At 35.1% G+C, this 115343-nt stretch carries 102 protein-coding genes, 1 tRNA gene and 1 riboswitch (2 of these 104 cut by a window edge); of the genes, 62 read left to right on the forward strand and 41 right to left on the reverse strand.

Annotated features, from left to right (window positions below; all coding sequences use genetic code 11):
- The 12 genes from JMA43_RS07570 to JMA43_RS07625 form a co-directional block, all read left to right on the forward strand.
- Positions 1 to 753: the end of a HEPN domain-containing protein gene (locus JMA43_RS07570; RefSeq protein ID WP_342155883.1), read on the forward strand. 1353 nt of this gene lie to the left of the window's left edge; 753 of the gene's 2106 nt are visible here — the last part of the coding sequence; its start codon lies off the left edge, out of view; the stop codon is at positions 751 to 753.
- The gene (gene cobA, locus JMA43_RS07575; protein WP_342155884.1) at positions 740 to 1501 is read left to right on the forward strand and encodes a uroporphyrinogen-III C-methyltransferase; all 762 of its coding nucleotides are present in this window, start codon (positions 740 to 742) and stop codon (positions 1499 to 1501) included. Before JMA43_RS07570 ends, cobA begins: the two co-directional genes overlap by 14 nt.
- Before the next feature lie 10 nt (positions 1502 to 1511).
- Positions 1512 to 2090: a precorrin-2 dehydrogenase/sirohydrochlorin ferrochelatase family protein gene (locus JMA43_RS07580; protein ID WP_342155885.1), complete on the forward strand. Its 579-nt coding sequence runs from the start codon at positions 1512 to 1514 to the stop codon at positions 2088 to 2090.
- Positions 2091 to 2148: 58 nt separating this feature from the next.
- A complete protein-coding gene (locus JMA43_RS07585; protein WP_342155886.1) occupies positions 2149 to 3204 on the forward strand; it encodes an NAD(P)/FAD-dependent oxidoreductase in 1056 nt (351 codons plus the stop codon).
- 163 nt (positions 3205 to 3367) lie between these two features.
- Positions 3368 to 3497, forward strand: a riboswitch (SAM riboswitch).
- Between the two features lie 318 nt (positions 3498 to 3815).
- The gene (locus tag JMA43_RS07590; protein WP_342155887.1) at positions 3816 to 4820 is read left to right on the forward strand and encodes a homocysteine S-methyltransferase family protein; all 1005 of its coding nucleotides are present in this window, start codon (positions 3816 to 3818) and stop codon (positions 4818 to 4820) included.
- A gap of 63 nt (positions 4821 to 4883) precedes the next feature.
- The gene (locus tag JMA43_RS07595) at positions 4884 to 5252 is read left to right on the forward strand and encodes a four helix bundle protein (RefSeq protein ID WP_342155888.1); all 369 of its coding nucleotides are present in this window, start codon (positions 4884 to 4886) and stop codon (positions 5250 to 5252) included.
- A gap of 2 nt (positions 5253 to 5254) precedes the next feature.
- On the forward strand, positions 5255 to 7975 hold the full coding sequence (gene metH, locus JMA43_RS07600) for a methionine synthase (RefSeq protein ID WP_342155889.1): 2721 nt from the start codon (positions 5255 to 5257) through the stop codon (positions 7973 to 7975).
- A 148-nt stretch (positions 7976 to 8123) separates the two neighbouring features.
- Positions 8124 to 9077 carry a methylenetetrahydrofolate reductase [NAD(P)H] gene (gene metF, locus JMA43_RS07605; RefSeq protein WP_342155890.1) on the forward strand — a complete coding sequence of 318 codons (954 nt, stop codon included), beginning with the start codon at positions 8124 to 8126 and terminating at the stop codon, positions 9075 to 9077.
- Between the two features lie 33 nt (positions 9078 to 9110).
- Positions 9111 to 10217 carry an acyloxyacyl hydrolase gene (locus tag JMA43_RS07610; protein WP_342155891.1) on the forward strand — a complete coding sequence of 369 codons (1107 nt, stop codon included), beginning with the start codon at positions 9111 to 9113 and terminating at the stop codon, positions 10215 to 10217.
- Positions 10218 to 10256: 39 nt separating this feature from the next.
- A complete protein-coding gene (locus tag JMA43_RS07615; RefSeq protein ID WP_342155892.1) occupies positions 10257 to 10988 on the forward strand; it encodes a head GIN domain-containing protein in 732 nt (243 codons plus the stop codon).
- 94 nt (positions 10989 to 11082) lie between these two features.
- Complete coding sequence (locus tag JMA43_RS07620; RefSeq protein ID WP_342155893.1) at positions 11083 to 12351, forward strand: NAD(P)/FAD-dependent oxidoreductase; 1269 nt, start codon at positions 11083 to 11085, stop codon at positions 12349 to 12351.
- 40 nt (positions 12352 to 12391) lie between these two features.
- Positions 12392 to 12844, forward strand: coding sequence for a hypothetical protein (locus JMA43_RS07625; RefSeq protein WP_342155894.1), 453 nt, complete (start codon positions 12392 to 12394; stop codon positions 12842 to 12844).
- Here the strand turns inward: JMA43_RS07625 and gldA are convergent, their stop codons facing one another.
- Both gldA and pncB read right to left on the reverse strand, forming a co-directional pair.
- On the reverse strand, positions 12845 to 13741 hold the full coding sequence (gldA, locus tag JMA43_RS07630; RefSeq protein ID WP_342155896.1) for a gliding motility-associated ABC transporter ATP-binding subunit GldA: 897 nt from the start codon (positions 13739 to 13741) through the stop codon (positions 12845 to 12847).
- A 14-nt stretch (positions 13742 to 13755) separates the two neighbouring features.
- A complete protein-coding gene (gene pncB, locus JMA43_RS07635; RefSeq protein ID WP_342155897.1) occupies positions 13756 to 14943 on the reverse strand; it encodes a nicotinate phosphoribosyltransferase in 1188 nt (395 codons plus the stop codon).
- Positions 14944 to 15791: 848 nt separating this feature from the next.
- On the opposite strand from pncB, the gene JMA43_RS07640 reads away from it, so the two are divergent.
- The 12 genes from JMA43_RS07640 to dnaG all read left to right on the forward strand — a co-directional run bounded on the left by JMA43_RS07640 (position 15792) and on the right by dnaG (position 29068).
- Entirely contained in the window at positions 15792 to 16619 is an 828-nt protein-coding gene (locus JMA43_RS07640) for a prephenate dehydratase (RefSeq protein ID WP_342155898.1), read from the forward strand.
- Positions 16616 to 17761, forward strand: coding sequence for a pyridoxal phosphate-dependent aminotransferase (locus JMA43_RS07645; protein WP_342155899.1), 1146 nt, complete (start codon positions 16616 to 16618; stop codon positions 17759 to 17761). The genes JMA43_RS07640 and JMA43_RS07645 overlap by 4 nt, the downstream gene beginning before the upstream one ends.
- 82 nt (positions 17762 to 17843) lie before the next feature.
- On the forward strand, positions 17844 to 18704 hold the full coding sequence (locus tag JMA43_RS07650) for a prephenate dehydrogenase (protein WP_342155900.1): 861 nt from the start codon (positions 17844 to 17846) through the stop codon (positions 18702 to 18704).
- A 13-nt stretch (positions 18705 to 18717) separates the two neighbouring features.
- Entirely contained in the window at positions 18718 to 19800 is a 1083-nt protein-coding gene (locus tag JMA43_RS07655; RefSeq protein ID WP_342155901.1) for a bifunctional 3-deoxy-7-phosphoheptulonate synthase/chorismate mutase type II, read from the forward strand.
- An 87-nt stretch (positions 19801 to 19887) separates the two neighbouring features.
- The gene (gene rsgA / locus JMA43_RS07660) at positions 19888 to 20835 is read left to right on the forward strand and encodes a ribosome small subunit-dependent GTPase A (protein ID WP_342155902.1); all 948 of its coding nucleotides are present in this window, start codon (positions 19888 to 19890) and stop codon (positions 20833 to 20835) included.
- Positions 20836 to 20903: 68 nt separating this feature from the next.
- Positions 20904 to 21356: a D-aminoacyl-tRNA deacylase gene (gene dtd / locus JMA43_RS07665; protein WP_342155903.1), complete on the forward strand. Its 453-nt coding sequence runs from the start codon at positions 20904 to 20906 to the stop codon at positions 21354 to 21356.
- Between the two features lies 1 nt (position 21357).
- Positions 21358 to 21684 carry a nucleotide pyrophosphohydrolase gene (locus JMA43_RS07670; RefSeq protein WP_342155904.1) on the forward strand — a complete coding sequence of 109 codons (327 nt, stop codon included), beginning with the start codon at positions 21358 to 21360 and terminating at the stop codon, positions 21682 to 21684.
- A 34-nt stretch (positions 21685 to 21718) separates the two neighbouring features.
- Positions 21719 to 22942 carry a 3-phosphoshikimate 1-carboxyvinyltransferase gene (gene aroA / locus JMA43_RS07675; protein WP_342155905.1) on the forward strand — a complete coding sequence of 408 codons (1224 nt, stop codon included), beginning with the start codon at positions 21719 to 21721 and terminating at the stop codon, positions 22940 to 22942.
- 260 nt (positions 22943 to 23202) lie between these two features.
- Positions 23203 to 24252: a tRNA preQ1(34) S-adenosylmethionine ribosyltransferase-isomerase QueA gene (queA, locus tag JMA43_RS07680; protein ID WP_342155906.1), complete on the forward strand. Its 1050-nt coding sequence runs from the start codon at positions 23203 to 23205 to the stop codon at positions 24250 to 24252.
- A 127-nt stretch (positions 24253 to 24379) separates the two neighbouring features.
- Entirely contained in the window at positions 24380 to 25420 is a 1041-nt protein-coding gene (gene rlmN, locus JMA43_RS07685; RefSeq protein WP_342155907.1) for a 23S rRNA (adenine(2503)-C(2))-methyltransferase RlmN, read from the forward strand.
- 65 nt (positions 25421 to 25485) lie between these two features.
- Positions 25486 to 26463, forward strand: coding sequence for a polyprenyl synthetase family protein (locus tag JMA43_RS07690; protein WP_342155908.1), 978 nt, complete (start codon positions 25486 to 25488; stop codon positions 26461 to 26463).
- Positions 26464 to 27061: 598 nt separating this feature from the next.
- Positions 27062 to 29068 (forward strand): DNA primase, encoded by a 2007-nt coding sequence (gene dnaG, locus JMA43_RS07695; RefSeq protein ID WP_342155909.1) that lies wholly within the window; start codon positions 27062 to 27064, stop codon positions 29066 to 29068.
- A 59-nt stretch (positions 29069 to 29127) separates the two neighbouring features.
- Here the strand turns inward: dnaG and JMA43_RS07700 are convergent, their stop codons facing one another.
- Positions 29128 to 29757, reverse strand: coding sequence for a response regulator transcription factor (locus JMA43_RS07700; RefSeq protein WP_342155910.1), 630 nt, complete (start codon positions 29755 to 29757; stop codon positions 29128 to 29130).
- A gap of 166 nt (positions 29758 to 29923) precedes the next feature.
- Entirely contained in the window at positions 29924 to 30715 is a 792-nt protein-coding gene (nadE, locus tag JMA43_RS07705) for an NAD(+) synthase (protein WP_342155911.1), read from the reverse strand.
- A gap of 163 nt (positions 30716 to 30878) precedes the next feature.
- Between nadE and gldB the strand changes: the two genes are divergently transcribed.
- From gldB to JMA43_RS07720, 3 genes are all read left to right on the forward strand, one after another.
- Positions 30879 to 31835, forward strand: coding sequence for a gliding motility lipoprotein GldB (gldB, locus tag JMA43_RS07710; protein WP_342155912.1), 957 nt, complete (start codon positions 30879 to 30881; stop codon positions 31833 to 31835).
- Positions 31835 to 32170: a gliding motility protein GldC gene (gene gldC / locus JMA43_RS07715; RefSeq protein WP_342155913.1), complete on the forward strand. Its 336-nt coding sequence runs from the start codon at positions 31835 to 31837 to the stop codon at positions 32168 to 32170. The genes gldB and gldC overlap by 1 nt, the downstream gene beginning before the upstream one ends.
- Positions 32171 to 32535: 365 nt before the next feature.
- Entirely contained in the window at positions 32536 to 33006 is a 471-nt protein-coding gene (locus JMA43_RS07720; RefSeq protein ID WP_342155915.1) for a DUF4252 domain-containing protein, read from the forward strand.
- On the opposite strand, the gene yihA is transcribed toward JMA43_RS07720, so the two are convergent.
- Together yihA and JMA43_RS07730 are read right to left on the reverse strand one after the other, a co-directional pair.
- Positions 33003 to 33617: a ribosome biogenesis GTP-binding protein YihA/YsxC gene (gene yihA / locus JMA43_RS07725; RefSeq protein WP_342155916.1), complete on the reverse strand. Its 615-nt coding sequence runs from the start codon at positions 33615 to 33617 to the stop codon at positions 33003 to 33005. The two genes, JMA43_RS07720 and yihA, sit on opposite strands and share 4 nt — an antisense overlap.
- A gap of 14 nt (positions 33618 to 33631) precedes the next feature.
- Positions 33632 to 34396, reverse strand: a complete 765-nt coding sequence (locus tag JMA43_RS07730; RefSeq protein ID WP_342155917.1) for an alpha/beta fold hydrolase — start codon at positions 34394 to 34396, stop codon at positions 33632 to 33634.
- A gap of 289 nt (positions 34397 to 34685) precedes the next feature.
- On the opposite strand from JMA43_RS07730, the gene mraZ reads away from it, so the two are divergent.
- From mraZ to JMA43_RS07825, 19 genes are all read left to right on the forward strand, one after another.
- Positions 34686 to 35165 carry a division/cell wall cluster transcriptional repressor MraZ gene (gene mraZ, locus JMA43_RS07735; RefSeq protein ID WP_342155918.1) on the forward strand — a complete coding sequence of 160 codons (480 nt, stop codon included), beginning with the start codon at positions 34686 to 34688 and terminating at the stop codon, positions 35163 to 35165.
- The gene (rsmH, locus tag JMA43_RS07740) at positions 35152 to 36048 is read left to right on the forward strand and encodes a 16S rRNA (cytosine(1402)-N(4))-methyltransferase RsmH (RefSeq protein ID WP_342155919.1); all 897 of its coding nucleotides are present in this window, start codon (positions 35152 to 35154) and stop codon (positions 36046 to 36048) included. The genes mraZ and rsmH overlap by 14 nt, the downstream gene beginning before the upstream one ends.
- A gap of 7 nt (positions 36049 to 36055) precedes the next feature.
- Positions 36056 to 36373, forward strand: a complete 318-nt coding sequence (locus tag JMA43_RS07745) for an FtsL-like putative cell division protein (RefSeq protein WP_342155920.1) — start codon at positions 36056 to 36058, stop codon at positions 36371 to 36373.
- Between the two features lie 2 nt (positions 36374 to 36375).
- Positions 36376 to 38385: a penicillin-binding protein gene (locus JMA43_RS07750; RefSeq protein WP_342155921.1), complete on the forward strand. Its 2010-nt coding sequence runs from the start codon at positions 36376 to 36378 to the stop codon at positions 38383 to 38385.
- The gene (locus JMA43_RS07755; RefSeq protein WP_342155922.1) at positions 38382 to 39845 is read left to right on the forward strand and encodes a UDP-N-acetylmuramoyl-L-alanyl-D-glutamate--2,6-diaminopimelate ligase; all 1464 of its coding nucleotides are present in this window, start codon (positions 38382 to 38384) and stop codon (positions 39843 to 39845) included. The genes JMA43_RS07750 and JMA43_RS07755 overlap by 4 nt, the downstream gene beginning before the upstream one ends.
- A gap of 37 nt (positions 39846 to 39882) precedes the next feature.
- Complete coding sequence (gene mraY, locus JMA43_RS07760; protein WP_342155923.1) at positions 39883 to 41115, forward strand: phospho-N-acetylmuramoyl-pentapeptide-transferase; 1233 nt, start codon at positions 39883 to 39885, stop codon at positions 41113 to 41115.
- Positions 41116 to 41155: 40 nt separating this feature from the next.
- Positions 41156 to 41512, forward strand: coding sequence for a four helix bundle protein (locus tag JMA43_RS07765; protein ID WP_342155925.1), 357 nt, complete (start codon positions 41156 to 41158; stop codon positions 41510 to 41512).
- A gap of 24 nt (positions 41513 to 41536) precedes the next feature.
- A complete protein-coding gene (gene murD / locus JMA43_RS07770; protein WP_342155926.1) occupies positions 41537 to 42871 on the forward strand; it encodes a UDP-N-acetylmuramoyl-L-alanine--D-glutamate ligase in 1335 nt (444 codons plus the stop codon).
- A 12-nt stretch (positions 42872 to 42883) separates the two neighbouring features.
- A complete protein-coding gene (locus JMA43_RS07775) occupies positions 42884 to 44083 on the forward strand; it encodes an FtsW/RodA/SpoVE family cell cycle protein (protein ID WP_342155927.1) in 1200 nt (399 codons plus the stop codon).
- Complete coding sequence (murG, locus tag JMA43_RS07780) at positions 44070 to 45167, forward strand: undecaprenyldiphospho-muramoylpentapeptide beta-N-acetylglucosaminyltransferase (RefSeq protein ID WP_342155928.1); 1098 nt, start codon at positions 44070 to 44072, stop codon at positions 45165 to 45167. The genes JMA43_RS07775 and murG overlap by 14 nt, the downstream gene beginning before the upstream one ends.
- Before the next feature lie 7 nt (positions 45168 to 45174).
- On the forward strand, positions 45175 to 46530 hold the full coding sequence (murC, locus tag JMA43_RS07785; RefSeq protein WP_342155929.1) for a UDP-N-acetylmuramate--L-alanine ligase: 1356 nt from the start codon (positions 45175 to 45177) through the stop codon (positions 46528 to 46530).
- Complete coding sequence (locus tag JMA43_RS07790; protein WP_342155930.1) at positions 46514 to 47233, forward strand: cell division protein FtsQ/DivIB; 720 nt, start codon at positions 46514 to 46516, stop codon at positions 47231 to 47233. The genes murC and JMA43_RS07790 overlap by 17 nt, the downstream gene beginning before the upstream one ends.
- 3 nt (positions 47234 to 47236) lie before the next feature.
- The gene (ftsA, locus tag JMA43_RS07795; RefSeq protein WP_342155932.1) at positions 47237 to 48580 is read left to right on the forward strand and encodes a cell division protein FtsA; all 1344 of its coding nucleotides are present in this window, start codon (positions 47237 to 47239) and stop codon (positions 48578 to 48580) included.
- A gap of 76 nt (positions 48581 to 48656) precedes the next feature.
- The gene (ftsZ, locus tag JMA43_RS07800) at positions 48657 to 50597 is read left to right on the forward strand and encodes a cell division protein FtsZ (RefSeq protein WP_342155934.1); all 1941 of its coding nucleotides are present in this window, start codon (positions 48657 to 48659) and stop codon (positions 50595 to 50597) included.
- 113 nt (positions 50598 to 50710) lie between these two features.
- Positions 50711 to 51160, forward strand: a complete 450-nt coding sequence (locus tag JMA43_RS07805; protein ID WP_342155935.1) for a GatB/YqeY domain-containing protein — start codon at positions 50711 to 50713, stop codon at positions 51158 to 51160.
- 20 nt (positions 51161 to 51180) lie between these two features.
- Positions 51181 to 51254 (forward strand) — tRNA-Arg (locus tag JMA43_RS07810).
- A 195-nt stretch (positions 51255 to 51449) separates the two neighbouring features.
- The gene (locus tag JMA43_RS07815) at positions 51450 to 52418 is read left to right on the forward strand and encodes a sugar phosphate isomerase/epimerase family protein (RefSeq protein ID WP_342155936.1); all 969 of its coding nucleotides are present in this window, start codon (positions 51450 to 51452) and stop codon (positions 52416 to 52418) included.
- Positions 52419 to 52422: 4 nt separating this feature from the next.
- On the forward strand, positions 52423 to 54009 hold the full coding sequence (locus JMA43_RS07820) for a beta-N-acetylhexosaminidase (RefSeq protein ID WP_342155938.1): 1587 nt from the start codon (positions 52423 to 52425) through the stop codon (positions 54007 to 54009).
- A gap of 116 nt (positions 54010 to 54125) precedes the next feature.
- Positions 54126 to 55655, forward strand: a complete 1530-nt coding sequence (locus tag JMA43_RS07825; RefSeq protein WP_342155939.1) for a GH3 family domain-containing protein — start codon at positions 54126 to 54128, stop codon at positions 55653 to 55655.
- A gap of 33 nt (positions 55656 to 55688) precedes the next feature.
- Here the strand turns inward: JMA43_RS07825 and JMA43_RS07830 are convergent, their stop codons facing one another.
- The 8 genes from JMA43_RS07830 to JMA43_RS07865 form a co-directional block, all read right to left on the reverse strand.
- On the reverse strand, positions 55689 to 56243 hold the full coding sequence (locus JMA43_RS07830) for a hypothetical protein (protein ID WP_342155940.1): 555 nt from the start codon (positions 56241 to 56243) through the stop codon (positions 55689 to 55691).
- A 102-nt stretch (positions 56244 to 56345) separates the two neighbouring features.
- On the reverse strand, positions 56346 to 57317 hold the full coding sequence (locus tag JMA43_RS07835; RefSeq protein WP_342155941.1) for a YpdA family putative bacillithiol disulfide reductase: 972 nt from the start codon (positions 57315 to 57317) through the stop codon (positions 56346 to 56348).
- The gene (gene rpe / locus JMA43_RS07840; protein WP_342155942.1) at positions 57314 to 57976 is read right to left on the reverse strand and encodes a ribulose-phosphate 3-epimerase; all 663 of its coding nucleotides are present in this window, start codon (positions 57974 to 57976) and stop codon (positions 57314 to 57316) included. The genes JMA43_RS07835 and rpe overlap by 4 nt, the downstream gene beginning before the upstream one ends.
- Before the next feature lie 267 nt (positions 57977 to 58243).
- Positions 58244 to 58711, reverse strand: coding sequence for a hypothetical protein (locus JMA43_RS07845; RefSeq protein ID WP_342155943.1), 468 nt, complete (start codon positions 58709 to 58711; stop codon positions 58244 to 58246).
- A gap of 269 nt (positions 58712 to 58980) precedes the next feature.
- The gene (locus JMA43_RS07850; protein WP_342155944.1) at positions 58981 to 59844 is read right to left on the reverse strand and encodes a sigma-70 family RNA polymerase sigma factor; all 864 of its coding nucleotides are present in this window, start codon (positions 59842 to 59844) and stop codon (positions 58981 to 58983) included.
- Between the two features lie 166 nt (positions 59845 to 60010).
- Positions 60011 to 61870 carry a M61 family metallopeptidase gene (locus JMA43_RS07855; RefSeq protein WP_342155945.1) on the reverse strand — a complete coding sequence of 620 codons (1860 nt, stop codon included), beginning with the start codon at positions 61868 to 61870 and terminating at the stop codon, positions 60011 to 60013.
- Between the two features lie 51 nt (positions 61871 to 61921).
- Complete coding sequence (locus tag JMA43_RS07860; RefSeq protein ID WP_342155946.1) at positions 61922 to 62746, reverse strand: Cof-type HAD-IIB family hydrolase; 825 nt, start codon at positions 62744 to 62746, stop codon at positions 61922 to 61924.
- 12 nt (positions 62747 to 62758) lie between these two features.
- Positions 62759 to 64105: a serine hydrolase domain-containing protein gene (locus JMA43_RS07865; protein WP_342155947.1), complete on the reverse strand. Its 1347-nt coding sequence runs from the start codon at positions 64103 to 64105 to the stop codon at positions 62759 to 62761.
- A gap of 231 nt (positions 64106 to 64336) precedes the next feature.
- Between JMA43_RS07865 and JMA43_RS07870 the strand changes: the two genes are divergently transcribed.
- Positions 64337 to 65110 carry a S1/P1 nuclease gene (locus JMA43_RS07870; RefSeq protein ID WP_342155948.1) on the forward strand — a complete coding sequence of 258 codons (774 nt, stop codon included), beginning with the start codon at positions 64337 to 64339 and terminating at the stop codon, positions 65108 to 65110.
- Positions 65111 to 65115: 5 nt separating this feature from the next.
- Here the strand turns inward: JMA43_RS07870 and JMA43_RS07875 are convergent, their stop codons facing one another.
- On the reverse strand, positions 65116 to 65967 hold the full coding sequence (locus JMA43_RS07875; RefSeq protein WP_342155949.1) for an AraC family transcriptional regulator: 852 nt from the start codon (positions 65965 to 65967) through the stop codon (positions 65116 to 65118).
- Positions 65968 to 67484: 1517 nt separating this feature from the next.
- On the reverse strand, positions 67485 to 68360 hold the full coding sequence (locus JMA43_RS07880; protein ID WP_342155950.1) for an AraC family transcriptional regulator: 876 nt from the start codon (positions 68358 to 68360) through the stop codon (positions 67485 to 67487).
- Positions 68361 to 68584: 224 nt separating this feature from the next.
- On the opposite strand from JMA43_RS07880, the gene JMA43_RS07885 reads away from it, so the two are divergent.
- Complete coding sequence (locus JMA43_RS07885; RefSeq protein WP_342155951.1) at positions 68585 to 69181, forward strand: DUF3244 domain-containing protein; 597 nt, start codon at positions 68585 to 68587, stop codon at positions 69179 to 69181.
- A 59-nt stretch (positions 69182 to 69240) separates the two neighbouring features.
- Here the strand turns inward: JMA43_RS07885 and JMA43_RS07890 are convergent, their stop codons facing one another.
- The 8 genes from JMA43_RS07890 to JMA43_RS07925 all read right to left on the reverse strand — a co-directional run bounded on the left by JMA43_RS07890 (position 69241) and on the right by JMA43_RS07925 (position 74230).
- Positions 69241 to 69588: a DoxX family protein gene (locus tag JMA43_RS07890; protein WP_342155952.1), complete on the reverse strand. Its 348-nt coding sequence runs from the start codon at positions 69586 to 69588 to the stop codon at positions 69241 to 69243.
- Positions 69581 to 71368 (reverse strand): DUF885 domain-containing protein, encoded by a 1788-nt coding sequence (locus tag JMA43_RS07895; protein ID WP_342155953.1) that lies wholly within the window; start codon positions 71366 to 71368, stop codon positions 69581 to 69583. Before JMA43_RS07895 ends, JMA43_RS07890 begins: the two co-directional genes overlap by 8 nt.
- Positions 71369 to 71442: 74 nt before the next feature.
- Positions 71443 to 71835, reverse strand: a complete 393-nt coding sequence (locus tag JMA43_RS07900; protein WP_342155954.1) for a hypothetical protein — start codon at positions 71833 to 71835, stop codon at positions 71443 to 71445.
- 72 nt (positions 71836 to 71907) lie between these two features.
- Positions 71908 to 72291 carry a DUF3037 domain-containing protein gene (locus JMA43_RS07905; RefSeq protein ID WP_342155955.1) on the reverse strand — a complete coding sequence of 128 codons (384 nt, stop codon included), beginning with the start codon at positions 72289 to 72291 and terminating at the stop codon, positions 71908 to 71910.
- Entirely contained in the window at positions 72281 to 73060 is a 780-nt protein-coding gene (locus tag JMA43_RS07910; RefSeq protein WP_342155956.1) for a HipA family kinase, read from the reverse strand. The genes JMA43_RS07905 and JMA43_RS07910 overlap by 11 nt, the downstream gene beginning before the upstream one ends.
- 80 nt (positions 73061 to 73140) lie before the next feature.
- On the reverse strand, positions 73141 to 73428 hold the full coding sequence (locus JMA43_RS07915; protein ID WP_342155958.1) for a type II toxin-antitoxin system RelE/ParE family toxin: 288 nt from the start codon (positions 73426 to 73428) through the stop codon (positions 73141 to 73143).
- A complete protein-coding gene (locus JMA43_RS07920; protein ID WP_342155959.1) occupies positions 73421 to 73660 on the reverse strand; it encodes a ribbon-helix-helix domain-containing protein in 240 nt (79 codons plus the stop codon). The genes JMA43_RS07915 and JMA43_RS07920 overlap by 8 nt, the downstream gene beginning before the upstream one ends.
- 87 nt (positions 73661 to 73747) lie before the next feature.
- The gene (locus tag JMA43_RS07925; protein ID WP_342155960.1) at positions 73748 to 74230 is read right to left on the reverse strand and encodes an aminotransferase; all 483 of its coding nucleotides are present in this window, start codon (positions 74228 to 74230) and stop codon (positions 73748 to 73750) included.
- A 379-nt stretch (positions 74231 to 74609) separates the two neighbouring features.
- Here JMA43_RS07925 and JMA43_RS07930 point away from each other — a divergent pair, with 379 nt between their 5' ends.
- Positions 74610 to 75140 carry a DUF4494 domain-containing protein gene (locus JMA43_RS07930; RefSeq protein ID WP_342155961.1) on the forward strand — a complete coding sequence of 177 codons (531 nt, stop codon included), beginning with the start codon at positions 74610 to 74612 and terminating at the stop codon, positions 75138 to 75140.
- A 118-nt stretch (positions 75141 to 75258) separates the two neighbouring features.
- Here the strand turns inward: JMA43_RS07930 and JMA43_RS07935 are convergent, their stop codons facing one another.
- The 11 genes from JMA43_RS07935 to JMA43_RS07985 form a co-directional block, all read right to left on the reverse strand.
- Positions 75259 to 76137, reverse strand: a complete 879-nt coding sequence (locus JMA43_RS07935; protein WP_342155962.1) for a hypothetical protein — start codon at positions 76135 to 76137, stop codon at positions 75259 to 75261.
- Between the two features lie 119 nt (positions 76138 to 76256).
- Entirely contained in the window at positions 76257 to 78137 is a 1881-nt protein-coding gene (gene htpG / locus JMA43_RS07940; protein WP_342155963.1) for a molecular chaperone HtpG, read from the reverse strand.
- Positions 78138 to 78447: 310 nt separating this feature from the next.
- A complete protein-coding gene (locus JMA43_RS07945) occupies positions 78448 to 79050 on the reverse strand; it encodes an HdeD family acid-resistance protein (RefSeq protein ID WP_342155964.1) in 603 nt (200 codons plus the stop codon).
- Positions 79051 to 79110: 60 nt separating this feature from the next.
- Positions 79111 to 79713, reverse strand: coding sequence for a hypothetical protein (locus JMA43_RS07950; protein WP_342155965.1), 603 nt, complete (start codon positions 79711 to 79713; stop codon positions 79111 to 79113).
- A 32-nt stretch (positions 79714 to 79745) separates the two neighbouring features.
- A complete protein-coding gene (locus JMA43_RS07955; protein WP_342155966.1) occupies positions 79746 to 80783 on the reverse strand; it encodes a DUF481 domain-containing protein in 1038 nt (345 codons plus the stop codon).
- A 207-nt stretch (positions 80784 to 80990) separates the two neighbouring features.
- Complete coding sequence (locus tag JMA43_RS07960) at positions 80991 to 81641, reverse strand: hypothetical protein (RefSeq protein ID WP_342155967.1); 651 nt, start codon at positions 81639 to 81641, stop codon at positions 80991 to 80993.
- A gap of 101 nt (positions 81642 to 81742) precedes the next feature.
- The gene (locus tag JMA43_RS07965) at positions 81743 to 83290 is read right to left on the reverse strand and encodes a PepSY-associated TM helix domain-containing protein (protein WP_342155968.1); all 1548 of its coding nucleotides are present in this window, start codon (positions 83288 to 83290) and stop codon (positions 81743 to 81745) included.
- 8 nt (positions 83291 to 83298) lie between these two features.
- Positions 83299 to 83598 carry a hypothetical protein gene (locus tag JMA43_RS07970; RefSeq protein ID WP_342155969.1) on the reverse strand — a complete coding sequence of 100 codons (300 nt, stop codon included), beginning with the start codon at positions 83596 to 83598 and terminating at the stop codon, positions 83299 to 83301.
- 3 nt (positions 83599 to 83601) lie between these two features.
- Entirely contained in the window at positions 83602 to 83931 is a 330-nt protein-coding gene (locus JMA43_RS07975) for a DUF3325 family protein (RefSeq protein ID WP_342155970.1), read from the reverse strand.
- Between the two features lie 80 nt (positions 83932 to 84011).
- On the reverse strand, positions 84012 to 84728 hold the full coding sequence (locus JMA43_RS07980) for a DUF4198 domain-containing protein (RefSeq protein ID WP_342155971.1): 717 nt from the start codon (positions 84726 to 84728) through the stop codon (positions 84012 to 84014).
- A gap of 35 nt (positions 84729 to 84763) precedes the next feature.
- Positions 84764 to 87217, reverse strand: a complete 2454-nt coding sequence (locus tag JMA43_RS07985; protein WP_342155972.1) for a TonB-dependent receptor — start codon at positions 87215 to 87217, stop codon at positions 84764 to 84766.
- Positions 87218 to 87298: 81 nt separating this feature from the next.
- On the opposite strand from JMA43_RS07985, the gene JMA43_RS07990 reads away from it, so the two are divergent.
- Entirely contained in the window at positions 87299 to 88285 is a 987-nt protein-coding gene (locus JMA43_RS07990; protein ID WP_342155973.1) for a helix-turn-helix domain-containing protein, read from the forward strand.
- Here the strand turns inward: JMA43_RS07990 and JMA43_RS07995 are convergent.
- On the reverse strand, positions 88280 to 89476 hold the full coding sequence (locus JMA43_RS07995; RefSeq protein WP_342155974.1) for a mechanosensitive ion channel: 1197 nt from the start codon (positions 89474 to 89476) through the stop codon (positions 88280 to 88282). The genes JMA43_RS07990 and JMA43_RS07995 overlap by 6 nt on opposite strands.
- A gap of 68 nt (positions 89477 to 89544) precedes the next feature.
- On the reverse strand, positions 89545 to 90366 hold the full coding sequence (gene kdsA / locus JMA43_RS08000) for a 3-deoxy-8-phosphooctulonate synthase (RefSeq protein WP_342155975.1): 822 nt from the start codon (positions 90364 to 90366) through the stop codon (positions 89545 to 89547).
- Positions 90367 to 90654: 288 nt separating this feature from the next.
- Here kdsA and typA point away from each other — a divergent pair, with 288 nt between their 5' ends.
- Positions 90655 to 92460 (forward strand): translational GTPase TypA, encoded by a 1806-nt coding sequence (gene typA / locus JMA43_RS08005; RefSeq protein ID WP_342155976.1) that lies wholly within the window; start codon positions 90655 to 90657, stop codon positions 92458 to 92460.
- A 76-nt stretch (positions 92461 to 92536) separates the two neighbouring features.
- On the opposite strand, the gene ppgK is transcribed toward typA, so the two are convergent.
- The gene (ppgK, locus tag JMA43_RS08010; protein WP_342155977.1) at positions 92537 to 93289 is read right to left on the reverse strand and encodes a polyphosphate--glucose phosphotransferase; all 753 of its coding nucleotides are present in this window, start codon (positions 93287 to 93289) and stop codon (positions 92537 to 92539) included.
- Positions 93290 to 93457: 168 nt separating this feature from the next.
- Here ppgK and JMA43_RS08015 point away from each other — a divergent pair, with 168 nt between their 5' ends.
- A complete protein-coding gene (locus JMA43_RS08015) occupies positions 93458 to 93712 on the forward strand; it encodes a YgjV family protein (RefSeq protein WP_342155978.1) in 255 nt (84 codons plus the stop codon).
- 14 nt (positions 93713 to 93726) lie between these two features.
- Here JMA43_RS08015 and JMA43_RS08020 read toward each other — a convergent pair whose 3' ends face one another.
- The gene (locus JMA43_RS08020; RefSeq protein ID WP_342155979.1) at positions 93727 to 94410 is read right to left on the reverse strand and encodes a cell division ATP-binding protein FtsE; all 684 of its coding nucleotides are present in this window, start codon (positions 94408 to 94410) and stop codon (positions 93727 to 93729) included.
- A 792-nt stretch (positions 94411 to 95202) separates the two neighbouring features.
- Here JMA43_RS08020 and JMA43_RS08025 point away from each other — a divergent pair.
- The 4 genes from JMA43_RS08025 to JMA43_RS08040 all read left to right on the forward strand — a co-directional run bounded on the left by JMA43_RS08025 (position 95203) and on the right by JMA43_RS08040 (position 101910).
- Positions 95203 to 98226, forward strand: a complete 3024-nt coding sequence (locus JMA43_RS08025) for a tetratricopeptide repeat protein (RefSeq protein WP_342155980.1) — start codon at positions 95203 to 95205, stop codon at positions 98224 to 98226.
- 11 nt (positions 98227 to 98237) lie between these two features.
- Entirely contained in the window at positions 98238 to 100043 is a 1806-nt protein-coding gene (locus JMA43_RS08030; protein ID WP_342155981.1) for a TonB-dependent receptor, read from the forward strand.
- A 53-nt stretch (positions 100044 to 100096) separates the two neighbouring features.
- Complete coding sequence (locus JMA43_RS08035; RefSeq protein WP_342155982.1) at positions 100097 to 100660, forward strand: Crp/Fnr family transcriptional regulator; 564 nt, start codon at positions 100097 to 100099, stop codon at positions 100658 to 100660.
- 89 nt (positions 100661 to 100749) lie between these two features.
- Positions 100750 to 101910, forward strand: coding sequence for an Acg family FMN-binding oxidoreductase (locus JMA43_RS08040; protein ID WP_342155983.1), 1161 nt, complete (start codon positions 100750 to 100752; stop codon positions 101908 to 101910).
- Positions 101911 to 102043: 133 nt separating this feature from the next.
- Here JMA43_RS08040 and JMA43_RS08045 read toward each other — a convergent pair whose 3' ends face one another.
- The gene (locus JMA43_RS08045; protein WP_342155984.1) at positions 102044 to 104302 is read right to left on the reverse strand and encodes an FUSC family protein; all 2259 of its coding nucleotides are present in this window, start codon (positions 104300 to 104302) and stop codon (positions 102044 to 102046) included.
- A gap of 140 nt (positions 104303 to 104442) precedes the next feature.
- Here JMA43_RS08045 and JMA43_RS08050 point away from each other — a divergent pair, with 140 nt between their 5' ends.
- The gene (locus tag JMA43_RS08050) at positions 104443 to 106062 is read left to right on the forward strand and encodes an amidohydrolase (protein ID WP_342155985.1); all 1620 of its coding nucleotides are present in this window, start codon (positions 104443 to 104445) and stop codon (positions 106060 to 106062) included.
- Positions 106063 to 106122: 60 nt separating this feature from the next.
- Here the strand turns inward: JMA43_RS08050 and JMA43_RS08055 are convergent, their stop codons facing one another.
- Positions 106123 to 106665 carry a DUF2911 domain-containing protein gene (locus JMA43_RS08055; RefSeq protein WP_342155986.1) on the reverse strand — a complete coding sequence of 181 codons (543 nt, stop codon included), beginning with the start codon at positions 106663 to 106665 and terminating at the stop codon, positions 106123 to 106125.
- A 251-nt stretch (positions 106666 to 106916) separates the two neighbouring features.
- On the opposite strand from JMA43_RS08055, the gene asnB reads away from it, so the two are divergent.
- The 5 genes from asnB to secDF form a co-directional block, all read left to right on the forward strand.
- Positions 106917 to 108587, forward strand: a complete 1671-nt coding sequence (gene asnB, locus JMA43_RS08060) for an asparagine synthase B (protein ID WP_342155987.1) — start codon at positions 106917 to 106919, stop codon at positions 108585 to 108587.
- Between the two features lie 351 nt (positions 108588 to 108938).
- Positions 108939 to 110879, forward strand: coding sequence for a DNA topoisomerase (ATP-hydrolyzing) subunit B (gyrB, locus tag JMA43_RS08065; protein WP_342155988.1), 1941 nt, complete (start codon positions 108939 to 108941; stop codon positions 110877 to 110879).
- A gap of 148 nt (positions 110880 to 111027) precedes the next feature.
- Positions 111028 to 112047, forward strand: coding sequence for a DUF6588 family protein (locus JMA43_RS08070; protein WP_342155989.1), 1020 nt, complete (start codon positions 111028 to 111030; stop codon positions 112045 to 112047).
- 99 nt (positions 112048 to 112146) lie between these two features.
- On the forward strand, positions 112147 to 113073 hold the full coding sequence (gene mdh / locus JMA43_RS08075; protein ID WP_342155990.1) for a malate dehydrogenase: 927 nt from the start codon (positions 112147 to 112149) through the stop codon (positions 113071 to 113073).
- Between the two features lie 153 nt (positions 113074 to 113226).
- On the forward strand, positions 113227 to 115343 hold the 5' portion of the coding sequence (gene secDF, locus JMA43_RS08080; protein ID WP_342155991.1) for a protein translocase subunit SecDF. The gene runs 862 nt beyond the window's last position; 2117 of the gene's 2979 nt are visible here — the first part of the coding sequence; the start codon lies at positions 113227 to 113229; its stop codon lies off the right edge, out of view.

Here is a 115343-nt window from a genome sequence, read left to right on the forward strand (position 1 = left end):
GGACAGCACAATATGGCGCACATTGGTTTTCAAGGAATGTCCATCCGTACCAAAGAAAAATTGGTAGCTCCTGCACTTCAAATTTTATTAGGAGGTGGAGTTTTAGGAAATGGCGATGGGCGTTTTGCCGATAAGGTAATTAAAATTCCATCGAAAAGAGGGCCGCAAGCGTTGCGTTTAATTTTAGATGATTTTGAGTCGAATAAAGAGGGAGAAGAGAACTTTTTGGCGTATTACGACCGTAAAGAACAAATGTATTTTTACGATTTTTTAAAACCTTTATCAGATACAGACAATTTAACTGAAGATGATTTTGTAGATTGGGGACATGATAAAGCGTATGTTCAAGAAGTTGGTGTAGGAGAATGTGCCGGTGTTGTTATTGATTTAGTGGCTACTTTATTATTCGAAAGTGAAGAAAAAATAGAAAAAGCTCAGCTTTCTTTGGAGAATGAGAAATATGCCGATAGTATTTACCAATCGTATACATCGTTGATAAATACTGCAAAAGCACTATTAACTGCCGAAAATAAGAAAACCAATACCCATGCGGGGATAATAAATCAGTTTGACGAAGTATTTGTCGCAACCGGAAAGATTCAATTAAACACCACTTTCCAAGATCTCGTTTATCAAATAAATAGAAAACAACCATCTGAAGAATTTGCCAAATCGTTTATAGAAGAAGCGCAATCTTTTTATAAAAAGGCAGATGCATTCAGAAAATTAGAATTAGCAAATGCAGACAAATAACCAACCAAAACTGACTTTAATAGGGGCGGGTCCGGGTGATCCGGACTTGCTTACTGTTAAGGGAATGAAAGCATTGCAAACAGCCAACGTTGTTTTATACGACGCTTTGGTAAACCCTGTTTTACTTGAATATGCGCCAAAAGCAGAGCATATTTTTGTAGGTAAACGCAAGGGCTGTTATGCGTATCAACAAGAACAAATAAACGAACTCATGGTTAGTAGAGCAAAATCTCACGGGCATGTAGTACGTTTAAAAGGAGGCGATCCATTTGTTTTTGGAAGAGGCGCAGAGGAAATGGAATATGCTTTAAGTAGAGGCGTAGAAACCGTTTTTGTGCCAGGAATATCGTCGGCGTTGGCAGTACCTGCGTATCAAAATATTCCACTTACAAAAAGAGGAAGTTCCGAAAGTTTTTGGGTAATTACGGGCACCACCAAAGCTCATAAATTGTCAAACGATGTTGTGTTGGCTTCAAAATCATCAGCAACCGTTGTTATTTTAATGGGAATGAGTAAACTTTCAGAAATTACAACATTGTTTAAAAATGAAGGAAAACACAAACTTCCGATGGCAATTATTCAAAGTGGCACCACCCCAGAAGAAAAAATTGGTATTGGCACAGTCGATACTATTGAAAAAATTGTAGAAGAACAAGAGTTGACCAATCCTGCTATTATCATTATTGGCGAGGTGGTAAATCACAGAGCGCAAGTTTTAAATATTTATAAAGAAGTCGCTTCAGTATAAAACACAGAAAATGGAAGAACGCAACGAGTTATATCCTGTTTTTTTAAAAGTAAATTCCTTACAAACATTAATTGTTGGTGGCGGGAATGTTGCTTTGGAAAAACTCACTTTTTTACTGAAGTCGAGTCCGAATGCGCAAGTACAAATGGTGGCTCCATATTTTAGAGAGGAAACCATTGAAAAAGCCAAATCGCATCAAGTTGAAATGATTACTGATGTGTATGCCGAAAAATATTTAGAAGGCAAACATATTGTTATTGCAACTACCGATGATGAAGCTGTAAATGTGCAAGTTTATAAAGATTGCAAACAGCGAAATATTTTGGTAAATGTAGCGGATAATCCGCCGTATTGCGATTTTTATATGGGCGGAATTGTAACCAAAGGAAATGTAAAAATTGCGATTTCTACTAATGGAAAATCGCCAACCACAGCCAAGAGGTTACGTCAATTTTTTGAGGAAGTAATCCCAGAAAACATAGACGACTTGGTTCAGAATTTAAATATATACCGAAAAACCATCAAGGGGAATTTTGAGGAGAAAGTTGCTAAACTAAACGAATTTACAAAGAGTTTAGTTGAAAAATAGAAAAAGAAAAAGTTAGAAAAAAGTTATTGTTAATCCCGTCAGGGAAAAGTTTAAAGTCATGATTAAAACAGATATACTGATTATTGGGGCGGGTCCCACAGGATTATTTACCGTTTTTGAAGCAGGATTATTGAAGCTGAAATGTCATTTAATTGATGCATTGCCACAACCTGGAGGACAATGTTCTGAGATTTATCCGAAAAAACCAATTTATGATATTCCTGGTTTTCCAGAAGTATTAGCGGGCGATTTGGTAACCAATCTTTTAGAGCAAATAAAATCGTTTGAGCCAACATATACGTTAGGAGAACGTGCCGAAACGATTGAAAAGTTGGAAGACGAAACTTTTATTGTAACAACAAATAAAGGGACAAAACACCACGCGCCAGTAGTTGTAATTGCTGGAGGATTAGGGAGTTTTGAGCCTCGTAAACCACAAATCGACAATATTGAGCAGTTTGAAGATAACGGCGTGGCATATATTATCAAAGACCCAGAAGTATATCGCGATAAAAAAGTATTAATTGCAGGAGGAGGAGATTCAGCATTAGATTGGTCTATTTTCTTAGCAGATGTAGCTTCAGAAGTGTATTTAGTACATCGTAGAAACGAGTTTAGAGGTGCTTTGGATTCCGTAGAAAAAGTAGCAGAATTATCTAAGAAAGGAAAGATAGAACTTATTACCGAAGCAGAAGTAACACAATTGCATGGCGATGGAAAATTGGAAGCCGTAACGGTAAAACATTTAAAAGATGGAGAATCGCATGTGGAGGTTGATAATTTTATTCCGCTATTTGGATTGTCGCCAAAATTAGGGCCAATAGCCAATTGGGGATTAGAAATCGAAAAGAATGCCATCAAAGTAGATAATTCATACGATTACGCAACCAATATTCCTGGAATCTACGCCATTGGCGATGTGAATACATATCCTGGAAAATTAAAGCTGATTTTATCAGGATTCCACGAAGCTGCCGTGATGTGCCAAAGTGCATACCAACGTATTTTTCCAGATAAAAAGTACATCATGAAGTACACCACAGTTGGTGGCGTACAAGGCTTTGATGGAACTAAAAAGGAAGCTAAAAAAGAAGTGGTGAAGAGTATCGTTTAAATATTTTTCATATATAAATACATACAAGCAAACCTGTTCTCTTTAATAGGTTTGCTTTTGTTTTTTTAGGCGAATTCTTTTCAGTAGAAATTAAATGAACGCCATTTGTTTAACAGTAAAATGTGCGTTATATTTGCACTCAAATTGTTCATAATTTTATTGGACGTTATCAAGAAAGGTGAAGGGATTAGACCCGTTGAAGCCTTAGCAACCCTTTATATGCTTCAGTGTTTTTTGAAGTTTTCTTAGAGAAGGTGCTACGTTCTACCGTAGATATTACGGACAGATAACAAAAAAGTCTTTCCTTTTTTACTTTTACACTCTTGATATATCTTATAAAACCGACCAACAATTAATTTGTAGTTAATGTAAAACCTCTTTGTGGGTTTTATGCCATTTATAAATTGATTTTACTGCAAAAGAAAATGGATGATTTTTTCTTTTAGCAAAGAAGAAAATAAAAGCATAGCCATAGCTACGATTTTATTTTATGATGAAGATAAAAGGGAAAAGATACATTTTATTCCAGTAATATTGATGTATAAATGGTATTAGTAAATAAAAGAATTTAATGCACTTAGAAAATGTATTAAATGAAAATAAAATAACACATGAAAAAAGATATCAGAAAAGAACTTCAGAAGCGTATTTTAGTGCTCGATGGTGCGATGGGAACGATGTTGCAACGCTATAAGTTTACAGAAGAAGATTTTCGTGGGGAACGATTTAAAGATTTTGAGCATCCACTTCAAGGAAATAACGATTTGTTGTCGTTAACACAACCTAAGGCAATTGCTGAAGTACATGCAAAATACTTTGAAGCAGGAGCCGATATTATAGAAACCAATACGTTTTCGGGGACTACCATTGCGATGGCAGATTATCATTTAGAAGATATTGTTTACGAATTGAACTACGAATCTGCAAAAATTGCAAAAGAAGTAGCCGATAAGTTTACTGCTGAAAACCCAGCGAAACCTCGTTTTGTGGCGGGAGCAATGGGACCAACAAACCGTACGGCAAGTATGTCTCCCGATGTAAACGACCCTGGATTTAGAGCTATTACTTTTGATGAATTACGTATTGCCTACAAGCAGCAAGTTGAAGGATTACTTGATGGCGGAGTTGATGTGTTGCTGGTTGAAACAATTTTTGATACACTCAACGCAAAGGCAGCTCTTTTTGCCATTGAAGAAGTTAAAGAAGAACGAAATATTGATATTCCAATTATGGTAAGCGGTACCATAACAGATGCATCTGGAAGAACACTTTCAGGGCAAACCGCAGAAGCATTTTTAATCAGTATTTCGCATATTCCACTTTTAAGTGTTGGTTTTAATTGTGCCTTAGGAGCCGATCAATTATTGCCATATGTAAAGCGATTATCTCAAAAATCACCTTTTTATATTTCGGCATATCCAAATGCAGGTTTGCCAAATCACTTTGGGGAGTACGATCAAACGGCGGCAGAAATGCAAGCGTTGGTTCGAAAATATTTAGAAGAAAACGTGGTAAATATTATTGGAGGATGCTGCGGAACAACCCCAGATCATATTAATTTATTAGCTGAAATAGCACAAGAGTTTAAGCCGAGAACAATAGCTGTTAGTGTTTAGTTGATAGTTGATAGTTGATAGTTGATAGTTGATAGTTGATAGTTGATAGTTGATAGTTTTAAAATGAGTGCAAAAATACAAAATTATACAGATTTAGATGTTTGGTTGAAGTCTAGAAAGCTGGCAAAAAGTATATACCAAATCACTAAAGACTTTCCAAAGGAAGAGTTATATGGTTTGGTAAATCAAATGAGAAGGTCTGCGGTTTCAATATGTTCAAATATAGCAGAAGGTTGCGGGCGACAAACAAATAAAGACACGATTCATTTTTTATATATAGCAAGAGGTTCTGCTTATGAAATTGAAACACAACTATATATTTCAAGAGATTTAAATTATATAAATGAAGAAAAATTGGAATGTGTGCTTGAAGAAATTGAAGACTGCAAAAAACTGATTAATGGATTTATTAATTACTATAAAAAATTGTAAGTATGAATGTAGGAGATAAATCTAAAAATAACGAGCAACTAGTAACTAACAACGAACAACGAAACCCTTTAGTTTTATCAGGTTTAGAGCCTTTAGTAATTGATGGAAACACAAACTTTGTGAATGTTGGAGAGCGAACCAATGTAACTGGGTCGCGCAAATTTTTACGTTTAATAAAGGAAGAAAATTACGATGAAGCGTTGGAAGTTGCCCGAGCGCAAGTAGAAGGAGGTGCCCAAATCATCGATATTAATATGGATGAAGGGATGCTCGACGGGAAGTATGCTATGGTTAAGTTTTTAAACTTGATAGCAGCCGAGCCCGATATTGCTCGTGTTCCGATAATGATCGATAGTTCAAAATGGGATATCATTGAAGCAGGTCTCCAAGTGGTACAAGGAAAGGGGATTGTAAATTCAATTAGTTTAAAAGAAGGAGAAGCAGAGTTTATCGAGCGTGCAAAATTAATAAAGCGCTACGGAGCGGCAGTTATCGTAATGGCTTTTGATGAGGTTGGTCAGGCCGATTCTTACGAAAGACGTATCGAAATTTGTAAGCGTTCGTATGATGTTTTAGTAGAAAAAGTTAAGTTTTCACCGCAAGATATCATCTTCGATCCTAATATTTTTCCTGTAGGAACAGGGATGGAGGAGCACCGTCAAAATGCAGTAGACTTTTTTAGAGCTACCAAATGGATTCGTGAAAATCTTCCGCATGCGCATATCAGTGGTGGTGTAAGTAATGTTTCGTTTTCTTTCCGAGGAAATAATACCGTACGGGAAGCTATGAATGCCGCTTTTTTGTATCATGGAGTACAACACGGGATGACGATGGGAATTGTAAATCCAGAGATGCTCGAAATTTATGATGAAATCAACAAAGAGTTATTAGTTTATATCGAAGATGTTTTACTCGATCGACGTGATGATGCTACCGAGCGTTTGTTAGAATATGCCGAAACAGTAAAAGGAAACGGGAAAACCAATGAAAAACAGGCGCAAGAATGGCGAAGCGGAACTTTACAAGAACGCATTACACATTCGCTTGTAAAAGGGGTTTTGGAGTTTATCGAGGAAGATGTAGAAGAAGCTAGATTACAGGTAAACAAACCTATTGAAGTTATCGAAGGAAATTTGATGACAGGGATGAATGTAGTTGGAGATCTCTTCGGAAGTGGTAAAATGTTTCTTCCGCAGGTAGTAAAATCGGCTAGGGTGATGAAGAAAGCTGTGGCGCATTTGTTACCTTTTATTGAAGCTGAAAAAGATGAGAATTCGCGTTCAGCAGGAAAAGTGCTCATGGCTACTGTGAAGGGTGATGTACATGATATTGGTAAAAATATTGTTAGTGTTGTTTTAGGATGTAATAATTACGAGATTGTAGATTTGGGTGTGATGGTGCCACCAGAAAAAATTATCCAAACAGCAATTGAGCAAAAAGTAGATATTATTGGACTTAGCGGGTTGATTACACCTTCGTTGGACGAAATGGTGTATCTAGCTAAAGAGTTAGAAAAGTTAGGTTTGGCCGTTCCTGTTATGATTGGTGGTGCAACAACTTCGAGAGCTCATACGGCTGTGAAAATTGCTCCTGAATATTCCAAAACGGTGGTTCATGTTAATGATGCTTCTCGAGCGGTAAATGTAGCTGGAAGTTTGTTGAATCCGAAAGTGAGCGAAGGTTATTGCAACGATTTAAGAGTAGAGTATGATAAGTTGCGAGAAGGGTTTTTAAATCGTTCGAGAGAGAAAAATTTCTTGACCATCGAACAAGCTAGAGCTAATAAATTGCAATTAGATTGGGGAACTTTTTCGCCTGTAAAACCTAATTTTATAGGTGTGAAGCAAGTGGATGTTTCTTTAGAAGGTTTAAAACCATATATCGATTGGACACCATTTTTTAGATCGTGGGAATTGCACGGAAAGTATCCTGAAATCCTAACGGATGAGGTTGTTGGAACAGAAGCAACAAAACTTTTTGCAGATGCCACCGAAATGCTGTCGCAAATTATTAACGAAAAATGGTTGGAAGCAAAAGGAATATTAGGAATTTTCCCTGCAAACCAAGTTAACGACGACGATATTCAGTTGTATGATGAAAACGGAAAAGAGTTAAATGCGTTTCTAACCCTTCGTCAGCAATCAGAAAAAAATAAACGCGCATCCAATATTGCTTTAGCCGATTTTATCGCGCCAAAAGAGAGTGGGAAGCAAGATTATATGGGAGCGTTTTGTGTAACAACAGGATTTGGAGTTGACGAAATTTCAGATCGATATGTGAAAGATTTAGACGATTACAATTCGATTATGATTAAAGCACTTGCCGATCGTTTGGCAGAAGCTTTTGCTGAGTATTTACACGAACGAGTACGTAAAGAAATTTGGGGGTACGCTTCAGGAGAGCAACTTTCCAACGAAGAGCTAATCAAAGAAAAGTACAAAGGGATTCGTCCAGCGCCAGGGTATCCTGCGTGTCCAGATCATCTTGAGAAAAAAGTAATTTGGGATGTTTTAAAAGTAGAAGAAACTATTGGAGTGAAACTTACCGATAGCCTTGCGATGTGGCCAGCATCATCGGTTTCGGGATATTATTTTGCCAATCCAGAAAGTAAGTATTTTGGACTCGGAAAAATTAAAGAAGACCAAGTTGCCGATTATGCCAAGCGTAGAAACATCAGTATAGAGGAAGCTACAAAATGGCTCAATCCGAATATTGCAGATTAATAAATTAAAGTTAAAAGTTAACAGGTTAAAAGTACAAAGTAAGAGCAAAGGGGAAAAAGCGATAAGGGAAAAGAGAGTGTTAATTTCTTCAGAGTTTACTAAGTAACGAACAACAAACAACAAATAACGAACAACGAATAACTATAAAATGAAAGTAACCGATCATATCAAAAAAGCCAACGGGAAAACGATGTTTTCTTTTGAAATTGTTCCACCGCAAAAGGGGAAAAATATTCAAGAATTATATGATAATATCGATCCGTTAATGGAGTTTAATCCTCCATTTATCGATGTAACAACTTCTCGTGAAGAGTATGTTTATATTGAAAAAGATGGACTTTTTGATCGTAAGGTTACGCGTATGCGCCCAGGGACTGTTGGAATTTGTGCTACGCTAAAACACAAGTATGATGTTGATACCATTCCACACGTGCTTTGTGGAGGGTTTACCAAAGAAGAAACAGAGTATTTGTTGGTAGATTGCCAATATTTAGGCATTGAAAATGTAATGGCACTTCGTGGTGATGCAATGAAGCACCAGCGTTATTTTGAAGCAACAGAAGGTGGACACACTTATGCTACTGAGTTGGTAAAACAAATACGAAATATGTGCGATGGGAAGTACCTTCATGAAACAATTGAGAAAAGCAATTGCACCGATTTTTGTATTGGAGTTGCTGGCTATCCAGAAAAGCACCTTGAGGCGCCTTCGTTAGACTTCGACTTAAAAAAGTTAAAAGAAAAAGTTGATGCTGGCGCTGATTATATTGTGACGCAAATGTTTTTTGATAACAGTAAGTATTTTGAGTTTGTTGAAAAAGTAAAACAAGCCGGGATTAATGTGCCAATTATTCCAGGAATCAAGCCAATTGCTGTAAAAAAACACCTTCAGTTATTACCGCAAGTATTTAAAATAGATTTACCAGAAGCATTGGTAAACGCTGTTGATAGCTGTAAAAATAATGCGGAAGTTCGACAAGTAGGAATCGAGTGGTGTATCGAGCAGTCTAAAGAGTTAAAATCGGCTGGCGTTCCTTTGCTTCATTATTATTCTATGGGGAAATCTGACAATATTAAGGCTATTGCCTCTGCGTTATTTTAAAAATAAGGTTACTTTTGCCACGAAATTTAATCTATGCAAAAAGTAATTATCATTCTTATAGCGTTCATCACTATTGCTGGTAACGCTCAAGAAAAATCAGATTCATATTCGTCGTATCTCGATCTCAATTATTTCTACGGAAATATTTCGAGGCACAACAACGATATTCTCCACCTTATCACAGGGCATCCTGAAGGTTTTATTCTTAGTTTGAATAAAAAAACATACGGTTATAAAGAATGGGAGCAACTTTATAACTACCCAGATTATGGGGTTTCGTTTGGATATCAAAATATGAAGAATGAATATATGGGGAGTAATGTTGCGCTTTACGGACATTATAATTTTTACTTTTTAAAAAGAAATTTAATGTTGCGTATTGGGCAAGGAATTGCCCTAGCAGGAAAACCATACGATAAGGAAGATAATTACCAAAATGTAGCTTTTGGCTCGAAGATACTCAGTAGTACGTACTTAATGCTCAACTATAAAAAAGAACGTATTTTTGATCGTTTTGGAGTGCAGGCAGGATTATCACTTATACATTATTCCAACGGAAATACAAAAGCTCCAAACACTAGCATGAACTCGATTACGGTTAATGTTGGGGTGAATTATCAGTTGGTAAAAGAAGATCCAGAATATATAATTACTGAAGGCTTAACCAACCGATTTAATGAACCTGTTCGTTACAATTTTGTATTCCGAACTGGAGTGAATGAAAGTGATGTAATCGATAGCGGGCAATTTCCTTTTTATGTCTTTTCATTTTACGCCGATAAACGAATTAATAAAAAGAGTGCCCTTCAAATCGGTACCGATGTTTTCTATTCAAATTTCCTAAAAGAATATATCGAATACAGCAGTATTGCCTATCCTGAGCGTGGGATAGACGGTTCTGAGGATTATAAACGTGCCGGAATATTTGTAGGTCATGAGTTGTTTATCAATCGTTTTTCAGTAATCACCCAAGCAGGATATTATTTGTATTACCCAATAGATTACGAAGGAAGAATGTATTTGCGTGGCGGACTTAAAGGCTATATAACGAAGCAGAAAAAACTTTTTGCAACCGTGGCAGTAAAAGCGCATGCGGCACAAGCGGAAGGCGTTGAAGTTGGAATTGGATATCGATTATAAAAGATGAAACAAACACAAAACATACTAAAATATATCTCGTTGCTGACAATAGTTTTGTTTTGCGCTTGTAATAGTGAAGATGCAAATAACTGTATCCAAAGTGCTGGAAGTATTATAAAAGAAGAACGAGTAGTAGATGCTTTTACCAGAGTTTTGGTTAATGAAGGAATTTCATTGGTTGTAAAACAAGGCGAAGAATTTAAAGTTGAAGTTGAGTCGGGTGAAAACTTATTAAACGATATTGAAGCTACTGTTGAAGGAAATCAATTAGTGCTTACCAACAATAATGTGTGTAATTTATTTAGAGATTACGAGCTCACAACCATCTATGTTACTGCTCCAAATTTCACAGAAATTAGAAGTGCCACACAGCGAGAAGTTCGTTCGGAAGGGGTTATTACTGGAGATAAATTAATAGTGTACTCAGAAAACTATCAAAATAATGAATACCTAACTAGTGCCACCATTTCGTTAAATGTCGATGTGAATACTTTTCAAATTGTATTTAATGGCATTTCGAATATTTTTATGGAAGGAAAAGCGACCAATTTATCCATCAATTTTGCTTCAGGAAATAGTCGTTTTGAAGGACGAGATTTTCCCGTAGAAAATGCAACTATTTACCATCGTAGTTCAAACGATATTATCGTAAATGCTTCAACTACTTTAAAAGGAGATATTTATAGCACGGGCGATGTTATTTCCGTAGGAAGTCCAGAAAATATTGCTATTAACGAGCATTACAAAGGCAAGCTTATCATTGAAGAATAGACTTTTTTAAGAAGAATTTATCACCTTAGTGTAGCTGTTTCCACAAGTATTTACAGTAACTTTATAGAAGCAAAATACTGTAAATAATTTTTAAATGAGTTTTAGAAAGAAAATTGTTATCGTAGGGGGAGGTTTTGCAGGAATCGAACTCATTGAGATTTTAAAAAAATCCGATGTCTACGATATTGTTTTAGTAGATGTAAATAACTATAATTTTTTTCCACCTTTATTATACCAAGTGGCTTCAGGGTTTATGGAACCTTCTGCCATTAGCTATCCGTTCAGAAAAATTTTACGAGGAAAACAAAACGTACGTTTTCGTTTGGGAGCATTACAGCGTGTTATTCCTGAAGAAAATAAAATTGTGTTGAGCAATGGAGAAATGTCGTACGATATTTTGATTATGGCAACTGGAACGGAAACTAATTTCTTCGGAAATGAAAATATCCAGAAAAATTCATTGCCGATGAAAACTATCGGCGATGCTTTGGCACTTCGTAATTTAGTTTTTACAAGGCTTGAACGTGCCACTCGTTTGGAAGACCCGTTAGAACGGAAAAAGCTACTCTCTTTTGTTATTGCTGGAGCAGGCCCAACTGGAGTAGAACTTTCTGGGATTTTAGCAGAAATGCGAAAGCACATTCTAATTAAAGATTACCCAGAACTTATCGAAGAGGATTTGGGTGAGATTTATCTGTTAGATGGGCAAGACGCAGTGTTGGCGACCATGTCTGAGAATACTCAAAAATACACTAAAGATAAATTAGAAGGTTTAGGCGTTAAAGTGAAGCTTGAAACTTTGGTGAAAGACTTTCAAGATGGTATTGTACAACTTTCCGATGGAAGCACCATTGCGTCTAAAAATTTAATTTGGGCAGCTGGAGTTTCAGCAAAAGTTTTTGACGGATTTAATAAAGAAGCCTACGGTAGAGGTCGTCGTTTAAAAACCGATGCTTTTAATCTGGTTGAAGGCTATAATAATATTTATGCTGTTGGAGATACCGCTATTTTATCTGGAGATGAAAATTATCCTGACGGACATCCGCAAGTGGCGCAAGTGGCAATTCAGCAGGCAAAAAACTTAGGTCATAATCTAATAAAGAAAGATTTGGCTTGGATGCCTTTTAGGTATACCGACAAAGGTTCGATGGCAATTATTGGGCGAAACAAGGCTGTAACCGACGGCCCTAAAGAGAAATTCTTTTTAAAAGGATTTATAGCTTGGTGCATTTGGCTGTTTGTTCATATTATGTCGTTAGTAAATTTCAGAAACCGACTGCGAGCTTTGTATGATTGGACTGGATATTACTTCCAAAAAGACCAATCATTTAGAATGATAATAAAGCCTAGAGATTCAAAATAAAAAGTTATTTTAGTGTTGTTAACCAACCTAATAACCTATTATGAAATTTTTATTTTCAGGCATATTCTTATGTCTTTTTATTGCGTGTGTAAATAATCAAAATACTTCAAAAGAAAACCCTTTAGTAGGCACTTGGAAGTTAGTTTCGGGAACTGTAATTCAAGGGGGCGACACCACCATTACCGATTTCACCAAAGAACAAGAGATGATAAAGATTATTAATGATACTCATTTTGCTTTTTTAAGACACGATTTAAACCAAGGAAAAGATAGTACTGCAACATATTTTGCTGGTGGCGGTACCTACACAGTTAAGGAGAATGTTTATACTGAAAACTTAATGTATTTTAATGTGAGAGAATGGGAAGGGCATAGTTTCGATTTAACTTTTAAAATTGAAGCCGATACACTTTATACCCAAGCAGTAGAAGAAGTGGAAGCTTTGGGCGTGAGTCAAATTAATATTGAAAAGTTTATAAGATTGAAAAAATAATTATTTGTTCGTTAATTCAATAAATAAGCTTTCTAGATTTTTATTTTTTTGATTTAGCTGAAGTGTTTTCAAACCATTGTCGTGGGCAAAATCAAACACGGTTGCGCGCATGTCTGTATCGGTGTTAAATGTTATTTCATACACAAACCCAATGATGTTTTTTACATGATTTACATGTGGTAGTTTTTGAAGTAAAACTTCCTCAACTCGGTAGTCAAATTCAACTTCGATAGTTTGACTTTGTGCTTTTCTAAGTTCAGTCAGTTTTTTATCAGCAACAATTTCTCCTTTGTTAATAATAATCACACGGTCGCAAATAGCTTCAACTTCTTGCATGATGTGAGTGGAGAGAAGAATAGTTTTTTCTTTCCCTATTTCTTTAATGAGTTTTCTTATTTCCAATAATTGGTTGGGGTCTAACCCCGTAGTTGGTTCATCTAAAATTAAAACATCTGGATTTCCGATAAGAGCTGCCGCAAGTCCCACACGCTGACGGTATCCTTTTGAAAGTGCACCAATTTTTTTATTTGCCTCTGGAAGTAAACCACATTGAGAAATAACCGTTTCGATATTACTTTTATCCGATTTATAAATACTAGCGGTATAGGCTAAGTATTCTCGAACATACATATCCAAGTGTAACGGGTTGTGTTCTGGTAAATATCCAATACTTTTTTGAACCTTTATTTTCTCCGTTTCAATATCAAAACTATTTACTTTAGCAGTTCCGTTGGTTGGAGTTAAATAGGTAGTTAATATTTTCATCATGGTCGATTTTCCAGCTCCATTAGGACCTAAAAAACCAACAATTTCTCCTTTTTTAACGCCAAAAGATATATTTTTAAGTGCTTCTTGAGCACCGTATTTTTTGGTAATGTTTACAACTTCGATGGACACTTTCTAAAATTTTATTAGTCTATTCGTAAAAGTTCTTTTGCTAAAGCAATCATTTTTGGGTCTCCAGTATGTTTGTTTGGTTCGTCAGAAAGCTTAACCGTTGGGAGCCATTCTTGGTCGCTTGTTAAAACATCGGTTAATTTAATTACAATATTCATAGGTTTCAAGCCTACATCGTTGGTTAAATTTGTGCCGATTCCAAACGAAAGTCCAATTTTTCCTTTACAAGCATTGGTAATCGAAGCTACTTTTTTAGGGTTTAATCCGTCAGAAAAAATAATGTATTTGTAAAGCGGATTGATACCGTGACTTTTATAATGTGCAATAGTCTTTTCAGCAAACTCAATAGGATCGCCGCTGTCGTGACGCACACCATCAAAAAGTTTGGCAAATTTGGTGTCAAATTGTTTAAAAAATACTTCGGTAGTGTAAGTGTCTGAAAGTGCCACTCCCAAATCTCCTCGATATACATCAACCCAATGCTCTAACGACATGGCATTTGCCATTTTAAATCCGTATTCGGCAGCATGAAACATAAACCACTCATGAGCGTGTGTTCCGATAGGCTTAACATTGTAAAGCATTGCCATGTGTACGTTACTCGATCCAATAAAACTTTTTCCTTTGTAAGAAGAAAGTGTGTGTACCACTTCGCGGTGGGTGCGGTAAGAGTGTCTTCTACGCGTTCCGAATTCAGCAAAAGTTACGCCCAATTCGTTGTAATGTTTAATTTTATCAAGTGTGTTTTCAATAACTCTTTCTCGTTCCCAACCTTCTTGATTTGTAAGTTCGTAAAACAACTCACTAATCATAGCAAGCAAAGGAACTTCCCATAAAATGGTTCTGTACCAATATCCAGAAACATACACTTCTAAATCTTCCCCTGTTTGTTTGATAGTAACTTCCGAAGGGTCGTATCGATATCCTTCTAAAAAATCAACATACGCAGGGTTGAGGTATTGGCAGTTTTCGCGTAAAAACTTTTTTTCATCCTTAGTAAGTTGCAACAATGCCATATTATCAACAGCAGTTCGAAGTGCTTTGTCAAAACCTTCAGGAAATTTATGGGCTCCGCGATTTATAAATTTATATTTTGCTTGTGTGTTCGGGAATAATTTTACCACGGCACATTGCATTGTAAACTTATAAAAATCGTTGTCTAAAATCGAGTTGAAAACAGTATAGCTATGATCTTTTAACATATGCGTAAATTATGCTGAAAGGTACTATATATTTTTAAAATGCAACCGACTTGTTAAAAACAATTGAAAAAACGAGAAATTGAAATATGTTTTAAATTTTATATGATTGTCCATAATCTGAATCTGTCATAATGCACTGTCATCTCTTGGACGTAGTCGAGAGGAACAAGTTTAAATAACGTGAATTCAACATAAGAATGATGAATATATGATAAATTGACCTATTTAAAAAGCATTGGAAATCAAGGAAGCAGCGTGGGCTGATAGATAAAAAGCTGTTTGAGCACAGCGAGTTCTTTTTATCTGTGGCGGTTGTTTCCGTAGATTTTCTTATGCTTTTTTAATCCGTCTTGACTTTTTTGTTTCGTTTTTGTGTCAAGACAAAAATGAAATTTTAGTTTAATAACTGAAATTAAGATGGTTAAATCTTCTTTCTGTTGACATTTATATCGAACTGAGGTGAAATAGGGTCTCGACTACGCTCGACCTGACATTTTCATCTTTGTATGATACATTACGGATATTCAAGTATTTTATAAAGCCCACTGAATATTTCTATGTAGTTTTTTGTGAAAACAGTGATTTTTGAAAATAATTATGACCAAAAAGTTAAGAAAGTATATTTTTTTCAAAAAAAGATAGAAGAAAGGTTTTATATTTCAAATTAATAATTACATTAGCAACATAAACAAGAACAAACATGTTGGCAAACGCTTATATCTGGAACTTTTATTTTTTCTTCTTTTATTTCTTTAAGAGAAGAACGGGACAGTTATAGGTTATTGCTAAAGTACAATATATGTAAAGTCCCGAATTTTTTTCGGGACTTTTTTTTATGCTGAATTTAAATGAATAGTAAAGTTGCTATACAAGGAATATTAGGGTCTTTTCATCATCAAGTAGCGCAAGAATACTTTGGAAAAGAAGTAGTTGTAGATGAGTGTATGTCTTTTGACGCGTTGGTAGATAGTCTTTTAACGAAGAAAACAGACGTGGCTGTAATGGCTATAGAAAATTCGATTGCGGGATCGATTATTCCGAATTATGCGTTGATAGACAGTAATAATTTACACATTATTGGAGAGCATTATATCAATGTGCATCACAATTTATTGGCATTAAAAGGAGAGCAAATTGCAACCATTAAAGAAGTGTATTCGCACCCAATGGCGTTGTTGCAATGTAAAGCGTTTTTTAAGCAATTCCCGCACATCAAGTTAATTGAAGATGCCGATACAGCAGCCGTTGCAAAACGAATTCACGATAAGCAATTACAGGGAGTTGGAGCCATTGCAAGTAAAGCGGCTGCTTCAATTTTTGAGTTGGATATGTTGGCAGAAAACATACAAACTATTAAAAACAACGAAACTCGTTTTGTAATTGTAAAAACTAAAAATTCGGTAATTCCGAAGGAAGAAATAAACAAAGCGTCTATCATGTTTGAGTTGGGAACAAAACGCGGAAGTTTAGCCACCGTCTTAAATGTTATGAGCGACTGTAAATTGAACTTAACTAAAATTCAATCGCTACCAAAAATAGAAACTCCGTGGAGGTATTCCTTTTTTGTAGATGTAACTTTTGAGCAATACGAAGATTTTGAAAAAGCAAAGTCGTTATTAAATATTATGGCATCTCATTTTAAGGTGCACGGCGAATATAAAAATGCAAAAAAATGATACAAACAGCCAAGCGTTTGCAGAGTGTAGAAGAGTATTACTTTTCTAAAAAATTAAGAGAAGTTCGCGGTTTGATTACTGACGGAAAACCAATCATCAATATGGGGATTGGAAGTCCAGATTTGGCACCTTCCGAAGAAGTGTTACAGGCGTTAATTGCCTCGCTTCAAGATGAAAAAGCACATCAGTACCAAAGTTATCAAGGCTTGCCAGAACTTCGAACTGCAGCTGCAAATTTTTATCAAACGCATTTTAATGTCGAGATTGATAGCGTTACAGAAGTGTTGCCGTTAATGGGGTCGAAAGAAGGAATTATGCACATTAGTATGGCTTTTTTAAACGAAGGCGATGAGGTGCTTATTCCAAATCCAGGGTATCCAACATACACTTCGGTTACTAAGTTGGTTGGGGCAACGCCTGTGTATTACGACTTAACAGAAGATGGAAATTGGCTGCCAAATATCGAAGCTTTAGAAGCTACCGATTTGTCAAAGGTAAAACTCATGTGGCTTAGTTACCCACACATGCCAACAGGAGCAAGTGCTTCGAAGGCAGTTTTTGAAAACTTGATAGCTTTTGCTATGCGTCATGATATTTTATTGGTGAACGACAATCCGTATAGTTTTGTGCTGAACAACAACCAATTGAGTATCCTTGAAATTGAAGGTGCTAAAGAGGTGGCTTTAGAACTGAATTCGCTTAGTAAAACTTTTAATATGGCTGGGTGGCGCGTAGGTTTTGTATTTGGAAGTGCTACGCATATCGATGCAGTTTTAAAAGTGAAAAGCAATATGGATAGCGGGATGTTTTACGGACTTCAAAAGGGTGCTATAAAAGCGTTGGCTTCTTCAAAAAATTGGTATGAGCAACTCAATGAAGTGTATGCAAAACGGAGAGCATTAATTTTTCAGTTGGCCGATAAATTAAATTGTACTTACGACAAAAATGCATCAGGGATGTTTGTGTGGGCAAAATTACCAGTAGGCGTAGCTTCCGCAGAAAAATTTATAGATGATATTTTATACGATAAAAGTATTTTTTTAACTCCAGGAACCATTTTTGGAAGTAATGGAGAAGGATACATTCGGTTTTCACTGTGCGTGAAAGAAGCACAAATTGAGGAAGCTATAACAAGGTTTTAAAATAGTTAAGAGAAAAGGAAGAATTAAAGTGGTTTGCATTTTTACTGAAGTGTAAACCAAACTTTGAAAATAAAAATTCAAAATGAAAGTATTTGTAATAGGGTTAGGGCTCATAGGCGGATCGATGGCGATGGATATAAAAGCCACTAACAAAAATGCAAAAGTTGTTGGTTTTGATGCAAATGAAAACCACATGCAAGAGGCGTTACAACTAGGGTTTATTGATGAAGTGGGTGTTTTTGAGGATGTTAAAAATGCCGATGTTGTAATTGTTTCTGTGCCTGTAAATGCTGCCATTAGTGTGGTTTCTAGTGTTTTGGACATCGTAAAAGACGATACTTTGGTTTTTGATGTAGGCTCTACAAAAGCGCATATTTGTAATGCGTTGGAGAATCATCCGAAGCGAAGAAATTTTTTGGCAACGCATCCAATAGCGGGAACAGAATTTTCTGGACCAAAGGCTGCTATTAGAAATTTGTATGCCGATAAAACAAATATTATTTGCGAGGTCGAAAAAACGGCTTTTAAGTTGCAAGAACGTGCTTTTTCAATCTTTAACGATTTAGGAATGCGCATTCGATACATGGAGCCAAAAGCACACGACAGACATATTGCGTATGTATCGCACTTATCGCATATCAGTTCGTTTATGCTTGGGAAAACAGTAATCGAAAAGGAAAAAAACGAACGCGATATTTTTGATATGGCTGGCAGTGGATTTGAGAGTACAGTGCGTCTGGCAAAAAGTTCGCCAGCAATGTGGAGTCCTATTTTCGAGCACAACAAAGAAAATGTAATGGAAACATTAGATGAATACATTGCCAATCTTCAGAAATTTAGACAATTGATGGAAGAAGATAATTTTGAGGCTATTTATCAAGAAATGGCAGCAACCAATAGAATTAAAGAAATATTAAAAGGAATTTCAATCAAAACTTCATAAGTAAAAATTAAAAATGGAAAATTCAGCAGGATTAAGAACATGGTTAGATGAGATGAACTTAGATCATCCGCTTGTAATTGCAGGTCCATGTAGCGCAGAAACAGAAGAACAAGTATTAAAAATTGCTCACGAGCTAAAGGACACCGACGTAAATTACTACCGTGCAGGAATTTGGAAGCCAAGAACTCGCCCAGGAAATTTTGAGGGTGTTGGAGCTATTGGATTAGAGTGGCTTAAAAAAGTAAAAGAAGAAACCGGACTTAAAACCGCAACAGAAGTTGCCAACAGAGCACATGTAGAATTGGCGCTGGAGAACGATGTAGATTTATTGTGGATTGGAGCGCGCTCGACTGTGAGTCCGTTTATTATTCAAGAAATTGCAGATGCTCTTGAGGGTACCGACAAAATTGTGTTGGTAAAAAATCCTGTAAATCCAGACCTTTCTTTATGGTTGGGTGGTGTTGAGCGTTTGTACAGTAAAAACATTAAAAATTTAGGAGTTATCCATAGAGGGTTTTCTACTTACGAAAAGTCAAAATACCGTAACAATCCAGAGTGGCAATTGGCAATCGAACTTCAAAATAAGTTCCCAGATTTACCATTAATTTTAGATCCTTCGCATATTACAGGAAACAGAGAAATGATTTTTGATGTTTCGCAAACTGCACTTGATTTAAACTACGATGGATTAATGATAGAAACACACTGTACGCCAGATAAAGCGTGGAGTGATGCAGCGCAACAAGTAACGCCAGAAACGTTAAAACAAATTATGCGCGATTTAAAAATTAGAAAAGAAACAGACGAAGAGGCCGATTACAACAGCAAACTAACAAATTGCAGAGCACAAATAGATGTGATTGATAATTCGTTGGTAGAAATGTTAGGTAAGCGTATGAAAGTTTCTGATGAGATTGGAAAACTTAAAAAATCGCGTAACGTAGCTGTTCTTCAGTCTAAAAGATGGAACGAGATTTTAGGGAAAATGATTATGGATGGAGAAGAAAAAGGATTGAGTGAAGAATTCATCTTACGTATCTTTAAAGCAATTCACCAAGAATCTATCAACCACCAAGAAAAGGTTGTTAAAGGATAATTGGAAGTAAAGTAAAGAAGTCAAAAGTACAACCAGAAGCTTATCGCTAACTTCTAAATTTGTATTTTTGACTTCTTACTTTTTAATATGACGGGAATTGTTTATAAATCTACAGGGAGTTGGTACAGTGTAAAAGCCGAAAATGGTAATTTTTACAACTGTAGGATAAAGGGTAAATTTAGAATTCAAGGGATTAAAAGTACCAACCCGATTGCTGTTGGCGACGTGGTAGATTTTGATCTTGAAACCATTGGAGACGAAACCATTGGGGTGATTCAAAACATTCACGATCGTAAAAATTACATTATCCGTAAATCGGTTAATCTTTCTAAACGAACACACATTATTGGGGCCAATATCGACAATGCTTTTTTGTTGGTTACACTCAATAATCCTACAACATTTACCGATTTCATTGATCGGTTTTTGGTAACTTCCGAAGCATATCATGTTACGCCAATTTTGCTTTTCAATAAAATAGATTCGTATAACGAAGAAGAATTGGGCGAAGTAAGGTATTTAAAGAGCATTTATGAGCATATCGGGTACCAATGTATTGAAGTTTCAGCAATAACAGGGTTAAATATTGATACTGTAAAAACCTTAATGCAAGGGAAAACGAGTATTTTTTCGGGGCATTCTGGAGTAGGGAAATCAACACTTATCAATACTATCGAGCCTAGTTTGGATTTAAAAACTTCAGCCATTTCCGAGCAACACAAACAAGGACAACATACCACAACTTTTGCAGAAATGTTTGATTTGAGTTTTGATGCTCGAATTATCGATACTCCTGGAATAAAAGGGTTTGGGATTGTAAACATGGAGAAATACGAAGTAGGCGATTATTTTCCTGAATTTTTTAAGCTGAAAAGCGAATGTAAATTCAATAACTGTTTGCACATAGATGAACCAAAATGTGCTGTAAAAGATGCCTTAGAAAATAATGAAGTAGCATGGAGTCGGTACAAAAGTTATGTGCAAATATTGGAAGGTGAAGAAGAAAATTACCGTACCGATATTTATGGTGATTAGTATGTTTTCTGAACAGATTAAAAAAGTTTAAACAATATAGAATTGTTGTAAATTCAATTCATTAGAAAATGCGTGTAGTTATACAAAGAGTTACAGAAGCAAGTGTAACCATAGAAGGGAAAGTAAAATCTGCAATAGAAAAAGGATTACTTATTTTATTAGGTATTGAAGACGCCGATACACAAGAAGATATCGATTGGCTGTGTCGAAAAATCGTTGGATTACGAATTTTTAACGATGCTGAAGACGTTATGAATTTGTCTTTAAAAGACGTTGATGGCGATGCTATTGTGGTGAGTCAGTTTACGTTACACGCTTCTACAAAAAAAGGAAACCGACCTTCGTATTTAAAAGCTGCCAAACCAAATGTGTCCATACCGCTGTATGAAGCATTTGTGAAAAAGCTAGAAGCAGAACTTGGGAAAACCGTTGGTACTGGGGAGTTTGGAGCAGATATGAAAGTTGCTTTACTAAATGATGGACCAGTTACAATAACCATCGATTCTAAAAATAAAGAATAAAATGAACATCAAAAACGCACAACTCGAAGTTGATAATTGGATAAAAGAACACGGAGTTCGCTATTTTAATGAGCTTACAAACATGGCGCAACTTACAGAAGAAGTAGGGGAAGTTGCACGAATTATTGCGCGTAGGTATGGGGAGCAAAGTGAGAAAGAAAGCGATAAAAATAAAGATTTAGGAGAAGAACTTGCCGATGTTGTGTTTGTGGTGTTGTGTTTGGCAAATCAAACAGGGATTGACTTACAAGCTTCATTTGATAAAAAAATGGGTATTAAAACCGAACGCGATCACGACAGGCATCATAACAATGAAAAGCTGAAATAAGCTAGCAGTTTCCACCAATCTAAAATTAAAAATAATGAATGTGCTTTTATCTTCAAATCAAAGAAAAATACATCAGCATATAACGATAACGGGTTCTAAAAGTGAAAGTAATCGAGCGTTACTTTTACAAGCTTTATTCCCTAATATTAAAATCGAAAACCTATCAAACTCTGATGATTCTCAGGTTATGAGAAAAGGGTTGCAGGTACACAACGGTATTGTAGATATTCATCATGCGGGTACAGCAATGCGTTTTTTAACTGCTTTTTTTGCTACGCAAGAAGGTCGCGATGTGGTGCTAACGGGTTCGCAACGAATGACCGAGCGTCCAATACAAATTTTAGTTGATGCTTTACGTCAACTAGGGGCTGATATTTCTTATACGCAAAATGATGGTTTTCCGCCGTTAAAAATAAAAGGAAAGAAAATTACAAAGCACAAAGTGTCATTGGCAGCCAATGTTAGCAGTCAGTATATTTCTGCTTTGTTGCTTGTTGCTCCAACTTTGGAAAACGGACTAGAACTTACTTTGGAAGGAAAAATTACTTCCGTTCCATATATAAAAATGACTTTGGCTTTGTTGGAGGAAATTGGAGTTTCGACAAGTTTTAATGGAAATGTAATTACTGTGAGCCCTGTAAAGGAAGTCGCAGCAAAAACTTTAGTGGTAGAATCCGATTGGAGTTCGGCTTCCTATTTTTATAGCATCGCTGCTTTGGCTGAGGTTGGTTCCGAAATTTCGATTGCGAGTTACAAAGCCACAAGTTTGCAAGGCGATAGTGTGTTACAAGAAATCTATAAGCAATTTGGTGTAGAAACTTCTTTTAATAAAACAGTTGTTATACTTAAAAAAGTAAAAGAAATTCCGCAGGAAACAGTTATCAATATCGATTTATCTAACGCGCCAGATATCGCACAAACCATTGCAGTGAGTTGTTTTGGATTGGGATTGAAATGCGAACTTTCAGGACTTCATACGTTAAAAATTAAGGAAACCGACAGGTTAGAGGCCTTAAAAACCGAACTCACAAAATTGGGAGCTTCAATTTCGGTAACAGATAAAGAGCTGTTTTTAAATCCTTCAGAAGTAATAAAAGAGAAAATAGCGATCGATACCTACAACGATCATCGTATGGCAATGGCTTTTGCACCTTTGGCGTTACGTGTTCCAATTGTAATTAACGATGCTGAGGTGGTTTCAAAATCGTATCCAGATTTTTGGAAAGACATGGAATCTGTAGGAATAAAAGTTGAATAGAAGCTTCTAATTCCTTGAAAATAAGAAATAATTCGGCTTTTACTTGACAACCCCTATCTCCATATTGTATATTTGCACTTCGCAAAAAATATAATTGTAGAAAAAGACTGTTATCAGTTTGATTTCTTATAATTTAAAACAGATTTGAATCTAAAAAAGCATTTATTATAAACACCGATTTCTCTAGAATTTTACAATTTTATTGAATATCGGTTTTTCTTTTGCTCGGTTTTAGGTTCTACGATAAAAAATAGAGATACATGAAATTATCACATTTTAATTTTGAACTTCCAAAAGAATTATTAGCCGAATATCCATCAGAGCATAGAGATGAAGCTCGTTTGATGGTACTTCATAGAAAAGAACAAAAAATTGAACACAAATTGTTCAAAGATTTGATTGATTATTTTGATGAAGGCGATGTGATGGTACTTAATAATACCAAAGTTTTTCCTGCAAGACTTTTTGGAAACAAAGAAAAAACTGGAGCGCGTATCGAGGTTTTCTTGTTGAGAGAATTAAATGAAGAACAACGTCTTTGGGATGTGTTGGTAGATCCTGCAAGAAAAATTAGAATTGGTAATAAATTATACTTTGGAGACGACGAAAGTTTGGTTGCTGAAGTGATTGATAATACAACTTCTAGGGGGCGTACACTACGTTTCTTGTACGATGGATCGTATGAAGAATTCAGAAAAAAATTGAATGATTTAGGAGAAACACCACTTCCAAAATACATCAAAAGAGAAGTTGAAGAGTCTGATGAGGAGCGTTACCAAACTATTTACGCAAAAGAAGAAGGCGCTGTAGCTGCACCAACTGCAGGTTTACACTTTTCGAAACACCTTTTGAAGCGTTTGGAAATTAAAGGAATTGATTTTGCTGAGTTAACACTTCACGTTGGTTTAGGAACTTTTAACCCAGTTGAGGTTGAAGATTTATCGAAGCATAAAATGGATAGCGAAGAGTTATACATTAACGAAAGAGCTGCACAAGTGGTTAACAACGCAAAAGCAAACAAGCGTAAAGTTTGTGCTATTGGGACTACTGTAATGCGTGGTTTGGAAAGTTCGGTTTCTTCAGATCATAAATTAAATCCGTATGAAGGATGGACAAACAAATTCATTTTCCCTCCTTACGATTTTAGTATTGCCAACTGTATGGTAACTAATTTCCACACGCCAAAATCTACTTTGTTAATGATGATTTCTGCTTTTGCAGGACACGATTTTATGATGAAAGCATACAAAGAAGCGGTAAAAGAAGGGTACAAATTTTACTCTTACGGAGACGCAATGCTTATTTTATAAGAAAGAAATTTTCACAAATAGGAGTCCTGTTCAATACGAGCAGGACTTTTTCTGTTTTTTATATGAATGTGTTTTCTCGGTAATTGAAACCATTCGATAATCTTAAATCAAAACGTATCTTTGCACTATGCAAACAGCAAAAAAAGATATACGCGCATTAACAAAAGATCAACTTCGAGACTTTTTTGTATCTCAAGGAGATAAGGCTTTCCGCGGAAACCAAGTGTATGAGTGGTTATGGGGAAAGGCAGCCTATTCTTTTGAAGAAATGACAAATATTTCGAAGGAAACTCGACAAATGTTGGAAGATAATTTTGTAATCAACCACATAAAAGTCGATCAAATGCAGCGTAGTAGCGACGGAACCATAAAAAATGCGGTGCGTTTGCATGACGATTTGGTGGTAGAGTCGGTTTTAATTCCCACATCAACTCGAACTACTGCATGTGTTTCAAGTCAGGTAGGATGTAGTTTAGACTGTAAATTTTGTGCGACTGCAAAGTTAAAACGTATGCGAAATTTAAATCCAGACGAAATTTACGACCAAGTTGTAGCGATTGATAACGAAAGCCGTTTGTATTTTGATAAGCCACTTTCCAATATTGTTTTTATGGGAATGGGTGAGCCTTTGATGAATTATAATAATGTTTTGGCAGCTATCGAAAAAATCACTTCTTCTGAAGGACTTGGGATGTCGCCTAGGCGAATTACAGTTTCAACATCTGGAGTGCCAAAAATGATTAAAAAAATGGCCGATACCGATGTGAAATTCAAATTGGCTGTTTCGCTACATTCAGCAATCGATGAGGTGCGAACTTCAATAATGCCTTTTAATGCTACATTTCCGTTAGCCGATTTAAGAGAGGCACTTCAGTATTGGTATGAAAAAACAAAAAGTAGAATTACGTACGAGTATGTTGTTTGGAAAGGTGTAAATGATACCCGAAAAGATGTTGATGCACTCGTTAAGTTTTGCAAATTTGCACCTTCAAAAGTTAATATCATAGAATACAACCCCATAGGAGATGATGCATTTAAGCAGGCCGATAACGGTGCTATAGAAATGTATCAACAGGTGTTAGAGCAAAACGGAATTACCGTTACTGTAAGACGTTCAAGAGGTAAAGATATTGATGCCGCTTGCGGACAATTGGCAAACAAAGCCTAGCAAAATCCAAAAATATACATGCGGAATTTATTTGATTGTAGAATAATACTATCTTTACGCTCGCAATGAAGGTCGTAGAAAAAATTAAAGATCCCATCCGTGCCGAAATGGAACTTTTTGAGAAGAAGTTCCACGAGTCGATGTCATCAAAAGTGGCGTTGCTCAATCGTATTACCTATTATATTGTCAACAGAAAAGGAAAACAAATGCGACCAATGTTTGTTTTTTTGGTTGCAAAAATGGTTTCCGAAGGAAAAGTAAACGACCGTACTTACCGTGGCGCTAGTGTTATCGAGCTTATTCATACGGCTACTTTAGTACACGACGATGTAGTTGATGATAGCAACAGAAGACGTGGTTTTTTCTCAATAAATGCACTTTGGAAAAATAAAATTGCTGTACTTGTTGGAGATTATTTGCTTTCAAAAGGCTTATTGCTTTCTATTGATAATGAGGATTTTGACCTGCTGAAAATTATTTCGGTTGCAGTGCGAGAAATGAGTGAAGGAGAGTTATTGCAAATTGAAAAAGCACGCCGATTAGATATTACCGAAGACGTTTATTATGAAATTATCCGCCAGAAAACAGCAACTTTAATAGCTGCTTGTTGTAGTATTGGGGCTTGTTCTGTAGCTCCAACTTCCGATAATGTTGAGAAAATGCGAAAGTTTGGCGAGCTTATCGGGATGGCATTTCAAATAAAAGACGACCTTTTTGATTATACCGATGGACCTATCGGAAAACCAACAGGAATTGATATTAAAGAGCAAAAAATGACCTTGCCGTTAATTTATACTTTAAATAACGCGAGTAAGGAAGAAAAAAAATGGCTAATCAATTCGGTTAAAAAACACAATAAAGACAAAAAGCGAGTTCAAGAAGTAATTGCTTTTGTGAAGGATAAAGGTGGATTGGAATATGCCGAGAAGAAAATGATTGCCTTTCAAAAAGAAGCACTTCAATTGCTTAATACTTTCCCAGATTCTGAGTATAAAGAATCATTGCAATTGATGGTGAATTATGTAATTGAGCGAAAAAAATAGTTTTCACTTTTCTATTATTAAAAATATAGCTAATTTACTAAAAGTAATTTCGGTAGTTTATCATTTCGAAATTAAGAGTTTCCAATTTACTTTTAAAGATTAATAGCGATGAGATTGTTTTATTATTATTTAGCGATTATTTTACCTCTACTTTTTATTGCCTTCGTAGTTCCGAAGTTAGGTTTAGGCAGTGGAGCATTTGTCGTCGGAATTATTTCATATTATTTTTATAGATGTTTTTTGGATTTTTATAAATTGAAAGCACAAAATGTTGTTACAAAAAATGATTGGCCAAAGTTTATATTTGGAGGTTGGTCTTTTATGTATTTTAAAGAATTATATTTTAAATAGGAATTAATAAAATTTTGAGTGTCCGTAATGTATCATACTAAGATTAAAATGTCAGGTCGAGCGTAGTCGAGACCCTATTTAAAACTGTTAAGCCAAATAACCTCTCGAACTATACTCGAGGTGACAGTGCATTATGACAGACTGCAGGCAATAATATATTTTAACCGAGTAGAACCTACACTTTCTACTCGGTTTTTTCTTCTATAAACCTAAAACTCGTATTTTTACTTTTTAAATTTTATTTGCTTTGATTTCAAAATCTACCATAGACAAAGTTTTTGATGCTGCCCGTGTTGAGGAGGTTATTGGCGATTTTGTTCAGTTAAAAAAATCAGGTTCAAACTACAAAGGTTTGAGTCCGTTTTCCGACGAGCGTACGCCAAGTTTTATGGTGTCTCCAGTGAAACAAATTTGGAAAGATTTTAGTAGTGGAAAAGGTGGAAATGTAGTTGCTTTTTTGATGGAGCACGAGCATTATACCTATCCAGAGGCTATAAAATACTTAGCTAAAAAGTACGGAATTGAAGTTGAAGAAACTGAGCAGTCTTCCGAAGAAAAAGAAAAATCAAGCGAACGAGAAAGTATGTATTTAGTTTCTGAATTTGCTCAGAAATACTTTCAAACTACATTAAAAAACACCGAGTTAGGAAAAGCTATTGGTGGAACTTATTTTAAAGAGCGTGGTTTTACAAATGATACTATTGAAAAATTTAAGCTTGGATATTCGCTAGACCAGTGGGATGCATTTACTAAAGAAGCATTGGGGAAAGGTTACCAATTAGAATTTCTTGAAAAAACCGGTTTAACTATTGTAAAAGAGAAGGAGGGAACCAACGAAAAACGGATGTTCGATAGGTTTAAAGGGCGAGTGATGTTTCCTATTCACTCTATGAGCGGCCGTGTGTTGGGGTTTGGAGGTCGTATTCTAACTTCAGATAAAAAAGCAGCCAAATATTTAAATTCACCAGAAAGCGATATTTACCATAAAAGTAAAGTTTTGTATGGTATTTATCATGCTAAACAGGCGATTGCGAAAGAAGATAATTGTTATTTGGTTGAAGGTTATACCGATGTCATTCAGTTTCATCAAAACGGAATTGAAAATGTAGTTGCTTCAAGTGGTACAGCCTTAACTCCAGATCAAATTCGGTTGATAAATAGATTGACCAAAAATATTACCGTTCTTTTTGATGGCGATGCAGCTGGACTCCGAGCGTCGTTGCGTGGTATCGACTTGATTTTGGAACAAGGGATGAATGTAAAAGTTTGTACTTTTCCAGAAGGTCAAGATCCCGATAGTTTTGCTAGGGCTCATAGTCATAACGAATTGGTTACTTTTTTAAATGAAAATGCAACCGACTTTATTCGGTTTAAAGCTGATTTATTGGTGAAAGATGCTGCCAACGATCCTATAAAAAAGGCAGATACCATCCGAGAAATTGTAAACAGTATCTATAAAATCCCAGATAGAATTCAGCAGGAAATTTATGTGCAAGAGTGTTCGCGCATAATGGATATTTCTGAAGATGTTTTATACAACACATTGGCGCAATTAGGAAATAAAGAAATTGCCGATGCCAATAAAAAGCACAAAGAAGAGCGAAAGAAAAATAGTTTTAACGTTGTTAAAAACACTGAGGCGGGTGCTGTTTCAAAAAAGATAAATCAGCTTAACGAACTTGAAAAGTCTATTATAGGAATATTACTTTTTCATGGGGATAAAACTGAAACCTTTTCTGATATTATTTTAGAAGAAGATGAAAATGATAATATGGTTCAGAAGGAGGTTGAGCTTGAAATGAAGGTGTATGAGAAGATTTTTCTAGATCTTCAAGCGGATGAAATTGAGTTTGCAAATACCGATTTTCACGCTATTTACAACATCATTATTGAAATGTATAACATTGAAGGTATTTTAAAAATGGACGCTTTTCTGCAGAAGCTGAGTTTTGAGCAAAACGCAATTGTTGTAGATATTTTGATGAATGAAGAGAAATACGCATTGTCTAATTGGGAGAGTAAAGAGATTTTGGTAAAAACCAAAGATATGTCGGTTAGATTGTTGGTTTTTCAAACCATTTCAATGTTAAGACTCAAACTGCTTAATATGTTGGTAGATAGTGTACAAGACGCTATTGGAGCTAATAACAATGCAACTATAGAACAACTTGAAGATATTCGGAACTATTGGGAGTTGCGTAAAATTTTATCCGACCGCTTCGGCATAGTAACTAATACTACATTTTACAGTTAAATGAAATAAAAAAAGACTACATATTAATGTAGTCTTTTTAGTAAAATTCAATTAATGTTTTAATACAGTTCGAGTGCTTTTGCTTGCTGCAACATGTCAACCATATTGTCGACATTAAGTTTTCTCATCAGCCTAGCTTTATACGTACTTACTGTTTTTTCATTCAGTCCTAATTCTTCAGCAACTTGCTTGTTTCTCTTTCCTGAAGCCAAAAGTTTAAGCACTTCGATTTCACGAGTAGATAATTTTCTGAAAAGTTTTCTAGGTTTGTTTGTACTCTCATCAAAAGCTAAACGTTGTGCCAACTCATTGGTGATGTACATTCCTCCACTAGCTACTCTTTTAATTGCTTCAATTAAAATATCTAAAGAAGCAGTTTTAGAAACATATCCAGAGGCTCCGGCTCTTAAAGTACTAAGCGCATATACGTCTTCAGCTTGTGTGCTGTAAATTAAAACTTTGATGTCGCTTTGGTCTTTTTTAAGTCTTCTCAATGCTGTAATTCCGTTTACTTCCGGAATATCCATCTCTAATAATACTACATCAGGCTTTTTTGTATTCAGTGCATTGAATAACTCTGAAGTGGTACTCACGCTACCAATTACTTCGGTAGCTTCATTGTTGTTTAAGGCTGTTTCTAGTCCTATTCTTACTATAGGGTGGTTATCAGCAACTAAAACTTTAATCATAATACTAACATTTTAAAGTTTGTTTCAAATAAGCCACAACAAATAAAGCGTAGATAATATACTTCATTACGGGCTTGGGGGGTGTCCAAAAATTTTAAATTTGTAAGTAAATATAGTAAAAATTAGTCATATACTCAAATATCAGAAAAAACTTTCTTTAAAATGTCTATTTTTTTAGTTCATTGGGTATAGTGCACACTGGTATTGGTTGCATTTTGTGTTGGTTAGCTCTATTTAATCGGGTGTAAGTTTCGAAAACTATTTTCTCTCTTCCTTCAAAATCTGTAGCTTTTTTTCCGTTTTCCGCCATCTTCATGGCCCATTCAAGTTCTGGGTAAGAAGCGCCTATTTGATCTTCATCTGTGCGGTTGTCTCCCCATAAACCATCAGTTGGAGCTGCTTTTTGAATATCTTGATTTACACCTAGTTCAGCAGCAATTTTATACACTTCAGTTTTTAACAAATCTGCAATCGGACTCAAATCAACTCCCCCATCTCCGTATTTTGTGTAAAAACCAACACCAAAATCTTCTACTTTATTTCCCGTTCCTGCAACAAGATATTTTTCGAGTGCGGCAAAATAATATAGTGATGTCATTCTTAAACGCGCACGAGTATTAGCAAGTGCCATAAAACGGTCTTCTTCGTTTTCAACTGTAGGAAAAGCTTTCACTAAACTATCAAAAACAGGAGTTAAGTTGACTTGTTCTGAGCTTACATTTTTGTAGTTGCTTTTAAGCCATTCGATATGGTTTAAAGCTCGACTAACTTGATTTTCCGCTTGGTGGATAGGCATCTCTAAACACAACACCTCGAGTCCAGTTTTTGCGCATAAAGTTGAAGTAACTGCCGAGTCAATTCCGCCAGAAATTCCGATAACAAAACCTTTCATGTTTGCGTTGGTAGCGTAGTCTTTTAGCCAATTTACAATGTAGTCTATTACTTTTTCTGTTTTCATAATTTATAGTTGTATAAAGCGTTATTAAAAAAATGAAGTTATAATGCACTTATACCCAAGTATTGTTGGGTGGATTTTTACATTCGATTAACTTTGTAAACAAATGTAACAGATTCTTAAATTTTTAAAAAACTAAAACCCCAAAGGTTTGTAATTATTATTTATGAACAAATTTTTATGCTTGCTTACGACTGTTGTTTTTGTAGCGTGTTCGAATCAATCAAAGTTAGAAGAAGAAATAGCTCAAATAGCCGTTACTGTTGATGTTTCGAGGTTTGAGGTTGCTTTTTCTGAGGCTACTCCAAAGGATTTACCGAAGCTTAAAAGTACGTATCCGTATTTATTTCCTGCGGAATTTTCTGACGATGTGTGGTTTTCAAGAATGAACGATTCGCTTCAGAAGGATATTTTTAAGGAAATTCAACTTCAGTTTAGAGATTTCCAAAAAGAAGAATCAGAAATAAAATCAGTATTTCAACACGTAAAGTATTACTATCCAAACTTTGAGTCGCCTAAAGTGGTGACCGTAATATCGGATGTTGACTATAAAAATAGAGTGATTTATGCTGATAGTTTACTTTTAATAGGACTTGATAATTACTTGGGTGCTTCGCACAAATATTATGGAGGGATTCAGCAATACATAAAAAAGAATTTTGAGGCGGAACAAATTCCTGTTGATGTAGCACGGACTTTGGCGAAAAGTAAAGTGCCGTCTGTACAAAGTCGAACTTTTTTGGCGCAACTTGTCTATTTTGGGAAACTCTATTATTTGATGGATTTGTTTTATCCTTCAGCAGAAAAAAATAAAATAATGGGGTACACGCAAAATGAATATAATTGGGCGCTTGCCAATGAAAATTATATTTGGCGATATTTTATTGAGCGCGAATTACTGTTTTCTACGGAAGCTAAACTTAATGAGCGCTTTATCAATCCTGCGCCATTTTCGAAGTTTTATTTAGAACTCGACAATGAATCTCCAGGAAGATTAGGGCAGTTTATCGGTTGGCAAATTGTAAGTTCTTATATGCAAAATAATGAAGTATCTTTGCAGCAAATGTTGAATACTTCAGCAGAAGAATTATTTAATAAATCTAAGTATAAACCAGAAAAGTAATGGCAAAAACGTTTAATTCGGATATTAACTTACATATAGAACTTGACGAAAATAGAGTTCCAGAAAACTTACATTGGACAGCAAAAGACGGTGGTGTTGAGAATGAAAAGGCAAAGGCATTTTTATTGTCGGTTTGGAATAGCGATCAGCAAGAAACCTTAAAAATCGATTTGTGGACTAAAGACATGCCAGTGGATGAAATGAAGAAATTTATGCATCAAACATTGGTTTCTTTAAGTGACACATACCAACGCGCTACGCAAGATGAAAAAATGACTGCTACCATGCGCGACTTCTGCGATTATTTTGCTGAAAAGCTAGAATTGAAAAAATAGAGATTTAAATACTGTAAATGTTAAATGATTGACTTATCTAAAAAAGTTTTTAAAATCAAGGAAGCAGTATGGGGAAGAGATAAAAAGCTGTTTGAGCGCAGCGAGTTCTTTTTATCTGTGGAGGAGGTTTCCGTAGATTTTTTATACTTTTTTAGTGGGTCTTGACTTTTTTGTTTCGTTTTTGTGTCAAGACAAAAATGAAAATATAAATAGAATATTTTTGTTTCTGATGATGCAGATTGTTGTGCTGAGAAACTGAGTCGAGCTCAGTTTGACGTAAAAAAATATTATTATTTCTATCTTCTTAAACTGTAACAAAACAAACAGTTATTCGTCAGTATTGTATAACCAATACTTTTAATCAGATGAAATCAGTTTTACTATTGTTTGCCGTTGCCGTTTTATGTGTTTCTTGTGGTGCTTCTACACCATATAGTACTTTTAGAAAAGAAAATAAAGATCAAATTGCGATTACATTAAGTGCTTCAAATTTTTTGGTAAGTATGTTTGTTGATAAAGATGATTTGTCTGAATTGAAAGAAGTTGTTAGCGGAATTCACCGTTATAGAATTTTGGTTGGAGATGAAGCGTTTTCAAATGAATTGGAAAGCAAGTTTTCAAAGTTTGTTGGGAAAAAAGGATATGAATCTTTAATGTATGTAAACAGCGACGGTAGTAAAGTTTCACTTTATTATTACGAGCGAAAAAACAAAATTAAAGAAGTGCTAATGCGAGTAAAAGACGATGAGGATTTTGTAGTGCTTAGCGCTGAAGGAAATATAAAAATTAAAGATATGGAAGGACTTGTAAACAGTGTTTCGTTTACAACCGATTAATTTACGGCTTGTTGATACTCCTTATTTATTTGGTCGATATAATCTAAAAGTTCATCTTTTCCAACCCCAGACGATGAAGATGTAACAAAATAGTTTGGAGCTTCTTCCCATACATCGCTTGTTAAAATATCGAGATAAGTTTGTACGTTGCGCTCAACTGCTTTTGGTTTTAACTTGTCTGCTTTGGTAAAAATAATCGAGAAAGGAACTTGATGTTCGCCCAACCATTGCATAAACTCCATGTCTATTTTTTGTGGCTCGTGTCTTACATCAATAAGGACAAAAGCCGATACGAGCTGTTGTCTTTCTTCAAAGTATTTAGTGATAAACTTTTGAAATGTACTTTTAGTTTTTTTAGAAACTTTAGCATAACCATACCCAGGTAAATCCACCAAAAACCAATTTTCATTTATTTTAAAATGATTGATAAGCTGAGTTTTTCCAGGTCTTCCAGAAGTTTTTGCGAGTGACTTACGCTCGGTAAGCATATTTATTAATGAAGATTTCCCAACGTTCGAACGGCCAATAAAGGCATACTCAGGTAAAGGCTCTTTCGGGCACTTTTTAACTTCTGAGTTACTCATTACAAACGTAGCGGATTTAATCTGCATAAAAGGTATAGGTTTTAGAAATTTCTTTTTTCAAGCCAAGTGCTCAAAATCTGGTTAAAATCGTTTGGATGTTCCATCATTGGTGCGTGTCCACATTTTTCAATCCAAAATAAATCAGAATCTGGTAGCAACTCATGAAACTCTTTGGCAACATTTGGAGGAGTTACCGAATCATTTTCACCCCAAATAATACAAGTTGGCGTGTGCATATGTGGTAAATCCTTTGCCATGTTGTGTCGGATAGCACTCTTAGCAATAGCAAGTGTTTTTATAAGTTTGTTTCTGTCGTTTACAGTTGCAAAAACTTCATCTACAATTTCTTTGGTAGCAACCGCAGGATCGTAAAATACATCTTGACTTTTCTTTTTGATAAACTCATAGTCGCCACGCTTTGGGTAACCGTCTCCCATTGCATTTTCATATAGTCCAGAGCTTCCTGTAATTACTAGCGCCTTCACTTTTTGTGGGTATAATTTGGTGTGTAATAAACCAATATGTCCACCCAAAGAGTTCCCTAGTAAAATAACATTATCAAAACCTTTAAACTCTATGAAATCTTCTAAATAATTAGCAAAACTCTTTACGTTTGTTTTTAGTAAAGACATGCTGTATATAGGTAATTCGGGGATCAATACTTTGTATCCTCGCGTAGAAAAATAATTAGCAACGTCACTAAAATTGCTCAATCCTCCCATCAATCCGTGTAAAACAATCATGGGGGTTCCTTCTCCAACTTCTAAATACGTAAATTTACCTTCCTTCTTTAAATCGTGTACCATTAAGGGGTTGTTACATTTCTTCGGAAACAAATATAGGCATTTCGAATTTATAAAAAATCTTTTCTCTGCAAAGCCCTTATTTGCCCTTTTTAAAAACGCAAAATTACGCTTTTTATTCGTCTCTATCGCTATTTTGAGGTTATTAACAATTTTATAACTATTGGATTTACTGCTGTTTGCCGATGATTGCCTTCAATTTATCAACAATGTGGTAAAAAGTGACAAAAAGTGGTAAAAGGTGGTAAATAAATAACTATATTTGAAAAGTTAATTGTATAAATAGACTTTAGTGATTCAATTTTCGGAAGAATATGAGTGTAAGGCAGATAGCAAAGGGCGAATTATGGTGCCGGCTGGTCTGCGCGCCAAATTAGCCCCTGTTTTGCAGGATGGTTTGGTGTTGAAGCGCTCTATTTTTCAAAAATGTTTGGAGGTTTATACAATGGCTGCTTGGGAAAAAGAAATGAAGCAAGTAGGGAAGCTGAATCGTTTTGTGAAAAAAAATAACGATTTCATTCGTCAGTTTACAGCTGGAGTTCGAGTTGTAGAAATTGATGCGAGTGGGAGGCTTTCTATTCCGAAGAATTTAATGGCTTTTGCTGACATTGCTAAAGATGTGGTGCTTTCGGAGTCGATAGATCGTATAGAAATTTGGGATAAACAAAAGTATTACGATGTGTTGGATGAAGGAGCGAATTCTTTTTCTGATTTAGCTGAAGATGTAATGGGAGGTTTTGAATTAAATGATGATGAAAATGGAGTATCATAATCCAGTATTGCTGAAAGAAACCGTTGACGGGTTGGATATAAAAGAAGATGGAGTGTATGTGGATGTGACTTTTGGTGGTGGCGGACATTCCAGAGAGATTTTAAAAAGACTAGGAGCTAAAGGGCGATTGCTTGCTTTTGATCAAGATGAGGATGCGGTTGCAAATAAAATCGACGATGAGCGATTTACATTGATTGAAGAGAATTTTAGATATATAAAGCGTTTTTTGAAATTTTATGGTGTGAAAGAAGTGGACGGAATTCTTGGGGATTTCGGTGTTTCTTCTCATCAGTTTGATGTTGCTGAGCGTGGTTTTTCAACGCGTTTTGAAGCTGATTTAGACATGCGAATGAGTAAGCGGAATCCGCTTTCGGCGTTTGAGGTTGTAAATGAGTATGAAGAAAATGAGTTGAGAAGTGTGTTGAGTTTGTACGGAGAGCTTAGAAATGCTGCTGCAATGGCGAAGGTAATTGTAGAGAAAAGAGCAGAAGCACCTATAAAAACTTCGGAAGATTTAAAATCGGCGCTACGAAAGTTTTTACCACAACACAAAGAACATAAAATTTTAGCGCAGATATATCAAGCGATTCGAATTGAAGTGAATCAAGAAATGGAGGTTTTGCGAGATTTTTTAGAGCAAACTCCAGAGTTGCTAAAAAAAGGAGGTCGATTGAGTTTGATAAGTTATCATTCTTTGGAAGATAGATTAGTGAAGCGCTTCATAAGAAGTGGGAAGTTTGAAGGTGAGCCAGAGAAAGATTTTTATGGAAATATAGATGTTCCTTTAAAGAAAGTTGGTGGGTTGGTAACGCCTTCAGCAGTAGAAATAAAAGAGAATAATAGAGCGCGAAGCGCAAAGTTGAGAATAGCAGAAAAGTTGTAGTTGTATCATGAAGAAAGGGATTTTAGACATATTAAAAGGTGGATTTTTAGTGAATGAAGATTCAGTAAAAAACTGGAGGTTTATTCTTTTTATATCGCTACTAGCTGTTATTATGATTTCAAGTGCTCATAGAGCAGATAAAAAAGTACACGAACTCGCACGAATCAATAACGAAGTGTTGGAGTTGAGAAGTGAGTTTGTAGATGTTCGGACGAAAGTTCAACAAGTTAAATTAGAATCGAATGTTACGCATCAAGTAGCGTCATCGGGATTGAAGCCCTCATTAATTCCGCCAAAAAAAATACGAGTAGCAAATAAAAAATAGTTATGCCAATAACCGATAAAAACATATCAAACCGTTTGTATTTTGTTGCAGGGTGTATGTTTTTCTTTGCTTTGGCTGTGGTAGTTAAATTAATTACCATACAAGTAGTAGATGGAGAAAAATATAGGGCTTTAGCAGAACAACGTACCATTAAGAATTTTACAATCGAACCTAAAAGGGGGAATTTGTATTCAGACGATGGTAGTTTGTTGGCGACTTCTGTAACGAAATACGATATTCGTTTTGATGCCATAACCCCACAACATAAAGTTTTTGAACAGCATGTAAAACCGCTTTCCGATTCGCTTTCTAAAGTGTTAGGGAAGCCGTCTTCGTATTATCAAAACTTACTTCGCAAGGCACGTGTTAATAAAAACAGATATTTGCTTATCGCGAGAGATTTAGGGTATACCGAGTATATCCGAATTAAAAATTTCCCACTCTTCAATTTGGGTCCGTATAAAGGTGGAGTAATTGTAGAGCAAGAAACTAAAAGGGAGTATCCTTTAGGTGGAATGGCACATCGAAGCGTTGGTTATGAGCGTGTTGATGATAAAGGTTATTACACTAGAGTAGGTTTGGAAGGTGCTTTTGGAACGTATTTACGAGGTACAGAAGGACATCGATTAAAGCAGAAAATTGCAAAAGGACAGTGGAAACCAATTACCGATTATAACGAAGTTGAACCAAAAGATGGTTACGATGTTGTTTCTACTATCAATGTTAACATCCAAGATATTGCGCACCACGCTTTATTAACGCAGTTAGAAAAATATAAAGCCGATCATGGTTCGGTGGTGGTGATGGAAGTTGCTACTGGCGAAATTAAAGCAATTTCAAATTTAGGAAGAACAAAAGGTGGTGGTTATTACGAGCGTTTAAATTATGCGGTTGGAGAGTCGCACGAGCCTGGCTCTACTTTTAAATTGATGGGGATGATTGCTGCTTTGGAAGATAAGGCTGTCGATACAAGTGATGTGATTGATACCGAAGGAGGAGTGATTTCTTTCTACGGAAAAAAAGTACGTGATTCTAAAAGAGGAGGCTACGGAAAAATTACGGTTTCGGAAGTGTTAGAGCGTTCTTCAAATGTTGGAATTGTAAAGATTATCGATAAGTTTTATCGAGATCAGCCTGAAAAATTTGTAAACCGACTTTACAATATGGGCTTAAATGAAAAGCTCGGAATGTCAATCAAAGGAGAAGGCGATCCTATTATTCCGCATCCAAACGATAAAAGTAGATGGAGTGGAATTGCGCTTCAATGGATGGCTTACGGGTATGGAGTTTCGTTTACCCCATTACAAACACTCACTTTTTACAATGCTGTTGCAAATGGAGGTGAGATGGTAAAACCAAGACTTATCAAAGAAGTGAGAGAGTGGGATAAAGTAATTTATCAGTTTGATAAAGAAGTAATCAATCCTTCGATTTGTTCTCAAGAAACTATTTCAAAAGTACAGGCAATGCTTAAAAATGTCGTGAAAGATAAGCACGGTACGGGGCATGGTTTGTATTCGCCTAACTTTTCGATGGCTGGTAAAACTGGTACTTGTCAAAAAGATTATCGCGATAAAAGTAAGTTGAATTATATCTCAAGTTTTGCTGGTTATTTTCCTGCGGAAGATCCTAAATATTCATGCATTGTAGTGATTCATGAGCCAGATAAAAGTGTTGGGTATTACGGTGCAGATGTATCGGGGCCTGTATTTAAAAGTATTGCTCAGAAAATATATACCAATTCTCCATTGATTGATACGATTGAAGAATTAGATCAAGAGAGTAATCAAACGGAAAAAGATTACAAAGCTTATTACGCAAAGGTGAAAAAGAGAAATGAAGTGATACCAAATGTTGAAGGAATGAGCGGAATGGATGCGGTATCATTATTAGAAAACTTAGGAGTACGTGTAAAAGTTGAAGGAAACGGAATCGGAAAAGTAAAAAGTCAATCTGTGAAAAGCGGACAAAAAATAGAGTCGAACCAAACAATCGTATTGCAATTGTCATGATGTTTTTAAAAGACATATTGTATAAAGTTAATATCAATGCAGTGGTAGGGAATACCGCTCAGCATATCAATGATATTCATTTTGATTCAAGAAAAGTAGCGCTCGATGATGTTTTTGTAGCGATTCCAGGTACTGTTGTAGACGGACATCAATACATTACAAAGGCTGTAGAAGCTGGTGCAATTGCTGTGATTTGTGAGCAAATGCCTACACAATTAATCAATGGGATTACCTATGTAGAAGTTGAAGATGCACATAAAGCATTGGCGATAATGGCATCAAATTTTTATGGTAACCCTTCGGAAAACTTAAAATTGGTTGGCGTTACAGGAACCAACGGAAAAACTACGGTTACAACCTTGCTGTACAATTTGTTTAAAAAGGCAGGGTATAAAGTAGGTTTATTGTCTACTGTAAAAGTTATGGTGGGCGAAAAAGAATATTCCGCAACGCACACCACGCCAGACTCGCTAACGATAAACAAATATTTACAGTTAATGAGCGATGCAGGAGTTGAGTTTTGTTTTATGGAAGTGAGTTCTCACGGAATTCATCAAAAACGCACAGCAGGCTTGCATTTTGCGGGAGGTGTTTTTACCAATTTGAGCCACGATCATTTAGATTATCATAAAACCTTTGCGGAATATCGAGATACTAAAAAAATATTTTTCGATGAGCTTCCGAAGTCGGCATTTGCTTTGGTAAATGTGGATGATAAAAACGGACCAGTAATGGTTCAGAATACAAAAGCAAAAAAGGTAAGTTATGCTTTAAAATCGTATGCCGATTATAGAGCGCAAATTTTAGAAAATCAATTTACAGGCTTACTGCTGAAAATAAATGAGCACGAAGTATGGTCGCGTTTAATAGGGAGTTTTAACGCTTATAATTTGCTTGCTGTGTATGCAGTGGCAAATTTATTGGAGTTGAACGAAATGGAAACGCTTCAGTACATTAGTGATTTGGAAAGTGTGGGAGGTCGTTTTCAGTATTTTATTTCAGAAGAAAAAGTTACTGCCATTGTAGATTACGCACATACACCAGATGCTTTGAAGAATGTGTTGGAAACTATAAATACCATCCGTACAGGAAACGAAAGTTTAATTACAGTTGTTGGTTGTGGTGGTGATCGCGATAAAACGAAACGCCCAGTAATGGCAAATATCGCTTCTACCTTGAGTAGTAAAGCCATTTTTACTTCTGATAACCCTCGAACAGAAGATCCTAAAAAAATTATAGAAGAAATGGAAGTTGGCGTGGAGGCGCAAAACTTTAACAAAACCATCTCGATTGAAGATAGAAAGCAAGCTATTAAAACTGCTTGTCAATTTGCGCAACCAAACGATATCATTCTCATTGCAGGAAAAGGACACGAAACTTACCAAGAGGTAAACGGAGTGAAATCCGATTTCGATGATATGAAAGTGGTGAAAGAATTATTATCAAACGTAAAAAAGTAACACAGTAGCACTCCGAAGGGAGTAAATAAAGAAGTTTATGTTATACTATTTATTTGAATTTTTAGAGAAAAACTATCAATTACCAGGTGCTGGATTATTCCAATTTATCACCTTTAGAGCTTCTGCTGCTGTTATTTTATCGTTATTGATTTCTACAATTTACGGTAAAAGAGTAATTAACTTTTTACGTGCAAAACAAGTTGGAGAAAGTGTTCGAGAATTAGGTTTAGAAGGGCAATCTCAAAAGGCAGGAACGCCAACAATGGGTGGGATTATCATAATTATGTCGACACTTATTCCTGTGTTGTTGTTTGCCAAATTAGAAAACATTTACATTTTGGTACTCATTGCTACAACGCTTTGGATGGGAACTATCGGTTTTGTAGATGACTATATTAAGATTTTCAAAAAAGATAAAGAAGGACTCAAGGGAAAGTTTAAAGTTTTAGGACAAGTAGGACTTGGAATTTTAGTTGGAGCAACCTTATATTTTCATCCAGAAGTTACTATAAAGGAAGAATTAAAAGCACCAAATAGTGTTGAAGTTGTGGCAAATGGAAACGCTGAGTTGGAATACGGAAACGAAGAAAAGTCAACCAAAACGACCATTCCATTTGTTAAGAATAATGAGTTTGATTACTCGGCATTACTTTCTTGGATGGGCGATAATTACAAATCGTATGCATGGTTAATTTTTATTCCGATTGTAGTTTTTATCATCACGGCAGTTTCAAATGGAGCCAATTTAACCGATGGAATCGATGGGTTGGCGGCAGGAACTTCAGCAATAATAGTGTTAACACTCGGGATATTCGCTTGGGTTTCTGGTAATATAATTTTCTCTGATTATCTAAATATTATGTACATCCCACGCGCTGGAGAAATTACGGTTTTTATCGCAGCTTTTGCAGGAGGATTGGTAGGATTTTTATGGTACAATGCTTTTCCTGCGCAAGTTTTTATGGGCGATACAGGGAGTTTAACCATAGGTGGAATTATCGCGGTAATCGCTATAGCCATCCGTAAAGAGTGGTTGATTCCTATTTTATGCGGAATTTTCTTAGCAGAGAATTTATCAGTGGTATTGCAAGTGAGTTATTTTAAATACACCAAGAAAAAATTTGGCGAAGGAAGACGAATATTTTTAATGTCGCCTTTGCATCATCACTATCAGAAGAAAGGATATCACGAAAGTAAAATTGTTACGCGTTTTTGGATTGTTGGGATTTTGTTGGCAGTAGTAACAGTAGTGACGCTCAAGCTTAGATAAGAATTTTGGATATACGATATATGATTTTGGATTAAATAAATTGAAAGAAGTTTTAAAAAATAGAACCAAAACGTTTGCAATTGATGTGTGGAAAATGTGTGATGAACTTCCAAACTCAACTGGGATTGTAATTTTAAAACGACAATTAATAAGATGTTCTACCTCGGTTGGAGCAAATTATAGAGCAGCTTGCAGAGCAAAATCGAAAGCAGATTTTGTACATAAGTTGAAGATTGTAGAGGAGGAAGCTGATGAGGCTATGTATTTTTTAGAGTTGTTGGATGAAGTATGTGTAGATGTAGATAAAAGATGGATAAAAAAATTACATACTGAGGCAAATGAAATATTATCAATAATTGTGGCATCAATAAAAACAGTAAGAAGTAGTAATTCTTAAATCACACTTCTTAAATCGTAAATAATGAAAAAGTTAGTTGTACTAGGAAGTGGAGAAAGCGGTGTTGGTGCTGCTATTTTGGGGAAGAAAGAAGGGTATGATGTTTTTGTTTCTGATAAAGGAACAATAAAAGAAAAATATAAAAACGTTCTAAAAAATATTGAGATTGATTGGGAAGAAGCAACGCATACGGAAGCTAAAATTCTGGATGCCGATTTAGTTGTGAAAAGCCCAGGGATTCCAGATAAAGTAGCTTTAATTCAGCAATTAAAAGCAAAAGGAATTCCTGTGATTTCTGAAATTGAATTTGCTTCTTGGTATACCGATGCTACGTTGGTTGCCATTACAGGTAGTAATGGGAAAACAACCACAACCATGCTTACCAACCATATTTTGAGTAATGAAATGTTGAATGTTGGAATGGCAGGGAATATCGGCGATAGTTTTGCGCAAATGGTAGCCGAGCAAACCAAAGATTTTTATGTGTTGGAGATTAGTAGTTTTCAACTCGATGGAATTCAAAAATTTGCACCGCATATTGCAATTATTACCAATATCACCCCCGATCATTTAGATCGATACGATTATAAGTTTGAAAATTACATCGCATCAAAATTTAGAATTGCGATGAATCAAACTGAAAACGATTATTTGATTTACGATGCCGATGACGAAGTAATAGTGGAGTGGTTAGAAAAGCATCCCGTGAAATCAAAATTGATTCCATTTTCTGTTCAGCAAGAACTAGCTTATGGAGCTTATTTAAAAGACAATAAAATTATAATTAACCTAGATAAACAGCATATAGAAATGTCTACAGATACTTTAGCTTTAGAAGGAAAACATAACACGAAGAACGCTATGGCGGCTTCAACTGTGGCGCAATTATTAAAAATTAGAAAAGCAACGATTCGAGAGAGCTTGGAGAATTTTCAAGGAGCATCACATCGTTTGGAAAATGTACTTAAAATTCAGAATGTTCAGTACATAAACGATTCTAAAGCAACCAATGTAAATGCAACTTTTTATGCATTGGATAGTATGAAAACTCCAACAGTTTGGATTGTTGGAGGGCAAGATAAAGGAAATGATTATTTGTCGTTAATGCCTTTGGTTCGCGAGAAGGTAAAAGCAATTGTGTGTTTAGGTTTAGACAATGCTAAAATTATAGAAACCTTCGGAAGTGTAGTCGATTTTATTGTAGAAACAACCTCTATGCACGATGCTGTAAAAATAAGTAGCGAAGTAGCCGATAAGGGTGATGCTGTGTTGCTTTCGCCAGCGTGTGCATCATTCGACTTGTTTCAGAATTACGAAGACAGAGGAAATCAATTTAAACAAGAAGTTCATAAATTATAAAAGATAGATTAAGTGCAGCAATTATTTAAAAATATAAAAGGAGATAAGGCAATTTGGGCAGTAGTAGCCATTTTGGCTTTGTTTTCCTTTTTACCTGTTTACAGCGCAAGTACAAACCTTGTGTATGTGGTGGGGAATGGTACAACTTTCGGTCATTTGTTTAAGCATGCATTTTTGCTTCTTATGGGGATTGGTGTTATTTATGCTGTACACAAAATTCCGTATAGATATTTTAAGGCACTTTCGCTGTTATTTATGCCTTTAGTGCTTGTGTTGCTTCTTTTTACTTTGGCGCAAGGAACTACTATTGGTGGTGCAAATGCAAGTAGATGGATACAAATTCCATACGTTGGGATTACATTTCAGCCTTCAACACTTGCAGCTATTGTGTTATTGGTGTTTGTTGCCAAGTATCTAGCGAAAATTAAAGATCAAAAAGTAACTTTTAAAGAAACTATTTGGCCGCTTTGGGCACCTGTGTTTGCAGTGTTGGCTCTCATTTTACCTGCTAACTTTTCGACTACAGCAATTATCTTTTTTATGGTGTTGGTGTTGTGTTTTATAGGAGGTTACCCTTGGAAATATTTGTTAGGAATAGTTGGAACAGGAGCTGTGTGTTTGCTGTTGTTTGTGTTGATGGCGAAAGCATTTCCAGGCTTATTTCCAAATCGTGTTGATACTTGGATAAGTAGAATTGAAAGTTTTGCAGGGGAAGGAGATTCTGAAGCTGATTATCAAATTGAAAAAGCTAAAATCGCAATTGCAACAGGAGGAGTCGTTGGAGTTGGTGCTGGGAAAAGTGTGATGAAAAACTTTTTACCACAGAGCTCATCCGATTTTATCTATGCAATTATTGTTGAAGAATACGGATTAGTTGGAGGTTTAATTATGGTTTTTATTTACCTCTTACTTTTATTCCGAATTGTGATTGTAGCGCATAAGGCTGATTCTGTCTTCGGAAAATTACTGGTGCTAGCCGCTGGCTTGCCAATTATTTTTCAGGCATTTATAAATATGGCTGTAGCCGTAGAATTATTTCCAGTTACAGGACAAACCTTACCACTTATCAGTAGTGGAGGAACCTCTATTTGGATGACGTGTTTGGCACTTGGAATTATTTTAAGTGTAAGTGCAAAACGACAAGAAGAACTAGAAACTGAAGAAGAAATAGATACACAAAACCCATTAGATATTTTAAGTGAGCAATTATAAATTCATATTATCTGGAGGCGGAACAGGAGGACACATTTATCCTGCAATTGCTATAGCCAACGAGCTAAAGCAACGATACCCTGATGCCGAATTTTTATTTGTAGGAGCTCAAGACCGTATGGAGATGGAAAAGGTTCCGCAGGCGGGATATCAAATTGAAGGTTTGTGGATTTCTGGAATTCAACGAAAATTAACTTTGCAAAATTTAGCCTTTCCATTTAAGCTGATTAGCAGTATCTGGAAAGCAAAAGAAATAGTAAAATCGTTTCAACCAGATGTAGTAATCGGAACAGGAGGTTATGCTAGTGGTCCGCTTTTAAAAGCTGCATCGAGTGCTGGAGTGCCTTGCGTGGTGCAAGAGCAAAATTCCTTTCCTGGAATTACCAACAAATGGTTGGCAAAGCATGTTAAAAATATATTTGTTGCTTACGATAATTTAGAGCGCTTTTTTCCTGCGGATAAAATTGTGAAAACAGGAAATCCTGTACGTCAAGATTTGTTAAACGTAAGCGATAAAAAGCAAGAAGCACTTAAATTTTTTAACCTAAGTGAAACTCGTAAAACGCTGTTTGTGATGGGGGGAAGTTTGGGAGCTCGAAGAATTAATCAATTAGTTGAAAAAGAAATCAACTTTTTTAAAGAAAACAACGTACAACTTATATGGCAATGCGGAAAGTTGTATTTCGATGAGTATAAAAAATATGAAAGCGAGTTTGTAAAAGTAAACGCTTTTATAAACGATATGAAACTTGCTTACGCAGCTGCAGATGTCATTATCTCGCGTGCTGGTGCGATATCGGTTTCGGAGTTGGCAATTGTTGGAAAGCCTACAATTTTTATTCCGTCGCCAAATGTTTCAGAAGATCATCAAACTAAAAATGCTTTGGCAGTAGTAAATGAGCAAGCGGCTGTTTTGCTTAAAGAATCAGAACTTGATGAGAAGTTTGAAACTGAATTTTTATCGCTGTGGAATTCAGAAGAAAAAAGAAAAGCCCTAGGGAGTAGTTTTAAAAAATTAGCACTTCCAAATGCTACAAAAGATATTGTTGACACTATTGAAAAATTAATTAAAAAGTCAGCTTAAAAAATATATGAATTTAAATAAAATACATAACGTTTACTTTATTGGCATAGGCGGCATTGGGATGTCTGGCCTAGCGCGTTATTTTAAATTCATAGGGAAAAATGTTGCTGGGTACGACAAAAATGAAAGCGAGCTTACCCAGGAGTTAGCAACTAGTGGAATTGCAATTCATTATACCGAATCGGTAGAAGCTATTCCTACAGCTTTTAAAAACAAAGAGCAAACGTTGGTGGTTTACACGCCAGCAGTTCCGGTGTCGCATAAAGAGTATGTGTATTTTCAGAAAAACGGATTTACCATTCAAAAAAGAGCCGCTGTTTTAGGTCTAATTACGAAAGATACTTATTGCTTTGCGGTAGCTGGTACACATGGTAAAACAACTACAAGTTCTATTCTTGCGCATCTTTTAAAAGAAACAGGAACGCCTATAACTGCATTTTTAGGTGGAGTTTCGGAGAATTTTAATAGCAATTTCTTAATTGAAGGCAGTGAGTATGCAGTGGTAGAAGCTGATGAGTTTGATAGATCATTTTTGCATTTATCACCTACCGTTGCATGTATAACTTCTATGGATGCCGATCATTTGGATATCTACGGAACTGAAGAAACATTGCAAGAAACATTTGTTGATTTTTCAAAGAAAATAAAACCAAAAGGAAAATTATTTGTAAAAAGCGGATTGCCAATTTCAGGAATAACCTACGGAATTGAAGATGGTTCCGATTTTACAATTCAGAATATAACAATATCAAACTCGACCTACCTATTCGATGTAATTACACCCACAGAAAGTATTAGTGGGGTGAAGTTTAACAAGCCCGGAAAACACAATTTGTTAAACGCATTGGCAGCATTGGCAATGGCGACTACACTAGGCACCCCGCTAAGTCGTCTTGCCGAAGCCCTTGCCACTTTTAAAGGTATTAAACGCAGGTTTTCGTATCATTTAAATGAAGAAAATTTGGTTTATATCGATGATTATGCACATCATCCAACCGAAATTAATGCAGCCTATGAAGCTGTAAAAAGTGCACACCCCAATAAAAAAATAACAGTAGTTTTTCAGCCTCACCTTTTTTCGAGAACGAAAGACTTTGCCCCAGAATTTTCAAAGAGCTTAGCCCGTTTTGATGAGATTATTTTATTAGACATTTACCCAGCCCGCGAAGAACCGCTACCTGGAATTACTTCAGATTGGTTATTAAACATGATATCCAATCCGCAAAAACAAAAGGTAAGTAAAAGTATGCTTCCAGAAGTTTTGAGAAATAGTAATTCTCAGGTTTTCATTTCGTTAGGTGCTGGAGATATTGGACTAGAAGTTAATACCATAAAAAAAACGTTAAGTGAAAAAGTATGTTAACCATATAAAAATTATAATTGCGCTTATTGCATTTGTTTCTTTGTATTCTTTTTCGAACCGAAGAAACGAAAACCGTGTGTTGAGCAGTAATTGTAAGATAGAATTTTTGAATGACGATGCACATTATATTACTCGAAATACAGTTAATAAATTGTTGATACAAAATAGCGATTCGGTTACGATGCTATCAAAAGAAAAATTAGCTTTGAATAATATAGAGGAGTCTCTCAACGCAAATGCCATGGTTCAAGCGGCAGATGTGTATGTATCTATTACTGGGGAGATTGGGGCAAAAATTCGCCAGCGCACGCCAATAGCGCGAGTAGCGGGCAATCAGTCATTTTATATAGACAAGGAAGGAAAAAAGATGCCATTGTCTCCAGTACACTCGGCAAGGGTGCCTTTGGTTACCGGAGTTGGAGAGAAAGATGCGGTGGATAATCTGTACAAACTGGCAATGTTTATTAACAATGATGAATTTTTAACGAAGAATATTATCGGGATTCATCAAAATAAAAATCAGTTTGAACTAAAATTAAGAACCGAAGATTTTATAGTGAATCTTGGCGAAGTGAAAAATTTGCAAGCCAAGTTCAACAACTTTAAAGCTTTTTATCAAAAAGGATTACACGATAAAACTTTAAACGCATATAAAAGAGTTAATCTTGAGTTTGATAACCAAGTAGTGTGTACCAAAAAATAAATTATGGAAAATACTAAATACGCGGTAGGATTAGACATAGGAACCACTAAAATAGTGGCTATGATTGGTCGTGAAAACGAATATGGAAAGATTGAGATTTTAGGTATTGGAAAATCTAAAAGTTTGGGGGTACACAGAGGTGTGGTTAACAACATCACGCAAACTATTCAATCCATTCAACAAGCTGTTCAAGAGGCAGAAAGTGTGTCTGGACTAAAAATTCACGATTGTGTGGTAGGAATTGCGGGGCAACACATCCGTAGTTTGCAACACAGCGATTACATTACGCGTCCAGATTCAGAAGAAGTAATTAGCGATATAGATTTAGACAACCTTTGCAACCAAGTGTATAAGTTGGTAATGCTTCCGGGAGAAGAAATTATTCATGTACTTCCGCAGGAATATAAAGTAGATGGGCAAGCAGAGATAAAAGAGCCTATGGGAATGTACGGTGGTCGTTTGGAAGCCAATTTCCATGTGGTTGTTGGGCAAGTATCGTCAATTAGAAACATAGGAAGATGTGTTAAAAGTTCTGGTTTAGATTTAGCCGGAATTACGTTAGAGCCTTTGGCAGCTGCCAATGCAGTTTTAAGTCAGGAAGAAAAAGAAGCCGGAGTAGCACTTATTGATATAGGTGGTGGTACTACCGATTTGGCAATTTTTAAAGATGGAATTATACGCCACACAGCAGTAATTCCTTTCGGTGGAAATGTTGTTACTGAAGACATCAAAGAAGGTTGCTCGATTATCGAGAAACAAGCCGAATTACTGAAAATTAAATTTGGTTCTGCATGGCCAGGAGAAAATAAAGACAACGAAATTGTGTCGATACCTGGACTTAGAGGTAGAGAACCAAAAGAAATTACTCTAAAAAATCTCTCTAAAATTATTCATGCCCGTGTGGTAGAAATTATAGAGCAGGTGTATATGGAAATTAAAAATTACGGTCATGATGAGCAAAAGAAAAAGCTTATCGCCGGAATTGTTTTAACAGGAGGAGGAAGTCAGTTAAAGCATCTAAAACAGCTCGTAGAGTACATCACAGGGATGGACACACGTATTGGATATCCAAACGAGCATTTAGCGGGCGACTCTGATACTGATATAGCGAGTCCTGTGTATGCAACAGCAGTAGGTTTAGTAATGAATGCTATTCAGTTGCAAAACAAACGCGGACCAATACAAATTGAACAAGAAGAAACACCAATAGCGGAGCAGCAACCAACGCAGGCAGAAACTATTGAGCATAAAGATGAGCCCCAACCAACCGAACCTAAAGAAGAACGCAAGTCTTTTTTAGAAAAATGGTCAGAAAAATTAAAAGATTTTTTAGACAATGCTGAATAGTTAACCAACACTAAAAAGCACCTAAAAAAAGTAAGTAAGTAGTAAAACAGGAAAAATAGGGTAAAAAAGAATTATTATGAGTAGCAACACAGATTTAGGGAATATCTCATTCGACTTACCAAAGAATCAAAGTAACGTAATTAAAGTTATTGGCGTTGGAGGCGGCGGTAGCAATGCAATTAATTACATGTTTCAACAAGGTATAAACGGGGTAGATTTTGTAGTTTGTAACACAGACTCGCAAGCATTGCAAAACACAGGTGTACCAAACAAAGTACAGCTAGGAGTTTCTTTAACAGAAGGACTTGGTGCAGGGGCCAATCCAGAAATTGGAGAAAAAGCAGCTATTGAGAGTTTAGAAGAATTACAATCGATGCTCGATACCAATACCAAAATGGTATTTATTACCGCTGGTATGGGTGGTGGAACTGGTACTGGAGCAGCGCCAGTAATTGCAAAACTAGCCAAAGATATGGATATCTTAACGGTTGGAATTGTAACGATACCTTTTCAGTTTGAAGGGAAAATGCGTAATGAGCAAGCACAGCGAGGTGTAGAAAAACTACGTTCGCACGTAGATTCGCTTATTATGATTAACAACAACAAACTAAGAGAAGTGTATGGAAATCTTGGTTTTAAAGCTGGTTTCTCAAAAGCAGACGAGGTGTTAGCTACTGCAGCCAAAGGAATTGCAGAAGTTATTACACATCATTACACGCAAAATATTGACTTGCGTGATGCTAAAACTGTACTTTCAAATAGCGGAACTGCCATTATGGGGTCTTCAACTGCTACTGGAGCAAACCGCGCAACAGAAGCTATTATGAAAGCGTTAGATTCTCCTTTATTAAACGATAACAAAATTACAGGTGCCCAAAACGTACTGCTACTTATAGTTTCTGGTGCCGAAGAAATTACCCTAGACGAAATCGGAGAAATCAACGACCATATCCAAAACGAAGCTGGCCATAATGCAAATATTATTATGGGGGTTGGAGAAGACGAAAGCTTAGGCGATGCTATTGCTGTTACAGTTATTGCTACGGGTTTTAATGCCGATCAGCAACACGAAATAGTGAATACTGAAGCAAAAAAAATTATCCACACCCTTGAAGATGAACAAAAAGCAATTCACGATTTAACTCCGAAATCGGCTCAAAAACAATACACAGATTTTGATGAAGTAGAAGCGCAAACATCAACTCCAGAAGTTTCTTCAGAAGAAAAAATCGTTAAGCACACTTTGGTAGATGATACCGAAGAAGTTGAAAACGAAATGGAATTGATTCCTACTTCAGAATTGATAAAAAATATAGAGGTAGTTTATGATGAAGTAACACTCGAGAATGACGATGATTTTGTTATAATCGATACCACTTCAAAAATAAAAGACATCGATGTGGTTGATCCAGAAATTTTAAAACCACAACCAAAAAAGCAAACCATGCTTTCTTTTGATATGCCACTTCAGGAAGAGGAAGAAAAAGAAGAAGAAAATGTAATTACTTTTGACTTGTCTGATTCTGTAAATGAAATGGAAGTAAATGATCATGTAGAAGTGATTCCTGTTACTGAAGTTTCTCAAGATGGAACAAAGCGTTACAGTTTGGATGATTATATGGAAATGGAAGATCAACTAAACAATGCAAAGCCTACTGAAAGTAAAATTGAAAAAGTAGAAGAAGAGTTGGCTTTCGAAACAAAAGTTGTTGAAACGCCTTCTACCCCAGGAGATTCTTCAGATGAAGTAGATCCAATGAATAGTTCTATTGAGGATAGTTTACGCAACCGTGCCGAAGAGCGCAGACGTAAATTAAAAGACTTCAACTACAAGTTTCATAACAATGCTTCTAAAATTGAAGAGATCGAGAAGCAACCAGCGTATAAGCGTATGGGGATTGATTTAGAAGATAGAAGATCCGACAATCAATCATCTAGAATGTCACTTGGAACAGATAGTAACGACGATATTCAGTTACGATCTAACAATTCGTTTTTACACGATAATGTAGATTAATTTTAGGAAGAAATTCTTTTAGATAGTTATTTTCAACCCGAAATCTTTTATAAAGGTTTCGGGTTATTTTTTTATCTTCGCACAGCAAAAAGTTTTACTAAAAACATAAAGTTATGAGTTTACAAGATAAAGTAATGGCAGAAATGAAAACTGCTATGAAAGCAAAAGATACAGCAGCTTTAACAGCATTAAGAGCCGTAAAATCGGAGCTTTTGTTGGCGCAAACCAATGCAGCTACAAAGGATGGTTTATCGGAAGAAGAAGAAATTAAACTTTTGCAAAAACTTGTAAAGCAACGTAAGGATAGTGCGGCAATTTATGTAGAACAAGGACGTGAAGATTTGGCTTCTCCAGAGCTTGCTGAAGCAGCAATTATTGAAAAGTTTTTACCAGCACAATTAAGCGAAGAAGAAATTGCAGTTGTTGTAGAGCAGGTAATTGCAAAAACAGGTGCAGAAGGAATGAAAGATATGGGGAAAGTAATGGGAATGGTTTCTAAAGAATTGGCAGGACAAGCCGATGGAAAAACAATTTCTACGGTTGTAAAAAGTAAATTATCTTAAGTATTTAGAAGAAATATATTGGCCCCGTGGCGCAACTGAATAGCGCATCAGATTTCGGCTCTGAGGGTTGGGGGTTTGAATCCCTCCGGGGTCACTAAACAAAAGCAAGCGATATCGCTTGCTTTTGTTTTTTTATACTGTATTTGGATGTTTTTTCATTTTTACTATTGAAAGTTTATTTGCTAAACAATTATAAAAATGATAGATTTATGTCTTGTTTTTTCAAGTTTTTGTAAAAATCAAAAGCAATGATTAAATAAAATATCATTAACTAACCAAACTACTATTTATGAAACGCAGACAATTTATCGATGCAACTGCCAAATCGAGTTTAGCTGTTGCATTTTTAGGGGTTTTAGCTTGTAAAGAGCAGCCGCAAACTAAAAATACATCAGAAGAAATTCTTTCAGAAATTGAAACCAACACCGAGTTATTTTTTAAGATTTCGTTAGCCCAATGGTCATTTCATCGTGCTTTAAAAGCGGGGGAAATGGATAATTTAGATTTCGCTAAAAATGCAAAAGCCCTAGGTTGTGAAGGTTTAGAATATGTGAATCAGTTTTTTGCTGATAAAGCTAAGGATACTGCCTATTTATCTGAGATGAATAAAAGAGCAGCCAATGAAGGTGTAGCAAATGTTTTGATTATGATTGACGGTGAAGGCATGCTTGCAGATACAGATGTTAAGAAACGAATTGAAGCCATCGAAAATCATTATAAATGGGTTGAAGCAGCTAAGTTTTTAGGTTGCCATGCTATCCGTGTGAATCTTGCTGGAGGAACGCAAATGGACGAGGCAGCAAAAGCAGGAGTTGATTCGCTTTCAAAATTATCAGAATTTGCAAAACAAGAAAACATAAATATTTTGGTGGAGAACCACGGCGGATTTTCGTCTAATGGGTTGTGGCTAGCAAATGTGATGAAAGATATAAACATAGATAATTGTGGTACGTTGCCCGACTTTGGGAATTTTTGTGTTGAATATGGCGAGAATCATAGCTGTAAAACTCAGTACGACAGATATAAAGGGATGCAAGAAATGTTGCCATTTGCCAAAGCCATAAGTGCAAAGTCACACGATTTTGATGCAAACGGAAATGAAACACATACCGATTATTTAAAAATGATGAAAATGGTAAAGGAAGCGGGTTATAAAGGATTTGTTGGTATTGAGTACGAAGGTAATGTACTTTCTGAAAATGAAGGGATTGCCAAAACTCGAGATTTATTAATTAAGGTAGGGAATCAATTAAGTTAAGACAATGAAAATAAATACACTAAATATAAAACAACTCGCAATTTATAGTCTGTTATTGGTAGCTTTTATTGCATGTAAGGAAGAGCCAAAACTACAAGTTAGTATTGGAGAACGCACCTTAATACCAATGCCGATTTCTGTGGAAGAAAATATAGGCACTTTCGAGATACACGAGGAAACACCTATCTATGTAAGTGGGAGTGAAGATCTAGTAGATGTTGCTTATTATTTTGCTGAAAGAATGCATATTGCAACCGATTTTCATTTGCCTGTGGAACCTTCTTCTGAAGGAAATACTTCTGGGATTTTATTTAAAATTTCTTCAGCAATAAAACATCAAGAAGGATATAAAATTTCGGTTACAGAAAATTTGGTAACGCTAGAAGCTAATACTCCAGAAGGCGCTTTTAGAGGAGTGCAAACTTTACTTCAGTTATTACCAGATGAAATTGATAGCTACGGTGTTTCGAATGTTCGTTGGGGAATTCCTGCTGTTGTTATCGAAGATGCGCCTCAGTATAATTACCGTGGAACTATGTTGGATGTTTCAAGACATTTCTTTTCTGTTGATGATGTTAAAAGGTACATCGATTTGATTACTGCCTATAAAATTAATGTTTTGCACTTGCATTTAACCGACGATCAAGGTTGGCGAATCGAAATAAAATCGTGGCCAAAATTAACGCAAGTTGGTGGTAGCACAGAAGTAGATGGAGGCGAAGGAGGTTTTTATACACAAGAAGAATACAAGGATATTGTGCAATACGCGCAAGACCGATATATAACTGTTATTCCAGAAATAGATATGCCTGGGCATACCAATGCGGCTTTGGCTTCTTACCCTGAATTAAATTGTAATGATGTGGCGCCAGAATTGTACACGGGTACAGAAGTTGGTTTTAGTTCGTTGTGTATCGACAAAGAAATTACGTATAAATTTGTTGATGATGTTATAAAAGAACTCGTAGCAATTACGCCTGGACCTTATATTCATATTGGAGGAGACGAGTCGCATTCTACAGCCTTAGAAGACTATATTCCGTTTATAAATAGAGTTCAAGATATGGTTTATAAATATGGCAAAACTCCAATTGGATGGGATGAAATTCGTCACGGAAAGTTAAAAGAAAGCTCTATTGTACAGTTTTGGGCAAATAAAGAAAATGCCAAAGGCGCTGTAAAACAAGGAGCAAAAGTATTGATGTCACCTTCAAGCAGAATGTATATGGATATGAAGTACGATACTTTAACAAAAATTGGATTAAAATGGGCAGGGCTCATCAATGTGAAAACTGCATACGATTGGAACCCGTCGACCTTTGTAGATAGTATTTCAAAAAGTGATATTGTAGGAGTAGAAGCGCCACTTTGGGCAGAAACCATCGAAGATATGGAAGATATTGAGTATATGGTTTTTCCGAGGTTGTTAGGGTATGCCGAAATAGGTTGGTCGCCAGATTCTTTGAGGAATTGGGATTCTTATAAAGCACGATTGGCAAAGCAATACAAGCGCTTTGATTATAAAGAAATTAATTTTTACAAGTCTAAAATGGTTCCTTGGGATAAGGGACTTAAAGATACTTTACAGTAGTAAAAAAGCGGTTTCAGAATTTTGAAACCGCTTTTTTAATTCTGCTAAAAACTAAATTTTATAATTTAATTAATAAAAAATTTCCTGTAAAAAGTTAATTTCAAAAGAAAAAATCCATGGCAGTTTTAGGCTCTATCATCAAAGGAATAATTGAATTGGCGGATACAGTTATCTCGGAAGAAGATGCTGTGAAATCTCAGCATAAAGTATTAAAACACTTGCTTGAAAAAGCGCGAGAAACGCAGTTTGGTAAAGATCATAATTTTGAAGAGATATTAAATACTGATGCTTTTGAAAAGGCATTTGCGACTAATGTTCCCTATTTTGATTACAATTCTTTAAATGAAAAATATTGGAGTAAACTACACCAAGGGGAAGAAGATGTAACCTGGTCAGGAAATCCTATCTATTATGCTTTGAGCTCTGGAACTACTGGGAAAACAAGTAAACGAATTCCTGTTACCGAAGATATGTTGGAGGCTATTCGTAAAACAGGAATAAAGCAGGTGAGTGCTTTAGCAAATTTTGATCTTCCTGCAGATTTTTTCGAAAAAACAATTATGATGCTTGGGAGTTCGACAAATTTGAAAGAACGCGACGGCCATTTTGAAGGAGAGATTAGCGGGATAAGTGCTAGTAATATTCCTTTTTGGTTTCGTGGATATTACAAACCTGGTACCGAAATAGCTCAAATTGACGATTGGGATGAGCGGGTTCAAAAAATTGCCGAAGAAGCCAAAAATTGGGATATAGGAGCTTTGAGTGGAATTCCGTCTTGGATGGAATTAATGATGAAAAAAGTTATTGAGCACAACAATGTAAAGAACATTCATGAAGTATGGCCAAACTTACAAGTTTATACAACTGGGGGTGTTGCCTTTGGACCGTATGAAAAAAGTTTTAATGCGTTGCTAGACCATCCAATTACAATTATAGACACCTATTTAGCATCCGAAGGATTTTTGGCGTATCAAGAACGACCAGAAACAACATCGATGAAACTGGTGGTTGATAACGGAATTTACTTTGAATTTGTTCCGCTAAAACCTGAATATATAAAAGAAGATGGTTCTTTGGTTGCGAATGCGCCGTCCATAACTATTGCCGATGTACAAGAAGATGTTGAGTATGTTTTATTGATTTCCACTGTTTCTGGTGCTTGGAGGTATTTAATAGGCGATACTATAAAATTTACAGATGTTGCTCGCCACGAAATTGTAATTACAGGAAGAACAAAATTTTTCTTGAATGTTGTAGGATCTCAACTTTCAGTAAATAAAATGAATGATGCGATTAAGGTTGTAGAGGATGAGTTTAATATGGAGATTCCTGAGTTTACAATTACAGCAACAAAAATAAATAATGAATATCACCACCATTGGTATATTGGGACTCCAAAGGTAAACGTGAGTAATGAGGAAATTGCTAATTTACTTGATTCGACTTTAAAAAGTGCAAACAAAAATTATAGTGTAGCGCGTTCAAAAGCTTTAAAGGGAGTGAAAGTAACTACAATTAAACTTGAAGCATTTCATGCGTGGAGTGAACATAATAAAAAGAAAGGCGGACAAGTAAAAATGGAACGTGTAATGGGTGAAGAAAAGTTTAAAAATTGGGAAGAATTTGTAAAACAATTTAAGGGTTAAGTAAGTTTCAGAACACTTCTAACTTGTCTATCATTAAAGTTCATTACTTAATTGTACAATGTCTTCAGGAGAAAGATATAGACTCTTTATTCGGTTTTTGTATTTTTCGGATAAGCTTGTGTGGTTTAAAATGAAATTTTTGGTAGCCAAGATGTAGCTCCCCATTCCGTGATTTACAGCATAAACATCGGCGGTACGCTCTGCTTCTCTAATGTGTTTTCCGATGAAAAGATATTTAAAGCCAAAGCTTATTAAATTAAAACTACTCCGATTCATATAATCCATAATGTGACCGAGTTCGTGACCAATCCAACCAACTAATACTTCCTCTGGAATGCTATCTATCGTGAATTTTTCTCCTTCAATATTAAAATCGCTACTTATATAAATTCGGTACTTTCTGTTTTTTGGAGTGTTAAAAATTGAAGTGAAAACAGGTTGTGCTTGCATAAACGATTTTTGCAAATTTTCCTTGAATTTAAACTCAATGGTAACATCATTTAAAGTAGGGTAGAAGCTTAATGCCTTTACAACCTCTTTACGAATTGTAAGCGGAATAGTTTTGTTGCTAAGTTTAACTTTATCCATATTTAATTTTTTATAAGAATATAAAAAATAGCTCCTTAGAAATTAAAAATGTAGGTATAAAGTTGTCTTAAAATTTATACTGATATTAGTGCTGAATTGGAATTACACTTCCTTTGAAAGAATATTCTCGAGAATGAGTTTTGCATGAATTCTTGAGTTTTCGATAAACCAAAGATGCGTGTCCCTACCACCGCAAATTACACCTGCCAAGTATAAATTCTCGATGTTTGTCTCCATAGTTTCTTCGTTGTATTGAGGATAAAACTTTCCATCTTCAGATAAACGAACGCCTATTTTTTTCAGGAAATCAAAATTCGGTTTGTAGCCAGTGAGTGCCAATACAAAATCGTTTTCAATAGTTTTTTCACCTTCTGGAGTATCGAGAATGAGCGTTTTTTCGGTAAATTGTTTTACAGTCGTATTAAAATACGCTTTGATACTTCCCTCCTTTATTCGGTTTTCAATATCTGGCTTCACCCAATATTTAACACGCGGACCAATTTCGGGTCCTCTTACAATCATGGTCACATTTGCACCTTTTCGGTAGCATTCTAGAGCGGCATCTACAGCCGAGTTACTTGCGCCAATTACTGCCAAGTTTTGCATGGCGTAAAAATGCGGATCTTTATAGTAGTGCGCTACTTTTGGTAAATCTTCCCCTGGAGTATTTATAGTGTTTGGAATGTCGTAAAACCCTGTCGAAACAATTACATACGTTGCTTTGTATTCGTCTTTAGAAGTTTTAACGATAAATGTATTTTCTTTTTGTTTTTCTACGGAAGTAACTTCTTCAAAAAGATTGATATCTAGATTATTTGAGGTTACAATACGGCGGTAATATTCCAACGCTTCATTTCTTCTTGGCTTTGCTTCTTTACTGATGAATGGAATATTGTCGATTTCTAATTTTTCAGAAGAAGAAAAAAACTGCATATTCATCGGGTAGTTAAATAACGAATTTACTACGGGGCCTTTTTCAATAATTAAAAAATCCAATCCTTTCTTCTTAGCCTCGAGTCCGCATGCAATTCCAATAGGACCTCCTCCAATGATGATTACATCTTTTTGAATCATGAATTAATTGTGTTTTTTAAGTCTGAAATAGTTTGTTTTTGATTATTACTATTGAAAATAAAACTTCCAGCTACAAGTACATCTGCACCTGCATCGATTAATTTTTTAGCATTTTCGGCATTAACACCACCATCAATTTCGATAAGGGTTGAAGCGTTGTTGGTAGTAATAATTTCTTTGAGTTGCTGTATTTTATTGTAAGTACGTTCAATAAAAGATTGTCCGCCAAACCCAGGATTTACACTCATAATTAAAACCAAATCAAGGTCGTTTATCACGTCTTCTAATACCCGTACATTGGTATGCGGATTGAGTGCCACGCCAGCCTTCATTCCAGCGGCTTTTATCGCTCGGATAGTACGATGTAAATGGGTGCACGCTTCAAAATGTACCGTTAAGATATCGACACCAAGCGCTGCAAAATCTTCGATATAACGATCGGGATCGTTAATCATTAAATGAGTGTCTAATGTTTTCTTAGCGTATTTTGAAATTGCTTTTATAACAGGCATTCCAAACGAAATGTTCGGAACAAACATTCCGTCCATTACATCTATATGAAACCAATCGGCGTCGCTTTTGTTAACCATTTCGATATCGCGTTGTAAGTTGGCAAAATCGGCTGCCAATAACGAGGGCGCAATTAATTTTTTGTTCATAAGGAATGCGTTATAAATTAAGTCTATTAACAAAAATAAGGGAAATATATTGAACTCATTTAAACTTTTAATGGTTAAGCGAAAATCAGTCATTTTTTGAGTATTTGAAGAATTTTTTGAATTGCATAGCAGCGCTACGGAAAGAAAAAAAGACAAAAAATACACGAATAAAGGACTATTTTTTAGCAAACAGGAAAGGTATAAATAAGTTCACTCTATAAAAAATACGATTTGAAGTTCTTAACACGCTTTTAAATTTAAAGGATGTTACCTACTGTATTGAAGTTGCTTAACTGTTAGATTTTCAGAAAGTGCCACATCGTAAATAGTGATGATTTTTTCTCCTGATGTATCGTTTGCACGGTATTTAAAAGTAGTTGTTATTTCATGTATTTCGTTAGCCTCACTTTGTTGCGATAAAGCTTCATACTTATTCTTGTTTGAAACAACCGAATCGTAAACCGCTTGTAGTTCTGTTGATTTTTTTTCTGGAGCATCAGTCAGTCCAGACATTAAATTATCATATTCGTCGGCTAATTCTTTGTAGTATTCTTTTTTGTATATGGTGTCGATAGCTCCCATTTCTATAAATTCATAAGATTTTGGATCACTTAAAGTTTTAAGAACTTCTGCTTCTATAATAGATTTAATTTTTTCTTCAGTAGAAAGTTTCTTTTCACAAGTATTAAATAGTAGTGTTGAAATGAAAATGGTAATTGGTAGTAGATGTTTCATGGTTGGTGAATTTAAATTCAGAAATTATTTCATTGTATAGTTTAGGTTTTTTAAGTGTTTTATTAGGTTTTACAATTTGCTTAAAATTAAAAAACTCCGGTAATCAGCCGGAGTTTATTCATCAATCAAAAAACGAACAGTTTATGATAAACTGTTGTAACGGTATATATTTTGGCTTCTTTGTTGTCTTGAATTAAACTCAAAATTTCATCAATTTTACAATGTGAAAAATTAAGTTCCTATAAAATTACAAAAAAGATAGCAAATATTTATCCTAAGTATGTTTTAAGAATTTTACTTCTTGAGGTGTGTTTTAACCTTCTAATTGCTTTCTCTTTAATCTGACGAACACGCTCTCGAGTAAGATCGAAAGTTTCTCCAATTTCTTCAAGAGTCATTGGGTGTTGGTCTCCTAAGCCAAAGTAAAGTCTGATAACGTCTGCCTCACGTGGTGTAAGCGTTTCTAGCGCTCTTTCAATCTCGGTGCGTAATGATTCGTGTAATAAATCTTTGTCTGGGTTTGGCGATTCTCCACTACGAAGTACATCGTAAAGGTTCGAATCTTCTCCTTCTACTAATGGAGCATCCATCGATACGTGACGCCCAGAGTTTTTCATAGATTCTTTTACGTCGTTGATAGACATGTCAAGCTCTTTTGCGATTTCTTCAGCAGAAGGAACACGCTCATGTGCTTGCTCTAAAAAGGCGTAGGTTTTATTAATTTTGTTAATAGAACCAATTTTATTTAATGGTAATCTTACAATACGCGATTGCTCTGCTAATGCTTGTAGGATAGATTGACGAATCCACCATACGGCATACGAGATAAATTTAAAACCACGAGTTTCATCAAAACGTTGTGCAGCTTTGATAAGGCCTAAGTTTCCTTCGTTAATTAAATCGGGTAAGGTTAATCCTTGGTTTTGATATTGTTTTGCTACCGATACCACAAAACGTAAATTAGCTTTTGTTAATTTTTCTAGAGCCACTTGGTCTCCAGCCTTGATGCGTTGTGCTAATTCTACTTCTTCGTCTGCAGTAATAAGGTCAACTTTACCAATTTCTTGAAGATACTTATCCAGGGAAGCGGTTTCTCTATTGGTTACCTGCTTCGTAATTTTGAGCTGTCTCATCTATTCTCTCCTGATTGTTTTTAATGAATATTGGGTGTACAGGTAATTATACGTAGCAAGTCGAGAAAATGTTACAAAAAAAATTATTTTTTTTATATAAAATAAAAATCCCCGAAGGTTTTAAATGCCTCCGGGGAATAATTTTATAGATAAAACGTATTGTTGTTTAGCCTTTTAACCAAGCGTTTCGAAGTGCATCTTGCGTAGGAGTTGTAGCACTCATTTTAGTAAGTTTTTTGTCTTCTATTTTTGGAGTCCCTGCTTTTCCTTTAAGTGTCATTTCTTTTCCGTCTCTATCGATAACAAGTGTTACATCGGTGTCTGGTTGCCATCCCATCGAACCAATAACAACCTCACGAATAGCTTCCACAGTAAAAGGTGTTTCGTTAACCGATTTTATGATATCGTTGGCTTTTAAACCAATAGCTTTCATAGACGTATTTAAGTCGATATTTCTAACAAAAATATCGTTGCTTGCTGGTTTTACATCAATAAAAGGAGTTTGTCCGTTTAAGAAAAATCCGGTCTCAACCATTTCTGATTCAAATGACAGTCCAACTTTTTGGAAGAAATCTTCATAGTTTATTGGAGTGTCTCCCACCACATAGGTGTTTAAAAATGTACCAACTTCAGGATAAGTGATTGCTACAATTTTGTCGAAAAGTTCGTTGTCTTTAAAAGGCTTATCTTCTCCGTATTCTATAGAGAGTTGCTTCATAAGCCATAAAATTCCTTTTTCGCCATTGCTTTGTTCACGGATAATTAAATCGACGCACATCCCGATAAGCGCACCTTTTTCGTATACATTTCCGTATTCATCTTTATAAGGTTCAACCAAAACATTTTTACTCATATTGGTAAATGAAAGGCTGTCGTTATAGCGTTTTGAATTCTGAATTTTAGTAGCAATTCTGTCGTAAAAAGCTTGCTCGTCTATAAGTCCTTGATTGATTTGAAATAGATTGGCAAAGTATTCGGTAACTCCTTCGTACATCCATAAATGTTCAGACATTTTTGGATTGTTATAATCGAAATATTGAATTTCTTCTGAATGTACCGTAAGTGGCGTTACAATATGAAAAAACTCATGAGATACTACATCGGTCATGGTTTCAACAAGCGCTTCTTTCGGCATAGTTTCGGGTAAAACTACAGTAGTACTTGTGTGGTGTTCTAATGCTCCAAAACCAGTAGGACTTCCTTCGTCCATCGCTCCTAAAAACAATAAAATGTTGTATTTTTTAGTCGCATTGATATCGCCTAAAAATGTTTTTTGGGCTTGCATCATTTTCTCCATTTCGTTTTTAATACTCAATGACGAATAAACTTTGTTTGGAGAATATACAGATAAAGTTACCTCGATATCGTTTACAGAAAAAGTTTGCGAATCTGGACGCGAGTACATAATTGGATTATCAGTTACTTCAAAGTATCTGTTTGCCATAAAAGTATCGGTATTTGCTTTGCCATCATTTAGCATAACTTTGTTAAGCGAAGTAGAAGCTTCAAATCCGTTTGGATGTGTAAAGTGAAGTAAGTACGAATGTTCTTTTAAATTATCGAAATACCCAACAAACATGTGTAAGTTTAAAAAGTAGTTTTTGTTGGCTTCGATATTTGTTCCAGCTGGTGAAAATACAGCTTCTTCAACTTCAGTTTCAGTATCAAAAGAATCGTTTACATCGTATTCAATTCTGTCAAAATTTGTAGCATTGTTAATTTTCCAAGTGTTTGCATCCACACTCGAAATTTCCATTTCTTTATTGTTGTAATCGTATGCTTTTACATTTTCTAAAAACTCTCCGTAATTGTTGTTACTATAGGTTCCAGGAACTGTTTTCGGGATGTAAAAATTAATAGTTTCCGTAGTAAAACGACCAGGATTAATAGTTACATGAACTTTGTCGTTGGTAACATTTACAAGGTCTATCGACGCATCGATAGGAGTGCTCGTTGCTAAATCGTTTACTTTTGGAGTACAGGCTACAATACCAACCGCCAAAAGTGCAAAAGCTATTTTCTTCATATGTATCATTAAATCAAATTTGTGTTATAAGACTTGTTTTTGGTAACTATGTTACAGTTTTTCCATGATTAATTTTAAATAATTTGCAACCCCGTCTTCTTTATGATGTTGGGTAATTGCTTTGGCAACGGCTTTAACTTCGTTACGGGCATTTTCTACCGCAACGCCAAGCCCTACGGCACCTATCATTTCTTCATCGTTGTAATTATCGCCAAAAGCAACAGCCTCTTCTAATTTTATAGATGGATAGCAGTGTTGCAATAATTTTTCGATACCAGTGAGTTTAGAAACCTTTTTGTTGGCAATTTCAATATAGGTGTCTTTTGAGCGGTATAAATGTAATTGGTCCCCAAAATTTTCATCCAAAAACTCATAAACAGTATCTATTTTTTCTTTTTCGCCCATGCACATAATTTTATGAGCGCCTTTATTTTCTTTTTTCCAAGATTTTAAAACTTCAGTATTCGGAACAACTTCAGGGTCTGTTTTAGTATTTGTTTGTTCTCTTTTTGCCCAATAATCCATCGTGTCGACATACCAATTGTTTGCGTTGAATAAACTCAAATGCACCCTATTGTCTCCAGCATTTTCATTTAAATGAATTAATTCTTCTAAAATATTTAAAGGAATTTCTTCGGAATGTACAACCTCGGTTTTGGTAATTACATAAGCTCCGTTATAGGCAATAAGTGGGGTCTCCAAAATTTCGAGATCCTCCTGAAGATGATACATTTGCTTTGGCATTCTAGACGAAACCAAAATAAACGGAATATTTTTTTTATTTAGATTTTTAACTTGCTCGATGGTAGGAGTTGTAAGTTCTCTCTCTGGTCCAAGCAAAGTGCCGTCTATATCTGAAAAAGCAATTTTGTACATGTTTTGTATGGTTTAAGGGGTTGTTTTAATAAAAGGGATTTCTTGGCCGTTTTGATATAGAGTGAGCCCAACAACGGTGTTGTTTTCATCGCGTTCAAAAACAATTTTGGCTTTTACTACTTTATAGAAAAAGGTAGATTCCCCTTGGTAATACACAGGAAATTCTGGTTGTCCGCTTAGTTGTGCTTGAAGTGTATTTTCGAGCGCAATAAAATCGTATGAAAGTCCAAGACCGTCATTGAGATAATTCCCTTCGTATGCTATTAATTCTTCTGCTGAAATGTCTACAACTTTATGTGCTGTATCCAAAGGTTTTTTCTTCGGATCGATGAGGTGTTCTGCAATGTCTTCCGCAGGACTAGACCCCGAATTGGTCATAACGGCAATGACTCTTTTATTTTTTTTATCGACTGCTAAAAAGGTTCTAAAACCACCAGTTCCGCCACCATGAAAAATAACTTGCTCGTTATTAATAAACCAACCGAGTCCGTGTTTTTGCATTTCCTGATCGGTAAATTGTGTAGTTGTTGCAACTTTTTGCGCCTTAGCTAAAGGGTTTTCTGGGTTTAAATAACTCTTTCCGTATTTTAATAAGTCTTTGATGGAAGCTTTTAAACCGCCAGCGGGCGCCATCGCTTTAAATGTCCAATGTGGAACTTCGTTGTTGCCAATATAACCTTTTGCATAGTTTGAAGTTTGTGCTTCGGGTACTTTTAAAAAGGTGTTGTTAAGTGCCAAAGGTGTTAAAATATTTTTCTGAAGAAGATTTTTATAACTGTCTTTTTTATAGGTGGCAAGTAATTCGCCTAAAAGTCCAGCTCCGAGATTGGAGTATTCAAAATTTTTGTCGACTGTTTTTGGGATGTAGTGACTTAAAAATGAGTACATATCGTTTCTGGTGTAACTCGCATACGGATCTAATTGGTTTTGTAAATCCAAGTTGTTTGGCAATCGTGGCAATCCGCTTGAATGTGTAGACAAACTCTTTAACGTAACATTATTCCCTTTTTTATCGGTAAGTTTTATAGAGTCGGGGAGTAAATTGTTAGCTGGTGTTTTTAAATCTAACGAATCGGTTACATTGAATTTGGCAAGTAGTAAACCAGTAAAAGTCTTTGTAATCGAACCGATTTCGTATAACGTATTTTCGTCTGCTTTTACTTTGTTGGCAACATCTTTATAGCCGTGAACGTAATAATGAGTTCCAGCAGAGTCTAAAACTCCAACTGCAATAGAAGGGTTTATTTTATTGGTTACTCGGTACTGAATTTCTTTCTTTACATTTTCAGGAATTTGAGAATAACCAAGGTGTATTGTGCATATAATTACCAGTAAAAAGGCAATGTACTTATGTTTCATGAGTTTGTTCTTAAACGGTTTGGGGTGTTTATCAATCTTCAAAAATCATCATCAGCATAAAAATTAAGCACATTTAGGGCAAGAATGCTTAATAAAATAGGGGTAATTCTTTCATTTGTAAAGGTAATAAAGAGTTGGCAATATTTATAATACTTCCCTTATTATAAATTTACAAGTATATTTAACATGCTCTTAAAGTTTAGAGTTTTACTTTTGCCAAAAACTAAATTTATGCGATTACTATTTACATTATTCATTTTAATAAGTCAGTTAGCAGTAGCAAATACGGCTCCTTTTTGGGGACAAACAGGTCATAGAGTTGTAGGAGAAGTTGCCCAAGAAAACATAAAAAATAGCACCAAAAGAAAGATTGAAAAATTGTTAAATGGTCAATCATTGGCAATGGTTGCTACCTATGCCGATGAAATAAAATCTGATAAAAGATTTAGAGGTTTTAGCCCATGGCATTACGTGAACTTTCCTTTTGATAAAAATTATACCGATGTAACTCCTAGTGAAGATGGAGATATTGTTATGGGAATTGAAAAATGTATTGCTGTTATAAAAGATGAAAATGCTTCTGCGGAAGACAAAGCGTTTTACTTAAAGTTATTGATTCATTTTGTTGGAGATTTACACCAACCTTTACATGTTGGAAGAGCTGAAGATAAAGGAGGAAACGACGTGCAAGTACAGTGGTTTGGAAAAGGGAGCAACTTACACCGTGTTTGGGATAGCGATATGATAGACTCTTACGGAATGAGTTACAGCGAGCTTTCTGAGAATTTGCCAGTGTATACAAAACAACAAAAAAAGGCAATTACCGAAGGTACTTTGTTGGACTGGGTGAAAGAATCTCAAGCGGTAGCAATAAAAGTATATGCCTCTGCCGAAGTAGGAGAGAAGCTAAGTTACAATTATATGTACGACAACTTCGACACCGTAAAAGTACAACTCGAAAAAGGTGGTTTGCGGTTGGCAAAAATTTTAGATGAAATCTTTTAAACGATTTAATTAATAACCTCTAAGCGATATTGCTTAGGGGTTTTTTTAAACCTGCTTTTAAAGGTTTTTGTAAGATGACTCTCGTCGGTAAACCCTAATTCGTAACCAATTTCAGAAATGGAGTAATTGGTGTTTTTTAGGCGATATTTTACAAGCATTAGTTTATAATTTATAATGTACTGTCTAATGCTCTCTCCAGTTTCTTTTTTAAACAAGTGAACAATATTTGCTTGCGACATATTGAATTTTTCTGCTAAGCTTTCAATTTTTATAAGTTCTGGTTCGTAAACATGTGTACGGATGTACGCCAAAATTTGATCGGATTTTTTCATGTTTACACTAGCCGAAGCATCTTTGTTTGGCGCGTATTTTTTTATAATGTTTCGAGCGATAATACTTAAGGAAGTTGTAATTCCGTTGGTGATAATGCTCCAGAAAAATTCGTCTTGATTTTTAAATTCAACAATTATAAAATCGTGAATACGCCAAAGTCGCTCTCTATCTTCTTCGTTGATAATACAATCGCCAGGCATCATGTTTGGATGGTGCAAAATATGCTCGATATTTTCTAACCATACTTTTCTGTCTGGTAAATTAGACTTGTTGGAAAAAATAATTTCAGTAAAATTAAAAGCCGAATATTTTGTTGGTACAACAGGCTGTAGCTGGTGATAATCTTGAGGTGCTAACAAAAAGATACTTTCACTTTGATAGGGCACGTGTATATCGTTGATGAGGTAAGTCCCTTCACCTTCTTTGATATAAACAATTTGAAAATAATTATGCTTTTGTTGTTTGGTTTCATTTTCAAAAACCTCGCCTTGCACAATCGAAAACCCATCGTGAAATCCGTTCATTACGTACCTAAGTATTTATAATCAGTTAATTAAATCAAAAATAGAAAATTTCTAACTAGTTTTTACAAGTTTTTAAGGTTATTCCTACTGTAACTTTGTAGTGTAATTAAAAAGGAATACAAAAAGTTCATATAAATAGGTTTCATAATAGTGATGTTTAGATTTCATCATTTTTAGATTTTTTTGATTGGTTAGTTTGAAAAGTCGTACTCCCCCCAAGCCTAACCCCCAAACCGTACGACTTTTCTTTTTAAAGAAATATATGTTCTCATAATATAAGTTAGTTTGATTATTTTTTAAGTTGGTTAGTAGAAAAGGCCGTGTTTCATCCCTAAGAAATGTGGCCTTTTCGTATTTAATAAAAATTGTGACTTCATCTAAAAAAGGCAATTTTTCAACCAGATTGTACAAGTTTTGTGGAAGAAGAGTGGCGTATCTTTGTACTGTTATCAAACGGTAACACGTTCTTTAAAAATAGTTTTCATAATTAGAATGGTTCGATTTCATAGATCGAATTATTATAAGTTTTTTGATTGGTTAGTATAGAAGAGTCGTACTTTCCCCCTATACCCAAAATCGTGCGACTCTTTTATTTTTTACGCCTTCAAAAACAGAAAACATAGAACACCAAAAGCGTAAATTATATTTTCATATATATAAAGATTGTTTGATTATTTTTTAAGTTGGTTAGTAAGAAAAGCCACATTTCTATCAGGAGTGTGGCTTTTTCGTATTTAATAGAAATTGTGACTTCATCTAAAAAGGGCAATTTTTCAACCAGATTCTACAAGTTTTAAGGAAGAAGAGTGGCGTATCTTTGTACTGTTATCAAACGGTAACACGTTCTTTAAAAATAGTTTTCATAATTAGAATGGTTCGATTTCATAGATCGAATTATTATAAGTTTTTTGATTGGTTAGTATAGAAGAGTCGTACTTTCCCCCTATACCCAAAATCGTGCGACTCTTTTATTTTTTTACGCCTTCAAAAACAGAAAACATAGAACACCAAAAGCGTAAATTATATTTTCATATATATAAAGATTGTTTGATTATTTTTTAAGTTGGTTAGTAAGAAAAGCCACATTTCTATCAGGAGTGTGGCTTTTTTTATGCTGAATTAAGACAGAAAGTAACTTCATTTAAAAAAGGCAATTTTTCAACCAGATTGTACAAGTTTTGAGGAAGAAGAGTGGCGTATCTTTGAACTGTTATCAAACGATAACACGTTCTTTAAAAATAGTTTTCATAATTAGAATGGTTCGATTTTATAGATCGAATTATTATAAGTTTTTTGATTGGTTAGTATAGAAGAGTCGTACTTCCCCCTATACCCAAAACTGTGCGACTCTTTTATTTTTTACGCCATCAAAAACAGAAAACATAGAATACCAAAAGCGTAAATTATATTTTCATATATATTAAAGATTGTTTGATTATTTTTTAAGTTGGTTAGTAAGAAAAGCCACATTTCTATCAGGAGTGTGGCTTTTTTTTATACTTAAAATAGAATAGTACTTAATCTTCTATTACTGTTTTAAGTTCGTTTCTGTATTGCGAAGGCGTTTTTCCAGTGAATTTTTTAAAAGATTTATTGAAGTACGAAAAATTGTTAAATCCGCTTTCAAAACAAATGTCGGTAATACCAATTGGTTTTTCGGCAAGTAATTTTGATGCATGAACAAGTCTGTATTCATTTACAAAATGCGTAAATGTTTTCCCTGTAATTTGTTTGAAGTAGCGACAAAAAGAAGGAACTGTCATTCCAGAAATGTTTGCAATTTCTTCTAAAGAGATAGGTTTCTGAAAATTTTTTTTAACATAATTAAACACAATGTTTATTCGATCGTTGTCTTGAACATCGGCTTGCATCGAGAAGCCTTCAGCATTTAGTATTTGATAATCTTCAGAAAGTTGTAGTTCATTTAAAACAGAAAGAAACCCTAAAAGGCGTTCAAAACTATTGAGTTTTTCGAGCGCTTCAATTTTATCTCCTATTATTTCTTTTGTTTTCCCAGTAAATGCCAATCCGCCTTTACACCTTTTAAAGAGAAGGTTAATATTGTTCATTTCGGGTTTCGACATTAATTCGGCTCCCAAAAAATCGGGAAGCATTTGAATTACAATTTCGTTTTCATTTCCTGTAAACTTATCTGTAAAACCACAGTGTGGTAAATTCGATCCGATAAGGATTAAATCTCCTTCTGTGTAATAAGAAATATGACTCCCAATTTGCCTTTTTCCTGCACCTCCTTTTACATACACCAACTCAATTTCGGGATGATAATGCCAATATGAGGTGTTTTGATTTTGATTTTCATCAAACTTAATAAACGAAAAAGAACTGCCAAAAGTTGGGTTAATGACTTCTAATGCAGGCTTTTTAATACTCATATCAATTTTTGTTTTTCAGTATAAAATTATACTATGTTGTAGGTACAAATATACAAAATATTACCATAAACATGTTCTATTTTAACATGAATACTAAATTAACATATTAACCACGTTAATTTAGTGCATAAACTTGAAAATCTAGATGTATTTTAACCTCAATAAGCGCTGTACATTTGTAATGTAGTTAAAATAAATGTTTAACCATCAAAAAATTGCTAAAGATGAGAAAGACTTTCAAAAACAGTATGCTAGTTGTAGTATTGAGTATTGCAACTTTAGGAATGATTAGAGCCAACGATTTTTACTTATCAGTAAAAAAGGATGACAACAGAACTGTTGATTTATTTTTAGAGCAGACCAACCAACCTGTAGCAATTTCTTTTGTAGATGCAAAGGGAGAGGTTTTATATAATTATGAATACAAAGAATTACCAACAAATGTAAAGCGTTACAGATTTGATGGTATTCCAGCAGGAACTTACTATTTTGTTGTTGAAGACGACATTAAAATAGAAAGAGTACCAGTAGTTTTTACCGTAGGGGAAACAATTGTTAAAAGAGAAAAAGAAGAAGTTACTTACAAACCAAACTTCAGAAAAGATGGTGCTGTTATGAGTGTTAACATGCTTAGCCCAGATGAAGCTCCTGTAAGCGTTAAAGTTTACAACGAGACAACAAACGAGCTTGTACACGAAGAAGTACTTAAAGGATCTAAAAGTCTTGGAAAAAGATTTGATTTTTCTAAAGCTGAAAAAGGATCTTACAGATTTGAAGTTACTCGTAAAGGTGACACATTTTACAAAACAGTTAGCTTGTAATCTTACATTAGATTTTAAAGTTGAAAAAGGGAGGTGTTAGAACTCCCTTTTTTTTTGCTCTATAGGTAAGCGTAAGCCCAAAACATTAACAAAAACTGAAAGGGCACTCTTAATACCAACACCCATCTTGGCGCAACTTTTTCAAATTTTTTATCATTCAGCATATAAATGTGTACAGGAATAAAAGCAATTAGCATTGCAATAATTCCCCAAAGCGCCAGTGTTTTAAAGCTAGTAAATAACAGTACGCCAAGTGCAATTTCTACCAACCCACTTAGATATACAATTCCCTTTTTATTTGTAAAGTACGGAGGCACAATGCTTATATACATTTTAGGTTTTACAAAATGTAAAATCCCCGCAATTATATAAACAGTTGCCATGAAGTAAAAGTGCCAATTATCCATTGTTTTTAGTATTATCAATCCAAGTGTTTATTTTGTCTTCTAAAAGTTTTAGTGGAATACAACCCGATTCCAATACATTATTATGAAATTCTTTAATGCTGAATTTTTCTCCTAGGGCTTGTTGCGCTTTGTTTCGTAACGCAATAATTTTTAACTGTCCTATTTTATAAGAAAGCGCTTGCCCTGGCCACGACATATAGCGTTCAATTTCAGCAATAATACTTTCTTCCGACTCTGCTTCGTGTGCTAAAGAAAACTCGATTGCCTCCTCGCGAGTCCATCCTTTGGTGTGTAAACCAGTATCTACCACCAATCGAATTGCTCTGTGCATTTCGGCACTAAGCATTCCAAAATATTGGTAAGGATCGTCGTAAAGTCCGAGTTCTTTTCCTAAAGATTCTGAGTACAAAGCCCAACCTTCGCCATAGGCACTATACCAAAGCGTTTTTCTGAAATCAGGTAAACTTGTATTTTCCTGCTGAAGTGATATTTGATAGTGATGTCCAGGAATAGCTTCGTGTAAAAACAAATCTTCATCTGAATAGACATTATATTTTTTAACATCTGGAATTGGAACATAAAAAATACCTGGGCGAGTACCATCCAACGACCCTGGATTGTACTCTGCACTTGCCGATGCTTCTCTAAAAGCTTCCGTACGCCGAACTTCAAATTCGGTTTTCGGAACCAAATCGAAAAGTGTTGCCAACTGCGGTTTCATTTTTTGATGAATAGCATTAAAATTAGCAATAACTTGTTCGGGTTTGTCAAAAGGCATCAAAGCTTTTGTTGTTCGAACGGCATTAAAAAAGTCTTTGAGTTCACCTTTAAAGCCAACTTTTACCATTACTTTTTTCATTTCTTCTTCAATTCGGGCAACCTCACTCAATCCAAGTTTGTGTATCGAATCGGCTTCTAATGATGTAGTGGTATAAGTTTGTATTTGGTGTCCGTAGTAGGCATTTCCTCTTGGTGTAGCATTGATTCCAGAACTTTCTCGACTGGCAGGAAGATATTCAGTTTTAAAAAAAGTTTCTAATTTTTTATAGGTTGGAATAATTTTTTCAGCAATCATATTTTCATACGCTTTTGCCAAGCTATCTTTTTCGGTACTACTAAAGCTCGAAGGGATATTTTTAATAGGTGTATAAAACAAATGCTCTTTAGCATCTCCGCTAGAAAAACTCTCCATCTGCGGAATTACCTTCTCCGTAAGTGCTTTTGGAAGTACATTTCCTGTGGCAATTCCTTTTTTCATATTTACAATTGCAGAATCGCACCAAACTACGTAATCGTCTAAGCGTTGTAACCAATTTTTATAGTCGGAAACTGTTTTAAACGGCTGGGCACTAGAGCCTCCTGCAAGCTGACCGATAGTTTGCGGTAATGATGAAAACTGATTGATAGGTGTTAATTCCGTAGGGTATTGCAATCGGTCTAAATTGATGTTACACTCCCACATCAAAACGTCGTAACTCATTCGTTTTTCTTGGCTTAACGAATCTTTATTGAATTTTAAAAGTTTGGATTTATACTGCTGATAAAATTCTTTTTCTTTTTTCTTAAAAGATGCTGTAATGTCGTTTGGCAGGTAATTGTTGTAACGGTCATCTCCAGCAAAGGTGGCGTTAAGCGGATATAATTTGAGTCCTTCTTCGTAATAATTTTTAAAAAGTGTATCGATAGATGCTTTTTGTACAATTTTTTCTGTGGAATTATTTTTCTCCTTGCAGGCGAAAATCAAAACGATACAGCTAAATAGAAGGATGTGTTTTTTCATATTTTATTATTTTGAAAGGGTATTAAGTTTTTGTTTTTTGTTGATGTTTTTAAAAATTGAAGACTGAAAATTACTTAAAGATATTCTGCTCTACGGAAACGAACCGCTTCCCAATCGGGGTTGATTTTTAAAACTTTTACAGGTTCGTATCGATGCTTTATTAGCGGATGCCAATCGTAGGCATTGGTAATATCAGTTTGTAGTTTTTCCGATTTTTTTCGAGGATGTGCTACCCAAAGCACCACGTCGTCCTTTAATTTTGGATGAAGTGTGTGAATTTGATTTTCTAATTCTTTGATGTTAGAAACAAACACCAATGCAAATTCCATTTTATTAACCTGAATTAAAGATTGATAAATTTCAATATCAACGAGTTCGGCAAGTTGCTCTGCAAACCCATCAGGTTCGTTTAAAATGAGAATTTCTTTTTGGTTTTCTAACTTTAGTTTTTCAAATAAAGTTTTCATTTTGTACAGCGGTTAGGATAACTTATACAAGTTAAAAAAATTATTTCCCTTTGGCAAGGTTAAATTCGCTAGCTACAAAACATATTTTTCAAAGATAGTTTGCAGTGTAGCTTCTGGGTCTGAGCATTTTCCAGGATGTGTTTTTGAACTTTGAATCATAGTGCTTCGGGTAGAAGCAAGCCATCTAAATCGGTCGGCAATTTCAAAACTGCCAATAACACCTCCTTTAGCATCGCCTTTGCAAATATGTGTCCACGATTGCAAGTAAGTTTCAATAAAATCAATTGAAATTTCTTTGGTAAAGGCTTGTAGTTTGTCTTTGTCGATATGATATTTTACGCCCAAAAATTTTTTTTCTTTTGAAAAGAGAATCACCCCGATATTGAAAAACTCCTCGCGTTCTACCTTCGGTACAAACCTTATTATTGCATATTCAAATGTAATTCTATCTTGCATTTTGGACTTCTTTTACAAGTGCATCAATCATCAAAAGTTTCGCATTTATGTATTCAATATATGCGTTTCTCATCTCTTGCGGACTAAGTAAATCGGTTTCGTTTTCCAACCATTCATCAGGAATTAAAGCAACTATTTCTGTTACTTTTTCTGGACTTAAAAGTTTTTTTATGGCTTCGGAAGCCTCATCTAATTGTGTTGCTTGCGCCAACAAAACATGGTCTTTTATCAGGGGGAAAGTACGCGTAAGATGGTTTTTCCAAGTTTGCCAATTATGATGAAAATAAAAGCTCGCTCCATGGTCTATTAACCAAAGTTCATTATTCCAATGAAGTAAATTTGCGTTTTTGTGAGTTCTGTCGATATTACTTATGAGACTATCCAACAAAACAATTTTTGAGGCTGTAAGCGTATCGGTAGTTGGGACTAGCGGGTCGTAAGTTATGGCGGAGGACAAAAAATGCAAGCCCAAGTTTAAACCGATACTAAACTTTAGCAAATCTTGAATTTCTTCATCTGGCTCGGTTTTACTAAAGCCGTCGTCTAAATTCATGAAAACCAATTCAGGGACATTAAGTCCAATTGTACGTGCTATTTCGCCTCCTAAAAGCTCGGCTATTAGTGCTTTTTTCCCTTGGCCGGCACCTCTAAATTTTAGTACATATAAAAAATCGTCGTCTGCTTTTACGATTGCAGGAAGCGAACCTCCCTCGCGTAGTGGTTGTAAATATTGCAGAACTTCTACCGTTCGAATCTCGATTGTATTCATGTTTCTAAAGTACTAAAAAGTTAGTTATTGGCGTAGTAATTTTAAATCGAGTTGGAGTAGGGGTGATTTATTTTGATACGCTAAAAAATGGAATTTAAATCTTGTTTTCCAACAATAGCCATGATTTCCACAACATCCTTATTTACTTTAAAATAAATACTGTCTACGCCACAAACACATCGTCTGTAATTTTCTTTGAGATATTCTACCGATTCAAATGAAAAAGGTCTTTCAGCAATGATATCAAAATATTCAAAGAAAGTATGGAAATATTCATCTGCTTGCTTCATGCCAAATTTTTCGACTCCATAATGATGAATTCGAATTAAATCTTGCTTTGCTTCGTTACTGAGCAGATATTTAGCCATTTAAAAGCGACTTAGATTCAGCTAAAATTTGAGCTTTGGTTTCGTTTGAAAACCCACTGTTCTCAGCTTTTTCAAGTTTAGCTCGAAGCCAATCTATCTCTATTTGTTGTTTTCGTGCTTGCCTGATTAAGTCGTTTACAAGTTCGCTCTTGCTAGTATATTCATTGCTGTCAACTTGTGCTTTTAACCATTCGTCATTTGGTTCTGTAAAAGATATACTTTGTCTAGCCATGATATTTTATTTTGGTGTAAAAATACATCAAATATGCATCAATTTAAAAATAAAATATGTTTTGGATACATTTTTCAGTATAAATAATTACACTGCACTTATGAGCGCTAAGTATAAATTGGATGCGTAACCGCAGTAAATTAAGAGCTCTTCAAGCGGAATGTTATTGTTAAAAGCATCCATTTCTACTTGATAGTCGTATTTTAATTTACTCCATTTTCCTTCAGAATTTAAATTGAATTGCAAGACTTCATTTTCATCAAATACTTCAAATTTTAACGTCCAAAGAGCATTGTTTTTCATGATGTAACTAAACTCTTTGTTGTTTTCAGAAAGTTGAATTACCATATGTCCTTTTAAATTGAAAGTAATATCTCCAATAATGTTGCTGTTTTTGTAAATATCAATTTTACTAGCCCAAATATTTTTAGGTTTCAATTCAAAAGAAATTTCGCCTATGGTTGCAGATGCTTTTCCAGAAAACCAACTAGCATACACAAGTTCGCTTACTTCGGTAGATTCATCCATTATTTTGAAATTTCCTTTTGTAGCGGTCGATATTATTTTCATGGTATATATTTTTATTATTGTCCGCAATCAGCCATAATACACTGTCACCTCGAGCGTAGTCGAGAGGTCATTTGGCTTGACAAGTTTTAAATAGGGTCTCGACTACGCTCGACCTGAGATTTTAATCTTGGTATGATACATTACGGATATCCATATTTATTTTAACTGATTTTATAAAAGTAAGCTATTGTTTTAAAAACTGTGTTCGTTTTCAGTTCAGAAAATACATAAAATTATTTATTTCTGAATTTAAAAATTTCAAAAACCTATAAATGAATAGCTTGCAGATTTTGGTTTTGTATTGTGAATATCTATTCTGAAAATGGATAATTATATGTTTTCTTAACCGTTATATTTGAGGTTCAAAAAATAAAAAAGTATGAGTGCAACTTGGTATGAATGTAAAGTAAAGTATAAAAAAACAAACGATAATGGCGTGCAAAAAATGGTTACAGAACCATACCTTATCGATGCAATTTCTTATACAGAAGCGGAGGCTAGGATTAATGAAGAAATGACAGCTTATGTTAGTGAAGAGTTTAAAATTACTAATATTAAAGTTGCAAATTATGCAGAGATTCACCCATTTGAAAATTCTGATAGATGGTTTAAATCGAAAGTAGCTTTAGTTGCCTACGATGAAGAAAGTGGAAAAGAGCGTAAAACCAATATTTATTTGTTGGTACAAGCAAACGATGTTAAGGAAGCATACGATAATACCGTTACAGCTATGAAAAACACGATGGGAGATTATACAATTCCTGCCATTTCGGAATCGCCAATTATGGATGTTTTTCCTTATTTTTCTGGTGAAGAAGACGATTTGGAAAGGGTAGAGGAGTTTAACAAAGTAAAAGCATCTGTACTTGTTGAGGAGGAAGAACTCGAAGCAGAAGTGCAAGAAGCATAAGGATTAATTTTTCAGCAATAATAATTTTATTTACTGCTGATAAAAAACAAAACTGTCTAGAAATATAACGTTGAGGTAGATTTTACAACGATTATTTCTAGACAGTTTTTTTGTAATTCTATTCTATAATTTCAGCACCTTCAGGAATATCGAAATAAGTGTTTTTTACAGTTTTGTCGAACGAAATATCACTTACAGAAATATCGGTGATATGTTCTCCTGCCTTTTCATCTTCGGTGAGCCAAAAAGTTTTATAACCAGTTGCCAATTCAATACCGTCGACTGTTGTAGTGCCCTGTATTTCCATTAGTTTTTCTGGATTATGGCCTCCATTTTTAAAGTATGCTGGGTAGGAAACGATGTAGCGAATTACTGCCAATTTATAGTCATCTTTGCCAAAATATAAAATGTAATAATCGTCTGGAGCCTCTCCAACACCTTCATTGTATGTAATTTTTACGGTGTGATAGGTTTTGTTTTTGTAAACAGTATTTGGAAGTTTTTCAAAGTTGATACCTTCGCCGTCAAAAACAAACGGTTGCCCTAAAAAGTAGTATGGCGTTAACGACCAAAATCGCATATCGTACGGAAAAACAGTGCTGTCATTTACCTTTTTCCATGCTTTTTCTCCATCCCAACCATATTGTTGTGAAGTATCACTAACACCTTGATGACGCGCTTTACTACTCCAAACATCGATTGTTTGGTATGAATTTCTACGCGTTTTTCCATCCAAAGGTTTGTAGTCAAATCTAAAACTTAAGGCCCCGTTGCTGTACCATTGTTTTAATCCGCCGTGAGCTTGCATGGCTTTCCAAATAATTTGTCCGCCTTCCGTTTTTTGTAATCGTTCCGAAGCTTTTTCTACTCGCTCGTCAATCCAACTTTCGGGTTTTAATACAGTTTCTGGTTGCGATGGAGTTTCCGTTGCTTGTTGTTTACAATTTACCAATGTTAGGGAAAGGCAAAGTAAAAGGAATGAGATTTTCAATTTCATGTTTAATTTTTTAATAGGTTGTTTATTTTTTTATTCAGACGAAAAGCCTGCACTAACATAACAAAAAAAGCTCTTTGAATTTTATTTCAAAGAGCTTTTTGAGTATGTATTGGAGATGCTTATTTAATCATTTCGTAACTGCGTTTTACAAAATTGGTAAGTTCTTCTCCTTTTAATAAACCTTGTGAAAGTCTTGCCAAGTCAAGCGATTGTTTAATCAAACGTTCTTGCTCGGTTTTTTCAGCAGTGTTTAAAATATTGTTTACCAAATCGTGGTTTGTATTTACCACCAAATTGTACATTTCTGGCATATTTCCCATTCCAAACATTCCGCCACCAGTAGCGCTCATTTCTTTCATTCTACGCATAAATTCTGGTTGCGTAATTACAAATGGCGATGCTTTGCTGTCTAACGCTTCAAGTTGAACTGTAAACTTTTCCTTCGGAATTACTTCATCTAAAACAGTTTTCAGTTTTTCTTTTTCTTCTTCTGAAAGTTTTGAAATTTTCTCTTCGTCTTTCTTAATCAAATTGTCTAATGAATCTGAATCGACGCGCGCAAAAGAAATATTCTCTTTAGAAGTTTCAAGCTTTTGAAGCAAGTGCGAAACAATAGGAGAATCTAACAATAATACTTCGTAACCACGCTCTTTCGCCTCATTGATATAAGTGTGTTGCGCATCTTTATTGCTGGCGTAAAGCACTACCAATTTTCCGTCTTTATCGGTTTGGTTTGTTTTGATTTTCTCTTGAAGTTCTTCAAAAGTAAAATACTTATCGTCTACCGTTGGGTACAGTGCAAATTTATCTGCTTTTTCAAAGAATTTTTCTTCTGAAAGCATTCCGTATTCAATAACAATTTTAATATCATTCCACTTTTTCTCGAAATCTTCACGATTTTCATTGAAAAGTGATTTTAATTTATCGGCAACTTTACGAGTAATGTAGCTAGATATTTTCTTTACATTTCCGTCGGCTTGTAAATACGAACGCGAAACATTAAGTGGAATATCTGGCGAATCGATAACTCCTTTGAGCATCGTTAAAAACTCAGGAACAATTCCTTCGACATTATCGGTAACGAAAACCTGATTTTGATACAGTTGGATTTTGTCTTTCTGCATCGACATATCGTTCGATAATTTCGGGAAATATAAAATTCCTGTTAAGTTGAATGGATAGTCTACATTTAAGTGAATATGGAAAAGAGGCTCCTCAAATTGCATTGGGTACAACTCTCTGTAGAAGCTTTTGTAAGAAGCTTCGTCTAGGTCTCCAGGTTGTTTTGTCCACGCAGGGTTTGGGTTGTTTACAATATTGTCTACAACTGTTTTTTCCTCTTTTGCATCTTCGCCTTCACCAACAGTTTTGCTTTCTTCTCGCGTTCCAAATTTAATCGGAACTGGCATAAATTTATTGTACTTAGTAAGCAGTTCGCTAATTTTTCCTTCTTCTAAAAACTCTAATGAATCTTCGTTGATATGAAGGATAATTTCTGTTCCGCGCTCTTTTTTATCGGCTTCTTCTAAAGCGTATTTTGGCGATCCGTCGCAACTCCAATGTGCTGCAGGTTCATCTTTAAACGACTTTGTGATAATTTCTACTGTATCGGCAACCATAAAAGCAGAGTAAAAACCAAGACCAAAATGCCCGATAATACCGCTGTCTTTTGCAGAATCTTTGTATTTGTCTAAAAATTCTTCAGCTCCAGAAAAAGCAACTTCGTTGATGTATTTCTGAACTTCGTCTGCAGTCATCCCAATTCCTTGGTCGATAATATGAAGTTTTTTCCCTTCTTTATCAATCTTAACTTCAATGATTGGGTTTCCGTATTCAACACCTGGAGCTTCACCAATATTGGTAAGGTGTTTAAGTTTTAGCGTAGCATCGGTTGCATTGGAGATAAGTTCTCTCAAAAAGATTTCGTGGTCGCTGTATAGAAACTTCTTTATCAGCGGGAAAATATTTTCAACAGATACATTGATATTTCCAGTTGTCATATGTATAGTATTTTTATTTGAATTAATTACTGAAGTGATTTAGTCAAAAAAAATACCAATTGAATTAAAATGACAAGTTGACAGCGTGTTTTGTTACTAACAATAATTTAACACAATATTTTGTTTAACATGAATAGTTATTTATTAAACATTTATTATCTTGTCTTAAAATTAGGTGGGAAAAATCGCTATGAAAAAGAAGATTATTACACCATAAGGTTATAAGGGTTTATTAATTGGTTAGGTTGTAAAAAAGCGCATAACAGTTAGAATGTTATGCGCTTTTTTTGTGAAAGATATAAACCTAAAACTAATCGTTTAGTTTTTCTTTAACTTCTTGAAAGTCTTCTTTTAAATCGTCTATTTTGTTTTCAATCCACTTATCTCCTTTTCTCAATTTAAAGGCAATAATAATCATTACAATTCCGCCAAAAAGCGCAGCAAAAGCAATAATCCACATTAAGTAACTGATACCAATAAGGGGAGATGCAAAAATTATAAATCCGAAAATAACAGCAAGCGCTCCTCCAAATATAATCCATCCTTCGCCTTCAATTTCTTTTCGAACTTGAATTCCCATTGCAATACGACTTATTCCTCCGAAGATAAACCAAAAGGCTACGGTAAATCCAATAACTAACAATGTAATTCCAGGAGTGTTTAGTAATATAATTCCGAGGAAAAAACTAATTATCCCCTCCATTAAAATAAGCCATTTGTCTTCTCTTTCTTTCCAACTTGCAAAAGCAGCAATGATGGTGAAAATTCCGTCAACGAGCATTAAGGCAGCAAACCAGATTGCTAAACCTGCTGCTGAGATTACAGGGTTCATAAAAATAAAGATTGCAAAAATGACTAAAATTAGTCCTTTTAAGGCCAATGCCCACCAGTTTTTAACAAGAGTTCTTAACATGTTTTTGGTTTTTAAAGATTAAACTTTTGTGTTGGGGGGACTTTCTATATTTATTGAATTTTAAAATTTGAAGCCGTAAACAAAACCAATAGAAAACGTATCGTAGTATTTTTTATAGTTGTACGATAAGCTTACAGAAAGTTCGGTTTCGTTTTTTTCTAGAATGACATACTCAGATGCTAAATGCAAAATAGGAAGTGTTTCATTTTTATCGATATCCACACCACCACCTACAATTGCAGTCCACTTCGGGATGATTTCGTAAACAGCACCAACTGCAAGCGAAAAGGCATTTTCTCTTTCTAATTCTGAGTTTTCTTCTTCTTTTTCGACTTTATATTTTACAATTTCGATGTCGTTATAAGTTCCGATACCCCATTTTTCTGAAAACCAATATTCGTATGAAAACCCTAGTGATGGTACAAATAAAACTTCGTTTTCTCCAGTGGTTTCGTTTTCTCCTTGCGGAATCCAACTATAGCCTAAAAAGAGTGCAAGTTTGTTGCGTTTAAATTCTTCTTCTTCGCCTTCTTCAGAAAAAGAAACTTCTTCAGAATAGATACTTTCTTCTGTTTCTTGTGCATTTACAAATGCTGTAAACATTAAAAACAATGACGAAATTGTGATTGTTTTTTTTAATTGTAAAGAGAATACTTTTTTCATGGTTGTGAAATTATGTTGTTATAAAACCAATTTTATAGTTCCCATCCGAAGGTGGTTTGAAAAATATAATCGACTTTGGCAGCATCGGCAATAGGCTTACTATCGAAGTTATGTGTGAAACCAACTTTTAAAAAGAAATCGTACGGAAGGTCGTATTTTAAATCGAGTGAAAAGTCGGTTCTGACCCTGCCAGATTCTGTTAAACTCGGATAAGCTGTAAAGTTTGAATACAGACTGATGTCATCAAAATCAAACATATTTAATTCCAACCCTAAATAGGCCTCCAAACTGTTTCGGTGTGTGTTGTCTTCATCAGAGAAACGCTCGTTGTTCCATGCCAAACCAGCTCCTGTACCAAAATAAACTCTGTTGGAATGAATAATGTATTTCCCGAGACCACCTTTAATAGTGGTACGAAGGTCAAGTTTTTGTTCGTCGTTCGAAAGGAAATCTCCCGAAAGCGACATAAACCAATCGTTTTTCAAAAAGTATTTTGCACCAATATTTGCATCGGTACGGTTGGTTTCGGCCACACTATCTTGTTTGCTTCTTACGGAGTTAAAACTTCCTGAAGCTCCCCATTTATCAGCAATATAGCCTAAGGTACTTCGAACCGTAAACTGACTCAAATTATTGCTTTTTGTAAAGTTATATCCTACCGATAGGGAAGCACTCAGCCTAGAGAAAAAACTAGTTTTTATTGCTTTAATGTAAACAATATCGCTAATATTTACGGTTACCTTTTCGTTTAAACTTGATAAATCTACAACGCCAGTATCTTTTGCTTTTGTACGTAAATCGGTATTTAATCGAACACCATTACTAAGGGTTACCAAATAATATTGGCTACTGCTTATTTTTTTAACTTTTATCCATTTAATGGTGAAGTCGCTATCGCTATAATCTGTTTCTATGGAAAGCACTCCGTTTTTCATTTCTTTAATTTCTCCCACAATAATATCTCCGTTATCGAGCGCTAATGTGTCTGAAGTTTGTGCAAAACTTTGGGAACTTAATAAAATAGCAAAAATGGCCATGAGCCTAAATAGAAACAGTTTATTCTGATTCATATAATTATAAATTAAATTATCTAATTTGTATTTAATAGGAGGGGGAGTGGTTTTTCAGTACTAAAACTACCGAAAATGTTGGTTGAGGGGAGTAGGTAAAACTTACTATTGCAAGTTAAATATAGGGGATATTTTTAAATGTTAAAAACGGTTATTGTAAATAATTACGATAACCGTTTTTTTATAAGGTTGCTAAACAGAAAAATGTTATTTAAGCTTAGCTAAAATTCCATCTTCTTGAAGCTTTTTAATTACGGCATCAGTATACCCTTTTGTAAAGTCTTCAATGTTGTTTGGATTGTAAGTTTTAGATTGCGCAGACCAGATTAATTCTTCGCTTTGCGCATCATAAATGTTTGTTTCGATATAGTACACTTTATCGGTAGTGTAATATCCTGGATCATATCCAAAACCGTAAACATTGTTGTAGTATCCGTAGAAATTTCCGTAGTAACCGTATCCAACTGGGTTGTACATTGCGTAGGTGTTAGTTCCTTGTACATAGCGAGTTTCCTCGTCTTGCTGACGTAATGTAACAGTTAAAATAGATTCGCTTCCTGCTTTTTTAATTCCTTCTAATAAAGTTTCTTTTGATGGTTTGTTGTCTTTAGTAAAAGTTCCAGGGAAGGCATCGTGACTTTTAGTTACTCCAATTCCTCTTTGTTGTAATTGAAATCCTAATTCATTTTCAAGAATAGTTTTATTCGGTACATTTCCTGTAATTGCTGCAATAAAAACACTCTTGTATTTTTTTGTAGCAAAAGCTTCTTTGTTAGCCCAAGATGCAGTAATATCTGTAGTAGTACCACATGCAACAACAAGTGCAAAAGCTAAAATAGGTAGGATGATTTTTTTCATAAAAGATTAAATTTTTTGCTAAAATAGTTTATTTCTGCTAAAATACTAAAATATAAAAGAACGCTTTTAAGTTTTTAATATTCAGAAAATTCTTAATTCATTTAAGCTGGTTTTCTTTTGATTTTAAAAGTGATGAGCAATGTACTTGTGGCCAAAATAATCCAGAAAACATCGATAAAAAACAACTGAAAGTTTTCGTTTTTATAAGTTAACCAAAACCAATTTCCAGAAGCTAATCCGTTTGCAATAGGTACTAAAAACCCAATAATACTCCCTAAAAGTAAGGTGTATTTGTTGGTGAAATACAAGTTCTTTTTTAAGGTGAATGCAATTGCCAAAAGCAACCACCCTATAAAATAAAACTGGTAGATAAAGGCTTGCGAAGCAGGGTTGACAAGCTTAACCGCTATAAATGATGCTGCCGTAATTGGGTACATGGTTAAACAAATACCGAGGTAAATGTTTACTAGTGCTGCATTGAATTTTCGTTTTTTTAGCGGAATGTTTTTCTTGTCTCTTGCAACCAACCAAATTAAAACACCCGATATAATAACAAAGCAAGAAATGAGTCCTAAAATAAAACTAATAACTCGTAGGGAAAATCCGCTGTAATCGCCATAATGAAGTCGGTACATCAGGTTTTTTACAACATCTAGGTAGGAAATATCTGTAAACGGATTTTTTTGATATACTATTTTTCCGTCGGTTGCTTGGTAGATAATCTTACCATTTCCTGTGAATTTTTCACTTCTGTCCAGTTCGCCTTCAACAGCAATCTGCATGCTTTCATCACCAAAATTATAAAGATGCACATGCGATACGTTAAAACCTTCCCACTGTTGTTTTGTAGCGGTTATATATTTTTCTACGGAAGGAACATCCGAAAGCGGCTGTTGCAATAATGTAACTGGCTTATCAAAATATTCTAAATCTTCGTAAAGTTTCTGTTGGTCTCCGTCGTATAAGAGTGCAACGCTAGGTGCTGCCATGAGTAAACTCAGCATAAAAAAAGTTCCGGTAACTGCATAGATAAACTGAAATGGTAGCCCGATTACTCCAAGTGCAGTATGAGCGTCGGTCCAAATGGTTTTTAATTTTGCCTTCGGACGAAAAACATAAAAATTAGAAACAATTTTATCCCAATGAATAAGTACTCCGGTAATGATTGCAAATAAGAAAAAGAAAGCCACAAACCCAGAAAGGTAATACCCAAACGGATATTGTATTTGTGCAAAAAAGTGCAAGCGATATAAAAATTCGCCTAAAGTATACGATTGTTCGTAAGTGAAATTTTTAAAAGTTTTTGTGTCGAGATAGAAAAAAGTACCTGCTTTATCTTCTTCTTTTGCAAGCGTATCTTTGGTTGCCGATAGGTTAATATCTAATCTTCTTTCGTTGTAATGTTTTGCAATTTCGATATCTCTTCCGTAGAGCGAATAGTTTTTTTGAAGCGAATCAATAACCGTATCAAAATTGGTAGTCACTCCAGTTTCAATAGCCGAAACCGATTCGTTTTTTTGCCAATTTGCAATTTCATCTCTAAAAAATGAAAAAGAACCCGCAAAGAAAATAACAAATAAAGCCGCACTAATAATGATGCCGCTAACGGTATGGAGATGGAAAAATATATTGTAAGAGCGGATGTTCATTTTTCAAATTAAATAATAGGGTGATACATTTTTCCTAGTTGTACAATTCCGTAGAAAAGGGCAGTGAGTAGGAGGTAAACACCCCACATTTTCCAACCGTTTTTTGCAAGAAAAGTAACGATAAGTAAAGTTGCCCAAATGATAAATCCTGTAAAAGTTGAAGAAATCATAATATTTACACGGTCAAACCAAGCAGCCAATGCTAGATGAAAAGTTACGGTAACAAAATACCCGCCAAGAAATCCAGCCGATATTTTGGCAAAACGTTGCCAAGGTGATGTTGTTAAATATTTTTTGTTTGCTGGCATTGGTTAAATGATAAATAATTCTACTAAAACACTAAAAATAAAAAGTACGAAAAGTGTTTTAAAATGAATGGTTCTTAAAGGTGTTATTAAAACAACTAGACTTCCTACCGTCATTAAAATTACAATCCACAACAAAGTTCCAGCGCCAAAACCCTTTACTAAAATAGTTATTCCTAAAGAAATGATAAGCAGTAGTAAGCCTGTTAATTTTAAAGGCGAATATTTTTGTTGTAACCACAAATCTATTTTTGAGTTGTTTAAAACAGCTCGTTTAGAAGTGCTGTAGAAAGCATAAAACCCAAAGAAAACTAATAAAATTACGAAACTAATCATGACTCTTTTATATTGAAATAGCTTTAAACGAATACAACTCTGAGGTGAGTCAGAGTTGTATTTGTAAATTGAAATTGTATTTATTTAGGCATGCAATACGTAACGCAATGCCAAACAAATTGATAATCTTCTCCGTTGTATGTTCCAGGAACTTCTTCTTTATAAGTGGTCTCTAAAATATACTTAGTTTCCCAAGGCTTTTTAAAAGAAATATATCCTTCTTCATCGGTGTGTAATGTTTTAGACCATTGGTCTGCTACATACACTTGCACTTCGTTTTTAGCTAAAGGAGCGTCTTTGTATAAAACTTGAAGTTTTACTTCTTCTCCGTTATTGCTAATTCTTTTTACAGTAATTCCTTCGGCATTTTGCGTTGCAGTATCATTGGTTTTGTTTCCAACATTTACATTGGCAACTGCGTGGTAATGCGTTTTGAAAATTCCGAAATCGTATTGTGTATAATCAATTACATCAATTTCGTTGTTGTTTAAAAGAATTGTGTAAGTTCCTTTTTCTTTTGGAGTAAACGCAGCAGCGTAATAATTTTCTTTTGCTGAAGTTTCCAACGGCGTTTTTTCACCTGAAGGAGAAACCAACCAAAGTGTAAATTTGTTTACGTTTTTAAAAGCGTCTCCATTTACTTCTTCAATAACTCCGTAAGTATATTCTCCAAAATGAACTTTAACTTCTTGTTGCTTTCCTACTTCTCCGTTGGTATTTGTTTCAATCCAAAGGTAATGTGCAAAAGTTGGAGCACTTATTAAAAGGAATGCTATAAATGTGATGAGTTTTTTCATTTGAATGATTTTAGGTTTTATACTGATATATGATATTAAAAATGATAAGTAAAGTTTGCAGAGAATGTTCTTGGAGATTGTGGACTCACTGTAGACCATCCTGTGTAATACTCTTCATTAGCCAAATTGTTTAGTTTTAAAGTGATGCTGAAGTCTTTAACTTCGTAAAATAATGATGTATTTAAAACTGTGTATTCTGGTATTGTAAAAGTACCTGCTAAGTTTCTGTTGAAAATTTTGTTGTCTCCAGCATAGTTTCCTCCAAATCCTAGTCCGAATCCTTTTAAGGTTCCGTTATAAAAATGGTAGCTTGCCCAAAGGTTTGCCAAGTTTTGTGGTCCTGCTTGTTCTGGACGTTTGTTTACGAAATCTTCAGCACCTTCGGTTACTTTACTATCGTTATAGCTATAACCAGCAATAATGTTTAATCCTTCAACTGGGTTTGCAGTAATACTAGTTTCAAAACCTTTACTGTATTGTTCTCCACCTTGCGTGTAAGTAGTTGGTCCAGTACTTAAAACAATGTTACTTACTTTAATATCGTAGTAGCTTAACGTTGCTGCAAGTTTGTTTTCAAACAGACTTAACTTTGTTCCAAACTCAAACTGATTTGCTTTTTCAGGATCAAAACTTAAGGTTGTAGTTGTTTCTCCATCTTGAACAATTCTAGGAGCTACGTTGCTAAAACCATTCATGTAGTTAGCAAAAATAGAAACCTTGTCTAAGATTGGTTGGTAAATTAAACCGAATTTTGGAGAAAGTGCTGTTTGCTCGTGAGCATCATTCGAGAAATGATCAAGTCTTAAACTCGCCATTGCTGATAATTCTGGTAAGAAATAAATTACATCAGAAACATAAGCACTGTAAATTTCTTGTTTAGTTTCGCTGTATTGAGCTCCAGGATTTCCTAAAGTTGCAATACTCGCATCTGCTCCCGCTTGTGTTAAAATCCCTGTGTCGTCAACAAAGTTTGCATTCATTGGAGTTCCAAATTGTTGGTGTAACGCAGGAGCTACCGTAGCAAACTCTTCGTTGTTTGTTCCGATATACACAAAACCTTGGTTTGCATAACCAGTACTGTTATTAATGATGCGTTGATTGTAATAATCCAATCCAGCAACCATTTTGTTTTTGAAGTTTCCTAAATTGAATTCTCCAATAAAGTTTTGTTGGATATCAACACCTGTTTTTTCTGAATTTTGATTACTTGTGTAACGCGCTAAGATGATTCCGTCGTTAATAGGAGAAACCTGATCTACAGTGTTTGTAATTTCATATAGATAAGAATAATATCCTTCTGATTTTGCACTCGAAGAAGAAACAGCAGTTTGCGATGTCCAAGTATCACTTAACTTATAACGCATCTCTCCCTGTAAACTAAAAGTTGGGTTTTTGATGCTTAAATCGTTACTTGTGTACGAACGGTTGTTGTCGTACCCTAACTCATCAATGTTATGTACACGAAGTTCAGAACCTCTATCTAAAAATAACATGGTTTGGTTGGTATTTTCTCCGCTGTAAAATTCAGTATTAATAAAGAAAGACAAACGATCGCTAGCTTTGTAAGCCAATGAAGGCGCTACGTACAATGATTTTTTAAATCCAGCATCTTGAAAACTGTTTTGCGTGTGGTATGCAGCATTAATTCGAAGCGCTACATTTTTTTCGTCGTTTAATAATGCATTTACATCTGCAGTAACTCGGTTTAAACCGTAGCTTCCACCAGTGTATGAAATATTTCCGCCGAAATCATCAAAATAAGGACGTTTTGTGTTTACGTTGATTAATCCTCCGTAAGAAATTAAACTACTTCCGTATAAAGTTCCAGATGGGCCTTTTATAATTTCTACATTTTCAATATTTGCAGGGTCTAAAGTTCCGTTTGTTAAACTTGGTAAACCATTCATCATGGTAGGCTGTACAGCAAAACCTCTAAGCGAGTAGTAACCAGCTCCGTCACCTCCACGACCTGTAGATTCCCATAACTTATAAATTCCAGGTGCATTTTTAAGTGCATCTTCAAAGTTGGTAACAACTTGCTCTTCTAGCAATTGGCTAGAAACTGTGTTGTACACTTGTGGGTTTTCAATATCTTTTAAAGGAAGTTTAGAAACTACAGTACTTTCAGTTTTATAGAACTTATTTTTTTTGTGTCCTTCTAATACAACTTCTCCAAGCTCTTCACTTTTTTCAACAATAACAATAGCACCTAAATCGGTAGTTTGATTGTCAAAAACACGAATGTCTTTTGTAGTTGTTTTAAATCCGATATACGATACTTTGATTTTGTATCGTTTTGCTGGAATGTTTTCAATATTGAAAAAACCAGAATCATCAGTATTTATTCCGATATTTGTACCTGTTAAAATTACATTTGCACCAGGAATAGCCTCACCGCTATCGGAAATTACCTGGCCCTTTAAATGCCCTTGTTGAGCAAATACAAATGACGTAACCGTTAAGAATAGTATTGTAATTATATTTTTCATAGAATCAATTATTATTTAAATTTGGTCTAAATTAAATAGGGTGCAAATTTAGAAAAGGATAAGTATCAATAATGACGCGATATGGAAAAAAAAAGACGCGATTTTATAAACTGTGACTTGATAAATCTTTCAAAGACGAATAAAAACTTCGAAACTTTTATCGCAACTTGTATCCATACGTCAAAAAATGAGGCGCTTAGTTTATCTACCTATCAATTAATTAACTCCTACGGAAAAGGTACTATCTCGCTAATTGAGTTTGAAGAAGTTTCAGTTCAGGTTTCTAATTTTGAGTTGGAACGCGATTTAGTTTTTTATGATGAATTTGATGAAAATGTGCTACTGATGTCTTTTTTACTCGACGGAGAAAAGATTATTTCTCTTCGTGGTAATTCTGATATTTTAAATGAAAGTCAAGAGTGCTATGCTAGTAAAATAGCAAACTTTAAAGGATATATTAGGTTTACAGGAGGGAAGCCTTTAAGGCAAGTTACTATCAGGCTACCGTATTCGTTCCTGAAACAAAAGGGAATTGCAGATGCTTCCATGTTTAAATCTTTTGCTGATGAAGATATTGTTCAGCCTATTACCAATGAGATTTTATCAGTATTGATGAGTTTTCAATTTGAAGTTTTAAACCTACAAGAATTACGATTGGTAGCAGAAGCAAAAGTATTGGAGTTATTGGCATTACAAATGCAATTGTATAAAGAAGGTGTTGCTGAAAAGGTAAATGCAAGTCAAGATAAAATTCTAAAGAAAGTATACGCAGCCAAACAATTAATGCTTGAAAACCTCGATAAAAACTATTCGATTAAAGAGATGTCTCGAATGCTTGCGCTCAATGAATATATTTTTAAAAAGGAGTTTAAACGTATTTCGGGGAGTTCTATCAATGAGTTTTATACCCAAGAAAAAATGAATAAGGCTGCAAATTTATTGGTTACAAGTCAAATGCCAATTTATGAAATTGCCGAACAGATAGGATACAAAAATGCCACACATTTTAGTGCGGCATTTAAAAGGTTTTACCATAAAACTCCTAAGAAGTTTAGGGTAAGTTTATAACTCATTTTCTTTTTTACTAGGAGTTTTGGTTTTCATTTTCTGAAGAATTTCTTTAAAGTGTTCTCCTGCAGCTTCACGTCCGCCAAGACCATAACTTAAAGCAATCGTTACTGCCAATGCACCCATAATAAAAGTAAAAGCAATTTCTACAATTTCGTTTGCAATTCCCATGGTTCTTAACGCAATAGCAATAAACAACGCTAAAGAAGCCGCTCTTACAATTCCTGCAATAAAAGTATTGTTGTTAGATTTCGAGATCATGTTGTAAATAAGCAACGAAATGTAATTTCCGATAGCAAGAATTACCAATCCAAATATGATTTGTCCTGTAAGCGTTAAGATATCATTTAAGATATAGGTAAGTTGGTCTAATTGTAATATTTCTACTGCGGTTATAATTCCGAAGAAAACAATAAAGAAGTAAAATACATTCGAAACAATTTTTGCAAGCGACTGTTTTTCTCCAATTATTTTTTGAAGCTGAATTTTTTCTGATAAACTATCAACTTTCATGCTTTTTAATAAGTCTTCAATTAGGTTGGTTAAGTATTTTCCTCCCCAAATGAAAAGTACCAAAATAGCACCAGCAATAAGAACTTCACCAATTAAATCGGTAAACTTCATCAAGATATTATTAGCTGGTTCTGATATCGATTTTATGTTAAGCGCGTTAAAAGCTTGAATTAAAAAAGGTACAAAAATGATAATGAAAACAACTTTTTGAACAATGTTTACAAGTGTTTCTGTGTCTTTAAATCCTGTCTTGTCTACCAACTTATCGATAAACGAACCACCAAGATTTATTAAATTTGATACAAATTTGGCAAGTAAATATCCCGCAAAAGCAATTAAAAAGGCTGCAATTATACTTGGAATAAAACTTAGAATTTCGGTTACCATACTTTCTACTGGTGTTAACACTTGGCTAACTCCCAAGAGTTCTAATACCACCATAATTACAATAATCATGATTACGTAGTAAAATATATTTCCGATAAATTTGTTGGTATTCCCGATGTCGGTTTTTCCTAAGATTTTTTCATCCCAAGAAGTTTTTTTAAGCAACTTTACAACAAGTGCTTTTGCCCCACGAGCAATAAGCCATCCTATAAATAGGACGACTATGGCTCCTAAAATATTGGGCATAAACCTTAAAATGTGGTCTGTGATAATGTGTATTGTTTCTCTCATGTCAATTATTTTTTAAATGAGCTGACAAGATAAGAGAAAATTTACGCTATTTCAAGGAAAAGGACTATTTATTTAAAACTGTTGATAGTTTTTCTGATGGCAACTAACTGACTCAAAAGATTTTCAAGTAAATCTAAGTGCAACATATTTGCTCCATCACTTTTGGCATTAGCTGGGTCGAAGTGTGTTTCCATAAACAAACCGTTTACACCAGCGGCAATTCCTGCTTTCGCAATCGTGCCAATCATTTCTGGACGACCGCCAGTAACTCCGCTACTTTGGTTTGGCTGTTGCAACGAGTGCGTTACATCAAGCACAACAGGAGCATATTGCTTCATGGTAGGAATACCTCTAAAATCCACAATCATGTCTTGATATCCAAACATCGTTCCTCTGTCGGTAATAACGGCTTGTTCATTTCCGCAGTCTAAAACTTTTTGCACCGCATGTTTCATGCTCTCAGGACTCATAAATTGTCCCTTTTTTAAATTGATGGTTTTTCCTGTGTTAGCCGCCGCAACCACCAAATCGGTTTGGCGTACTAAAAAAGCAGGAATTTGTAAAACATCAACATACTCAGCGGCCAAGTTAGCATCTCTTATTTCGTGGATGTCGGTTACTGTTGGCACGTGGAAAGTTTCTGAAACTTTACGGAGTATTTTAAGTGCTTTTTCATCGCCAATACCTGTAAAAGAATCAATACGGCTACGGTTTGCCTTTTTAAAACTTCCTTTAAAAATGTATGGAATTTCTAACTTATCGGTAATGGCTACAGCCTTTTCAGCAATTCGCATTGCCATGTCTTCGCCTTCAATGGCACATGGACCCGCCAATAAAAAGAAATTGTCGCTGTCGGTGTGTTTTATCTGTGGAATGTTATTTAAATTCATCTTCTAAAAATTTAATAGCAAAGATACTGTTTTAGCAATTAATTAATTCGATTTAGTTGAAGATTACCAGTTCTTTTACACTTTCAAATTTCTGAAATATCATCGATAAACATTTGTAAGTTTTATGAAATTCGTAGTTTCCTGACGCTTTGTAATTTAGGAGGAAGTGGCAAATTGTAAATTCAGCGTGTAAATAATTAATAATCAAATAATTAAATATTTTTATTTTTTTGTGCTATCTGTAATAAATATACATTACCTTTGCGCCCTTAAAAGCTAGGGTATAATATGACTTCAATTAAAAACATAGCAATTATTGCACACGTTGACCACGGAAAAACTACGTTGGTTGATAAAATAATGTATCACTGCCAGTTATTTCGTGAAAACGAAAATACAGGAGATTTAATTCTTGATAATAACGATTTAGAGCGTGAACGTGGTATTACTATTACCTCAAAAAATGTATCTGTTATTTACAAGGATACAAAAATTAATATTATCGATACTCCTGGTCACGCCGATTTTGGTGGTGAGGTAGAGCGTGTTTTAAATATGGCCGATGGGGTTTTACTTTTAGTAGATGCTTTTGAAGGACCAATGCCTCAAACGCGTTTTGTACTGCAAAAAGCAATTGATTTAGGTTTAAAACCATGTGTGGTTGTAAATAAAGTTGATAAAGAAAACTGTACTCCAGAGGAGGTACATGAAAAGGTATTCGATTTAATGTTCGAATTAGGAGCAGAGGAGTGGCAGTTAGATTTTCCAACAGTTTACGGTTCAGCTAAAAACAACTGGATGAGTACCGATTGGAAAAATCAAACTGAAAATATTGAACCTTTATTAGATATGGTAATTGAGCATATTCCAGCGCCTAAATTACCAGAAGGAAACACCCAAATGCTTATTACATCATTAGACTTCTCTAGCTTTACAGGACGTATTGCTATTGGACGTTTAACTAGAGGTGAGTTAAAAGCAGGACAGAATATTTCATTAGTAAAACGCGATGGTTCTGTTGTGAAAAATAAAATTAAAGAACTTCATGTTTTTGAAGGTCTTGGACGTATAAAAGTTGACGAAGTACAAACAGGAGATATCTGTGCGCTTGTTGGTTTAGAAGGGTTTGAAATTGGAGATACTGTTGCCGATTTTGAAAATCCAGAAGGACTTAAAACTATCGCAATTGATGAGCCTACCATGAGTATGTTGTTTACAATTAACGATTCGCCTTTCTTCGGAAAAGATGGGAAATTTGTTACTTCTCGACATATTAAAGACCGTTTAACTAAAGAGTTAGAGAAAAATTTAGCACTTCGAGTTAACGAAACGGATAGTGCCGATAAATTCTTGGTTTTTGGTCGTGGGGTATTACACCTTTCTGTATTAATTGAAACTATGCGCCGTGAAGGTTACGAGCTTCAAATTGGACAGCCACAAGTTATCATCAAAGAAATTGATGGTAAAAAATGTGAGCCAATAGAAGAGTTAACAATCGATTTACCAGAAGAAGTTTCAGGGAAAGCGGTAGAAATGGTAACACTTCGTAAAGGAGAAATGTTAAGTATGGAACCAAAAGGAGAGCGTATGAACATTGTGTTCAATATTCCTTCTAGAGGTATCATAGGGTTACGTAATCAATTGCTTACAGCAACGGCTGGAGAGGCTATTATGAACCACCGTTTCTTAGAATATCAACCATACAAAGGAGAAATTCCTGGAAGAAATAACGGGTCTTTAATTTCTATGGAAAACGGAAAAGCAATTCCTTATTCTATTGATAAATTACAAGATAGAGGTAAATTCTTTGTTGATCCTAACGAAGAAATTTACGAAGGGCAAGTAGTTGGAGAGAATTCGCGTAGTGATGATATGACCGTGAATATTACTAAAACGAAAAAACTTTCGAACGTACGTTCTTCTGGAGCAGATGATAAAGCTAAAATTGTTCCAGCAATTAAATTCTCTTTAGAAGAAGCTTTAGAGTATATCCAAAAAGATGAGTATGTTGAGGTAACTCCAAAAACAATGCGTATCCGTAAGATTTACTTAAAAGAAACCGATCGTAAAAGAATGGGAAAACAAGTAGGGTAATTTCCTTCAGTATATAAAATAAAAAATCGGCTAAGATTCATTTCCTAGCCGATTTTTTTTGTGCTTGTATTTAGCTTTATGATTTCACCGAAGCCAATTCTTTTGCCGCATAAGCAGCACCAATAATACCAGCCTCGTTTAAAGTTTGTGCTTGAATGGTAGGAACTTTCATGTCTAAGTACTGTTCAAATTCATCAAAGTATTTGCTTCCGCCACCACCGATAATAAACAAATCTGGACAAAGAATAAGGTCGACGTAATTTAAAAATTTATTAAAGCGTTTACCCCATTTTTTAAAACTCATGTTTTCGTTTTTCCGAACAGAGTTTGCAGCGTAGTTTTCTACGTTTTTGTATTTTTTATAGTACATCTGTCCGAGTTCGAAATTCGGAATTAATGCGCCGTTATAAAATGCTCCGCAGCCTAAACCAGTTCCAACAGTAATAATTAATACGAGTCCGTTTTTACCTTTTCCTGCTCCAAAGTTCATTTCGGCAATTCCGGCAACATCAGCATCGTTGGCAACAACAAATGGGAGTCCAGTTTCTGTTTCAAACAATTCTTCGGCATTAACTCCAATCCATTTTTTGTGCAAATTACTTTCGGTAAGTGCTACACCGTTTTTTATAGCTGTTGGAAATCCGCACCCAACTGGGCCTTTCCATTCAAAATGATGAACAATTTTTTTAATTACGGCACTCATGGCGCCAGGTGTTGCAGGGCGAGGGGTTTCTATTCGAAAACGTTCGGTTAATAAGGTTCCTTTTTCTACGTCTACAATAGCTCCCTTCATGCCAGAAGCACCAATATCTATCCCTAAAATCTCCATGTTTTTCTTTTTCTGTTAAGAACTCTTGTAGTATAAAAATAATAGATTATTATAATTTTTCTGCAATTTTTGAATTTTTTGTAAAAATAAATCTGCTTTTTGGGTTATATTTATTGGTAATACAGAAAAGCTATATCTTTAAAGTAGCAGTTTTTATCTAATTATACTATGGAATATTTTGATACTTCGCTTACCGAACTTATTGGTTATGCAGCTTCGTTGGGAGTTTTGCTTTCCTTTTTTATGAAAGAAATAAGCAGACTTAGAATTGTTAATTCGATAGGGTGTTTCTTTTTTGTTATTTATGGAATTATGCTTCCGTCCATACCAATTATTATTACCAATGCGGCTATTTTGGGTGTTAACTTTTATTATTTATTAATAAGAAAAGAGAATGCATCCAAAGAAGAAATTAAGGAGTAAAATTGAGTTTGTGTTTACACATTTTTCTGTACCACTTCAAACACTTTGCTTCCGTCGCATTTTAAAGTTTTAGAAGGGAATTTCAGCAACAATGCATAATCATGAGTGGCCATTAAAATGGTACGTCCGTTCTTGTTGATGTCTTGTAAAACCTTCATGACCTCTACGCTGGTTTGTGGGTCTAAATTTCCTGTAGGCTCATCGGCAAGAATAAGTTCGGGATCGTTTAAAAGTGCACGAGCAATGGCAATTCTTTGTTGTTCACCGCCCGACAGTTGGTGCGGAAATTTAAAACCTTTAGTAGCCATTCCAACCTTGGTGAGCACTTCGTCAATTCGAGCAGTAATTTCGTTTTTATCGGTCCATCCAGTAGCTTTTAAAACAAACAATAAATTGTCGTTTATAGTACGGTCTGGCAGTAATTTAAAATCTTGAAAAACAATACCGAGTTTTCTGCGTAAAAACGGAATATCTTTTTCTTTTAAAGTCCTTAAATCGTAGTCAACAATAGACCCAGAGCCTTGCGTAAGCGGTAAATCTCCGTAAAGAGTTTTCATAAAACTACTCTTTCCGCTTCCCGTTTTTCCAATTAAATATACAAACTCTCCTTTCGAAATATTTAAATTAATTTCGCTTAAAACTAAATTTTCTCTTTGGTAAATAGCAACGTCTCTTAGTTCTAAAATTACTTCACTCATAGGTAAAATATCGGTGTTTGTGTACTCACTTGGTGAGCTTTGTTTTGCATCAGTTTAAACTGATTTTTTATTTTCTTCTGAAGAAAAACTTCATTAGGTAAAGGTAAATATAATAAGTAATTTTCATCTGTTCTTTTTTATTTTTTTAGCTGAAGCAGATTTGTTCAGTAGAAAAATACTTCATGCAAAATATTCAGAAGGAAACCGATTTACTTTAACAAGAGTTCAAGATTTGATTGATAAAATTTGTAATAAAATTGACCTATTGAAAAAGTTTTAAAAATCAAGGAAGCAGTAGTGGCACCAGATAAAAAGCTGTTTGAGCGAAGCGAGTTCTTTTTATCTGTGGAGGATGGTTCCGTAGATTTTCTTATACTTTTTTAATCAGTCTTGACTTTTTTGTTTCGTTTTTGTGTCAAGACAAAAATGAAAGTATAATTAAATAATTGAAATGTATTTAGTTGAAATTTATTTAAAATGACACTTATATCAAATTCACATTATTTTATAAAACACAACCTAACTTTTTGTTTTAAAGAATGTTATATGTAACAAACATAATTGTTGTTTTTTCAGTTTAAAAGAAGAGAACTAAAGCTCATTTAGGTAAACAACTTTATGTAAGAGAATTTGTCGTTTTAGTATAATTATAACAAAAAAACTACGTTATTTATACAATCAATCCTGTATTTTTGAATTGAATTTTATTGCTGAGTTTACTCGTAAAACGCGAATTATTAAGCGAAGAATAAAATTAAAAATGCAACTTAAAAAGAGATTAAACAACTTTATATGAAGCTAACCAATAAAGGATTTGCTGTGTTAATGGTGCTGGGAAGCACTTTGTCTTACGCACAAGAATCGAAAGTTTATACATACGATCAAAAAGATTATCATGAGGCTTTAGATTTGTATCAAAAAAAGCAATACCAAGCTGCGCAAGTGATTTTTCAAAATGTGGAGCGCACTACCAAAGATGAAGAAACCAAGGCAAATTCGGCTTACTACATTGCAAATGCTGCTATTCGAACCAATCAGTTGGGAGCCGACCGTTTAATGGAAGAATTTGTAGAAACTTATCCGACTTCTACTAAACGAAATTCTGCTTACATGGATGTGGGCGATTACTATTTTAACCAAGCAAAATATCCAAACGCGTTGCGTTGGTACGACATGGCAGAAGAGCAGTCAATGACCAATGCCGAGCGTGAAGCGTTTAATTTCAAAAAAGGATATTCGCTTTTTGTTGCAAAAAAATACACTTCAGCAAGAACATATTTAGAGCAAGTAACTACATCAGAGAAATATGGTTCGCAGGCTAAATATTATATTGGTTACATGGCTTACGAAGGCGATGATTACAATGAGGCAAACCAGTATTTCGAGCAAGTTTCTGCCGACCAAGAGTTGAGTAAAAACTTATCGTATTACCAAGCAGATATGAATTTTAAGCTTGGCGATTTTGACAAGGCGATTGCTTTAGGGAAAGAACAATTGCCAACAGCCGATAGAAGTGAGCTTTCGGAACTGAATAAAATTATTGGAGAGAGTTATTTTAATAAGAAAGAATACGAAGCTGCGATTCCGTACTTAAAGCAATACCAAGGAAAAAACGGGAAATGGAACAATACCGATTTTTATCAGTTAGGGTATGCGTACTACAAGCAAGGCGAGTATGATTTGGCTATCAATCAGTTTAATAAAATTGTAGAAGGAAATAATTCAGTTGCTCAAAATGCATATTATCATTTAGGTGAATGTTACCTAAAAACAGACAAAAAGCAACAGGCTTTAAACGCTTTTAGAAATGCATCGCAAATGCCATACGATGAGCAAATTAAAAAAGATGCTTCTTTAAACTATGCACGCTTGAGCTACGAAGTTGGAAACCCATATGAAAGTACACCTTTGGTGCTTACCAATTATTTAGAAACCTACCCTAAGAGTGAAAATACCCAAGAAATTCAAGAGCTTTTGGTAGATTCTTACATCACTTCAAAAAATTATGATGGAGCTTTAAAGTTATTAGAAACTAATAAAAATTACAGTTCTAAAACAACCTACCAGAAAGTAGCTTTTTACAGAGGTTTAGAGTTGTATAACGAAGGAAATTATACCGATGCAAAATCGTATTTTGAAAAATCGGTTAAAGAACAACAAGACCCACTTTTTACGGCTAGAGCAATATTTTGGAATGCCGAAGTAGATTATCTATTAGAAAATTACGACGAAGCTGTAGTTGGGTTTAAACAATTTGAACAAAGTGCAATGGCAACACAAACGCCAGAGTATAAAAACTTAGATTATAACCTTGCTTATACGTATTTTAAGCAGAAAGATTACAGCAATTCGGCTACGTATTTTAAGGAGTTTATTGATGCGAACCCAAATGATGTTGCTAGAGTAAAAGATAGTTATTTAAGAATGGGTGATAGTCAGTTTGCAGAAAGCAAATATTGGCCAGCCATGGAAGCTTACAACAAAGCGATTGCACTGGGAGGAGCCGATGCCGATTATGCACATTTTCAAAAAGCAATTAGCTACGGATTTGTAGATAGAAATGAAAAGAAAATAACCGAATTGGAAGCATTTGTAAATCAGTTTCCAGATTCGCCATTGCGAGATGATGCTTTTTACGAGTTAGGAAATACTTACATCAATAATGGGCAAACAGAAAAAGGAATTAATGCCTACGGAAGTTTGGCTAGTAATTACCGAATGAGTTCGTTTGTGCCAAAAGCGATGCTTAAAGAAGGTTTGGTTTATTACAATGCAGGAAAAAATACAGAAGCTTTAAGCAAGTTTCAGGCGGTTGTAAAAACATATCCAAATACGCCAGAAGCACTTCAAGCGGTAAGTACGGCAAAGCAAGTGTATGTGGATGAAGGTCGTGTAAACGAATACGCTTCATGGGTTAAAGGTTTGGATTTTGTAAATGTTACTGAAACTGAATTGGAGAGTGCTACTTTTGAATCGGCAGAGCGTCAGTATGTTCAGCAAAAAACTTCATCAGCAATAAAAGGTTTAGAAGCTTATCTGAATGAATTTCCGCAGGGAGCAAACGCACTAAAAGCTCATTTTTATTTAGGGCAATTGTATTCAAAAGAAGGAAATACACAAAAAGCTTTACCGCATTACGAATATATTGTAGCTGAAAAACGAAACGAGTTTTCAGAGGAAGCTTATGTGCGAGCGGGTGAAATTTACCTAGAAAATAAAAATTACAACAAAGCCATTACGGTTTTAAAAACCTTGGAGCAAGGAGCCGATTTTCAGCAGAACATTGTGTTTGCTCAGTCTAATATCATGAAAGCGAGTTACGAGCTTAAAAATTATCCGCAAACTATTACTTATGCGGAAAAAGTGCTCAACACGCCAAAAATAGACGACCGTATAAAAAGCGATGCTTACACCATGATTGCGCGTTCTGCAATTGCAACGGGCGACGATGCTAAAGCGAAAAAGGCATACGCCGAAGTTCAAAAAATTGCAACAGGAGCTTTGGGAGCAGAGGCACTTTATTACGATGCTTATTTTAAACACCAAGAAAAGAATTACGAAGCTTCGAATGCATCAGCACAAAAATTAGCTAAAGATTATTCGGCTTATAAAGAAACAGGAGGAAAGGGACTTATCATCATGGCGAAAAACTTTTTTGAAATGGACGATGCTTTTCAGGCAACGTATATTTTACAAAGTGTAGTCGATAATTTTTCGCAATATCCTGCTATTGTAGAAGAAGCGAAAACGCAACTTACCATCATGAAATCTCGTGAGGCTGAAAGAAATTCTTCGGTAAATCCAACTAAAAACTAAGCAAGGATTTTATGCAAACTATTCAACAAAAAAAAGATATACTTACATCTCGATATACGATGCGCACTAATTTATTATTAAGCACTCTATTTGTTTTAACAGGAAGTTTTGCTGTTTGGGCACAAGAGAAAGATAAAAAAGAAGAAGAAAATATAGGGACAGAGGTTGTAAATGTGGTAAAACCATATACGCCAACTATTTCTGATGCCAATAAAATACAGGAAACACCACAGTTGAACGATTCTATTACAACAGCGAAAAAAGCAATTAATTATACAATTTTTTCGGTGCCTGTGGCTTCTACGTTTACACCAGCAAAAGGGAAGGCTAGTGGTTTGCAAAAGGCTGCAAAAGAGCGTTTGTATAACAGTTACCTTTCACTTGGTTTAGGAAATTACAACACTGCAAAACTAGATTTTTATACTAGTCACGATTTTAGTAGAGACGAGAGTTTAGATGTTATTTTAAATCATCATTCGTCTCAAGGTGGTATTGATGATGTGGTATTGGATGATAAATTTTTTAATACTTCTTTGGAAGCCTACTATCGTCAACGCGACCGTTATATGAGTTGGGGTGTAAACGGAGGTTTTAAGCATCAAATTTATAATTGGTACGGACTTCCGCAAGGCGAATATGCTTACGATGCAGATGAGATTAGCGGTATTGATGAAAAGCAGAGTTATTACACAGGGTTTGTAGGTGCAAACATGGATTTTGTAGATTCGTTTTTTACAGGAGGAGAAGTATACTACCGTCGTTTTTGGGATGGTTTTAGTTCTGGAGAAAATAGAGCTGTTTTAAAACCTCAATTTGAATTTCCAGTTGGCGACGAACTTTTAAGTTTAGATTTGGATGTTGATTATGTAGGAGGAAGTTTTGAAAGACATTACGAAAATACTGATGAGTTAAAGTACAGCAATGTTTTTGGAGGAATTACACCGAGTATTCAAATTTTGAGTGATAAGTTGGCTATTAATTTAGGGGCTTCTGCATATTACAATCAAGACATAGAAAATAGCGAAGGGAATTTCTACATCTACCCGCAAGTGGATGCTTCGTACAGTGTTGTTGAGGAGTATGTAATTGCTTACGGAGGAATTAAAGGTGGATTAAAACAGAATTCGTATTACGACTATGCGCAAGAAAATCCGTATGTTTCTCCAACGATTAATATGATGCCAACCGACCAAAAATACAATGGGTTTGCAGGATTAAGAGGAAAGTTTTTGCCAACCGTAGGCTACAACATTAAAGGTTCGTATATCAAAGAAAACAATAAGTATTTGTACCGTTCTAATTCGTTTAATACAGGAGTGGATAGTGGTATAATTAATGGCGAGAGTTATGCCTTTGGGAATTCTTTTGAAGTTGTTTATGATGATGTCACTACAATTTCGGTTTTTGGAGAAATTAATGTTGATGTTACTAGAAACTTAACACTTGGAGTGAACGGAGAGTTTTCAGATTATTCAACAGATGAAGAAGTGGAAGCGTGGAATTTACCAACGATAAAAGGTTCGTTTTTTGGAAGTTTCAGCAAAGGAAAATGGTCTGCTGGCGTAAATGCTTTTTATGTTGGCGAGCGTAAAGATTATATCAACTCTCCAAATCTTTTAACTTCAGAAGGACCTTTGGTAGTAGATTTAGATGGATTTTTCGATGTAAACGCAAACATTGGGTATGATATTACCGAGCAATGGTCGGCATTTATTAAAGCAAATAATATTACAGGAACTCAATACGACAGATTAGTGAATTACCCAGTACAAGGTTTTCAGATTTTAGCTGGTGCATCTTATAAGTTTGATTTGTAGTGTATATTTTATACTGTAAAACCTAGTTTTTCTGTTACTAGAAAGTTTTAAAAATGAAAGAAATCTTAAAACATAGACTTAGTGAGTTTCCAGAAGAAATTGGCGATATGTTCATAAGTGCTTTTAAGGAGCGAACAGTAAAAAAAGGGGAAAGTTTACTTTCTGAAGGGGATAGATGTGAATATCTTACATTTATTTATAAAGGCGCAATGATGTGTTACTATCTGAAAGCAGGGAAGCGGTACATCGATGAGTTTTCGTTAGACGGTGAATTTATTACAGATTATACAAGTTTTATCAAACAAGCTCCTTCAGATAAAAACATTATAACTCTTGAAGATTCCGTTATATATACAATTTCTTATAGAGATTTTGAGCAATTATATAGTAAGAATTCAATTCACTTAGAACGATTAGGAAGATATATGATAGAAGATTTATACATGCAGTGGCATGAAAAATCCAAATCATTATTAATGGATAGTGCCGCAGAGCGTTATGAAAAGCTTATAAAAAACAGACCTCATTTACCGCAAAGAGTACCTCAATACCTTATCGCCGAATATTTAGGGATTACTCCTGAGTCGTTGAGTAGAGTACGAAAAGAAAAATATTGATGCAGAAAAAATAATTTCTTACCATATATCAATGCATACGTTTTTTTTATGTTGAATTTTTGTCTTGTCAAAACATAAAAGAATTAAGTATGAAACGAAAAGAATTTATTTTAAAAGCAGGTGCAATTATAACGGCAACAACTTTTGTGTCTAAATTTAGTTTTGCAAATTCAATTGAAGATTCAAAATTATCAAATAAACGTGCCAAGCGTCCTAATCCCGATGTATTTTCGCAACCTATTTTAAAAGCTATTGCTTTGGGTATTAATGCTCCCAGTCCGCACAATACACAGTCATGGAAGTTTAAAATTATCGATAGTGTTAATATGTTATTGTATGTAGATGAGAATATTCTTTTACCTGAAACAGACCCACCGTCGCGACAAATACATATGGGAGCTGGATGCTTTATAGAAACAGCAGTACTTGGAGCACAGCGCTACGGTTATGACGCCGATGTTGTTTACTTCCCTGAAGGATATCAAGGAAAAGTAGATTTTGGACAAAAGCCAGTAGCATCAATTTCTCTTAAAAAAGGGAGAGAAACTAAAGACCCTCTAGAAAAATATATAGAAAGTAGACAAACCAATAGACGAAAATATCGTGGAGATATAATTACACATGAAGAATTTGATACTCTTAAGACTTTATCGGGAGCATCGCATTCTAAATTAAAATTTATCAATACTAATTTCGAACCATATTTTAATTTGTTTTATAAAGGGTTTGAAATTGAGTCGAAAACGTTTAACACAAATGAAGAAACTCGAAATCTATTTCGATTTAATGAACAGCAAAGAGCTGAAAAAGGAGATGGAATTAGTATTCCGCAAATGGGGTATAAAGGACTTATGGCTATTTTAGCTGAAAAGTCGTTAGCTATGGGAGATAAAGAAAAATGGCATAGCGAAAAATCTATTTCACTTTCTCTAAAAAATGTGCAAAAAGGGATAGATTCCACAAAAGGAATTGTCGTGTGGTATACTGAAAATAATGAATTTATAGATTGGATTAAAAGTGGTCGTGATTTTGTTAGATTTTCACTAGCGTTAATAAAGTTAGGATTATATGCGCATCCATACAATCAAGTTATTCAAGAGTATAAAGAAATGGAAGCTGTTCAAAGTGAAATGAATGCTTTGTTAGAAATTGAAGCACCTCAAAAAATCCAAATGATTGTAAGATTAGGTAGGAGTTCTAAGCCGTACTACTCCTATCGTAGAGAATTTAATACGTACCTAGTGGACTAAAAATTAAAGTAAAATTTAAATTTAGTTTAGTGCAGAAAAGAAGCAAACTTGTTTGATTAAATTGTGAAATAAGTTTTAAAGGGATAAGTGGAATTTCTACTTTGTATCATAGTTATTTTGTATATTTTAAAACTTACTTTTTAACGTAAGCATCAATAGCGTTGTGAAGGTTTTGAGCTAAATTATGTAGCCATTCAAGTTGTTCTGAAACAATACGAACCTCTTTTAATTGCTCTCTTAATTCAGTATTAATTTCAAGCATTCCCGCATCGATTTCACTATTTCTCTTTTGTGATAAGTTTTCAAACACTTGCTGTAAGTAGTTTTTTGTTTCTTCTAAATTGAGCGTTTCAACTTTTGTGAACGACTCTTTTTTTAAGGTAGCTTCGCTACAAGCCAATTGGTTGTCGATGGCAGTCATGTATGCTTCAAAATATTTGGAAGCATCGGTTGTGTGGTGAATTTGAATATAAGTCCCCAAAGAAGCAGTTGCTGAAAGTAGTGTGTTTTGTGTAACTACAATTTCATAGAGTTTGTTTAGGTTTTGCTGTTTCCATTTTGGTTCTTGTGTCATTCTTTGGAATCCAGCGTGTAAGTTTCCGATGGCGATAAAAGCATGCTTCCTCGATATTTTATAAGGTGTTTTTACGTGCGCTTTATCATGATACAAAATGTTAACTTCTTGAAGGTATTTTCGGTTGGCAGAAATAGCATCAGTAATTAAAAAAGAAATGTTTTCGCTTTCCCAGCTTGGCCATAAAATTAGGTTGGTAATACTTGCTATAACAGCTCCAATAAGCGTGTCTATTATTCGGTATTTTATAATTGTAAATGCATCTGGCGAAAGCATGGCATACACAAAAATAATGGTTAAGGTTATAAAAATGGCCGATGCTTTATAGTTCTGCTGAATAAAAGTAAACGACAGTGTCATGGCTACAAATGTAATTGCTATGTAAACCCCTAAGTTGTTGGTGAGCATTACAATTCCGATAGCGATAACGCCACCAATAAGCGTCCCGATGATGCGTTGTTGCGAGCGTTCTTTGGTGAGTACGTAGCCTGGGCGCATGATAACTATGATGGTAAGAATAATCCAATACGCATTTTGTAATTCGAAAATTGTTCCGATGGCATACCCAATCAATACGGTTACAACCAAGCGTAACGAGTGTTTGAATATGGGGGATTTTAAGGTGAGATTTTCGAGTAATATTTTAGGACTATAATCTTGAGCAGTGATGAATTTTAATCGATCGGTGCGTTTTAAAATAGAAACTTCGTTTATTAAATCGTTTTGAACGAGATTCTCAATAGCATGTATTTTTTGAAATTGTCGTTCGGTATAATCAAATAAATTTCGAAGGATTAATACTTCTTCTCTGTTTTTCTTGAGGTCGGTTTGAAGTTTAAAATTTTCAATTTTCTCATGTGCAATTGCAGTGAGTTTTTGAACCGTATCACTTTCAGGAACCTTCTTATTTTTTAAACGGCAGTTGGCAATTTCCGAAAGCCTATTGGCAACCGCTTCCATAGTTTTGGCAATTTCAATCGCAACTTCTTTAAAAGTATCACTGCTTTCGTCAAACTTTACATAGTTTAACGGATTGGCAACAGCAAACTCCAAAATATCAATCAATTCAATAAAAATAAGTAACTGTTGTCGCTTCGATTTCATAGAGCCAGAACGTTGTCGTTGTCTCAATAAAATGGCTCTAAGTGTTTCGTGTTTTTCGTTTAATTCGTTCTGTAAACTTAATTGTCGGTTTAAAACACTTTCTCTATTTCCTGCTGATAAAAGCGCAACGCGTGTATTTAAATACTCGGCAGTAAGTTGCATACATTCGGTAAGCAACTCATCGCTGTATTGTTTTGTTCGGATGCTTTCAAAAAGTAGTGAAATGAGTAAATACCATATCCCACCACAAATAATATAAAAGGCATTATACAGAATTTCGATACCTGTAAGCGGGTGTGCAAAACTCAATGAAACCGCTAAAAGTCCGGAAAAAGCAATTAAAGAAGCTCTAAATCCGTACACCGAAATATAGGCGTTGAAAAATACTAAAATAGCGAGCGCAGGAAATAAAAGTATGGGGTAAGGAAGTGTTAGGTGAATTACAACATAACTTAACACAGCAAGAAAAATAGATATTAAAATTCCATAAACATGATGCTTTTTATTCCCAGGAATGTCACTCGTAGAAGCTAGTAAAACGCCAAAAGCAGCACCAGCACCAATTGTCATATCCAAAAAGAAATAACAAAAAGTAACCGCACTAAAGGCGGCGCAACTTATTAATAATCCTTTGGTGAAATTATAGCTTTTTAAAAATTGTAAAACTTTGTGTAGCATCAACTTTTTCTTGTGAGGCAAAGGTACGGTATTCATTTCAGGAAAAGACATATTTTCTCCACCGAATCCGTATTAGCTTTTAGTGTTTAAATATCCTTCTCATGAGCTGTGTTTACGTTTAATTATAAATGTCAAATCCGTATCTTTGATTTCGTAAAACGAATAAACTATCTCGAATGAAAACCCTCTATGCAATCCTTTTTGCTCTTATTTTAACTTCTTGTCAGCAAAAAGAAAAAGTTGACTTACTTGTAACCAATGCCAATGTTTACACGGTAAATGAAAACATGGAAATGGCAGAAGCCTTTGTTGTTAAAGACCAAAAAATTATAGCAGTAGGAACTTCCGAAGAAATATTAAAAAATTATGAAGCTGATAATGTGTTGGATATTGAAGGGAAATCTGTGTATCCAGGATTTATAGATGCACATTGTCATTTTTACGGACTCGGACTCAAAGAGCAAGATGTGGATTTAGTAGGAACCGAAAGTTATGCTGAGGTTGTTTCGCGCGTGCAAAAATTTCAAGCTGAAAAAAATGTAAACTTTATAAAAGGTCGCGGGTGGGATCAAAACGATTGGGAAGAGAAGAACTTTCCAACAAAAGTGGCATTAGATTCGTTATTTCCAAACACTCCTGTTGCGCTTACTCGTATTGATGGACATGCATATTTGGTGAATCAAAAAGCATTGGATTTGGCAGGAATTACTGCTGAAACTAAAGTTGAAGGCGGTGAGATTGTTACCGAAAACGGAATGCTAACAGGGGTTTTAATTGATAATCCTATGGGGTTAATCGATGCAATTATTCCTGAAGTTACTCCTGAGGTGGCTACGAAAGCCTTAGAAGATGCGCAGCGTATTTGTTTTGATTACGGACTTACAACAGTGAATGATGCTGGCTTAGGAAAAGAAACCATATTATTGATTGACAGTCTACAAAAAGCAGGGCAACTCGATATGCGTATGTATGCGATGGTGAGCAATACGCCAGATAATTTAGATTATTTTTTATCGAGAGGAGTTTTGAAAACCGATAAATTAAATGTGCGTTCGGTGAAAGCATATGCCGATGGCGCACTAGGTTCAAGGGGAGCAACGCTTAAAGAACCGTATTCCGATAAACACAATCATTTTGGAGCGATGGTAACGCCTGTAGACCAAATTTATAAGTTAGCTGAAAAGTTAGCCGCAACCGAATTTCAACTAAATACACATGCTATTGGAGATTCGGCAAATGTAGTTGTATTGAAAGCTTATCAAAAAGCACTTCAAGGAAATACAGATAAACGTTGGAAGGTGGAACATGCTCAAATAGTCGATGTAAAGGACTTTGATTATTTTTCAAATAATATCATTCCGTCGGTACAACCAACACATGCTACTAGCGATATGTACTGGGCAGAAGATAGAGTGGGGCCGCAACGTATAAAAGGTGCTTATGCCTATAAAACATTATTGGAAAAAGCTGGAATTATAGCTTTGGGGACTGACTTTCCTGTAGAGTATGTGAGTCCGTTTTTAACGTTTTATGCTTCCGTAGCTAGAAAAGATGTAAAAGGATATCCAGAAAACGGATTTCAAAAAGAAAATGCGTTGACTAGGGAAGAAACTTTAAAAGGAATGACCATTTGGGCAGCCTATTCTAATTTTGAAGAAAAAGAAAAGGGAAGCATTGAAGTTGGGAAATTTGCAGATTTTATTGTGCTCGATAAAGATATAATGACAGTTCCAGAAGCTGAAATTCCAAATTTAAAAGTTCTATCAACTTTTGTAGGAGGAAAGCAAGTGAAGTAAAACTAACAACGCCCGAGTTGAAACTTCGGGCGTTGTGATTTTATCTAAGCAGTATTTTATTTACTGAATTACGATAGGCACTTCTACACGTACTTTATCCCAACCCATTACCATTTTCGCACCATTTTCGATTGCTCCAAAAGCAATTGAAAAAGCCTCTAATGACTCACTGTCGTTACTTGCAGGAACATTAATTCTTGCAACGTCATTTGCTTCTTTGTAAGAATACGATCCCCAAGCGTCTGTATCGCTATTGATGATGATAGTCCATTCGTTTTTCCCAGGAATGGTAAACAGACTGTAAGTTCCAGCTTTTACAGGTTTACCACCAAGCGTTACATCTTTGTAAAATTTAATCTCGGTAGCTTCGTTTGCTCCTGTACGCCAAACATCACCGTAAGCAGCAAGGTCAATCCCAACTACACGGCCTTTTAATTGCGGACGTCCATAAACAACTTTAATAAGTGGAGCAGCGTTTCTTTCTGGTCTGAAATACGCAATGTCGGCAGGACTTTTGTCGATCCCGCTAAATTTTTGAGCTTCAACTTGTGTGCTAAACAGCGCTACAGCTGTAAACAATAATGCAAAAATAGTTTTTTTCATGTTGTAAATTTTATGGTTATAAAGCTAAAAAGTTATTTTCAAACTTTACATATAGGTATTAAAAAACTGCAAGAACTTACAAATCATCATAAAAAACCTTCAATTTTTTTGGAAGAATTTTATAAATGATATTTATTTCTTATTTTAAGTTTTAAATTGAAAGTAATAATGCTTGTTTTGTTTTTAAAATAAAACTTACAACGCATATTTGTCTTATAAATAATTAGAAATAAAAAAATCAATATAGAGTTATGTGTGGAATTGTTTGTGCATTCGATTTAAAAGAAAAGGCAGAAGACTTAAGACCTCAGTTATTAGAAATGTCTAAAAAAGTTCGTCATAGAGGTCCAGATTGGAGCGGAATTTACAGCGACGATAAAGCGATTTTAACGCACGAGCGTTTAGCAATTGTCGATCCAGCTTCTGGAAAGCAACCTTTGGTAAGTGAAGACGGAAAATTAATTTTAGCTGCCAACGGAGAAATTTATAACCACCGCGCACTTCGCAAACAATTTGAAGGAAAATATCAGTTTAAAACAGAATCGGACTGCGAAGTTATTTTGGCATTATACAAAGAAAAAGGAGTTGATTTTGTAGATGAAATGAATGGGATTTTCGGATTTGCTATTTATGATACTGAGAAAGACGAGTATTTTGTAGCGCGCGATCATATGGGAATTATTCCTCTTTATATTGGATGGGATAAAAACGGGACTTTTTATGTGGCTTCAGAATTAAAAGCGCTAGAAGGTGTTTGTAGTAAAATTCAATTATTCCCTCCAGGGCATTATATGCACAGTTCGGACGGCGAATTTAAAAAGTGGTATGTAAGAGATTGGACAGAGTATGATGCTGTAAAAGAAAACGAAACAAGCATCCAAAAAATAAAAGATGCTTTGGAGGCTGCAGTGCACCGTCAGTTAATGTCTGATGTGCCATATGGAGTATTGCTTTCTGGAGGTTTAGATTCGTCTGTAACTTCTGCAATCGCAAAAAAATATGCTGAAAAACGAATAGAATCTGATGATACTTCGGAAGCTTGGTGGCCACGTTTACACTCATTTTCTGTAGGATTGGAAGGTTCTCCAGATTTGGCGGCCGCTCAAAAAGTAGCCGACCATATTGGTACTGTACATCACGAAATTAAGTTTACAATTCAAGAGGGATTAGATGCCATAAAAGATGTTATTTACAATCTTGAAACCTACGATATTACTACCATTAGAGCTTCAACGCCTATGTATTTAATGGCGAGAGTTATTAAATCGATGGGAATAAAAATGGTGTTATCTGGAGAAGGAGCCGACGAGTTATTTGGAGGGTATTTATATTTTCACAAAGCGCCAAATGCACAAGAGTTTCATGAAGAGACAGTACGTAAATTAAGCAAGTTACATATGTACGATTGTTTACGAGCAAACAAATCGTTGGCAGCTTGGGGAATAGAAGGTCGTGTGCCGTTTTTAGATAAAGAATTTATGGATGTAGCGATGAGCATCAACCCACAAGATAAAATGATTAACGGCGAGCGTATGGAGAAATGGGTTGTTCGTAAAGCCTTTGAAGATTATTTACCAGAGAGTGTAGCTTGGAGGCAAAAAGAACAATTTTCAGATGGTGTAGGTTACAGTTGGATTGATACTTTAAAAGAAGTTGTAAACGCTGAGGTTTCAGATGAGCAATTGGCGAATGCAAAATTCCGTTTTCCAATTCAAACACCTACTTCAAAAGAAGAGTTCTATTACCGCTCTATTTTTGCTGAACACTTCCCGTCGGATGCAGCAGCACTTTGCGTTCCGCAGGAAGCATCTGTAGCGTGTAGTACACAAATTGCATTGGAGTGGGATGAAGCTTTTAAAAACATGAATGACCCATCTGGGCGTGCTGTTGCAAAAGTACATACCGATGCTTATCAGAAATAATTTTTAAAATAAATCATCTTAAAAAGCTAAAATCTCAACGCTAAGAGATTTTAGCTTTTTTCGGTTTTGTAGGAAATGTTAAAATGAGTTAGAATACAATTTAAGGCCATTATAAGCCTTTTTAAGCGTGTTTCTAAGTAATTAACAATTGTTGATAATTTAAGCGTTGTCAGCATTAAAAGCTTTAAAATAAGGTATATTTTTCGTATATTTGTAGGTATTCAAAAGGATGCACTAGGTGCATTTTTTTATGTGTAAATATTTCAAAAAATAAACATTTTAAAAGTTTTTTAAAATCGGGTTTGTATACTTGATTTAGAGCTTTTAACTAATTTATAGAAAGGAAAATATATGAGCGAAGAAGTTAAAAAGCACGACTATTCTGCGGATAGTATTCAGGCGCTAGAAGGGATGGAGCACGTACGTATGCGTCCGTCGATGTATATTGGAGATGTGGGAGTTAGAGGTCTCCATCATTTAGTTTACGAGGTAGTCGATAACTCTATTGATGAGGCTTTAGCAGGGCATTGTGATACCATTCGTGTGGTTATAAATGAAGATAATTCGATTACTGTTGAAGATAATGGACGTGGTATTCCTGTAGACCTTCATAAAAAAGAAGGAATATCGGCTTTAGAGGTTGTAATGACCAAAATTGGAGCAGGAGGAAAGTTCGATAAAGATTCATATAAAGTATCTGGAGGTCTTCACGGTGTTGGGGTTTCCTGTGTGAATGCACTTTCAGAAAACTTAAAAGCTACCGTTTACCGTAACGGAACTATTTGGGAGCAAGAGTACGAGCGTGGAAAATCGCTTTATCCTGTAAAATCTGTTGGTGAGACTGAATTAAGAGGTACGGTTGTGACTTTTAAGCCAGATCCAACAATCTTTCAACAAACATTAGAGTATAATTATGATACTTTGGCAAGTCGTATGCGTGAGCTTGCGTTCTTGAACAAAGGAATTAGCATTACACTTACCGATAAGCGTCATAAAGACGAAAAAGGAGAGTATCTTTTTGAGAAATTCCATTCAGAAGAAGGACTTAAAGAATTTATTAAGTTTTTAGATGGAAACCGTGAGCCACTTATTGCTGAAGTAATTTCTATGGAAGGTGAGAAAAACGACATTCCTGTTGAAGTTGCAATGGTTTATAATACTTCGTTTAGCGAGAATTTACACTCGTATGTAAACAATATTAATACGCATGAAGGAGGAACGCATTTATCTGGATTTAGACGTGGACTTACTACGACTTTAAAGAAGTATGCAGATGCTTCTGGAATGCTGGATAAATTGAAGTTTGAAATTGCTGGGGATGATTTCCGTGAAGGATTAACAGCAATTGTTTCTGTAAAAGTTGCAGAACCGCAATTTGAAGGGCAAACAAAAACAAAACTAGGAAACCGCGAAGTTACTTCGGCTGTTTCTCAAGCAGTATCCGAAATGTTGGAGAACTACCTTGAGGAGCACCCAGACGATGCAAAAGCAATTGTGCAAAAAGTTATTTTGGCAGCCCAAGCACGTCATGCAGCACGTAAAGCCCGTGAGATGGTGCAACGTAAAACTGTAATGAGTGGTGGCGGACTTCCAGGGAAACTATCTGACTGTTCTGAGCAAGATCCACAAAAATGTGAGATATTCTTAGTCGAGGGAGATTCGGCGGGTGGAACTGCAAAGCAAGGACGTGATCGAAATTTCCAAGCAATTTTACCATTGCGTGGTAAAATTTTAAATGTGGAAAAAGCGATGCAACACAAGGTTTTCGAAAATGAAGAAATTCGAAATATCTTTACAGCTTTTGGTGTTACTATCGGAACTGAAGAAGATAGCAAAGCTTTAAATTTAGAGAAGTTACGTTACCATAAAATTGTGATTATGTGTGATGCCGATGTCGATGGTTCGCATATCTCTACGTTGATTTTAACTTTCTTCTTCCGTTATATGCGTGAGCTTATTGAAAATGGCTACGTCTATATCGCTACACCACCGCTTTACCTTGTTAAAAAAGGAAATAAAAAAGCATACGCTTGGAATGACAAAGAGCGCGATAAGTTAACTGAAGAATACGGAGGAAGTGTAAACGTACAACGTTACAAAGGTCTTGGAGAGATGAATGCTGAGCAATTATGGGATACAACTATGAATCCTGAGTTTAGAACACTTAGAAGAGTTACTATTGATAGCGGAAGTGAAGCAGATAGAATTTTCTCTATGTTGATGGGAGATGAAGTACCACCGCGTAGAGAATTTATCGAGAAAAATGCAGTATACGCAAATATCGACGCTTAATTCTTACGAACTATAATAAATAAAAATGCCACCTTTTTGGGTGGTATTTTTTGTTTTAAAATTGTCTTTTGTTATTTGCAATTTGCACATATTCCTAATTTTTTAAATTGTATTCCCTATTTTGCAGTCATAATAAAAACAATAACCAATGATAAAAAAAATATTGCTAGCAGTTACCGTAACATGTTGTTCGGTTACAATGTATGCACAAGATAGTTTTGATGCTTTACTTGCAGCGGGAGTCGACGATGCACAACGTTTTACCAACGATTATTTAGCACCAGGAACCGATGCTTTAATGTATGGAATAAACAACGGTTGGTATAACACTGCCAAAGTGAAACCACTTTTAGGGTTTGAAATTTCTGTGATGGCAAATGCAGGAATTATCAATAAAGATCAAGAGTCGTTTGTGATGAATGTAAACGATTACGATAATGTTGCATTCACAAATGGTGCAACTTCACAAAGTGTAGGGACTGTTTTAGGTGAAAATAATCCGTCGGTGTTTGTAGATGTCACGTATGACGATCCTATTTTTGGAGATCAAACAGTAACAATAGAATTGCCAAACGGATTGGCTGCTGAAGGGATTAGTTTTTTACCAACAGCATTTATCCAAGGGAGTATAGGTTTGTCGTTTGGAACAGAATTTAAAGCACGATTTACACCAAAAATTAAGGCTGATGATACCGAAATTGGAATGTATGGTTTTGCTTTGCAACACGATTTTACACATTGGTTGCCAGCCGATAAGTTATTACCTGTAGCAATTTCTGGATTGGTGGCGTATACACATCTCGATGGAACATACGATTTTACAGAAACTTCTGGGATTGAGGGTGAAAATCAGCGTTTGGAAAACGATACTAATACATGGTTGTTTCAAATGATTGCTTCTACGCGACTTCCTATAATTAATTTTTACGGCGGACTCGGTTATTTAAGCGGAAAATCTAGCTCGGATGTTTTAGGAACTTATATTGTTACTGATGGAATTTTGCAATCCGAAGCAATTGTCGATCCGTATTCGGTTTCGAGTAAAGTTTCAGGCGTTAGAGCCACTTTAGGAACTCGTTTAAAATTAGGCTTTTTCAGAATACATGCCGATTATACTTTTGCTGAATACGATAGTGCTTCTTTGGGCTTAAGTTTTGGTATCAGATAGTATTTTTATAACATATTTAATAATTTTCAAAGCTACTGATTGTGTTAAAATTAGTAGCTTTGTGCATATTAAACATTCTAATTAATTAAAATAATATATATGAAAGTTACAGTTGTAGGAGCAGGAGCAGTAGGTGCTAGCTGCGCAGAGTACATCGCTATTAAAGATTTTGCATCAGAAGTAGTTATATTAGACATTAAAGAAGGTTTTGCTGAAGGAAAAGCAATGGACTTAATGCAAACAGCTTCTTTAAATGGTTTCGATACAAAAATTACAGGAACAACGAATGATTATTCTAAAACTGCTAATTCTGATATCGCAGTAATTACAAGTGGAATTCCACGTAAGCCAGGAATGACACGTGAGGAACTTATCGGAATTAATGCAGGAATCGTAAAAGACGTTTCTAGCAATTTAATCAAACACTCTCCAAACGTAACAATTATTGTTGTAAGTAATCCTATGGATACGATGACATATTTGGTACACAAAACAACTGGACTTCCGAAGAATAAAATTATCGGAATGGGAGGAGCTTTAGATAGCGCTCGTTTTAAATACCGTTTGGCAGAAGCTTTAGAAGCACCAATTTCTGACGTTGACGGAATGGTAATTGGAGGTCATAGCGATACAGGAATGTTGCCACTTACGCGTTTAGCAACTAGAAATAGTGTGCCTGTAGCCGAGTTTTTATCGGCAGAGCGTTTAGAGCAAGTTAAAGAAGATACCAAAGTTGGAGGTGCTACTTTAACAAAATTATTAGGTACAAGTGCATGGTACGCACCAGGAGCTGCAGTATCTGGATTGGTACAAGCAATTGCTTGTGATCAGAAAAAAATGTTCCCATGTTCAACTTTATTAGATGGAGAATACGGACTTTCAGATATTTGTATTGGAGCACCAGTAATTTTAGGAAAAGACGGTATCGAGAAGATTGTTGAAATCGAATTGTCTGAAGATGAGAAAGCTAAGTTGCAAGAAAGTGCAGAAGGAGTAAGAAAAACAAACGGACTTTTAGAGCTGTAAATTTCGCTTCTACATACAAGAATTTTAAAAAATCCTACAAAGTTTAATTTTGTAGGATTTTTTGTGTTTAAAACTTCAAAAAAATAATTGTCAGTTCATATCGTAAACGCTATATTTGTCCGTTTTTAAAATTGACCATTAAATAAATTTAGAATGCAGAATAAAGGACTTATTAGGCTGTTTGCTATTTTGTTTGGTATTGTAAGTATCTATCAATTGTCGTTTACTTTTGTTGCAAACAAGGTAGAAGGCGAGGCAGAAACATATGCTTTAAACAAAATTTCAGATGCAGAAGAGAACTACGTAGCGAAGCGAGAAGCCGAAGAATCTAGGTATTTAGACTCTCTTGGGAATCAAGAAGTGTTTAACCTTGGATTTGCTAAATTTACCTACACCGAGGTAAAAGAAAAAGAATTAAACAAAGGATTAGACCTTAAAGGAGGTATTAATGTAATTCTTCAAATATCTGTAAAAGATATCTTGAAAGGATTGGCAAACAATACCAAAGATCCTGTGTTTAACAAAGCATTAGCACAAGCTGATGAAGCTTCAAAAAACAGTCAAGATGATTATGTTGATTTGTTTTTTCAAGAATTCGAAAAAATAAGCGGTGGTTCTACAAAATTAGCCTCTCCTGATATTTTTGCGAATAAATCTTTAAGCGAAGAAATTAACTTCCAAATGACAGATGATCAGGTGCAGCCTATCATCCGTAGAAAAATTGACGAATCTATCGTTTCTGCATTTGAAGTACTTCGTAAGCGTATTGATAAATTTGGTGTTACACAACCAAACATTCAGCGTTTAGGGACTTCTGGGCGTATTTTGGTTGAATTACCAGGTGCGAAAGACGTAGATCGTGTAAAGAACTTATTACAAAGTACAGCGCAATTAGAGTTCTGGGAAACTTATAAAGCAGACCAAGTAGCTCCATTTTTAATTGCAGCAAACAATACTTTAAAAGACATCGTAAAAACCGATACAAAAGAAGAAGTTAAAGAAGATAGTACTTCTGAAATCGATTCTTTACTTTCGGATGCTACTCAAGATTCTTTAGACTTAGCAAACCAAGTAAATCCACTTTTCGATTTATTAGTAAGTGGTGGAGCACAAGGTTCACCAGTAATTGCTATGGTTGCTACAAAAGATACTGCGAAGTTTAATGAGTATATTAAAATGCCTCAAGTAAGGCAGCAACTTCCAAGTAACCTTCAGTATGCAAAATTTGCATGGGGAATTCCTGTAAAAGATGCTCCTGTAGTTGAATTGTATGCATTAAAAGGTAACAGAGAAAACACTCCAGATATGAGTGGAGATGTAATTACTGATGCTGCACAAGCATACGATATGGCGGGAAGACCAGCTGTTTCTATGCAGATGAATTCTAGAGGAGCTAAAATTTGGGAAGACCTTACAGGGAAAGCTTTTAGAGAAGGTGGAAATATTGCTATTGTTTTAGATAACATTGTGTATTCTGCACCTGGAGTTTCTAAAGGAGCTATTACTGGAGGAAATTCTGAAATTTCTGGAAACTTTACTTTAGAAGAAGCAGACGATTTAGCTAACGTATTAAGAGCAGGTAAACTTCCTGCATCTGCAGATATTATCCAATCGGAGGTAGTTGGACCATCATTAGGGCAAGAAGCTATCGACAGCGGGATGTTCTCATTTATCGTAGCAATGGTACTTGTTTTAATTTGGATGCTTGTTTACTACGGTAGAGCAGGATTGTTTGCAGACATTGCTTTGGTATTCAATATTGTGTTGATTTTTGGAGTGTTAGCAGGTTTAGGAGCTGTGTTAACTTTACCAGGAATTGCGGGTATCGTATTAACTATCGGTATGTCGGTAGATGCCAACGTAATTATTTTTGAACGTATTAAAGAAGAATTAAGAGCTGGAAAAGGACAAATGCAAGCTATTGCAGATGGATTTAGTAATGCACTTTCTTCAATTCTAGATGCAAATATTACAACTGGATTAACAGCTATTATCTTATTATTGTTCGGAACAGGACCTATTCAAGGTTTTGCAACTACATTAATTATAGGTATTGCTACTTCATTGTTTACTGCAATTTTTGTAACTCGTTTATTAATTGAGTGGAATGTTAAAGGAGGTCAAAACCCATTAACATTTACAACTGCTGTTACAAAAGCGTTACCAAAAAATCCAAACTTCGACTTTTTGGCAAAACGTAAAATTGCATACATCATTTCTGGAGTTTTAATCCTAATTAGTTTAACATCTTTATTTACTAAAGGTTTAGA

It is taken from the genome of Joostella sp. CR20 (genome assembly GCF_038433465.1).
Classification (GTDB): Bacteria; Bacteroidota; Bacteroidia; order Flavobacteriales; family Flavobacteriaceae; genus Galbibacter.

What these genes read in the sequence shown, in the direction of transcription:
- cobA (WP_342155884.1), top strand. Translation starts at nt 740, where the DNA reads ATGCAGACAAATAACCAACCAAAACTGACTTTAATAGGGGCGGGTCCG.
- JMA43_RS07580 (WP_342155885.1), top strand. Translation starts at nt 1,512, where the DNA reads ATGGAAGAACGCAACGAGTTATATCCTGTTTTTTTAAAAGTAAATTCC.
- JMA43_RS07585 (WP_342155886.1), top strand. Translation starts at nt 2,149, where the DNA reads ATGATTAAAACAGATATACTGATTATTGGGGCGGGTCCCACAGGATTA.
- JMA43_RS07590 (WP_342155887.1), top strand. Translation starts at nt 3,816, where the DNA reads ATGAAAAAAGATATCAGAAAAGAACTTCAGAAGCGTATTTTAGTGCTC.
- JMA43_RS07595 (WP_342155888.1), top strand. Translation starts at nt 4,884, where the DNA reads ATGAGTGCAAAAATACAAAATTATACAGATTTAGATGTTTGGTTGAAG.
- metH (WP_342155889.1), top strand. Translation starts at nt 5,255, where the DNA reads ATGAATGTAGGAGATAAATCTAAAAATAACGAGCAACTAGTAACTAAC.
- metF (WP_342155890.1), top strand. Translation starts at nt 8,124, where the DNA reads ATGAAAGTAACCGATCATATCAAAAAAGCCAACGGGAAAACGATGTTT.
- JMA43_RS07610 (WP_342155891.1), top strand. Translation starts at nt 9,111, where the DNA reads ATGCAAAAAGTAATTATCATTCTTATAGCGTTCATCACTATTGCTGGT.
- JMA43_RS07620 (WP_342155893.1), top strand. Translation starts at nt 11,083, where the DNA reads ATGAGTTTTAGAAAGAAAATTGTTATCGTAGGGGGAGGTTTTGCAGGA.
- JMA43_RS07625 (WP_342155894.1), top strand. Translation starts at nt 12,392, where the DNA reads ATGAAATTTTTATTTTCAGGCATATTCTTATGTCTTTTTATTGCGTGT.
- pncB (WP_342155897.1), bottom strand. Translation starts at nt 14,943, where the DNA reads ATGTTAAAAGATCATAGCTATACTGTTTTCAACTCGATTTTAGACAAC.
- JMA43_RS07640 (WP_342155898.1), top strand. Translation starts at nt 15,792, where the DNA reads ATGAATAGTAAAGTTGCTATACAAGGAATATTAGGGTCTTTTCATCAT.
- JMA43_RS07645 (WP_342155899.1), top strand. Translation starts at nt 16,616, where the DNA reads ATGATACAAACAGCCAAGCGTTTGCAGAGTGTAGAAGAGTATTACTTT.
- JMA43_RS07650 (WP_342155900.1), top strand. Translation starts at nt 17,844, where the DNA reads ATGAAAGTATTTGTAATAGGGTTAGGGCTCATAGGCGGATCGATGGCG.
- JMA43_RS07655 (WP_342155901.1), top strand. Translation starts at nt 18,718, where the DNA reads ATGGAAAATTCAGCAGGATTAAGAACATGGTTAGATGAGATGAACTTA.
- rsgA (WP_342155902.1), top strand. Translation starts at nt 19,888, where the DNA reads ATGACGGGAATTGTTTATAAATCTACAGGGAGTTGGTACAGTGTAAAA.
- dtd (WP_342155903.1), top strand. Translation starts at nt 20,904, where the DNA reads ATGCGTGTAGTTATACAAAGAGTTACAGAAGCAAGTGTAACCATAGAA.
- JMA43_RS07670 (WP_342155904.1), top strand. Translation starts at nt 21,358, where the DNA reads ATGAACATCAAAAACGCACAACTCGAAGTTGATAATTGGATAAAAGAA.
- aroA (WP_342155905.1), top strand. Translation starts at nt 21,719, where the DNA reads ATGAATGTGCTTTTATCTTCAAATCAAAGAAAAATACATCAGCATATA.
- queA (WP_342155906.1), top strand. Translation starts at nt 23,203, where the DNA reads ATGAAATTATCACATTTTAATTTTGAACTTCCAAAAGAATTATTAGCC.
- rlmN (WP_342155907.1), top strand. Translation starts at nt 24,380, where the DNA reads ATGCAAACAGCAAAAAAAGATATACGCGCATTAACAAAAGATCAACTT.
- JMA43_RS07690 (WP_342155908.1), top strand. Translation starts at nt 25,486, where the DNA reads ATGAAGGTCGTAGAAAAAATTAAAGATCCCATCCGTGCCGAAATGGAA.
- JMA43_RS07700 (WP_342155910.1), bottom strand. Translation starts at nt 29,757, where the DNA reads ATGATTAAAGTTTTAGTTGCTGATAACCACCCTATAGTAAGAATAGGA.
- nadE (WP_342155911.1), bottom strand. Translation starts at nt 30,715, where the DNA reads ATGAAAACAGAAAAAGTAATAGACTACATTGTAAATTGGCTAAAAGAC.
- gldB (WP_342155912.1), top strand. Translation starts at nt 30,879, where the DNA reads ATGAACAAATTTTTATGCTTGCTTACGACTGTTGTTTTTGTAGCGTGT.
- gldC (WP_342155913.1), top strand. Translation starts at nt 31,835, where the DNA reads ATGGCAAAAACGTTTAATTCGGATATTAACTTACATATAGAACTTGAC.
- JMA43_RS07720 (WP_342155915.1), top strand. Translation starts at nt 32,536, where the DNA reads ATGAAATCAGTTTTACTATTGTTTGCCGTTGCCGTTTTATGTGTTTCT.
- yihA (WP_342155916.1), bottom strand. Translation starts at nt 33,617, where the DNA reads ATGCAGATTAAATCCGCTACGTTTGTAATGAGTAACTCAGAAGTTAAA.
- JMA43_RS07730 (WP_342155917.1), bottom strand. Translation starts at nt 34,396, where the DNA reads ATGGTACACGATTTAAAGAAGGAAGGTAAATTTACGTATTTAGAAGTT.
- rsmH (WP_342155919.1), top strand. Translation starts at nt 35,152, where the DNA reads ATGGAGTATCATAATCCAGTATTGCTGAAAGAAACCGTTGACGGGTTG.
- JMA43_RS07745 (WP_342155920.1), top strand. Translation starts at nt 36,056, where the DNA reads ATGAAGAAAGGGATTTTAGACATATTAAAAGGTGGATTTTTAGTGAAT.
- JMA43_RS07750 (WP_342155921.1), top strand. Translation starts at nt 36,376, where the DNA reads ATGCCAATAACCGATAAAAACATATCAAACCGTTTGTATTTTGTTGCA.
- JMA43_RS07755 (WP_342155922.1), top strand. Translation starts at nt 38,382, where the DNA reads ATGATGTTTTTAAAAGACATATTGTATAAAGTTAATATCAATGCAGTG.
- mraY (WP_342155923.1), top strand. Translation starts at nt 39,883, where the DNA reads ATGTTATACTATTTATTTGAATTTTTAGAGAAAAACTATCAATTACCA.
- murD (WP_342155926.1), top strand. Translation starts at nt 41,537, where the DNA reads ATGAAAAAGTTAGTTGTACTAGGAAGTGGAGAAAGCGGTGTTGGTGCT.
- murC (WP_342155929.1), top strand. Translation starts at nt 45,175, where the DNA reads ATGAATTTAAATAAAATACATAACGTTTACTTTATTGGCATAGGCGGC.
- ftsA (WP_342155932.1), top strand. Translation starts at nt 47,237, where the DNA reads ATGGAAAATACTAAATACGCGGTAGGATTAGACATAGGAACCACTAAA.
- ftsZ (WP_342155934.1), top strand. Translation starts at nt 48,657, where the DNA reads ATGAGTAGCAACACAGATTTAGGGAATATCTCATTCGACTTACCAAAG.
- JMA43_RS07805 (WP_342155935.1), top strand. Translation starts at nt 50,711, where the DNA reads ATGAGTTTACAAGATAAAGTAATGGCAGAAATGAAAACTGCTATGAAA.
- JMA43_RS07815 (WP_342155936.1), top strand. Translation starts at nt 51,450, where the DNA reads ATGAAACGCAGACAATTTATCGATGCAACTGCCAAATCGAGTTTAGCT.
- JMA43_RS07820 (WP_342155938.1), top strand. Translation starts at nt 52,423, where the DNA reads ATGAAAATAAATACACTAAATATAAAACAACTCGCAATTTATAGTCTG.
- JMA43_RS07825 (WP_342155939.1), top strand. Translation starts at nt 54,126, where the DNA reads ATGGCAGTTTTAGGCTCTATCATCAAAGGAATAATTGAATTGGCGGAT.
- JMA43_RS07830 (WP_342155940.1), bottom strand. Translation starts at nt 56,243, where the DNA reads ATGGATAAAGTTAAACTTAGCAACAAAACTATTCCGCTTACAATTCGT.
- JMA43_RS07835 (WP_342155941.1), bottom strand. Translation starts at nt 57,317, where the DNA reads ATGATTCAAAAAGATGTAATCATCATTGGAGGAGGTCCTATTGGAATT.
- rpe (WP_342155942.1), bottom strand. Translation starts at nt 57,976, where the DNA reads ATGAACAAAAAATTAATTGCGCCCTCGTTATTGGCAGCCGATTTTGCC.
- JMA43_RS07845 (WP_342155943.1), bottom strand. Translation starts at nt 58,711, where the DNA reads ATGAAACATCTACTACCAATTACCATTTTCATTTCAACACTACTATTT.
- JMA43_RS07850 (WP_342155944.1), bottom strand. Translation starts at nt 59,844, where the DNA reads ATGAGACAGCTCAAAATTACGAAGCAGGTAACCAATAGAGAAACCGCT.
- JMA43_RS07855 (WP_342155945.1), bottom strand. Translation starts at nt 61,870, where the DNA reads ATGAAGAAAATAGCTTTTGCACTTTTGGCGGTTGGTATTGTAGCCTGT.
- JMA43_RS07860 (WP_342155946.1), bottom strand. Translation starts at nt 62,746, where the DNA reads ATGTACAAAATTGCTTTTTCAGATATAGACGGCACTTTGCTTGGACCA.
- JMA43_RS07865 (WP_342155947.1), bottom strand. Translation starts at nt 64,105, where the DNA reads ATGAAACATAAGTACATTGCCTTTTTACTGGTAATTATATGCACAATA.
- JMA43_RS07870 (WP_342155948.1), top strand. Translation starts at nt 64,337, where the DNA reads ATGCGATTACTATTTACATTATTCATTTTAATAAGTCAGTTAGCAGTA.
- JMA43_RS07875 (WP_342155949.1), bottom strand. Translation starts at nt 65,967, where the DNA reads ATGAACGGATTTCACGATGGGTTTTCGATTGTGCAAGGCGAGGTTTTT.
- JMA43_RS07880 (WP_342155950.1), bottom strand. Translation starts at nt 68,360, where the DNA reads ATGAGTATTAAAAAGCCTGCATTAGAAGTCATTAACCCAACTTTTGGC.
- JMA43_RS07885 (WP_342155951.1), top strand. Translation starts at nt 68,585, where the DNA reads ATGAGAAAGACTTTCAAAAACAGTATGCTAGTTGTAGTATTGAGTATT.
- JMA43_RS07890 (WP_342155952.1), bottom strand. Translation starts at nt 69,588, where the DNA reads ATGGATAATTGGCACTTTTACTTCATGGCAACTGTTTATATAATTGCG.
- JMA43_RS07895 (WP_342155953.1), bottom strand. Translation starts at nt 71,368, where the DNA reads ATGAAAAAACACATCCTTCTATTTAGCTGTATCGTTTTGATTTTCGCC.
- JMA43_RS07900 (WP_342155954.1), bottom strand. Translation starts at nt 71,835, where the DNA reads ATGAAAACTTTATTTGAAAAACTAAAGTTAGAAAACCAAAAAGAAATT.
- JMA43_RS07905 (WP_342155955.1), bottom strand. Translation starts at nt 72,291, where the DNA reads ATGCAAGATAGAATTACATTTGAATATGCAATAATAAGGTTTGTACCG.
- JMA43_RS07910 (WP_342155956.1), bottom strand. Translation starts at nt 73,060, where the DNA reads ATGAATACAATCGAGATTCGAACGGTAGAAGTTCTGCAATATTTACAA.
- JMA43_RS07915 (WP_342155958.1), bottom strand. Translation starts at nt 73,428, where the DNA reads ATGGCTAAATATCTGCTCAGTAACGAAGCAAAGCAAGATTTAATTCGA.
- JMA43_RS07920 (WP_342155959.1), bottom strand. Translation starts at nt 73,660, where the DNA reads ATGGCTAGACAAAGTATATCTTTTACAGAACCAAATGACGAATGGTTA.
- JMA43_RS07925 (WP_342155960.1), bottom strand. Translation starts at nt 74,230, where the DNA reads ATGAAAATAATATCGACCGCTACAAAAGGAAATTTCAAAATAATGGAT.
- JMA43_RS07930 (WP_342155961.1), top strand. Translation starts at nt 74,610, where the DNA reads ATGAGTGCAACTTGGTATGAATGTAAAGTAAAGTATAAAAAAACAAAC.
- JMA43_RS07935 (WP_342155962.1), bottom strand. Translation starts at nt 76,137, where the DNA reads ATGAAATTGAAAATCTCATTCCTTTTACTTTGCCTTTCCCTAACATTG.
- htpG (WP_342155963.1), bottom strand. Translation starts at nt 78,137, where the DNA reads ATGACAACTGGAAATATCAATGTATCTGTTGAAAATATTTTCCCGCTG.
- JMA43_RS07945 (WP_342155964.1), bottom strand. Translation starts at nt 79,050, where the DNA reads ATGTTAAGAACTCTTGTTAAAAACTGGTGGGCATTGGCCTTAAAAGGA.
- JMA43_RS07950 (WP_342155965.1), bottom strand. Translation starts at nt 79,713, where the DNA reads ATGAAAAAAGTATTCTCTTTACAATTAAAAAAAACAATCACAATTTCG.
- JMA43_RS07955 (WP_342155966.1), bottom strand. Translation starts at nt 80,783, where the DNA reads ATGAATCAGAATAAACTGTTTCTATTTAGGCTCATGGCCATTTTTGCT.
- JMA43_RS07960 (WP_342155967.1), bottom strand. Translation starts at nt 81,641, where the DNA reads ATGAAAAAAATCATCCTACCTATTTTAGCTTTTGCACTTGTTGTTGCA.
- JMA43_RS07965 (WP_342155968.1), bottom strand. Translation starts at nt 83,290, where the DNA reads ATGAACATCCGCTCTTACAATATATTTTTCCATCTCCATACCGTTAGC.
- JMA43_RS07970 (WP_342155969.1), bottom strand. Translation starts at nt 83,598, where the DNA reads ATGCCAGCAAACAAAAAATATTTAACAACATCACCTTGGCAACGTTTT.
- JMA43_RS07975 (WP_342155970.1), bottom strand. Translation starts at nt 83,931, where the DNA reads ATGATTAGTTTCGTAATTTTATTAGTTTTCTTTGGGTTTTATGCTTTC.
- JMA43_RS07980 (WP_342155971.1), bottom strand. Translation starts at nt 84,728, where the DNA reads ATGAAAAAACTCATCACATTTATAGCATTCCTTTTAATAAGTGCTCCA.
- JMA43_RS07985 (WP_342155972.1), bottom strand. Translation starts at nt 87,217, where the DNA reads ATGAAAAATATAATTACAATACTATTCTTAACGGTTACGTCATTTGTA.
- JMA43_RS07990 (WP_342155973.1), top strand. Translation starts at nt 87,299, where the DNA reads ATGGAAAAAAAAAGACGCGATTTTATAAACTGTGACTTGATAAATCTT.
- JMA43_RS07995 (WP_342155974.1), bottom strand. Translation starts at nt 89,476, where the DNA reads ATGAGAGAAACAATACACATTATCACAGACCACATTTTAAGGTTTATG.
- kdsA (WP_342155975.1), bottom strand. Translation starts at nt 90,366, where the DNA reads ATGAATTTAAATAACATTCCACAGATAAAACACACCGACAGCGACAAT.
- typA (WP_342155976.1), top strand. Translation starts at nt 90,655, where the DNA reads ATGACTTCAATTAAAAACATAGCAATTATTGCACACGTTGACCACGGA.
- ppgK (WP_342155977.1), bottom strand. Translation starts at nt 93,289, where the DNA reads ATGGAGATTTTAGGGATAGATATTGGTGCTTCTGGCATGAAGGGAGCT.
- JMA43_RS08015 (WP_342155978.1), top strand. Translation starts at nt 93,458, where the DNA reads ATGGAATATTTTGATACTTCGCTTACCGAACTTATTGGTTATGCAGCT.
- JMA43_RS08020 (WP_342155979.1), bottom strand. Translation starts at nt 94,410, where the DNA reads ATGAGTGAAGTAATTTTAGAACTAAGAGACGTTGCTATTTACCAAAGA.
- JMA43_RS08025 (WP_342155980.1), top strand. Translation starts at nt 95,203, where the DNA reads ATGAAGCTAACCAATAAAGGATTTGCTGTGTTAATGGTGCTGGGAAGC.
- JMA43_RS08030 (WP_342155981.1), top strand. Translation starts at nt 98,238, where the DNA reads ATGCAAACTATTCAACAAAAAAAAGATATACTTACATCTCGATATACG.
- JMA43_RS08035 (WP_342155982.1), top strand. Translation starts at nt 100,097, where the DNA reads ATGAAAGAAATCTTAAAACATAGACTTAGTGAGTTTCCAGAAGAAATT.
- JMA43_RS08040 (WP_342155983.1), top strand. Translation starts at nt 100,750, where the DNA reads ATGAAACGAAAAGAATTTATTTTAAAAGCAGGTGCAATTATAACGGCA.
- JMA43_RS08045 (WP_342155984.1), bottom strand. Translation starts at nt 104,302, where the DNA reads ATGAATACCGTACCTTTGCCTCACAAGAAAAAGTTGATGCTACACAAA.
- JMA43_RS08050 (WP_342155985.1), top strand. Translation starts at nt 104,443, where the DNA reads ATGAAAACCCTCTATGCAATCCTTTTTGCTCTTATTTTAACTTCTTGT.
- JMA43_RS08055 (WP_342155986.1), bottom strand. Translation starts at nt 106,665, where the DNA reads ATGAAAAAAACTATTTTTGCATTATTGTTTACAGCTGTAGCGCTGTTT.
- asnB (WP_342155987.1), top strand. Translation starts at nt 106,917, where the DNA reads ATGTGTGGAATTGTTTGTGCATTCGATTTAAAAGAAAAGGCAGAAGAC.
- gyrB (WP_342155988.1), top strand. Translation starts at nt 108,939, where the DNA reads ATGAGCGAAGAAGTTAAAAAGCACGACTATTCTGCGGATAGTATTCAG.
- JMA43_RS08070 (WP_342155989.1), top strand. Translation starts at nt 111,028, where the DNA reads ATGATAAAAAAAATATTGCTAGCAGTTACCGTAACATGTTGTTCGGTT.
- mdh (WP_342155990.1), top strand. Translation starts at nt 112,147, where the DNA reads ATGAAAGTTACAGTTGTAGGAGCAGGAGCAGTAGGTGCTAGCTGCGCA.